This window comes from Coleofasciculus sp., from assembly GCF_046565525.1.
Taxonomy (GTDB): Bacteria; Cyanobacteriota; Cyanobacteriia; order Cyanobacteriales; family Coleofasciculaceae; genus Coleofasciculus.
Genome location: NZ_JBKHUP010000021.1, coordinates 1 through 81,764 on the forward strand (window position 1 = coordinate 1; position 81,764 = coordinate 81,764).

An 81,764-nucleotide genomic window follows, 5' to 3' on the forward strand; every position below is an offset into this window, starting at 1 on the left:
AAGACCTAATTAGGGGTAACTCGAAAGGGCTGTGATTAGCTCAAGAATCCCCCGTCTTTCAAGCGGGGGAGTGTCAAAATAGAAAGCACAAACCTAATTGCCTCAAATACTGCTTGTGACTGTTTCTGCCTTTGCCGCTGAACGCTTACTCTTTACACCGACTCCCCCGCAAACCGATGCTATCCCCACCATCTTTGCCTTCCCCAATGACTACACCGTGGGGATTACCAGCTTAGGCTATCAGGTGGTTTGGGCAACCCTAGCCGAGCGATCTGACCTCCAGGTAAGTCGCTTGTTTACCGATTGCCATGAACCTTTGCCCAGACAGCCAGAGTTACTCGGCTTTTCATTATCATGGGAACTGGATTATGTCAATATTTTGTCCCTACTAGAATCCTTAGAGATTCCGGTACGATCCGCACAACGGAATGAGCAGCATCCCCTGGTGTTTGGCGGCGGACCCGTACTAACCGCAAATCCTGAACCCTTTGCTGATTTCTTTGATGTGATTTTGTTAGGGGATGGGGAAACCCTATTAGGGGATTTTATTGAGGCTTATAAAGAAATTCGCCAAGCCAATAGAATCGAGAAATTGCGGCGATTAGCCCAAGTTCCAGGGATATATGTTCCCAGTTTGTATACCGTAACCTATCAGGAGCAAACAGGCGCGATCGCATCCATTCAACCCGTCGATTCCCAGATTCGGGCCACCGTAACTAAGCAAACCTATCGCGGTAATACTCTATCCGCCTCCACCGTTGTTACCGAAAAAGCCGCTTGGGAAAATATTTATATGGTGGAAGTGGTACGCAGTTGCCCAGAAATGTGCCGCTTCTGTTTGGCGAGTTATTTAACTTTGCCCTTTCGCACGCCAAGTGCAACTGATTCGTTGATTCCAGCGATTGAACGCGGATTGACAGTAACTAAGCGCATTGGCTTACTGGGGGCGTCGGTGACTCAGCATCCAGAGTTTGAGGTGTTGCTGGATTATCTGGCAAAACCGGACTATGATGATGTCCGCTTAAGTATTGCCTCAGTGCGAACCAATACCGTTACACCTAAACTAGCGGAAACTTTGTCGAAACGGGACACGCGATCGATTACTATTGCTGTGGAAAGTGGTTCGGAACGATTACGGCAAATTATTAATAAGAAATTGCATAATCAAGAGATTATTCAAGCGGCAATTAATGCTAAAGCTGGGGGATTAAAGGCACTCAAAGTTTATGGGATGGTGGGTATTCCCGGAGAAGAGATGTCTGATGTGGAACAGACAGTAGCGATGATGCAGGCGATCAAAAAAGCCGCCCCAGGTTTACGCTTAACTTTGGGATGCAGTACCTTTGTTCCCAAAGCCCATACACCCTTTCAATGGTTTGGCGTGAATCCCGCCGCCCAGAAGCGGTTGAAGTATTTGCAGAAAGCCTTGCGATCGCAGGGGATTGACTTTCGCCCAGAAAGCTATAATTGGTCAGTGATTCAGGCGCTAATCTCTAGAGGCGATCGCCGATTGTCGGAGTTGTTAGAATTAACACGGCATTATGGCGATTCCGTGGGTAGTTTTCGGCGGGCTCTCAAGCAGTTAAAAGGAAAGTTGCCAGAATTGGATTTTTATGTCCATGAGAATTGGTCAACAGAGCAAATACTGCCTTGGAGTCATTTACAAGGGTCTTTACCTCAAGGTACATTATTAAAACATTTGGATGCGGCGATGTCTATTCGTCATTAGTCATACTCGCTTGCGCGAGAAGCAAGCTACGTCCTTTGTCATAAGTCCTTCGATAAGTCATGCAAGATTTAAAAGCAGAACTCGCTCAATCCGTTGATGAAGCCGCCTGGGATTGGCTGGTTCCTCACGCTAAACGAGATGTTGTGATCGTGGTGACGCAAGAGTTAGATATACTTGATGTTGGAGTCGCGATCGCGAATGATGATACCTTGTCTGTCCAGTCTTGGATTAGTAACCAACAGCTTCACAAACCTTTTCCCAATCAATTAGCCGATTGGAATAGCGATCAAAGCAAACGGTTTCAAGCTTTGATTGTTCAGCCCTATGTTTTAGTCCAAGAACTCGCCGCCTAAAAGGTTGCTTGGTTTCATTACAATTAGCGGTCATGTAGAGACGCTGCATAGAATGTCTTTACTCTTATAAGTTCTATTTTTTGAGAAAATTGGATGTCTGACCCAAAGTCGCTCCAGTATATCCCGTAGTTACCCATAATAAAGCTCTCGCACCATCCCGCAGGGATTTCTCAATGGGTTCCGGATCACGTCCTAAGGACACAGGGACGGGTTTAATCGTGATCCCGCGACTGCCAAACACAATTTCACCAATTACACGCGCACGCAGCATGTGATCATCAGCCGTAATCAAATAGACACCATCGATACCTTGGGCTTTCAACTCATCCACCAACGTCGTAAAGTTGGTTACTGTATCGGTAGCACGGCGATCAATATGGAGAAGGTTGCGGGGAATTCCGGCTTTGGCGAATACCTTTTCGGTGTACCAAGACGGACTACCCGACGATACCCAGATGTGAAGATTGGGGTGCTGCTGGGCGAAATCAGCCGCAAAGAGTTCTCGTTCTTCTTCTCCCCCTAAAACCAAAATAGCTTCCGGCTGGATCAAATAACTTTGAATTTGCTTATAGCCACACAATAGCGAAACCGCCAAAATCGGCATCAACCAGGGCAGTAATCTAACTTTAGAGCGCCGCGATCGCGAAAACAAGTGTCGCCGTTGACGCAAAGACATCCTCAAAAGCATGAATAAATAGATGAATCAGGTGGTATCAAGGAGGAACGCTCTTTTGGGCGGAACCTGAAAATGCCCTCGACATCGCAAGTTACCAGTCTAAAGGTACGGTTAACCGCAATGCAATCCATTACTGGAAAAGTTCAACGATCCCTTCCAAACTTTCCACCCTAACCCTCTGCTAGTCCGTACAGATTTTGACACTCACTCCCCAGAGGCTTCTTGCATCGCGTCTGGGACATAGCGATTTCAACCGAAAACTTTTCGGTCTACTGATATTCTCTTAACCACGGGACTGGCCGGATTCGAACCGGCGACCTAGCGCTTCAGATTGGTGTGAGTTTCCTCACTCTCTGGACTATTCCTTCACCTTGGGCTTGTCGCCTTTAGGTGGTAGCCGTTCTGTTTAAGGACGTTTGTACTTTATAGAGCATACTTTCGTGGATGTAAGGACGAATGAAAGCTAAAAATCGTTTGCCTTCCTTCGTTCCCATTCGCAGACGATAAAGACCTTTCCCTTTACTCAGCCCCCACTTAAATCCCCAAACCTCTGCAAAATAAGAAACAATGATCTCATTATGGGGTTTCGAGAGATAAGTATTGAGATTAAGCGTCAAAGCATGAACCTTTCCGTCTTTTTTCGGGAAGGACTTAGAACCATCATCCATAAACCAGATGGCTATTCCCTGGGGGGTTAAGAGATTCAGGAACTTCCGAGTGATTGTTTTCGTTCCAGCTTGATAAAGCTTCTTAACCAAGACCCGCGTCAGCGGAATCAACTTGGGTTCCAGGCGAATCTGCTTATAGCCCTTCCTTGTACTCCAGCGTCGGATACTGACTGGTTTTCCGGTTATTTGTTCGAGAAGCTTTTTCTTAAATAAGAGATACTCCTCATGTTTAGATGAAGTCTGGATAAAGAAGTTTTTTTGATTTCTTTTTCCATCACCTAATAACAGTCCAGCCAGAATCCCGCGTTGCTCTACTTTCGATGAGACATTGTAGTCCATCTTTTATTGGCTTCCTTAAACCAGTCTCTGCACCTTCCGATTAGTTATAAGGTTGGAGTTTTGCCAGATTGACTTAAACTCCAACTAATCGGCTTGGCTCAAGATTACCTTATCTGTTATCAGACTTAGGCTTCCTTGAATTTGACTACATTCACTCGTTAGGTTTCCCTGACGGTGCCCGATTTTTCAGGAGGCGCTTGCTCTATCCATCTGAGCCACAGCCCCATTTCAACTCAACCATTATACCCAATAGTTTCTCCATAGTCTTCCCTGATCCCCAACTTCTGCAAAAAATCGGGAATCTAGGAAATCCAGGGCAATTTTGCCTGAGCTGTCCAAGCCTCATCCCAAGGTTCCCCACCCACTTCTAATCCGCAAAGAGAGCTATCGGCTTTGAGAATCGTTTTAGCAGTTCCCCCGCGTCGCGATCGCAGTTCCAGGGTAAGCTTACCCTGCATGGTATCGCGGCAAATAAAGATTAAACCCTGTTCCGTTGGGGCACGCAGGAGAGTACCCGGTTGATTTGTCGTACTGATTAACTCAACCTCATACTCAGCATTGCGGGCTTGCATTTGCCAGTCTCCCCAAGGCTGAATTTGCCAGCGCACTTCTGCATTCCAGGGGACAAATTCATAAAATTGCCCTTGATAGTGGATACCAATTAACGCCGCTGATTCCATCCACCACAGCACTCCCCGCCTACCCCCACCCGCCGTGAGCGCCAAGTCAGGTTCATTGTCAAAGCTGTTGCAATTGAGCCAAAACCACTTTTGTGGAAAAGAACGTCCCCAGTTTTTTTCGCCGTAAGCGGGAGCATTGGTAAACTCGTAGCGTTGACCCTTCCACTCAATCCAACCCGTCGCCCAGCCGTGAGCCATCAAAATCTGCCAACCGGGTTCAAATATCTGGAATGACGATAACCAGCCTGCTGTTGATTGCTCAGGTGCATCGCGACTCGCCCAACCATAGATGGGTTGAATTTCATAGCGCCAATGGCAGTAATCCCCCGTGGCGGGATCACTAATTTTACCTTGATTCAAGGTAGCGGTGGCTTGATACCCTTGGTGGATATGATTGTCAAAGGTGGCGGGATCTAAATATTGGGCGGGAATTGCTAAGTCTGTTTTCCCCCAATGTCCTAGGGCTAAGGATGTGGGAGATGCCCAAAATTGCTCAACATCTGGAAAAGTACGGCACAGATAACCATCCTCAGGACCCAAAATTTGAGCGGCGCCACCGGTGTGGGGTTGACCGCCGATGGGATCTTCAATGGAATACATGAAGCCAAAGGTCTGACCCCAATCGGGTAAGGTGACTCGATAGTACCACCCTTCAAAGAAGCGAGAACTACTTCCATCCCAGTGATAACCGCTATGGGGGGTTTGCAGGAGATTGGCGAATTGGTTCATTCTTTATGGTTTAACAATCCCAACAAGATAATCAAGGGCGAACCTGGATACAAATTATGGAACCGAGGGCGGGCTAAAACTTTACCAAAACTTTATAGAGGATCAGTATCATTCATAAATATTACGCCATAATTATGTAAAGCACTGGGAGGATAATAATTATGTCACGTTTGGTTATCAATTTTTAAGATTAGTTAAGTGTTCGTGAGGATCAGGTAGCCCAGCTAAGGTGGCGAATCAAACGCCGACTAAGAATGGAGCGATCGCGGCTGCAACATCCTAAAGTTAGCCCAAGCCAACTCCTTAGACAACGTTATTAAAAATGGTTCAAAACCCTGCTAGTTCGACAAATTCCCTAGCTGAATTTTCTACACTTACGGAACTGCTACGTTGGAGGGCGCTGCAGCACCCAGACAAGTTAGCCTATAAGTTTCTCATTGATGGCAAGCCAGAAGGACCCGAACTCACTTATGCAGACCTTGACCGTTTAGCCCGGGCGATTGGGGCTTGGCTGCAACAGCATAGTGCTAGAGGTGAACGTGCTTTACTCCTCTATCCCCAAGGATTAGAGGTGATTGCTGCCTTTTGTGGCTGTTTATATGGGGGGATAATTGCGATCCCTGTCCCGCCTCCGGATGGGGGACGAATGAAGCGCACGTTACCCAGACTGCGCTCTATTGTTCAAGATGCCCAAGCCTCTATTTGTTTAACCACAGGTCGAATTCTTTCTCTGCTGGAGAATGGACGGGAGGAGTTTCCCGAATTCGACCAAATGCAGTGGCTGGATACTGAACAGGTCGATCTCAATCTGGCTGAAGCATGGCAAGATCCACAAGCAAGTCGGGATGATCTAGCGTATCTCCAGTACACATCAGGGTCTACCTCCACACCCAAGGGGGTAATGCTATCTCACCATAACCTGATGTTCCATTCCGGCTATCTTAATCAAGCCTGCGGTTACGATGCAGATAGCGCCACCGTGACTTGGATGCCTTACTTCCACGATTACGGGTTAGTCCAAGGCATGGTTCAACCCCTCTATAACGGGACGCCCTGTTATGTAATGTCGCCCTTTTCCTTTATTAAGCAACCGATGCGATGGTTAGGGGCAATTACCCATTATCGGGCAACTCATAGCCAAGCGCCTAACTTTGCTTACGATTTGTGTGTGCGGCGGGCAAAACCCAAACAACTAGCAAAACTGGATTTGAGCAGTTGGCAAGCGGCGGGAAATGCGGCGGAACCGATTAACCCCAAAGTGATGCAGTCTTTCTTTGAAACCTTTGAACAATGTGGGTTCCGTTGGAATGCCTTTGCCCCTGCTTATGGACTAGCAGAAGATACCCTGCTGGTATCCAGTAAGCCATTGCTCACCCCGCCGGTTCTTTGTATCCTTGATGCGTCTGCTTTAGAAAAAAATCGGATTGTTCCCGTATCCAGCCCCCAAGAAGGGGTAAGGATGTTACCCAGTTGTGGGCGTCTGGTTTGTGATACTCAAGTCGTTATCGCTAATCCTGATACATTGACACAATGTGACCGTGATCAAGTAGGGGAAATTTGGGTGAAAGACCCCAGTGTGGCGAAAGGGTACTGGCAACGTCCGGATGCGACAAAGGAAACATTTCAGGCTTACCTGACAGATACCGACGAAGGTCCGTTCTTACGAACCGGGGATTTAGGATTTTTGCGGGACGGTGAACTATTTATTACCGGTCGGATTAAAGACCTGATTATTATCCGAGGTACTAATCATTATCCTCAAGATATTGAATGGACAGTCCAGCAGGTTCACTCCGCCTTGCGTCCTGATTATGGCGCCGCCTTTTCCATCGAGGCTGGCGGTGAGGAACGGTTGATTGTGCTACAGGAGGTTGAACGTCGGACTCAAGATGTCAACTTTGAGGAAGTAATTACGGATATTCGTCAAGCTGTAGCCGAGGAACATGAAATCCCAGCTTATGCGGTTGTCCTAGTTCAACCGGGAACAATTGAGAAAACCTCAAGTGGCAAAATTCAGCGCCTTGCGGCGAGAACTAAGTTCTTGAATGGAGAACTGGGTGTGATCGCGGATTGGAGTGAAAATCCGAAACTCAGGAGTAAGTTCCGCACCCTCCAGGGAGAAGTCGATGCTTTGGTGCAGCAATTACAAGTTCCCAAGTCTTAGGGTTGGTGATTGGGGATTGGTGATTGGTTAAAGATTTATTCCACCATATCGGGGCGGGTTTAGGAACATCAGGGTGACAAGTAAGGATAATCGTAAAACCCGCCCCTACGAAAAAACAAAGAGGGTACAAAGAAATGCATCAACTGAAACAGTATCAAATAGCACAAGCGCTAGAACGGGATTTAGGAGATCCGGCTCATCCAGAGAGTACGATGTCCTTCAAACGGGTGATGGAACTGGATGAGAGCGAAGAATTTCCTGAAGCTGAAGTGGATTGGCTTTATAACTGGAGACTTCAAGATTACTACGTCCCCGAAAAATGTGGCGGTAAATTTACCTCCTTTGAGGAATTCGTCGCCTTTGTGCGGGTAATGTCGCGGCGAGACCAAACGATCGCGATCGCATTTACCACCATGTTCTGGTCATTCCTCACCTGGATGGCGGGTACAGATGCCCAGAAAAAGAAACTTTCCCAGTTTATCCGCGAGGAAAAGGGGACGATGTGTCTTGCCTATTCCGAACGAGCCCATGGGAGTGACTTGATTGGTGGCGATGTGACTGCCAAAAAAGTTGAGGGAGGGTATCTCCTGAATGGGGAAAAGTGGCCCATTAACCGCGCTACCCGTTCCGGGGTATCGTTTGTTTTAGCCAAAACCAGTGAAGAAGAAGGCGCTCGTTGTCTCTCCTTATTTATGGTTGACAAACGTCAACTTGACCCCTCTAGCTACTACAACCTGCCCAAAATCCTCACCCATGGTATTCGCGCCTCAGATATGAGTGGGATTGGGTTTAAGGATTGCTTTATTCCCGAAGGGATACGCTTAAAAGACGAAGGTTCGGGTTTAGAACTTGCACTCAAGGGCTTCCAAATCACCCGCATGTTGTGCGCCGCCTTCTCTCACGGTGCTGCTGATACCGCCCTGAGAACCACGCTAAACTTTGCCATTAACCGGGTTGTTTATAACAAAACTGTTTTTGATATCCCTCAACCTCGGCAAACCTTAGTCGATGCGTTCATCGATATGTTGGTTTGTGATTGTGAAACCATTGGTGCCGCGAGAGGGTTTCATCTTATCCCCGAACAATTTTCCGTCTGGGCGACGGTGGTTAAATACTTTGTCACCATCAAACTAGAAGAGGTGATTAACAGTGTTTACGTCGTCCTCGGTTCCCGTTTCTATATGCGCGATGAGCATGATTGGGGCATTTTCCAGAAACTGCTGCGGGATAATTCGATTATCAGTATGTTTGATGGCAGCAGCGTGGTTAACCTTCATGCCCTAATTCTCCAGTTTCGCCCAATCGCCAAATATCGCTCCAGACGCAAGCAGAAGACTATGGAGGGTATCCAATCCCGTCTGGATGCAATTTTCTCCCTAGAAAAATCCGTCCCGCCATTTGAGCCAGAGAAGCTGGAATTATTTGGTCGGGGGGCTGACGATGTGCTGCAAGGGCTAGAAATTGCCCTGGAACAACTCCAGGCGCTGAAGACAGAAGCGGATGTTGACGCCGACGTACTGGAAAAAATTATCAGCTTAACTACCATTGTTCTAGAAGAACTCGACGCCTTTGATGAACGCATTGCCAACTCCGGATTTGAACATGGTCATGATCAAGATCCCGAATTATTTGAACTGGCGAAAAAATACTGCGACTTACACGCCGCCGCCGCATCGGTTCACACCTGGATTTACAACCGGAAAATCTTGGGTGAGTTCTTTAGCAAGGGAGAATGGTTAGTATTAGGACTTTATCGCCGCTTACGCCCCTGGCGATCGCTGCCCAATATTGTCCCGAAAGCGTACAGTGAAAATGTTGCTCAAGAACTGCTGAAGCTGCATCAGGAAAACAAAATGTTTTCCATTGTACCCATTCAACTAGCCCACACTGAAACACAAGAGGAAAAACCCCATGCAAGTGCACAACTCCAACTCCAAGCCTAATGACGTTATGGTTCAAAGTGACGTAGAAACCAAGAATCAGCCCGTTGATTCTGTCCAAGCGATTCAAAATTGGATGGTGAATCAACTGGTAGAACAACTATCCCTAGATGCCAAAAACATTGATGTCACCGAACCTTTAACCCGCTATGGGCTTGATTCCATTGATGCGGTAACCATTGTCGGTGAACTCGAAGATTGGTTAGAGGTGGAATTACCTTCGACATTGTTCTGGGATTATCCAACGATTGAGAAATCGGCTCAATACCTAGTCGCAGAATTCGATGTCTCGGCTGCATTAAACAACGCCGAACCCGTAGCCCCCTCGGATAATAAAGAAGTGGAACCCGAAGCATCCGAAAAATCCGGCAAAGGCTGGGGTGGATTTTGGAAAGGATTGGGAGGGTAGAGACGTGCCATGGCACGTCTGGGAGCAGGGGGAGCAGGGGGAGCAGAGGGAGCAGGGGGAGCAGAGGGAGCAGAGGGAGCAGAGGGAGCAGAGGGAGCAGAGGGAGCAGGGGAAGTTAACTCAAAAATCTACCTTACCTATTGCCCATTGCCCATTGCCTATTGCCCATTGCCCATTGCCTATTCCCTGTTCTCTGTTCCCTGTTCCCTAACAAATGACGAATGACGTAGCTTGCTTCTCGCGAAGCGAGTATGACAAATGACAAAAAAGGAGGAAGCTGTTAATTGAATTTTTCTGACTTTTCCTTCTGGTGGGTGCTACTGCTTTACGCCATTCCTTTCTTTGCCATTCGCTATGTTGGCAAATCACTGAAGCTGTGGCGAGACAACTTTGACACCATCGGTTTGGCGGTGATGTCACTGATGTTGTTTTTGAATGCCAGTCGCTCTAGTTTCGCCATCTTTATTGTTGAAGTAGTGTTCAACTACTTCATGGTACGGCTGATGCTCCAGCGTCGTGGAAATGGTGCCAAGTTAATTGCCGCGATTGTGATTATCACGGACATCGCTATCCTCGCCTACCTAAAATACTTGACATTTTTTGCCGAAGATGTATTTGGCATTGTTGTACCGGGATTCAGGAACAATTGGGAACAAAACTTTCCCTTGCCCATTTTTCAACAGATTCCTCCTGGGGTTTCGTTCTACACCTTCCAGATGGTGGCATTTGTGGTCGATTCGCTCAGACCTAAATATAAAAAACCCATCGCTTTTCTGGATTACATTAACTTTATTGCCTTCTTTCCGCAGATTGTCGCTGGACCGATTGAACGACGGGCTGACTTATTACCCCAAATTCAAGGGTTTCGCTTTAAATTCACAGCAGAAAATCTTGAGTTAGGATTACGATGGCTATCTTTGGGCTTCTTTATGAAGTTGGTGCTAGCCGATAATATCGCCCCCTACATTAACTTACAAGAAACCGCCAATCCCTGGATTGTTTGGTTCTTTGCTTACTTATTTACCCTGCGAATCTACTTTGATTTTGCCGGCTATAGTTTCATGGCGCTGGGTGTGGCGAGAATATTGGGAGTTCAACTAACCGTGAACTTCCTGGCTCCCTATACCTCCGTCAGTATCCAGGAATTTTGGCGGCGATGGCACATTACCCTGAATAACTGGTTTCGCGACTATGTGTTTCTACCCCTAATGGGTTCTAAAAAACAATTAGCCGCCTTCTTTTTATTCATCACCTTTACCCTATCAGGGTTCTGGCACGGTGCGGCGTGGAATTTTATTATTTGGGGCGCTTATCATGGAGCGTTACTGCTGCTATTGCGATATACAGGGAGACCTTTTCAACGCTTGATCGGAAAAGGAAAGCAGGTGTCCCGTTTTCAGTTTATCTCTTGGGCGCTAACCTTTGGAGCCGTGACGCTGGGGTGTCTGTTCTTTATGGAAACGGATATTCTACGATTACTCTCAAAGTTACGAACGATTATTACCCCATGGGCGTATTCTTTATCAAATTTAGGCGAATTCTTGAGTTCCTATAGTCTCAACGAAGGCGCTGTATTAATTGTCACACTCTTGCTAGCAAATGGTGTGTTATTTATGGAACATCTCGCCGTTTGGCAGAAACGTAAGTTTGAATATGAATTGTTACTATTGCCTTGGGTATCGCGGGTTTTACTAGGATTAACCATCTTATTCGCGGCGAATCAGCCGTCTGAGTTTATTTACTTTGAATTCTGATGTGGAAATCATTAAAACTGACCAGTTGGATTGCGGTTGCTGCGATCGCGTGGACAATAGGTTATATTTACAACGCCCGCTATGGTGGAGAGTTGAGCTGGCTACGCATGATGTACGAAGACAAAATCGCGTTAGCCGAGAAGGTGGAAGCGCCGCGACGTTTATTGATTACTGGGGGTTCAGGGGCGCACTATAGGATAAACTCCGAGTTGATGGAACAGAAACTGGGGATTCTAGTGCTGAACCTCCCTGAAGACAGGGAAATTCCTAAACTAGACTTTAGGAATGAACAATGAACCATGAACCATCTATTCACATCTGTATTCTAGGCGGGGGTTTTGGTGGACTTTATACCGCCTTATACCTGCAACGGTTTCGCCTGTTTAAATCACCAAAGTATAAAATTACATTAATTGATCGCAAAGATCATCTGGTGTTTACGCCCTTACTCTATGAACGGGTTACCGAGGAACTGCAAGCCTGGGAAATTGCACCCCGTTACCAAAACTTAATAGACAACACAACGATAGACTTTTGTCAAGGAAATATTCAGGCTCTCGATCTAGAAAAACGCCAAGTTAAGCTGCAATTAGAAACCCTATCAGAATTAGGGCAAAATCTCAGAATCGTAAATTATGACTATTTAGTATTAACCGTTGGTGCCGAGATGCGCTTGGAGGGCGTACCGGGTGCAGCGACGTATGCTTATCCCTTCCGCACCGTTACTGATGCGGAACGCCTCAACCAACAGCTTAACCAGTTGGAACAGTCGAATTTGCCGCAAATTCGCATCGCCGTGATCGGTGCAGGACCGAGTGGTGTAGAGTTAGCTTGTAAACTGAGCGATCGCTTGCAGGAACGGGGACAAGTACGACTGATTGAACGGGGTCAGCAATTGCTGAAAACCTTTACCCCTTACAGTCAGAAATCCGCCTATCGCGCCTTAAGTGCCCGTCGGGTACAAATGGAGTTTGAAACCAGCGTAGAGGTGATTGAAGCGGATCAAATTACTCTAATTAATCCGAACGGAAAAACCATTATGCCCGTTGATCTGGTGTTATGGACAGTGGGAACTCGTTCCATTGAATGGGTACGCCATCTTCCTTGTCAGCAGAATCCTCAAGGTAAGATACTCACCCACCCTACTTTACAGGTTGTCGGCTATCCAGAAGTCCTCGCCCTAGGGGATATGGCAGAAATCCCAGATTATCCAGGTCAACTCCCCAAAACCGCACAAGTAGCTTACCAACAAGCGGATTGTGCAGCCAAAAACCTGTATCGGGCGGTTAGGGGTAAACGTTTAAAGCCGTTCCGCTATTTACATTTAGGAGAAATGTTGACCTTGGGAAAAGGGGAGGCGGTAGTTTCCAGTTTTGCCCTGAAGATAAGCGGTCGTTTGGCTGGTATTATTAGACAATTAGTCTATCTTCAGCGATTGCCCACCCTGCGCCATCGCTTATGGGTATTGCGGCATTGGGTGGGTCAATGGTTGGTGAATCTGAAACGGCAATTGGCAAGGCTATTCTGGAAGCGTCGCCGACGAAGGACTGTTAATCGTTGAGCTTGACGGTTAATTTTTTGCTAGCTGGATTAATTGACGTCGCTCTGCTGGTGGGATACTGGACAACGTGAGTTGTGGGGAAGGACACCTCGGTAGGAGATGAAGTGAGTTCAAGCTATGTAGCGGAAATTTGAAACAAAAGAACATCTACATCATGGCAGACGGTGATAACACCTATGAGGTCGCAGCAATGCGTCAATTGTTGCAGCGCCTGTTAGGAGAGCAGCTAGATAGGGTTATCGGTATGCGCCGCACAGAGGCTAGAGAGAGTGCTGCCTACTGTCGTGGTCATCGGGGCGGCAATGCCAATCGCCAAACGCCAAATTTAATAGTTAATCAAAAATTGATGCTAAGTAATATTACATGAAAATTTTAACAAAAATAATTTTAATTTCCTTACTATGGATTACCGCCGTCAACTCAGGAACGCTTGGTGTTCTCGATACTGATCTCAGATTGCAGATGGCTCATGCCTGGTGGACGGGGACTGAAGAAGTACAAGTATCCCCAGATTATCAATTCAAGGTGCGGGGAGATATTCAAGCTGGAGTTATAGGAACTGGTGGAAGGCGTTACATCGCTTACGAACCGGGACAGTCTTTCCTTATGCTTCCGGGTGACTGGTTAGGAACCCAGTTGCATAAATTTTTCCCTAATCTACCCTCAAAAACTGTCCGGGATTTAACGGTTAACGTTTTAATTTTTATTCCCTTAAATGTGGCGGTTGTAGTTGCTTGTTTCTGGTTACTCCGGCTTTTTGATTTTGAAGAACGAATTGCCGGATTAACCAGTCTTACCTTTTTGCTGGGTACGACAGTTTTACATTACGCTCAAGTGCATCAGCATAATAATCAACTGTTGCTACTGGCGATGATTGGTTATGCCAGTGCCTTAGCTTATGTGCGAACTAAACGTCCTGGCTTTGTCTTCATTAGTGGACTGGCTTTAGGTGGTGCGGTATTGATCCGAATTACTAGTATTATTCATGCTTTGACGGTAGCACTTTTTCTAATCGGGTGTCTAGCTTATCAAAACCGCGACCTACTCAAACTGATGAAGACGGTAGGATTATGGAGCATCGGCTTCATTCCATTTACATTACTTGGGCGCATTTTCGATTATATCCGCTACGGGAGCTTGTTGGCTACGGGCAAAAGGGTGGAAAAGCAGCAGTTAGGTACTGATCCAATTTGGGTAGGTTTACCGGATTTACCAGAGAATTATCCCTTAATCAATAACCCAGTTGAGGGGATTATCGGCTCCCTGCTATCACCGGCAAAAAGCATTTTTATCTATGACCCATTACTTCTACCGTGTTTAACACTCGGTATTCTTCTGTGGCGGAAAGTTTCACCATTTATGCAGTGGTATCTGGTGACTGGAGTTTTAAATTTAGGTCTACATATAGTTGCCTACAGTCGTTTTGTTTTCTGGCATGGGGATCATGCTTGGGCAGCCAGATATCACGTTACCTCTGTTCATCTCTTACTCATCCCTCTTTTGGCTTTATTTATACAGCATCTTCTATCGGCTAAGAAATTAAAGGCTTGGTTGATGAGAGGAATCCTGGCAATTGCTATCCTGGCTCAAATAGCATCGGTGGCAATGCCCATGAACTTAGAAATTTATCAAAAAAAGGTAGGAATGCCAGGAACTCGTTTTGATGCCCGTCTAGCTCAACGCTTGAATAATATTGTTTGCTTGATAGATGGGTCTTTCACAGAAGGATGTGTCGAGATGAATCCGGAACAAAAAGGATTTGTAGAGCATTTTAATCACATATCCTTTTTACCATTTAACTTGAGAAAAGAAGCCGCAGAGAATCCGGAATTATTAAAACTTTCACAAATTTTATTAATTTTTTGGATAGTTGTGGTAACTTTGGCGATTGGGACGACGCTATGGTTCTGTTACGTCGGCTGATGAGAGAGGTGTTGGCTTGCTGTTTAAACCGTTCTTAGGAGACTAAATAAGGTATACTAAATCACTATTGAGACCTAGTCTCATTCCCCCTTGTCAAAATCTCGGCTTATTCGGCGGGTTAGCGTAACGGAGGATTGCCTATTGACTGGCAAATTACATCGTCTTGATCAATAAAGCTCACTCAATCGTTTCTTTTTTTCCCATATCGATAAGAATTGGTTATGAACAATCCTCTGGTTCTCAGCGTTCTGATTTTGATATCCGTCTCCTTAAACTCGCTCGGTCAAAGCCTTCTAAAACTAGGAGCTGGTCAGAATCCTCTAAATCTTTATCTACTCGGAGGTATTACGGCTTATGCAGTGAGTACAGTATTTTATGTGCTCGTTTTGGGTAAACTTAATTTATCCTTGGTTTATCCCTTAGTTATTGGATTAACCATTACAGCAACCACTTTATCTGGAACGATTCTTTTAAAAGAACATGTTTCCTATACGCACTGGGTAGGCATTGGTTTAATATTGAGTGGAATTTGCGCGATCGCTTTTGGCAGAATTTCTTAAACTGATTAAAGTAAAAAGATAGAGGATATTTATTAATAGACCCTAAAAATAAAGCTGCCCTTACACAGCAAGCTTACATCATTCTATTAATAAAATTACTGAAATTTTTTCTACAGCCCACACCTATTCCCCACGCCCAAGATGCTATGAAAAACCAGATGAACAGAAGTTTGCTCCTAAAAATGATCTGTGTTAAATTCTGTCGGAGAAATGCTATCATTCAAAAATTCAGGCTAAATTGGGAAAACTAGGACTTGAGAAATGACGGATTCATTATCGTTTGAGACCTATCAAGCAAAAATCCTTTCATCAAATCCACTGGCGTTATCGGTAGTTGTACCTATTTACAATGAAGTTGCTAGTATACCGCACCTAGTTGACGCTGTAGCAACCAGTTTAAGTGCCAATCAGCTTTCCTACGAAATTGTCTGTGTCGATGATGGTTCCCAAGATGGTTCCACAGAACTCCTCCTGGAGTTAGCACGCAGCCGCCCGGACTTTAAAGCGGTGATTCTCCGCCGAAATTACGGTCAAACCGCCGCTATGTCAGCCGGATTTAAACATGCTCAAGGTCGCGTTATTGTGATGATAGATGGTGATTTACAAAATGATCCGGCTGATATTCCCGCCTTACTCGCCAAAATAGAAGAAGGGTATGATTTAGTCAGTGGTTGGCGCAAAGAAAGACAAGATGCGGCTTTAACTCGACTCCTCCCCTCTAAAATTGCCAATTTGCTTATTGGAAAGGTGACTGGCGTCAAATTACATGACTATGGGTGTTCCCTTAAAGCCTACCGTTCTGAACTGGTGGCGGATATGAATCTCTATGGCGAGTTACATCGATTCTTGCCAGCGTTAGCTTACATTGAGGGAGCCAGAATTAGTGAAATTCCCGTGCGACATCATGCCCGTCGTTATGGTACAAGTAAGTATGGATTGGGGCGAACGTTTCGTGTGGTGATGGATTTATTGACCGTATTTTTTATGAAAAAATTCCTCACTCGCCCCATGCATGTCTTTGGACTATTCGGCTTGCTTTCCTTCGGTGTCGGATTGTTTTTAGGGCTATATTTAACGATACTCAAACTAGGTTTTGGGCAGAGTATTGGTGACCGACCTTTGCTGATTTTAGCTGTTGTTCTGTTATTAGCAGGCGTCCAGTTATTTAGCTTTGGTCTATTGGCAGAAGTGTTAATGCGAACCTACCATGAATCCCAAGGGCGACCAATCTATCGGGTGCGGGAGGTGGTTGGGAGGAATTATGAATGATGACTCCTTACCCGCCACTAACGGCTGTCGCTAAACCGAGACGCTAGGAGGGCGGGTTTAGTCAAGTTATAAGTTGAAAGCCAAAGGTTATTGGTAAAACCCGCCCCTACAATTGATTGCTATTCTAGGAAGTCCACAAACGTTCGCTGATAAGGGCTAGTCCAGCTGCGCTGAGTTCTGCCAAAATACTAACAAGGCGAAATAAGGCAACCCCTGTAAGGATGAGAACAGCAGACAACTGCTGATCTAAAAGCGCGATCGCAGTGGCTTCAAATACACCTAAACCTCCCGGTGCGCCAGGTACGACTAATCCCAGTAACCAGGCGAAACTAAATGCACTCAGTAACGGCAGAATTTGACTGGGAGTAATTGATCCTAGCGCCAGTAAAGTAAATATAAATCCGGTTCCCCGAAATCCCAAAAAGCCCATTTCACCCAACAATGGCAATAAGGGATAGCGTTCAATGTAGAAGTCTCCCGTATCTGTAACCTTCTTGGAACGGCTTAAGCGTTGAACAATGGGATTGAGAACTCGCGGATGAACTCCCAACAACACCACGATTAAGCCCAAAATTTGTAAACCCCACATCCGGCTATCAGACGCCGTGTTAATCCACCCCAATCCGCCACTAATTAACGCGATCGCTAACGCCGCGGCTGCCATTAACAGGGGTTCGAGTAACACACTGATACTAGCAGCACCCACTGATCCCCCCGCCCCCCTCACCGCTGAAATTCGACCATAGAAATGCCACACATTGCCAGGTAAATATTTAGCGATATTAGTTTTCAGGTAAACCTGTAGCGCCCAACGCACTCCTATGGGTTGCTTAAAAGCCTGTAAAATCCACGTCCAAACCCAACCCGACCAAGTATGTGCCAGAAGCGTAACCAAAAGTGCGATCGCCAGCATTGTCCACCCCTGGGGATCAATGCGAATTCCAGCAACATCTCGCCAATGATCTTTAAAAGCTTTGGCGATAAAAAACAGCGTCCCGCCCAGAATGACCCAGCGAATGTAGGGTTTTATCGACGACCAGATTTTTTTCATGGGCTGGGCAATTTTTTGATATACCAATTTATACCAAATTTGATTGTAAAGACGTAGCAGGCTACGTCTGGAAAAAGGTTGGGGCGGGCGCGAGTCACATCTGGATGAGGTAAGAAGCGATAATAGTCAAACCCGCCCCTAAAAATGCGTGACTTTTGACTTTATTTACTGATTGAAGCAGCTAACGCAGCTATGGATTGTTCAACGATAGTAGCGGCGGCGTCTACTTCCTCAGCCGAGACGATCAAGGGCGGGACAAAGCGCACCACCTTAGGACCTGCGGGTACTAACAGCAATCCTCGTTCCATCGCCGCTTTCACCACATCCACAGCCGTAAGTTCCACATCCGCGTTCAACTCCATCCCATTAATCAGTCCCCAACCGCGCACCTCAACAATCAGATGGGGATAGTTCATCGCGATCGCTCTTAAACGAGTCCGCAACTGTTCGCCCCGTTGCTGAACGTTTTGTAGAATATCTTCCCGTTCCAACGTCTGAGCGACAGTTAATGCAGTAGCACAAGCCAAGGGATTCCCGCCAAAGGTACTCGCGTGATCCCCAGGTTGAAACACATTACAGAATTGCTTACACAGCATCGCCCCAATTGGAACACCGCCAGCTAATCCCTTAGCGCTGGTAAAAATATCTGGCTCAATCCCTAAATTCTCATATCCCCAGTACTTACCCGTGCGACCCATACCGACTTGTACTTCATCTAAAATCAGCAAGATCCCCGTCTCGTCACAGATTTTCCGCAAGCGCAGGAAGTACTCCAACTCTCCTGGACGCACACCCCCTTCTCCTTGCAGAGGTTCCAGCATCACCGCCGCTACTCGTTGATCCCCTTCATCCAATTCTGTGATCGCATTTTCCAGGGCGCGGATATCGTTATACGGCACATAATAGAATCCCGGCACCAAGGGGTCAAAATTCTTCTGATACTTTGGCTGACCCGTTGCTGTAATCGTCGCTAACGTGCGTCCATGGAAACTGGCATTCGCTGTCAAAATTATCGGTTTCTCAATCTCTAGAACCGTGTGGGCGTATTTCCGAGCCAATTTAATTGCCCCTTCATTCGCCTCCGCACCCGAGTTACAGAAAAAGACGCGATCGGCACAGGAATGCTCAATCATCCACCGAGCTAAGTCTCCTTGGGGGGGAATATAGTACAGATTAGAAACATGGTGCAGGGTTTTGATTTGTTGCGTCACCGTTTCGATGAGAGCCGGATGGGCGTGACCCAAGGTACAGGTAGCGATCCCAGCTACAAAATCGAGATAATCACGTCCGGCTGTATCCCAAACCCGGCAACCCGTACCCCGTTCTAGGGCGATGGGGAAGCGACTATATGTTCCCATCACGTTAGTATCGAAATCGTTGGGATTGTATGCAGTAGATACACCATCTGCTGATTCAGCAGGGATTCCGGGATTCTCGACGAGAGTTGGTCTAGTCACAAACATCATCTCCTAATTTGATTGGTCATTTTTCAGGGAACAGGGAACGTTTTTCCGAATGTAGGGGCGGGTTTCACTATTATCGTTTTTTTCCTGCCCTGATGTGACTCGCGCCCGCCCCTACCGAAGTTTTGAGTTAACTCCCTTGTCTCCCCATCTCCCCCATCTCCCCTTGCTTCCCCATCCCCTTCAGCTTATTTTCACCCGATCGGTAGAGAGGAAAACACTGACCTGTATGAGATTCTGTATATAGCCCATTGAATTTCCCGCTATAATCCATACACCTATGCTGTTGAGTAGTTTGTAATCAGGGCAACAACTAGCCAAATTGCTTCTGGTAGCCTTAGAATCAGTATTTTCTAATCCTAAACGTAGAGAAGGTATCGAGATGAGGGGTGCGCCTTGGATGGCAACTCCCATTCAAATCGTCTCCGCTGTTGAGCTGTAAAGCCCAGAGCTACAGCCAATTTTGAAAAAATTTCTTGAGAACGCTCATTTATATTCAGTCCATCGGCTCAATCTGATTTGCCAGAAAACTCAATCACAATTTTCCATAACACTCCTACTTCAAACCTAACTATGACTATCGCACAATTGAACCCAACTTCTACTCGTCAGTTTACAGAAGATACGGATTTTTCTCACCCTCAGACTGATCAAATCTCAGACAATGACCAAAATCTTGTAGAAGTCGAATTTTCCGACTCAGAGACTCGTTCGGGAAAAACGCGGCAATCTGGCTACCATAAAACTAGCTCTGATGATACAGTAGGAGCTTTCTTCAAGGAGATGGCGCGTTATCCCTTGCTGAAGCCAGAAGAAGAGATCGAGTTAGCCACTCAGGTTCAATTCCTGGTAGAAATGGACGAGATGACTGAACGCTTGCACCAGGAGTTGGGGCGCAAGCCAACGAATGCGGAACTGGCTCAATCTTTTGATCTCACCGAACGTCAATTTGAAAATCGCCTCTACCGAGGACAGATATCTAAGCGTAAAATGATTCGCTCCAACTTACGCTTAGTCGTTTCCATCGCCAAGCGTTATCTTAACCGGGGAGTTCCTTTCCTAGATTTAATTCAAGAAGGCGCATTAGGGCTCAATCGGGCGGCGGAGAAGTTCGATCCCGGCAAAGGTTACAAATTCTCCACCTATGCTTATTGGTGGATTCGTCAGGCGATTACCCGTACCATAGCCAACGACGCCCGTACCATTCGCTTACCGATTCACATTGTCGAAAAGCTGAATAAGCTGAAAAAAGTGCAACGGGAACTCAAACAGCAACTGCAACGGACTCCCAACGAAACCGAACTTGCAGAAGCCTTAGAGATTAGCCGCACTAACTTGCGTCAGTTGTTACAATTACGTCGGCGATCGCTCTCCCTCAACCATCGGGTGGGTAAAGGCGAAGATACAGAACTTGTGGATTTGCTAGAAGATAATGATTTACACTTGCCCGAACAGCAGATGAGCGAATCCATGATGCGTCAAGAGATTTCCGATGTCTTGAGTGATGTTCTCACCGAACGGGAAAAGGATGTCATTTCTCTGCGCTATGGGTTGGCTACTCCTGAAGCCTACACCTTAGAGGAAGTTGGCAGCATGTTCAACCTTTCCCGCGAAAGGGTACGTCAGATTCAGAGTAAAGCCATGCGGAAGCTGCGCCGTCCTCAAGTTGCTCGTCGCCTACAAGGGTGGTTAAGTTAGGATTGGTTCTGTATCTGTAGTAAGCGCTGTCTTCGCTGATGGCACACTTCGTGCCAACTACGAACGAACAATGAATAAGTTGAAGATACGACCAGCTACCCCAACGGATGTGCCAGTGCTGTTTGAACTCATTCAAGCACTAGCTGAGTATGAGAAGCTGTCTCACCTAGTCACAGGGACTGTGGACGCTCTCCACGACCATCTGTTTGGCGCTAAACCTTATGTTGAGGCAATTCTGGCAGAGTATGAGGGGCAAACGGTAGGGTTTGCCCTGTTTTTCTCTAACTATTCCACCTTTTTGACCAAACCGGGCATTTATATTGAAGATTTATTCGTGCGCCCGAAATTTCGGCGTCAGGGTATCGGGAAGGCGTTGCTAACCTATGTTGCCCAACTAGCGGTAGAACGGGATTGTGGGCGCTTAGAGTGGTCAGTATTGGACTGGAATGAACCTGCGATCGCGTTTTATCAGCGTCTAGGTGCTACAGTGCTACCCGACTGGCGCATTTGCCGAATCACAGGCGATGCGCTCCCCCAACTAGCGACACAAACCTTATATAATCATTAAATTCGTTTACAACTTATGTCGCCAAGGCTGATGAAATATCAAAAACCGTGTTTTTCCTCTTGCAGTCAGTGATCCCAGTCTTTTACCCCACCCTTGAGTACGTGCAGTTAAAGCTGTTCGACTGGTAGGGAATCACCGTCCTTGTAGGGCGGTGAGGATGTCAAAAAATTAAGTAGATCGACTTAAGATGAATGGCACTAAAATAAACATTTTGGGATCGCCCAAACCCTTGATATACAGTCTGGTGGGCATTGCCCACCAGACTTAAGTCAGTGCCATTTTACTTAAGATTTTGATTAACTGTTTCAGGAAATGAGGAGAACATCATGATTTGGGTGAATGAACAGGTTGATCCCGGAGGTCTGATTTATTCGTGCATCGCTTGTTGTGATGAGGCTCAAGCCAAAGACTGCCACGAATCGTTCCAGCAGAACTTGACAGCAGAGCAAAAATCAGCAGGTTGGGTGGCGCGTCTGAGAACTGTCAGTTCCTGGGATGAAGTGCCAGTCAATTCGTTGAAGCTGGACTGAGAATATCTGTATAATCTGGATAATCTGGGATTGTAGGGGCGTTGGCGAAAATAGGGAGCATATCACCCTTGATTCTCCTGTAGGGGCGACCCGCTTGCACAAATCACCAACGGTGTCCACTCAATTTGCTTGGGTTGCCCTGGACTTAACCCCGTATATGAGAAAGTGTTTCTTGAGAGTTATGTGCTTAAGTTGACACCAGTGACCGACGTGCGCTCATAACATCCGTCAATGCCCACTCCAATTGGACTTTAAGGTTATTGGCATTTGTACAAAATATCATTAAAATCAGAGGATTGGAGGAAAGCTACCCAAGGACAAATGACCAATGACCAATGACCAATGACGCAAGAACTGATAATTGAGGCAGGTCGCACCGAACAACAATATTGGAAGGACTTGTGGCGTTACCGGGAATTATTCTACTTTCTAGCATGGCGAGATATCCTAGTACGATACAAGCAAACCATCATTGGCATAGCCTGGGCATTAATTCGACCCTTTTTAACGATGGTGGTATTTACGATAGTTTTTGGTAAACTGGCAAAGTTACCATCTGAAGGAGTCCCTTATCCGATTTTGGTATTTGCGGCGATGTTACCCTGGCAGTTTTTTTCCAATTCCCTTTCCGGGTGCAGCAATAGTTTAATCAGTAATGCCAATTTAATTGCCAAGGTCTACTTTCCCCGCTTGATTGTGCCAGCAAGTTCTGTGATTGTCAGCTTTGTAGATTTTATGATATCAGGGATGATTTTGCTAGGCTTAATGGCATGGTATGATTTCTTACCCAGTTGGCGAATTTTGACACTACCATTTTTTATTATAATTGCATTTGCGGCATCAATGGGGGCAGGGTTATGGCTAGCCGCGCTGAATGTAAAGTATCGGGATTTTCGCTATATTGTTCCGTTCATTGTCCAGTTTGGTTTGTATATTTCACCCGTAGGATTTAGTAGCACGATTGTGCCTCAAGAGTGGCGGTTAGTTTATTCCCTCAACCCTATGGTCGGGGTAATCGATGGATTTCGTTGGGCAATTTTAGGGGGAAACGCAAGAATTTACCTGCCAGGATTTCTACTTTCATTGGGATTGGTTTTTGGAGTATTGGCAAGCGGGGTGTGGTATTTTCGTAAGGTAGAACGGACGTTTGCGGATGTAATCTAGATATTTTCAGTGGATAAGCTAACTAGGTAATGGGTAATGTCTGACACGGTGATTCAGGTCGAGAATCTCGGTAAGAAATATATTATTGGGCATCAGCAGCAGGAACGTTACACGGCGCTGCGGGATGTAATGGCTAATGGGGCGAATTCTCTTGGACAAAGGTTGCTGAACCCTTGGGGAAAACAGATAGCTAACCCTGCTTATGAGGAGTTTTGGGCGCTGAAGGATGTGTCATTTGAGGTCAAGCAGGGAGACAGAGTAGGGATTATTGGGCGTAACGGGGCAGGAAAATCAACGTTATTAAAGATTTTAAGCCGGATTACGGAACCGACAACGGGGAGGATTCGGATTAAAGGGCGAGTAGCGAGTTTGTTGGAAGTGGGAACAGGGTTTCACCCAGAGTTGACAGGACGGGAGAATATTTTCTTAAACGGTGCGATTCTGGGAATGAGCAAGGCGGAGATTAAGCGGAAATTTGATGAAATTGTAGCGTTTGCTGAGGTAGAAAAGTTCTTAGATACGCCAGTGAAGCGGTACTCATCAGGAATGTATGTGCGGCTAGCGTTTGCGGTGGCGGCGCATTTGGAACCGGAGATTTTAGTTGTAGATGAGGTGCTGGCTGTAGGAGATGCCCAGTTTCAGCAGAAGTGTTTGGGGAAAATGCAGGAGGTGGGAAAGGAAGGGCGGACAGTTTTGTTTGTCAGTCATAACATGGCAGCTATGGAAGCTTTATGTGTGAGTGGGATTTTTTTAGAAGGGGGGCAAATAAAAAAAATAGGTTCGGCTCAGGAAGTAGCAGTTCACTATCAAAAAAATATAAAAATGAATACATCAGTACGAAACCGAGAAAATGTTGTTGGTTTTAGTGAAAAACATCAAATAAAAGTTATTAATTTAAAAGCTTATTTTACACCCAACAAACTTAAAGATGCTTTGGATTTAAAAATAGAGTTTGATGTTGTATCTTCAAAGCATTATACAAATATCGGTGTTGGATTAATTCTATCTACTTTAGGGGGCGTTCGTGTCACAATGATGGCTCCTGCCTTTACTAACTACATTATTGAGACATTAGAACGAGCGACAAAGTGTATTTTTGAATGTCGCAACATTCAAAAGTATCTAGGAGGTGGAGATTACACGATTAGTATTTGGTTGTCAAAACCAAAACTTGAAATTTTGTTAAGAATTGAAGACGCTTTAATACTGACAATTCCGGCTCGCGATATTTTTGGTACGGGTACATATTTTGAATCTCATATCCATGGTTTAGTGCCTTTACCTCTAAACTATAGAAACAAAAAATTAACGACTGAGTTAAAATATTAAAGAGATTATTAATTATTTAAACCAACTGACTTATAGTGAGAGATTAGCATTGAAAATGTTTATTGATGAGAAAAATATGGTTATTGAACCTACAGCAAATTCCACTCTTATTTTTTTTCTCCATCTTCCCAAAACAGGTGGAACTACGCTAAATAGTATCCTCAAACGTCAATATCTATCGCATCAAATTTTGTCCATCGATCAACAATTCAATACAACTATACAAGCTCCTCAAATGAGCAAAGCTGAACTATCAAAGTTAAAGATTGTTAAAGGTCATTTTAGCTTTGGCTATCATCAGTTTTTCTCACGTCCATTTACCTACTTTACCATGCTCCGAAATCCTGTGGATCGGGTCATATCGGATTATTACCATATTATTCGTGTTCCTCAACACAAGTTACATAATCAAGTCATTTCTCAAAATATGAGTCTTGAAGACTATGTTTGTAGTGGCATATCAAGGATGTCAGAAAATGGACAGACAAAATTTTTATCGGGTAAACATACAGAAATAGGGTTTAATCAGTGTTCTTCTGAAATCCTGGAGTTAGCTAAGAATAATTTAAAAGAACACTTTATAGTTGTTGGAATTACAGAAAAATTTAATGAGTCACTTATCTTATTAAAGAGAGCTTTGAAATGGGACTTTAAAAAATGCCTTTATATAAAACAAAGAGTAGGGAATAACAGAATATCTAAAAACGATATACCTATAAAAACCTTGAAGCTTATTCAAAAATACAATCAATTTGATCTAGAACTATATCACTACGGCATAGATATTTTTAATGAATTAAAAGAAATAAATGAGATTGATTTTCAAGTCAAAAAGATCATTTTTTTTAATAAAATATATAGAGATTATTATGCAAAATTACCCAATTTTGCCAAATCTATTTGTCAGCAATTTATCTAAGGTTGAATAAATTACAAATTGGTCAAAAATGTATAAAATATTTAATTTAATGGTAACTTGAAAATCAAATTATGGGAGAATTGTCGTCCGGACACAGTCCTAAGTAAGAAATAAAGAACTAATGACCAATGACACGAGATGCCAACGCAGATATACAGATCAATGAATTCGAGCCGAAGCCTTCTTAAACAATTATTGCCTGAGTCATTTAGAAAGATAATTCGCTTTTGTATAAACTCTAATTACCGGGCAATGAGAATTCGTAAAATAGCCAGAACGCTCCGTCGCCGTAAAATAGCCCAAGCACAGTCGGTGTTGAGGAGTAAAACAGATGGACATATCGCCTCAGGTCCTTTTCAAGGATTACGTTATATAACTGATTCAATTAACAGTGCTTGGTCTCCAAAAGTAATAGGAACTTATGAAAAAGAGCTATGGTCTATTGTTGAAGAGATTATTGACAAATCTTATAAACTCATCATTGACATTGGTGCAGCAGAAGGATACTACGCAGTGGGTTTTGCCTATCGTATGCAAGAAACCAAAGTCATCTGTTTTGAGTCAGAACCCAATGCTCACTTACTTCTACAAAATTTTGCCAAATTAAACACGGTTGATGACCAGATTGAGGTATTTGGAGCCTGTACCCCTGAAGTTTTATCAGAAATTATATATTCAGACCAAAGAACCGTAATTATTTGTGATATTGAAGGAGCAGAATATACACTCCTTGATCCTAAAAAAGTTCCGGGGCTGAAAAATACAGACATTCTGGTAGAACTCCATCACTTTGTTTGTCCAGATATTGCCCATATTTTTTATGAGCGATTCAGTGAAACTCATAGAATTGAGTTAATCCAAACAAATCCTAGAAACTACCAGGATTTTCCTCGGTGTCTTACTATCTCAAAAAAATATGCCATGGCTTGTATGGATGAAGATCGTCCCTGTTCTATGATGTGGTTTTGGATGAAAACCAAGGAAGTATTGGTTAACTAACTGATGTGCATATTGCAACTCCTTTAAGTAACTTTGTCAATAGGGTGAAACCACAAGTGTATAAAACATTTAAACGTATCATTGAGAATCTTCTTAATATTCTTGGGTATGAAGTTTGGCACAAAAGCGTTAAACGCCCCACAACAGGAAGTAAGGATTTTTTCCTGCGTTCATACCCAGACTTAAATTGATTGAATATAATAATTGAGATTGATATTTTTATTATAATTATTTAACTATGTCTATAGGCTCCTTGTTATTTAAAATACGCCAAAAATATAAACATGGTTTACAAACGACTTTCTACCGAGATCATGTTAGGTCGAAAATTTTAACTTCTCAACCAGTAACTGATATAACAGATACTACTTGTGAAATCCATGTTTTGACTTCTACAACCGATTGGCTAAACCTAATTTGGGTCTTAAAGTCTTTCTACCATTTTTCTGGTCGGCTCTACAGCCTTTGTATCCACGACGACGGAACATTGACGCAGGAACATTGTGATAAGCTCCAGTATCACTTTCCAGATAGTAGAATCATTGACCGAAAGATAGCCGAGGAGAAGATGGTAGCATTATTGAAACCCTATCCTCGCTGTCTGGAGTTTCGTCAGACTAATCACCTCTCGCCCAAAGTGTTTGACTTTGTGGCTTATCTAGAGAGCGATCGCATGTTGCTGCTAGATAGTGATGTATTATTTTTCCAGGAACCAACAGAGTTGCTGAGGCGGATAGAATCTCCCATCTATTCATATAACTCAGTGAATAGAGATATAGCTAGCGCTTATACCATTGACTCAGCCGTTGTAAGAGAACGTATGGGATTTACCATACAGCCCAGATTTAACTCTGGCTTGGGACTAATTCACAAAAAATCGATGAATCTCGACTGGATTGAGCAATTTCTCAGTCTTCCGGGAATCGTTGGTCATTTCTGGCGCATTGAGCAAACCCTCTTTGCCCTATGTAGTTCTAAATTTGGTGTTGAGTTGTTACCTGAAGAGTATGATGTTCATTTAGGAAAAGGAATTAAGAGTTCCCCTTGCCGTCACTATGTTGGAGCAATCCGGCATTTAATGTATAGTGAAGGCATAAGAGATTTAGTAAAAACTGGATTTCTGAAGGAGTTAAGTCAGTGAGTGCTGAGAAGTCTGTCCCATATAGACCCATTCAAGTATTAATGATGCCGGATTATCGAGTCGATAATCCTTACCAGACGCTCTTAGCTCAATCCTTAGAGTCAAATGGGGTGCAGGTGCATTTTCCCTGGGGTTATCGGCGAGTTTTCCCTATATTTCGGGCTGTTAACACTAGTCCCCAACCCTTCAATGTTTTGCATTTACACTGGCTCAGCCCCTATACTAAGGGTGATCGATGGCTGGTAAAGTTTGTTTACAGTGTTAAGTTTTTAATCGATGTCATCATAACTCGCTGGATTGGCGTAAGGGTAGTTTGGACTGTTCACAATCGCATTTCCCATGATTCCAAGTTTCCGGGATTAGATCTCTGGACTAGACGTATTTTAGCGCAGTTGGTGGATCGAATCATCTTACATAATCACTCCACCTTAGACGCGATCGCTCAGGAATATCGATTCGATATTACTAAAGCTGCGGTCATACCAATTGGACATTATCGAAATGTTTACCGTCCCCTGATTGACGAAAAATTGGCACGAGATCAACTTGGTTTACCTCTCACCGGACGCATCTACCTCCATCAGGGGATGCTTAGACCTTATAAAGGAATAGAACAGTTATTAAAAGTTTGGGCTGAAAATGCGGATATATTGCAGGGGGATACCCTCCTGATTATAGGAAAAGCTCTAAATGCAGCATACGGCAAGCAACTAACACAGCTAGCTACCGGGATAAAGGGGGTTATCATTTATCCTGAGTTTATAGAAGATGACAGAATGCACATATTTTTTAGTGCAGCAACTATTGTAGTACTACCGTTTAAAAGCATCCTCACTTCTAGTAGTTTGGTTGTTGCGATGTCCTATAGTAAACCGATTATTGCTCCTAAGCTGGGGGAAATCCAGGAAACTCTTGGAGTAGCAAACAGCTTGCTATATGAGCCTAATGATGAGCAAGGATTACTACAGGCATTCAAGAAAAGCATTTATGTTAATCTAGAACAATTGAGTCAGTTAGTGACTCAAGCATGTGATCTACTTGATTGGAATAAAATAGGACTAGAGATCTCAAAGCTCTACCAGGCAACCCTTAGCTTTTAGTGCTCTTTTAGACTAGCTATGATAAATTACCCCGAAATAACCTCCATAATCCTTGCTACGCAAGAATCATGGACATTCAAAAAAGCAATTTTAATAAAACATGATTTTTGTTTTGTTAGATCCTTTGCTATTTAAGGATTAAGCTTATTTAAATTGCTAATTTGCCATAACCAGTCTAAGAGAGCCGCTTTTAGATAAAATTTTTTGTCTATATCACTAAAAATATCACTAGAAAGTAAAACCCTAATCCTGGGATTTAATGATTAGCCAAAAGGAGAAAATAGATTTTGCTATGTTTTATAATGGCGCTAAAATCAAAGGCTATATCCACGAATTGGGAACGAGTTTCAGTGATTTTTGAAAACTCACTCCTTTCTGCTTATAACCAAATTGATCCTGACTTTAGGATTATTGTGGTTTGCCATGAAACTCCTAAATTACAACATAGCTATGATGAGCGAGTGGAAATCATTAATGTAGACTTTCTACCTCCCACCCAAGTAAATACCAATCTGACGATGCAAGATAAATGGAGAAAGTTGGCTGTGGGAATGATTAGAGTAGGAGAATTATGTCCCGATTTTGTGATGATTATGGATGCGGATGATCTGGTAAACAGGAGATTAGCCCATTATGCTAATACAAATCCAGAAGTCAACGGTTGGATTTTTAAGCAAGGCTATCGATATAAGTACGGTAGCCAGTGGATATATTGGGACAATAACTTTAACTGTGGTACGAACGCAATTGTCAATAGTAAACTCATTAAATTTCCCCAAAATATAGATAATATAAGTATTGATGAATGTGTTATCCTACGTAATGGTCATACTATTATTGAAGAAAAGTTAGAGGCTCTAGAAACACCTTTAATGCCTCTACCATTTCCCGGTGCTATCTATATCTATGGTCATGGAGATAATGATAGCGCTTATAATCAAACTAGGAGATGGCACGGATTCAGATATTTTCTGGGTAAAGTCCGACAAATAAGACCTTTGAGCAATCAAATTAAAAAAGAATTTTCTGTCTTAATATGAACCATTGATATAGCATATAGCAATGTCCAAAATAACCCAAAAATTAAAGTCAGCCTTATATTTAGTTAGAAATAGCTCTAACCCATTGAGTGCTATTTACAAGCAAAGTCTAAAAAATTTAAAGCAATACAGAATTACTTATCAACAAGGCAAAAATTTTTACTATAAAGTTAAGGCAGGGTTCAAGTTCATCTGCTTACCTGAATCCAAGACTTCAGTTAATTTATATCTCCAAAACGAATTGTATGAAGATATTGAATTAAAAATTGCTGGAATGTGGCTATATAAAAATGATACTTGTTTAGATCTAGGAGCTAATATAGGTTACTGCTCCGCACTATTTGCTAATAAAGTTTCTAGTCAAGGAAAAGTTATTGCTGTAGAAGCATCACCTCAAACTTCTGAATATTTAGACAAGGCAATTCGCTTACTCAATTTAAGACAAGTTAATTTAGAACAAGGTTGTGTAATTGATCGAGATGGCTTTGTCGATTTTATGGTTAGCCGTGATGGCAGTTTAGATGTTAAGCAATCTTTAACAATAAACCCTGAAGAAAAAGATGCTTTTCAAAAAAAGACAGTTAAGGCTTTTACGATTAACAAATTGATTAAAAAACACAAAATTTCCCAAAATGTTTCTCTTGTTAAGATGGATATAGAGGGAGCTGAACCTTTAGCTTTAAAGGGAGGTTCTCTACTCTTCGAGGGAACATCACTCCCTCTGTTTATTATTGAGATATATAAATTAGGTTTATCGAGATTGGGTTTTGATCCAAAAGATATTGTCAATTTTTTTCCGTTAGATTTATTTGATCTTTATCATGTGAACAGGAGTCATCCTAACCCTAGTCCTGAATTTGAATATGGAGTTATATATCCTCTACTTAATCCTAATACTTACAGTTACCCTTGGCACACAAACATTATCGCTATTCCTAAAGTTGGCAAATACGCCAATCGAAAAATAAAAATAAAATCCTATCTTCCTTAAGGTTTAATCAACAATATAGAACATGAATAAACCTTTAGTCTCGATAATAATTACTTGTTTTAATCGAGAAAAATATTTACCCAGTGCTGCCCGTAATCATGGACTAAAATTAGCGGAAGGTCAATATATTAAAATTATCGATAGTGATGATATACTTGTACCTAAAGCTATAGAATGTAAAGTTCAAGCTTTAACACATTTTCAGGCAGATGTGTCTGCATGTGGCAAATGAAAAGTGCATTTACTATTACATGAAATAATTTTTAAATTATGATTTAAGCCTACAATAAATTAGGATATGGTTATATTTTGGGTTGTTATTAATTTATGAATTGTAAGGTTAGTATTCTTATTCCTTGTTATAATGCAGAGCAATGGATTGCCGAGACAATAGAAAGCGCATTGAATCAAACATATCCTCACAAAGAGGTAATTGTAGTTGATGATGGTTCAACTGATAGTAGTTTAGAGATTATCAAAACTTTTAGTGATCGCATACTTTGGGAAACAGGTTCAAATCGTGGCGGAAACATAGCTAGAAACCGACTTCTAGAGCTAAGTACTGGCGAATGGCTACAATATTTAGATGCTGATGATTATCTCTTGCCTAATAAAGTTGAAAACCAAGCCAACTTTATCTCAACTGTTCCTGATGCAGATATTATCTGGAGTCCAGGAATACTTGAATATTATGATGGTAATACATTTCGCAGAGAACCGGGTCCTGTATATCAGCAACGCGATCCCTGGATTCTGCTAGCTCGATGGCATCTTCCCCAAACAGGAAGAGTTCTCTGGCGTAAAAAAGCAATTCTTGATGTAGGGGGATGGAATGTAAAGCAACCCTGCTGCCAGGAGCACGAGTTATACCTGCGTTTATTAATGGCTGGAAAGCATTTTGTGTATTTAGAAGATCCTAGCTCAGTGTACAGATTATGGAGTGGTTCAACAGTATCTCGGAAAAATAAATCTGCAACTTATAAATATAGACTTGAAATCATAGAAAAAATTGAGCATTATTTAGAGTTAGTTGGCGAGCTGAATCAATCCAGAAAAGATGCAATTAATCAAAGTCGTTTTGATTGTGCTAGAATGATATGGCTGTTCAATCGAGATTGGGCTAACGATATTATTGCTACAATACGATGTAAAGATCCAGCTTTTACTCTGTCAGGTAAGGCTGTACCATTGAATTATCGATTAATTTATAGTTTTCTGGGATTTAATAGTGCTGAAAATATAGCTAACTTAAAACGAAAATTATTTGTTTTATTTAATTATTTTTGGTTGAGTCAGTAATAATGGTAATATCATGGCTATAGTTGTAATGCTTTGCTTTGCGCGTTCAGGTGGCACTGTCCTAAATCAATGTTTAGGATGTCTTCCCTATGTTTTAATTTTATCTGAGGTCAATCCTTTAGGGGGAGGTAGTGGCAAAGGTAATATTTCTTATCAAAGTGTTAAAGAACAGGCTAAGAACTGGTATGATATCGAACTTAAATCTGATGATTTTGTTCATAATATTCTTGAACTGGAAAAAATCTGCGCTGATACTGGACGATCTTTAATAGTTAGGGATTGGACATTTGTAAATTTTACTCCATTTATAAATAATAACTGGAACCCACCTAATAAACTCCTAACATTAGAAGGACTATCCGGGAAATCTGAAGTGATTAGCTTTGCTTTTGTACGGGATTCAATAGATGTATGGATTTCTAGAGGAACCCCAGATGTTAAAAATTTTTTTTCTCAATATTTGCGTTATATTCATGAATTACTAAATAAAAATATTAGGATTTTTAAGTATGAGAAATTCTGTTTGAATCCCCAAAAGTTAATCTACGAAATTTGCCAGTTTACAGGCTTAAAGTATAGTGAATCATTCAAGCACTATTCTCAGTTTCACCAAATCAATGGAGATGTACAAGTTTTGTCTAGAGGTCAAATCCAAGGTAAAATTAAACCATTGCATCGAAAATTAATTTCTCAAGATAAAATTGTAGCAGTTAATCAGTGTAGTGAAATGATTGAAGCCAATAATTTGTTAGGATACCCAATTTCTTATTATGATGTAAATCGTGAAAATATAGGGATTAAATATACAAGAAAACTGAATAGAATTATTAGGTTATTTTAAGTGTTAATATTGAATATTATCTACTAAATTTATTATTAACAAGCTATGAGAATTTTTACTGCTATTCGTCATTCTATTAACCCAATTTTTTATTATGGTAATCTGTGGAAAATAAATTTTTATCCGGCATTAAAACAGTTAGGGAATGAAATTATTGAGTCTCAAGTAGATTTGATTTCAGTCAGTTACTTCATGCAAATTTCCAGAAATTTTACACAACAAGAACAAGAGATTCGTGATAAAATAACTCAAAAAATTGTCGATGAAGTTTGCCAAGAACATAAACGAAAGCACATAGACCTTTTCTTAAGTTACTTCTACAATGCTCATTTTAATCCAGAAGGTTTTGAAGCAATCCATCGACTTGGTATTCCCACAGTTAATTTTTATTGTAATAGCACTTATCAATTTGAACTGGTTGCGGAGATTGCTGCAAAAGTTAACTTTTCGTGGCATCCAGAGAAAGAAGCGCGTTCTCTTTACCTAAAAGTTGGTGCTAATCCTGTCTGGGTACAGCTCGGTGCTGACCCAGAACTTTATCATCCTGTATCTGGGATAACTCGTCAAGCTAAGGCTTGTTTCATAGGTCAACGCTATGCTGATCGGGATCGCTATCTAGCCCAACTTATGGCTAACCAAGTTCCTGTAGATATTTACGGCAGTGGATGGGTTAGCCAAGAGGTGCATCCTCAACTTAGAAGAACTTTACATAAATACGAAGATTTGGTAAGTCTAGGGCGGCTTTCTCCCAAACCGGGTAGTCTGATGAGTTATACTCTGGTCATTTGGCAAAATCTCAAACACCAGGGTATTATACCTGGCATATACAGAACTCTTAGTCAGCTACACTACCGACATCACAGTCGCCAACTGCTGTCATTACTTGCTTCTGCCTACTGCGGTTTTGCTGAAAATATCAGTCATACCTTCGCCCAATATGAAGTTGTTCTCAATTTCAGTAACGTTTGGGCTGACGGGCGTCCGGGTTCAACATTAATTCCCCATGTCCGTTTGCGTGACTTTGAGGCTCCCATGTGTCGAACCTGTTATTTGACTGGGTATACAGACGAAATTGCTGAGTTCTATGAGCTTGGCAAGGAAATCGAAACCTACCGAAGTTCTGATGAGTTAGTAGACAAAACTAAGTTCTATCTATCTCATCCCTCACAAGCCGAGCAACTGCGGCAGGCGGCTTACCAAAGGGCGCGATGCGATCACACTTGGAGAAAACGGTTTGAGCAGCTTCTGCGCCAAATAAGCTTATAGAACTCAGGCTCTATAGCGAACCCGAATAATTAGCTATTAATTACGTCGACAACTATCAGTAAAAACCTATGCCTACCTTCATTGGAACTAACTTAGATGACATTATCGAACCCCCCCTAGTAGTGTCTCCGGCTCGGATATTTGGTCTTGAAGGCAATGATATCCTCACTGGCAGTACGGGGAATGACCTCCTCAATGGTGGTACAGGTGCTGATCTCCTCACGGGAGGTGCTGGAAATGATACTTATGTTATCGACGATCCGGGTGACGAAGTTAATGAGAATGCTGGGGAGGGAAATCAAGATAAAGTTAGGTTTCAACCCACTGACCCAGTTGTGTTCAATACATTTGACCTCAATTTAACCCCTGGTCTGCAACAAGTAGAAAATCTTGACTTGGCTACCGGAACATTAAACCTGAATGGGTTCGGCAATGCCTTAAATAACGTCATCATTGCTAATGATGGTGAAAATGAGCTGCGCGGTGAGGGAGGTAATGACCGTCTCTTCGGCTTGGCAGGTAATGACATTCTTGATGGTGGCACGGGTGTTGATACCCTTAACGGCGGAGACGGCGACGATATTTACTTCGTCGATAATCCCTTCGACAAAATTACCGAAGGTGATGGAGCTTCATCAGGAACTGATATAGTTTTCTCTACTGCCAGCAGCTACACTCTGGATGTTAATGTCGAAAATCTGAGCCTGGAAGCTGGAGCAGGTGATATTAATGGTACAGGCAACGATCTTGACAATGTAATTACTGGAAATGAAGGTAAGAACGTCTTAGATGGCGGTGGGGGTGCTGACCGCCTAATTGGTGGAGGTGGAACATCGGGTGATACCTTCATTGTCGATGATTCTGGTGACAGAGTTGTTGCAGACGGTATGGGTGACTTCATGGGAAATCCTAATCCCACTGGAGCTGGAGTCAATACCATATTCTCATCCATTACCTTAGACCTGACTGGTGATGTAGTGGAGAGCGGCAATGTCTATAATCTCATCCTGACCGGAAGCAGTGATATTGACGGCACGGGCAATGCCCTTTCAAATTTCATTCAGGGTAATAGTGGTCGCAATACTCTTACAGGTGGAGGTGGTACTGATTATATCTACGGTGATGCTGGCGATGACACCCTCGATGGTGGGGACGGTAATGACTTCCTCAACGGCGGCTTGGGCGCTGATACCTTTATCGAAAGCTCTGGGAATGACACTTACATCGTAGATAATGCTGGTGATATGGTTATCGATATGGGGGCTGGTTCAGGTAATGATAAGGTTAAATCTTCTATTACCTATAACCTCGCTACCAATGCACCCACGGTGCGAGATATTACCCTAACGGGATCACAGAACATCACCGCTACAGGTAACTCCTTGGGCAATTTTATTGTCGGCAATAGTGCCGATAATTCCCTCTTTGGCTTGGAAGGTCGGGATTACCTCTACGGTCAAGAGGGCTTTGATATCCTGAATGGTGGAGAGGGTAGCGATTACCTATCAGGTGGTTCAGGTAGTGATCGGTTTGTCTTCGATGGAAACTTCGCGAACATGGGCATTGATAGGATTGCTGACTTTAGTGCAGCCGAGGGAGATAAAATTCGATTATCACTATCAACGTTCAGTGCTATTGTTGGTAATCCCAGGAGTCCAATTAGTCCATCCGAGTTTGCCACGGTAACTAATGATTCCCTTGCCGACACTAGTACCGCAAAAATTATTTATGGAACCAGTAGTGGCAAGCTTTACTACAACCCAGATGGGGAAATAGTTGGTTTTGGTGATGGTGGTTTGTTCGCCGTTCTTTCAGGCGCTCCCTCCTTAGGGTCTGGGAATTTCGTACTGGCGGCATAGCTTTAACCTATAACGCGATGAAAATCTCTAGGACTGGGGAGGTATCTAACCACAACATTTACCAGATTCATCCGATCAGTATGTCTACCCTGCTGCCTGTTTCTGCCCTTTTACCAACCCGGAATCGCAGTGTATCACTGTGGAAAATGCTTAACAGCCTTGCTAAACAACCAGTGCAGCCTGTTGAAATGATCTTAGTTGATGGTTCCACAACTGACGAAACAAAACAGCTATGTCATACCATAATCTCTGGTCTTGCTACCCAAATCATTTATCATCCAGCTATAGAAGTGGGTGCGGCGTCCCAACGAAATCAGGCGATGAGTTATGCTTCTCAAGACACCATTTGGCTTCTCGACGATGATATTATTTTCGAGTCAGATTGTTTAAAACGACTCTGGATAGCTCTGGACAGTGATCCTGAATTAGGAGGTGTCAATGCCATGATTAGCAACCAACGGTATTTGCCACCTGGTCGAGTCAGTCGCCTCCTCTTTCAATTCCTACACGGTCGCCCTGAAGTCAGTTATGCTGGCAAATGCATTGGTCCTGCACTCAACCTGCTTCCAGAAGACCACCCTGAGCTACCTGAAGTTGTTCCTGTAGAATGGCTAAATACCACCTGCACACTTTATCGTCGGAAAGTATTACCTCAACCCCTATTCCCCTCTCACTTTACTGGCTATTCCCTCATGGAAGATGTCACTCTGTCCCTAATCGTGGGCAAACGATGGAAACTAGCGAATGTACGAACCGCTCGGATTTTCCATGATAGTCAACCTGGAGACCATAAAAGCAATCCGATGAAGCTTGCCAAAATGGATCTGGTCAATAGGCATTATGTAATGACTTGCGTGTTAAACCGTCGGCAACCAATGGATTATCTCAAGCTCACTGTGCTACAGCTATTTGGTATCGCTGTATCATTAGTATCTGTACAGGGGTGGCTTTCTCTACCAGCTATGCTACTTGGCAAGATGGGTGCTATAAAAGAAATTATCTTAACCGGATATTCGGCAACTGGTAAAACTGGTAATGAGGTATGAAGCTGATCCGTGCAGGAATCTCAACAATACATCGAGTCACCGAGGGATATAAGTCTCGTTGGCGCAATCTTTATTACAAAGTACGGGGTGTTAACCTGAACGGCTACGTCTGGATGCGGAAAATCGAGATTCCTCGCAACTTTGAAGATATTGAAATTGAGAGTCCTTGTGCTATAGACCGGGGTGTTATACTACTTTGCAGTGGTGAACCTCTTCCCCATCCAAAAATTTATATTGGTGCTAATACCTACATCAACCGCAATACCTTTCTAGATGCTATATTGTCTTTGACCATTGGTAAAAATTGTGCTGTAGGTCCTAACTGCTATATTACCGATCACGATCATGGTCATGATTCTCAGTTACCACCTCTCAATCAACCCATGCTTGCCAAACCGACCCAAATCGGCAATTGCGTTTGGCTTGGAGCTAATGTCACCGTTCTCAAAGGGGTTACGATTGGCGATCGCACTATTGTCGGTGCAGGTAGCGTCGTAACTCATGAACTACCAGCAGATGCTGTTGCAGTAGGAGTACCAGCCAGAGTCCTTAAGTATAGGAATTAATTAATGAACAGCTTTAATCCTTTAAGACAGAATTTAATCAAAGGATTGCCATACGGCATTTTATTTTTATCTATTGTTTTGGCATTATTTCCTCTATTATTTGGAACATACCAACCTGTTGCTGATGACTTTCCATTTATTAATTTGATTAGAAATGGTGGAATAATAAGTCATTTTAATCGCTTTGGCATCTGGAGAATTTTTGGAGTTTACACAGGAATTTTAAGTATAATAAATATTCCTAGTTTTCACGGTATTTTAGTGATTACAACCCACTTTTTAGCCAGTACATTTGTTTACAGAGCATATCAACTTTTATTAGGTGGTATTTACCTGCCACTTACTCTTGCTTTACTTGTATTTGTCTTTCCATGGGGCTATCAGGCAACAACCTGGGCTATCGCTTACCATTACATGTTGGGAACTGCATTTTTTTGGCTGAATTTATTAGTTATAATCAAAGCTTATTCATATCCGAACAAGCAAACATTTTTTTTCTTTGTCATTTATTTTTTGACATTAATATCATTGTTTAGCAATGAATCTCTTCTATTCACGATAGCCATTAGTGGCAGTCTGATATGGTTAGGAGAAAGTAAATTTAAATTAAAAAAAATTAGACGAAAAATTCTAACAATGTACGCAGGCTGGGCGCCTATATTAGGTAGTATATCTTATGTTATTTTCTATCATTTACTGAAGTCAAACTCAATGCCTAAAAATACTTCTCTCAATCCAGAAACGATCCTATCAGTTTACGTTTATCAATTTAGTAACTTTTATATATTTCAACCTTTGTTGAACTCCAAGTCTATACCATTTGTTTTCTATGGTTGGACAGGGATTACATTCACTTGCATTTTAATAATAATTTGCACGTATCTAGTCGGATTATACATATTTTTCAAATTTCCCCAAAAATATGAAACTAGAAGTATTCTCAAAATCCCCAAAAAGCAAATGTTAATTTATATAATTTTATTGCTTTTAGGTGCATCTTTGATCTATGCGATTGGTGGTGGATTTTCAGTAGATACTAGAAAGAAGTATTCTCTAATTCCTTTGATAGTTTTATTGATGGGCTGGCTATGGCAAAATTATTTTAAGTGCAGAATAAAATTGTTTCAGAAAAATTTCCTAACTCTGTTCATTGTATGTGCTTTAGGTATTAATACAAACTGGCTAGTTATTGGTATATGGAAATATGAAAGCACACGCTACAATCTTTTAGCTGATTTTCTAGTCAGCAACAATATTACAGGAAGCCTTCGTGTTGAATGGGAACCTGACTTATACAAAGCATGGCCTACTATGCACCAGACATGGGCTTTCCGGATGGATGATGATTGGGTACTTAACCTAGCTATAAAAGACAGAGGGGGTCAGCCTGTTCATGTGACCCAAGATAGGAATGCCCAATTAATACGTTTTGATAAAAACCTATCACGTTGGGGTTTGTCCCAGGATAATATAGTTAAAAAATAATATGTTGATAAAATTTAATATTTGCTTTACCCTAAAAAAATAATTAATATATAAAAAGTAATTTATGAATTTAAAAGCAGGAATTGTTATTACAACCCGAAACCGAGGACAGGATATTAAAAGGTTATTCTCGCGCTTGGAAGAACGACATAATTGGGCGAAGTATCCCATATTAGTTCATGATGACGCCAGTGATAATGTCTCAGAAAATTATTGGGAACGTTTATCTATAAAATCTATTTTATTTATTCGCAATCCCCGAAGATATGGACTTATTTTGAGCCGTAATATAAGTAATGCTTCAGCGCCATTTGATTTCATATTCAGCTTAGACGATGATTCTTGTTTTGTAGATGTAGACGGACCAGATCAGGCGGTGGAATATCTAATAAAACATCCAAAAGTTGCTGCTTTGTCATTTCCTTTAGTTGATAGTTTCAATCCCTCTCCAATTAAATCGTATTCGCCATATCTTTGCTTTTCCTATATCGGCTGTGCCCATCTGATCCGCAAGGATGTATTTATTCAACTAGGTGGCTATCGTAGTGACTTTATTCATCAAGGAGAAGAACCAGAACTCTGCTCACGTATTTGGGCGGCGGGATATGAGGTTCATGCTTTTCCAGCTTGCCGCGTTTATCATTGGGTTAGCCCAACGGCAAGAAATTATCAACGAATGGGGTTTTATGGACCACGCAATCGAGTATGGACGCATATCTTGCATACCCCATTGTCTTTACTTCCGACAGAAATAGCTAGGGCATTTGGTAGTTACCTGAAACTCTCTATAAAAACAAAAATTCCTCTAGTTCATTTGAGAGGCTTAGTTTCTGGAATTCAGCAGGGTATTTTGACTTGGCATGAGCGGCAAGCACTGCCCATGGATTTGTATAGGTACTTAGAATCTTTACCTGTATCTGCTAAAACTCCAAATGACACAACTAATCTTGAAAATTACAAAGCTGATGCGTTGACCTGAATTTTCTAGTTGCACATTAAGATGGACAAGTATTATTGCCCGTAATCACTGTGAACCTTTTTCCTTATCTAAAACAAAAAAGAATTCCTTTGAGGATATTAGCCGGTCCCTTTCGAGGTACTCGCCTTATCCTGAACCCAACCTGTTCCAAGCGAAAGATTCTTGGCATTTACGAACACATACTAAACCCTTGGCTTAACCTGGTTATTCGTGATATTGAGGTTGTGTTTGATGTCGGCGCTAATGATGGCTATTTTACCTATGGGTGTGCCCAAGCGCTCAAACGATGTAATAAATTGGGTCACATTATTGCCTTTGAGCCGGGATTAGATGAACAAGCTGCCTTATCAATTCCCGCTACTTGGTCTGACTATGCTGGTATTAATTTTGAATTCATCCCCCTGTTTGTGGGTTCTATCTCCAATGAATCGACAATTACATTAGACAAAGCTTATGATGAACGTCCATCACTACAGGGAAAGCCACTACTAATCAAAGTAGACGTGGAAGGTTCTGAAGTTGATGTACTAGAAGGGGCAACTTGCTTACTTCAAAAACCCCATCACTGGGTTGTCGAAGTTCATGGTGATCATCTACTCGATCCAGTGCTGGATTTCTTTACTAAAGCTAAAAGAGCAGTAGATATCCGTCTACTCCAACCCCATTGGCTGCTAGGTTCAGAATCACGCACCATCAAAACATCATGGGTTACCACTCGACCGGATAAAGCGAATGTCTGATAAAGTGGCACCATGGATTTGCTGTCAACTCGGTGCCCGTGAACATTATGCTATCCCACGAGCTTTACACCAACATGGAAAACTTACCCACTTGATTACCGATGCTTGGGTTTTACCTCAATCTCCACTCAACGTGCTACCGAGACATAATTTAGCGAATTTACGCGATCGCTTCCACCCTGATTTAGCCCCAGCCTCTGTCCACGCCTTCACCCACTCTTTGATTCGCTTTGAACTGGTGCAACGCCTGCAAAACACTTTAGGGTGGACACGTATTATTGCCCGTAATCACTTGTTCCAACAACGAGCTGTTGAGTTACTCGAAAGCATCACGCCAAAACTTAACACTCGTCCTATCCTCTTTGCCTACAGTTATGCCGCTTTAGAACTGTTCCGCTATGCCAAAACCCAGGGTTGGTACACTATCCTAGGTCAAATCGATCCAGGACCTGTCGAAGAAACATTAGTTCGACAGGAACATCACAGACATCCAGACTACCAGTCTAACTGGCAACCTGCACCGCCTGAATACTGGATAAACTGGCGAAAAGAATGTTTCCTAGCTGACCGAATTATCGTGAATTCCCCCTGGTCAAGCCAAGCCTTACAAAAAGTTGGTATTCCGGCAAATAAAATGGACATTATTCCCCTTGTTTACACCCCCCCTGAGACAGCCAGTACTTTGGAGCGAACCTACCCCGCCGCGTTTTCGGCACAACGTCCCCTGCGTGTACTGTTTCTGGGTCAAGTAATCTTACGTAAGGGTATTGGTGCAATTTTAGAAGCGGCTGAACTCTTACATGATCAACCGATAGAATTCTGGTTCGTTGGTTCTCCAGGCATTGCCAGGTCAGCTAGAATATACAGGAATATCAAGTGGATTGGTGCTATCTCTCGCAGTCAAACAGCAAACTACTATCAACTCGCCGATGTTTTCCTATTTCCTACCCTTTCGGATGGTTTTGGCTTGGTTCAACTAGAAGCACAGGCATGGAAGCTGCCGATAATAGCATCCAGATTTTGTGGTGAAGTCGTCAAAGATCAAGTAAATGGAATAATCTTACCAGAAGTAACCGGGGAAGCAATTGCACTTGCCATAGAATTCTGCTTGCGTAATCCTCAAAAACTCCAAGCCTTTACTCGCTCTGCTACTGATATTTCTAAGTTTAACCTTTCACCACTATATAACCATCTCCAATCTCTATCCTATGCCTTTATTTGAATACCCAGAGCTAGCTGTTACCCAATTCGCACTACTCGTTATCAGTGTGATTTGGTTGCTGCAGCGGAATGATGAAATTCCCATGCTAATCAGTAGCTTCATGTTTTACGTCGCCTCCTATCGATATTGGGCAGTCACTCAGGGAATTAATAATTGGGTGAACCTAACTTGGCTGGGGCTGACTTCTGTGACGCAGGAAGCTGCGCTTAAAGCCTTAGCTTACATTGTATTTGGTCAAATCTGTCTTCTAGTTACCTATATGTGGAACCAGAGACGAATCCTGCCAATTCTTGATTCGACTGCTGGCGATCTCTCTTTCTACCAATGGCTACGCCCTAAGGTCATTCTCTTTGGCTTATTTTGTCTTCCATTGGTGGTGCTGACTCGCTCTCAAGTTGCTGGACAATTAAGGGGTGGCAGTTCCTTGGCATTTCAAGTCAGTAGCTATTTATATTTATTTCCCCTAGCTCTAGTAGGAATTACTACCCTAGTATTCTGTTTGTGGAAATTGGCTGGGTTTCCATCATTGCTACTTAAAATTGCTGCTATGTCGATTATTATTGCTGTATTTAACATTACTTTCGGCAGTACTGGACGTTTCCAGTTTATGGGATGGATAACCGCTGCTGGAATCATTGTATCCTCTTCTTATCGACCAAAAACTCGTCTTGTTATTATTGGTAGTTTTCTCCTCTTAGCAATCAGTCTGTTTGCTATAGCCGGAGCAATGCGTAATCCAAACTTTGCCGATGATCGCTTAAATCAGGCAGCTTGGGAGCGTGCATCCAGTGCAGAAGATGCCAATATGCTCGATGGCTTTGTACTTCTACAGAATGTCTATCCCCAACGCCTAGACTTTCAGTGGGGTATGGAGCATCTAGAAATCCTAATGCGCCCGATTCCCCGAGCTTGGTGGCCAGAAAAACCAGTGGGAGGTTATATGAATAAACTAGGCTTAACTATTCATGGCGGCAAGGGAACACTAGGGATTTCACCGAGCCTATTTGGATCGTTCTACGCTGAGGGGGGTATTATTGGTATTTTCTTATTTTCATTGCTCTACGGAATAATTCTGGCTAAGATAGTTTGTTACAGTACTAAACTACAACCCTTTGCTGCTATCCTTGTCCGTGCCATTCTCTGTGCTTCGTTACTTCCGTTGCTACGTGGCGGGGACTTGCCGGGAATTTATGCCTGGATTGGTATGGCTTTCTGGCCTTGTTTTTTATTACTCTGGATGAAACGCGCCGATTTGCGATTGAAATTACCTGAATCAGTTTCTGTTTATTATCATGAAATAGAATGAATTTTATCCAAAAATTATGACGATCAGTAATTAACTTGAAAACTCCTGTCTAAACTCGGGTAGCATCTGTATAAAATTCAGCTATGCATGTTGTTATAATTTTTCACACGATTGGAGGCTATCATGCGGCTCGACTGCGTGCTGCTTATACTGTTTGTCAACAAAAATGTTGGCGCTTTACTGCAGTTGAAGTGACAGACAATACCATAGAACATCCCTGGGGTGACATAAGGCAAGAAATTACGTTTCCTTACCAAACTCTCATGCCTGTGGCAACTACCCCGGCTTTAACAAATCGTAGTTCTCAGTCTACTGAAGCAGTATCTTTACTATTTTCTTGTCTGGATACTCTGAAACCAGATATTCTGGCTATTCCCGGTTGGGGATTTCCTGTTTCTCGTGCTGCTTTGTCATGGTGTCAACGTAATCATATTCCATCAATCGTGATGAGTGAGAGCAAAAGAGATGATGAAAAACGGCTTTGGTGGAAAGAACGACTTAAATCTTGGCTTTATATTAAGAAATATAATGCTGCGCTTGTGGGTAGTGAACTACATCGCCACTACTTGATCGAATTAGGTATGCCAAGGGAGCAAATTTTTCTGGGTTACGACGCAGTTGACAATGACTATTTTAATAAAGGAGCTAATGCTGCCCGAGTTGATCCAGATGGGGCAAGACGGCGACAGCCGCAAATTCCTTTAAAACCTTATTTTATCACAGTAACTCGCCTAATCAAGCGCAAAAATGTGTTACGCATTGTAGAAGCATTTGCGGCTTATCGTCAACAAATTGGAGAAGATAAAGCTTGGGATCTGGTGATTTGTGGGAAAGGTCAAGAAGAAATATCTTTACGGAATCTAATTGGTAAAAATAAACTTGATAGCTGTATTCATTTGTCCGGTTTTGTAACCTACAAAGCTATAGTAGACTGGTATGGTTTAGCTAATGCTTTTGTACATCCTGCAATACAAGAACAGTGGGGTTTAGTGGTGAATGAAGCTTGTGCAGCCGGACTACCAATTTTGTGTAGCCGAACAGTGGGGGCTTGTCATGAACTTGTCCAAGACTATCAAAATGGTCTCTTATTTGATCCGGAAAGCGGTCAAGATATTAGTCGAACTTTGATCAGTATACATCAATTAGATGTATTATCAAGAACTAGTATGGGACAATTAAGCCAAGCACTTGTTGCTAAATATAGCCCACAGAGATTTGCTGATGGTCTCATAGATGCTATCAAAGCAGCTTTGTTAGGCTAGGCGAAATTTATATATATAGAGTCGTCAGCAATGAAAAGCCTACATGTGATCTCTTCTGTATCTCCAGTTCGTGGTGGACCTACTCATGCTGTTCTGCAAACAGTTAAAGCATTACGCAATTTGGGAGTTGATTCTCAAATTGTTACAACCAATGATCACGGCTCGGAGCAACTGCTAAACGTATCATTAAATACAAAGATTGAGTATCAAGGAGTTCCGACTAGATTTTTTTCACGATATTATCCATGGATAAAAAAAAATCATTTTAATAGGGATAAAGCTTTTATATTTTCGGCTGAACTGACTCGTTGGCTCTGGCATCATATCAGAGACTATGATATAATTGAAACCCGTTATCTTTTCTCTTATCCCTCTAGCTGTGCTAGAATAATTGCCCGACGACAAGGAATTCCATATATAGTTCATCCAACGGGTCAACTAGCTCCTTGGGCACTAGCACAGAGTCGCTTAAAAAAACAAATCTATTCCTTCTTGATCGAGCGTCCTAATCTGAATTCCGCAGCAGCTATTCAGTGTTCTTCCAAAGGGGAAGTAAAAGATGTTCATAAGTTTGGAATTCAAGTTCCCACCTTTACAGTACCAGTAGGAGTCAATTCATTCGTTGATTGTCCAGAAGCAGAAGCTAGACATAAGTTACATCATACTTATGGAATACCGAATCAAAAGCCAATCGTACTATTTTTGTCTCGCCTGCACTATAAAAAGCGTCCTGATTTGTTAATTCAAGCCCTCAGCCAACTCGCTGTTAAAAGCTATGATTTTCACCTGATATTGGCAGGTTCAGGGGAAACCGACTATGTAAATCATCTAAAAAAATTAGTCGCCTCTCTTGGTTTAGCTAAACATACATCATTTGCTGGTTTTGTCACAGGTGAAGACAAAAATTTACTCCTCCAAGGTTCGGATATCTTTGTCCTCCCTTCTTTTTCAGAAAATTTCGGAGTAGCAGTAGCCGAAGCCATGGCGGCTGGATTACCCGTGATTGTTACCCCCGGTGTACAAATTTCACCAGAAATTGCCGCAGCCAAAGCGGGATTAGTTGTAGAGGGAGAGATTGAGACTCTTGCTGATGCGATCGCGACTTTGCTAAACTCCCCTCATCTATGCCATGAACTAGGCGAGAATGGCAAGCGCTTGGTGAGTCATCGATATTCCTGGAAGGTAATCGCTCAAAATCTGATTTCTGTCTATACTGCAATAATCGAGGGGAAACCTTTGCCTGATCATCTCAGTAATTATTGATCAGCCGTCAAATCAGTGACTTTTCCCCCTAGCCCGCTAGTACAAATATTCTGGTGAAAATCTGCCGTCATCAATTTAAATGGAGATGCTGTTTGACCAGCGCTACCCTGATCCTGCTTCTACTGAGTATCATTCCCCTGCGGCTGGCGATCGCACAATACCAATCACCCTTCCCTCAAGCTATCCTAACCTTAGGCGGTGGGCGCGATCGCGAACGATTCACCGCCCAATTTGCCCAAACTCACCCCTCCCTAGACATCTGGGTTTCGAGTGGTTCACCCCCCGAAGTTACCTATACCATTTTCCAGAATGCTAATATTCCGATTCAGCGCGTTCATCTCGACTATCGCGCCGTCGATACCGTCACCAATTTTACCTCCCTAGTAGCTGACTTCAAACGCCACAAAATCCAACATATCTACCTAATCACCTCCGATTATCATATACCCAGAGCCAAAGCGATCGCGACTCTTGTCCTCGGAAGCCAAAGCATCACCTTCACCCCCATCTCCGTACCCTCCAACCAACCCACTGAATCCTGGCTGCGTATCCTTCGTGACAGCATTCGCGCCCTACTATGGATTATTACAGGTCATACTGGCGCTACACTTAAGCCACAATTGATTAGTTATTTGTCCTTTGTCCTTCGTCATTTGCCCTTTGTTATATAATTTATGAGAACCTCTGCGAACCTCTGCGCTAACCTCTGCGTCCTCTGCGTTAAAAAAGTACAACTTATCGGGGAACTTACTTAAACTCATCCGCCACTATTCATCGCCATTACGATAAAACGTAGCACAAAAATCCCCTTTCCCCTGAAACCCTTTAATTAACGGGTAGGTAATCAATCCAATCGCCAAACCTTCCGCGATCGAATACGTCAACGGCATCATTAAAATTGTTAAAAATGAAGGAATGGACTCGGCGGGATCATCCCAATGAATTCCCCGTAAATTCCCAGCCATCAACACCCCCACAATCACCAACGCTGGTGTCGTAGCAAACGCCGGAATTCCCGAAAGTAAGGGAATAAAAAATATTGAAACAATAAACAAAATCGCCACAACAACAGCCGTAAATCCCGTGCGCCCCCCTTCCGCAATACCCGCAGCCGACTCAATATACGTCGTCACCGTCGAAGTACCCAAAACCGCCCCTACCGTTGTCCCCACTGCATCCGCCATCAACGCTTGATTTGCCCGGGGCAATTCCCCATTTTCATCAATATAGCCCGCCTGCATCCCCACCCCAGTCAGCGTACCCACGGTGTCAAATAAATCCACAAACAGAAACACAAACAACACCGCCAGGAAATCCCACCCATTCACCTGATTGATTCTACCCAATCCCGCGATCGCAACCCCAATTAAATCCACGGGTAACTCAGGAACACCGACAATCCCCTCTGGTAACGGAGACACGCCGAGAATCCAGGCTAGCGCCGCCGTTGCCAAAATCCCCCATAGCAGCGCCCCCGTGAGGCGACGGGCGACAAATGCCGAGGTAATCAGGATACCCGCGATTGCAATTAATGTCGAAGGTTGACTCAAATCCCCTAATTTCGTTTTTGTCACCGCATCAGCGGCGATAATCCCCGCCCCACTTAAGCCAATATAGGCGATAAATAAGCCAATTCCCGCCGCCGTTGCCCGTTTCAGACAATCGGGAATCGCTTTGACGATTAAATGGCGCACATTTGACAGAGTTAGGGCAATAAAAATCAACCCTTCGATTAAGATAGCAGAAAGGGCAATCCGCCAGTCGATGCCTAATCCCAATACCACCGAGTAGGTAAAAAAGGCATTGAGTCCCATACCGGGGGCAAGGGCAAGGGGGTAATTCGCCCACAATCCCATAACTAGGGTAGCAATTGCCGCAGAAAGTGCTGTGGCGATGACTAATTCATTAAACAAATCTCCTGATGCTTGTAAAAAAATGGCATCGGATAAAATGCCCGGATTCACAACCAAAATATAAGCCATTGTCATAAAGGTGGTGAACCCTGCCAATAGTTCTATGCGGATCGTGGTTTGATATCGATCAAATTTAAAGAATTTAGCCAGAACTCCTAACTGTCTCCTTGGTTGTCCAGAAGGATCATGATGACTCATAACTGTCCCCTGAGATGCCCTAATATTAGCTTACTCCTTTCTCAGAATGAGATATGGAGCAGATGTTAGCGTTAGCGAAGCGGGGTCAACTCCCCACCCGATCCTCGACTTCTTAAAGAATTTGGGGATCTAATGCCAACCCGATTCACCTGATATTATATGATTTTAAATAACAAATCATTAACCTTATCAAACTATTGGTTCCATGTTTGCTTAGCGGCTATTTTTTTAGCCTCAGCCATTCTCCGATTTTGGGGCTTGGGTCGATTTAATGCTTTGGTATTTGACGAGGTATATTATGCCAAATTTGCCAATAATTACTTAACGGGAACAGACTTTTTCAATGCCCACCCGCCATTGAGTCAATATATTATCGCGATCGGGATGTGGCTGGGTTCTCATCTTCCCTGGGATCAGCAGCCCATGAATGGTTTGGCGGGTTCATTGCTATCTACATGGAGTTATCGTTGGCTGAATGCGCTCACGGGTTCGTTTATCCCCTTAGTTGTCGCCGGGATTGCTTATCAGCTTAATCGGCGTCGCAGCTATGCGTTAATTGCCGCCTTGTTAGCCGGGGCAGATGGTCTATTTTTAGTTGAGTCTCGCTACGCGCTGAATAATGTCTATTTGGTTATTTTGGGATTATTTGGGAATTTATGTTTGTTAATCGCACTCAGTCAACCCCAGTCAAAACGCTGGACTACTATGGCATTATCGGGTGCTTTTTTTGGCGCATCTGCTTGTATTAAATGGAATGGTTTATGGTTTTTATTCGGAGTTTATCTTCTTTGGGGAATGGCTTGGTTGCTTCAGTGGAGAGGTGATTCAAAAAAAACGTCGCTTGGGGCGGGTTTAGTAACATCAGAGTCTCAAAAAATGCTCATGGTAAAATCTGATTCTACAGACGCGCCATGGCACGTCTCTACATTTAAAACCCGGTTCCCTCAGAGCCAAGCGTTAGGTCAAAACCTGGTTTCCTCAGAGCCAATCGTTGGATCAAAACCCAGTGCCCTCAGAGCCAAGCATTGGGGCAAAACTTCTTTAGTTAATCTAACTCAATTAAACGGGATTCAGTTTTTAGTCAATTTTGCCCTAATTCCAGCGTTAACCTATAGCTTACTCTGGATTCCCCACCTAATCATGAATCCCCAACCCGGATTTTGGGACGCCCACTATAGAATTTTGACCTTTCACGAAAAAATTGGCAGCGGACCAGAGGTTCATCCCTACTGTTCTAAATGGTACACTTGGCTGATTATGCTGCGACCTGTGGCTTACTTTTACCAAACTGCCCAGAGTACCCGCGAACAAGTCCCGGCTTACCCTCCGTTACCCAAGGGATATGGTCAGGTGATTTATGATGTCCATGCTATGGGAAATCCTATCCTTTGGTGGCTATCAACAGCAGCAATTTTATTGTTACTGTTGCTGTTGCTACAGCGTCTTTGGTCAGGAATGCGGGGATATTTTCCACCTACAACGGTGAATTATATTAGTCTCTATTTAGGGCTTAACTGGCTGGCTCAGTTATTACCTTGGGTTGGGGTCAGTCGCTGTACATTTTTATACCACTATATGGGCGCTTCTGTGTTTTCTGGGTTAGGGTTAGCTTGGTTGGTTGACCGTTGGCTACATCGGGAGCAAGAGTCTTGGCAAATCGCGGCAATAACGGTTATCAGTTTAATTCTGTTGGCATTTGTCTTTTGGTTACCGATTTATTTAGGTTTACCTCTATCTACTGGGGGTCATCAACTGCGAATGTGGTTCCGTTCTTGGATTTAGATTATTTTGTCATTGGTCATTGGTCATTGTTCATATCATGTCCGGTCAAACACCCCTAATAAAAACCCCTGAAATCCTTAATATTAAAGCATTGCAATTAGGGGCAATCGTCAGGATATGATATCATTGGTAATATTGGCGCTTGTAGGTGCGATCCGCTTGTATAAATGAACAACTCTCGTCGTCTCAATTTGGTCTGGTCGCCCTCTATGATTCGGTGATGCTGCAAGGCTGGCGCCCCTAAGTTTCCCTACATTTAGGTGTGCTATTGCCCTTGTGTCATTGCCACAATTTGAAGCGTTGTTAGTTCTAACCATGAAGGCTTCCTAAGTATTCATGTTGGGTTTCGTTCCAAAGACCCAACCCACGAGGTTACATTGAAGTGTGGAATGTGGGTTCCATCATATACACTGTAATGGAGGTGACTCTCATGGAACCAAAGGAGAAGCGATCGCCATGATTGCAGTGATTGATAAAACACCAGTCTCAATCGATCAATTCCTGGATTGGTATCCACAGATTTCAGAGAACCGCTATGAATTGAGACGCGGGGTGATTGTCGAGATGCCAAAACCGAGAGGGAAGCATTCGGAGATTGCAGGATTTGTGATTAAAAAGTTGAATACCGTGATTGACGATAAGCAAGTTCCTTTCTTTATTCCTAGAGAATGCATGATCAAAATTTCGGAGGATACTGGCTATGAACCTGATGTCGCGGTGGTGAATCGACCAAACTTAGCGAATGAATCCCGTTGGGAAAGTTCATCAGTGATTGAGCATGGGGAATCGGTGAAACTCGTAGTCGAGGTGGTTTCCACGAATTGGCGTGATGATTATGCCCTCAAAATGACTGACTACGAGAGTATTGGCATTGGTGAATATTGGATTCTAGATTATCTTGGCATAGGTGGGCGGCGTTACATTGGCTCACCCAAGCAGCCAACGTTCACAATTTGCACCATGGTGGATGAGGAATACGAATTACAGCAGTTTCGTGGCAATGAGCGTATCATTTTTCCCACATTCCCAGAATGGGAATTAACGGTCAACCAGATTTTCCATCCAGGTGAATGAGCCAAAGGATTTCACCATTGTTGACATTAAGCTTTAAATGCCGAACAGCTTAAAAGGGCGTGGAGTAAACAGAGAGCTTTTTTTATGGGTTTGGTTACCCCATTTTCAACCAGTCAAAGACTTGGTTGACGCTAAGAGATAATTTTATATCGCCCAAAACTGGCAGGACTTGTTCGCCCTGAAATAACACAGGTTGCTGCTGCAGTTGTAGACACAAAATGCTGAGATCGTCTGGGTCAATAAACCAGCCTAGGCGACTGCCATGTTCTAGGCAATAGAGAATATTGCCTAACACTTTGTTGGGTCGTTGTTCGGGGGAAAGAATTTCTATCGTCCAATCGGGCGGAAGGTCAAAGTTATCTGGTACGTTACCCTCAACAGTGAAGGGAATACGTTCCCACTGAAAAACTGCCACATCGGGGACGATGGATCGTACACCAAAACTACATCTTAATTCTGGGAAGGCATAGGCAATTTTTGTCTCCTCTGCAACTTGATTGATAGTGGCGCAGAGTTTTCCTTGCAAGCGGCTATGTCGTCCCTTTGGCGTGGGCTTTTGTATGATTTCTCCATTGATATATTCACTGGCGGGTTTGGTTTCTGGTTGTTGCAGAAATTCTGGCAATGTTAGTGGTTTGGAGAGTGCTTGTACCATTTGGATCGCCTGCAAGGTGAGACGGCAAGTTATAGACTCAATTCTAGTTACAAAGCGACGCGATCGCGCCTTGGTACGATAAACCTATCGTAGTGGCTTGGCACACCTAATTTAGTGGATTAGCCTTATACCCAGAAAACTTATAAAATTAGGGGCTCGCATCCCCTACTACGAACCCAACCCACGATCCTAGACGTTCCACCGGAAGAGTCTCTACAAGTTTCCCCTCTGCTTCCAGAGGCTTCTTGCATCGTGTCTGGAACATTGCTCCCCCTGCACCTGGAACCCCTCCGCTCCCCCTGTTTCTCACGATAGAATAGGTGAAATGACCAGCGATCGCACTGCCTCTGGTCAACTATCTACTAAAATCTCTAAAGTTATTGTATTCAGCGATTTGGCATTAACAGCGAGAGGAGACAAAATTACGCATGGGCAAGGTAGTCGGCATTGACCTAGGGACAACAAACTCTGTGGTAGCCGTCATGGAGGGTGGCAAGCCGGTTGTCATTGCTAATGCAGAAGGTATGCGGACAACCCCTTCTGTGGTGGCGTTTAGCAAGGAAGGGGAACGCTTAGTCGGACAAATGGCACGTCGCCAAGGGGTTCTGAATCCCCAAAATACGTTTTATGGGATTAAGCGATTTGTGGGGCGTCGATATAGCGAACTCAATCCTGAGTCAAAGCGCGTCCCCTATACAATTCGCCGTGATCCAGAAGACGCGATTAAAATTCGCTGTCCCCGCCTGAAGCAGGAATTTTTCCCGGAAGAAATTTCAGCGATGGTACTGCGGAAGTTGGCGGATGAGGCGACTCGCTATCTGGGTGAAGAGGTGACGGGGGCGGTGATTACGGTTCCCGCCTATTTTAATGATTCTCAACGACAGGCGACGCGAGATGCTGGGCGGATTGCGGGTTTGGAGGTGTTGCGAATTCTCAATGAACCGACAGCCGCATCTTTGGCGTATGGGTTAGATCGCCAAGACAGTCAGACTATTTTAGTCTTTGATTTGGGCGGTGGTACGTTTGATGTCTCGATTCTAGATGTGGGGGAGGGTGTATTTGAGGTTAAATCCACCAGTGGGGATACCCAATTGGGGGGAAATGATTTTGACCGCAAAATCGTGGATTGGCTAGCCGAACAGTTCCTCGAAACCGAAGGAGTGGATTTACGCCGCGATCGCCAAGCCTTACAGCGATTGATGGAAGCCGCTGAAAAAGCCAAGATTGAGCTTTCCGGGGTGGGGGTGACGGAGATTAATTTACCCTTTATTACCGCCACCGCAGATGGACCTAAGCATCTGGAAACCAGACTGACTCGTCCCCAGTTTGAGGGATTGTGTGGGGAATTAGTCAGTCGTTTACGTCGTCCCCTAAAACGCGCCTTCAAAGATGCGGGATTGACGCCTGTGCAAATTGATGAGGTGGTTTTGGTTGGGGGTTCGACTCGCATTCCCTTAGTTCAGCAATTGGTTCGGAGTTTAATTGATAAAGAACCGAATCAAAATGTGAATCCCGATGAAGTGGTGGCGGTTGGGGCGGCAATTCAAGCGGGTATCCTGAGTAATGAAGTTAAGGATGTGCTGTTGCTGGATGTGACGCCGTTATCGATGGGATTAGAAACCATTGGTGGGGTGATGAAAAAGCTGATCCCCCGGAATACGACTATCCCCGTGCGGCGATCGGATATCTTTTCTACGAGTGAAAATAATCAAACCCTCGTAGAAATTCATGTCCTGCAAGGGGAACGGGAAATGGCAAGTGATAATAAATCCCTGGGACGATTTAAGCTGACCGGAATTCCGCCTGCGCCTCGAGGCATTCCCCAAGTGCAAGTAGCGTTTGATATTGACGCTAATGGGATTTTACAGGTAACCGCCCTAGATAAAACCACCGGGCGAGAGCAAAGTGTGACAATCCAAGGTGCATCGACCTTAAATGAGTCCCAAGTGCAACAGATGATTCGCGACGCCGAGGAAAATGCCCAATTAGATCGTCAACGTCGGGAACGAGTCGAGAAGCGCAATCGCGCCGAAACCATGGCGACGGATGCGGAACGTCAACTCAAGGAAGTTACGCTGGATTTTGGCACCCAATTTGCCAGTGCGTATCGGCGGCGGATTGAAGCGTTGGTGCTGGAACTACGAGACGCGATCGCGCAAAATGATGACCGGGGGATTGACCGGGCGCAATCGGATTTACAAGATACTATCTATGAACTCAAACGGGAGGTAAGGTTAGCTTACGCCGAAGATGAGGATGATGACTTTTTTGGCTCAATTCGTCGTGTCTTTACTGGAGAAGACGAAGAGGACGCCTATTGGGAACCCAAACGGCGTGAACCCCGTGAATCCCGTGAACCTTATGATTATGGTGTAGGGACAGGTCGATCCAGTCGCCGACGCGATCGCGATCGTGATAGAGATAGAGAGAAAACCTATTCCCGTCGCGATGTCCGTTCCGCCCCCTTAGAAAATGATTGGGATGAAGAAGATGATGATTGGTTTTAAATAGTATAAAGGCGTAGCATGGCACCTCTGGGTGTAGGGGCGGGTTTTACCGATAACATTTCAGAGAAAACCCTTAACTTAACTCGCACCCGCCCCGATTTGATCCGTTTTATTCATCAACGATATCACCGGAGTTGGGCGAAGCATTTGGGTATAATATTTTGGACAAGTATCATCAGATAGCCCCCCAAATGCTTCGCCCCTACAAATAACGAATGACGAATGACGAATGACGAATTACATAAACAAATGACTGACAATGCAAAACTTTCGGAATTATTACGAGATTTTAGGAGTTCCCCCCGATGCATCCAGTGATGAGATAAAAAAGGCATTTCGGCGACTCGCCCGTAAATATCACCCGGATGTGAATCCAGGGGATAAAGAGGCTGAGGAACGGTTTAAGGATATTAACGAAGCCAACGAAGTCCTGTCTGATCCCAGTCGGCGATCGCAGTATGATCAGGTTGGCAACTTCTTTAAGAAGAAAGGATTTACCCGTAAGGCGGCGAAAACCAATCCTGTGAAAACCACCTTCTCCCGCAATGGTCGGGGGCGGACTTCTAGCCAAGAGGTGGACTATAGTGAGTTTGGCGATTTTAACAGCTTTGTTGAGCAACTCCTCGGACGCCGTCCTCCTCGTCCCGGTATGGGAACGGAACGGACAGGGGGGCGAGTTGAGTCCTCCGATCCGTTTCGCCCAGGAACCCGGAAAACCGCTTATCGAGTTAATCCTAGCGCCCAGCCTAAAGATGTAGAGGCGCGATTAACATTGCCCTTAGAAAAAGCCTATACCGGGGGAATTGAGCGAATTCGCCTCGAAGATGGTCGATCTTTAGAAGTTGAATTACCCGGAAATATGGTCACAAATCAGCGAGTTCGCCTCAAGGGTCAAGGAATCGCTGGTGGGGATTTATTTTTAATTATTACGGTTTCGCCGCATCCATTTTTTAAGCTGAGAGGGTCAGATATTATTTGCCAGTTACCGGTGACAGCAGCCGAAGCGGTATTAGGAACTCCTGTAGAAGTACCGACTCTAGATGGGCGGGTGAAAATGAATATTCCGGCGGGGGTGCAGTCAGGTCAACGATTACGTCTAGCGAATAAGGGGTATCCGATAGAAGGGGAACGGGGCGATCAGTTAGTCGAGATTCAAATTGTGGTGTCAAAAACGCCAAGTCCCGAAGCGCGAGAACTGTATCAGAAATTGTTAGAAATTGAACGGTTTAATCCTCGGCGGGATTTGCCGATTTGAGGGAAAGGTAGAGGATGAAGGGAGAGCGATCGCGTCACCGCAAGTAGGTTGGGTTGAGGAACGAAACCCAACAGGTTAACGATGGCGTTGAGTAAGGCTTACGCTCTACCCAACCTCCAATAACTCTCTATCCACCAACTCGAAGCTGTGCCAAAATCAAGGCAAGTGTCTCACATTCATGAGTTATGGCTTGGGCATCAGGACAGAGGTTGCAGGGCGGGAAGTACACGATTGAGCAAAAACTAGGTGAAGGTGGCTTTTGTGTAACCTATCGCGCCAGAGATAACAATGGGCGAAAAGTTGTTATCAAAACCCTGAATGAAACAGTACAAAGCCGCCCCGACTTTGCCAAATTTCAGCAAGATTTCCTGAATGAGGCGCTACGGTTAGCTAAATGCTCGCATCCCCATATTGTGCGAGTTGATGAAGTCATCCAAGAGGGGCAACTGTGGTGCATAGTGATGGAATACATTGATGGGGAAGATTTAGCTAGTCGAATTGAGAACAAGGGCGCTTTACAAGAAGTTGAAGCCTTACGCTACATTCAACAGATGGGTGAGGCGCTAACGGTTGTTCATAATAACGGCTTGTTGCACCGAGATGTAAAACCGCAAAACATCATGTTGCGCTCTGGTAAATCAGAAGCAGTGTTGATTGATTTTGGCATTGCCCGTGAGTTTACCCCAAATTTAACTCAGACTCATACGCAAATGCTGTCCGATGGCTTTGCACCAATTGAGCAGTATGACAAACGAGCAAAACGGGGTGCTTACACTGATGTTTATGCTTTAGCCGCGACACTGTATTCGCTGTTAACTGAAGAAGTGCCAACGCTTGCTCCACTCAGGGCTATTAGTATGTCGTTTTTGGAACCAAAGGAAATTAATCCTAACATCAGCAACAGGGTGAATCAGGCGATTCTCAAGGGGATGGAGATCAAGCCAGAGAATCGTCCCCAGACAATGCAAGAGTGGATGGAATTATTAGGCATGGAAACTGTTTCCATCACTTCTGCGCCATCATCAACACAAACTTCCTCGCTTAAATTAATCTCCCTACTGGGGGTTAATTACACTAAACTACGGGATTTTCTAGCTGCTGAAAATTGGATAGGGGCTAATCTGGAAACTAGCAACGTTCTGCTTTCGATAGCCTGTTCTAGAAAAGGGCGCTGGCTTGATTCTGAATCTATTGCCAGAATTCCCTGCGAAGATCTCCGTATAATTGACCAACTCTGGGTTAAATATAGCAATGGTCACTTTGGTTTTAGTGTCCAAAAGCGCATCTGGGAAAGTGTGGATGGTAATGTGAATAAATTTGGCAATGATGTTGGATGGCGTAAGAATAACTCATGGATCAAATATGCTCAATTTACCTTCAGTCTCAATGCCCCCCAAGGACACTTACCGGAGTATTTGGAAGTATTGGGTTTTGTATGGAAATCTGGCTGGTTTGGTGCGTATTGGGATGGCGAGCTGAGCCGAATCGATTCTTTTGTGACAAAACTTGAAAAGTGTAACATTCAATAATCATAGAGGCTCTTATCAAGCACCTTAAAGCTGCACACTTCTAACACAACAAGTTCCAACTTTAGTAAGATTAGGAAAATCAACCAATTAGAAGAACAAAGAGAGCAACTTTTATCGCCTCCCCTCTTTCCACTCTTCTCCACCTGGTAGCTGAACTAAATTCTCATCAATAATTGCTGGCAACGTCTTTGCTGAATGTTCATACGTTAAATCGAGCAATCTCTGAGCCGTGATAACTATCTGTGTTCTATCCACCAATTCTGAGAGTTGAAAGGAATTATAAGCACCCTCCATAACTTCCACACTCGCCGGACGAATTGCCGCCTCAATTGCCTCTTCTAAAAAAGGCTCCCATTCATCTTGTTTGATGTAGTAAGATGTTTTATTCGCTTTGAGATTTAATTTTTGAATTTGTCGAAGAGAATCGGAAATTGAAGCCACCCAGGAATTGGTTAAACGCTGCTCAATTTGGTTTTTAATCAACTGAAGCAACAACCTGACGAGAAACGATTCAATATTACGGAGGATTGCTTGTTTACTCATCCCCTCTAATTCATCCACAATCACCAAAGCATCTGTATACCGTCCTTCTACGATGCTATTTCTTAGGTCAATTAGTTCTTGAGTCATAATCCCACCTTAAAAGATAGGCACTGATACGCTGAATATAGCATTCAGTCCCTACACCTGCCCGGAGTTCAAACTCCGGGCTAATAGCTCAAGTCCATTAAAATGGACTAAAACTCTTATCCAATCGGGCAGCAACAGTTTCAACCCAAGGCAGAGATAATTGATTGGGTAGGGGCACGATACTATCGTGCCCTGATCTAGCTCCAGAAAAGGATTAACTCAAGCGCTGGCGTAGCCACAATGCCAACAGAGGCAGAGCCAGTCGATAATTTTGCTCGGAGCCATAAATCAAGCCTTTGTGTTGTAATCCCGCGATCGCGCCTTGGAGACTCCCCCCTCTGGATAGGTAATGTTTGTGAATATAATCGCGACTTTGCGGCTTGTCAGTCGGATCTAACGCCAAAGACTCCAACAGATGCGCCTGATTCGCCGGAAGCAGCATCAGTAATGACTCGAAAACCATGGATAGGTCAGATAATAGATCTTGAATTGCCTGCTGGATGTGGCGATCGCGAATTAACCCGTCAGCCACCCGCACCGACTGGAGGCGTCGCACCAGTGCGGAAGCATCGCCTAAATGCCCCTGTACCGCATTGACAAACAATTCCAAGGCTTGCGATCGCGGATCGAATGTTAGCCCTTCTACATGCAGGACTTCTTGCGCCCAAGCCGCCACCACATCATCCGCTAAGGGAGCAAGCTGCACGATTTCTAAACTATTCCCCGGTTCATCAGGATGAATGCTAATTTCTGCGATCGTTGCCACCAATACATAACTCACCTGAGTCTGACGCTCGATCTCTTGCTTCAAAAAATTTTCCCACACCCCATGACGATCCCAAGAGCGAATGTGGGGGAAGCTTTCCAAAATTAACACTACCCGTTCACCTGTAGATTCGGCTAATTCTTGTAGGAAATCCAGTAATCCCTCAAATGCTTTCCATTGCTGCTCTTGACTTTTTACCCGAATTGGTTTGAGCTGTGCTCTACCTCGTCCGTTATCATGGAGGACAAATAATTCAACCGCCTTGTGTTCAATCCACTCTTGCATGAGAGCGTGAGCTGTTGCACTGGGAAACGTCTGATTGATGCTCTCGCACAGCAATTGCACGAAGCGCTGACCATCAGTCACCCGGATACAGTCAACTTCCAAGATTTTCACGCCAACTTCCCGAGCCGCCCGCCGTACCAGACTCCGACGTCCGCTTCCCGGTACTCCCACAATCAGCAGGTTGCCGTCATGGGCTAAAACCTGGGTGATTCGCTGGAATTGCGCTTGCCGTCCAACCAACTGAAACGGTGTTGATACATCCAAAATGGTCACGGTTTTAGTATCCTGATCGCAAGAGTAGACAGGTTCCGACGGTACGCCTTCACTCCTTCGGCAGCCGCCCACGGTATTGGCAGGCGACTCAGGGCTGAGGTTAAGTATTGATTTGCCACGAATCGGTTCTCTAATCCGGCTATTGCATGTTTTATCATGTCGCTCCCAAGCTCAAACCAACCCATTGGTGTGGTATGAGTCTATCGTCTGTATTGACACTTTTCAATAGTGTCAGCCTTTTTTAGCACTATTAAAACGTGCTATATATGTTTTAGCACCTTTTTCCAAGACAGCATAGCCGTGTTAGCTTGTTCCGCAAGAAGCCTCGCGCTGTACTCGTTGGCGAAGCCTTCTCCGAAGGAGTAGAGTCAGCGTCGAGATGAATTGCGGGGTCAACGTAGGATAGGTCGATAAACAGGAGGAAAACAAATGAGAACTGCGTACCAGTACCGATTGCGCCCAACAAAACAGCAGGCTGTCAAAATAGATAGATGGTTGTCTATGCTTTGTAGTCAGTACAATTACTTGTTGGGTGATAGGTTTAATTGGTGGGAGCAAAACCGCTCTCCAGTCAATGCTTGTCCTCTTGTTTGTCGCCTGCCAGAGTTTCGGGACAATCCTGACTATTACTCTCAAAAGAAAACATTACCTAAGCTCAAGAAAACACATCCTTGGTACGGCGAGATATATTCTCAAGTTCTTCAGGATGTAGTCAAGCGAGTCAAGGCAACGTTTGACCGCTTTCTTAAAGGTGACTGTAATGGCAAACGTAGCGGTAAGCCAAGGTTCAAGTCTCGGAGTCGCTACCGTACCTTCACCTATCCCCAAATGAAGGATGGATGTTTGCAGGGGAGCTTGATAAACTTGCCGATGTTTGGCAAAGTCAAAGTTTTCCTGCATCGTCCTATTCCTGATGGCTTCAAAATCAAAACAGCATCTGTTACAAAGAAAGCGGATGGCTATTACTTGACGTTATCCCTGGAAGACAAAACTGTTCCTGAAATCAAGCCAGATTTCAACCCGGATAAAATCGCTGGGGTTGATATGGGTTTAAAGGAGTTTTTGACAACTTCCGATGGCGAAACCGTTACCATTCCACAACATTATCGTAAAACTCAAAAACGCCTACGAGTTATCCAGAAACGGGTATCACGCAGGAAAAAAGGAAGTAACGGCAGACTTAAAGCCATTAAACAACTAGGAAAACAACATAAAACAGTTGCAGACAAGCGCAAGGATTTTCACTTCAAAACAGCGAAATGGCTGTTATCAAAATATGACGTAATCGCTCACGAAGACCTGAACGTCAAAGGACTTGCTCGTACAAAGTTGGCTAAGTCTGTGTTGGATGCTGGGTGGTCAAGCTTTCTGTCGATACTGACAAACAAAGCCGAAAATGCTGGTTTGTTGGTTGTACCAGTAAGCGCTCACAATACCTCACAAGATTGCTCCAATTGCGGTGAGAAAGTACCCAAAAAGGTGCATATTCGTTGGCATGACTGTCCTCACTGTGGGTGCAGCATTGACCGCGATCATAATGCAGCCATAAATATAAAAAACAGGGCGGCTGGGCAGACCGTCCTTAAAGCCAAACGCCTCCTAAGCAATAGCCGGATTGGTTTGGAAGCCTACACCGTACTCAAAGAGTCGGTGTAGGAGCTGTCACAAACATGCCTATTCGCCACCATACTGTGCGGATTTTTCGGCATCATCTTAAAAAAGACGCTAGCACGGCATCATCAGACCTTAGAACAGCGAGATTAAGAAGCACAATACCCCATGAGTACATTAACGATTGCCTGGATCGCACTACCGATGTTTGTGGGGTTCAGCATTTATCTGTTCCCCAAACTTGACCGATATCTCACACTGGGCGTCGCCCTGGTTTCGGTTGGATATGCGTTGCAGTTATTATTTGTGGCTAAATCGCCGATAAACCTGCAATTATTGGATAATTTTGGCGTCACCTTAATCGCTGACCAATTGAGCGGTTTTTTTATATTGACCAATGCTCTGGTAACAACCGCCGTTATACTTTATTGTTGGCACACCAATAAGACGGCTTTCTTTTTTACACAGACGATTATTTTACATGGCAGTGTCAATGCCACCTTTGTCTGTGCCGATTTAATCAGCTTATATGTGGCGTTAGAGGTCATTAGTATTGCCGCATTTCTGTTAATTGCCTATTCCCGAACGAATCGTTCGATTTGGGTGGCTTTACGTTATATGTTTGTCGGCAATGTGGCAATGCTGTTTTATCTGGTAGGTGCGGTTTTAGTTTATCAGGCAAATTATTCCTTTGCTTATGAGGGGTTGAGTAATGCACCCATCGAGGCAATTGCTTTGATCTTTCTGGGACTGCTGAGTAAGGGGGGTATCTTTGTATCGGGATTATGGTTACCGTTGACCCACTCGGAATCGGAGACACCTGTGTCAGCGTTGCTATCGGGGGTTGTGGTGAAAACGTCTGTGTTTCCCCTGGTGCGCTTTGCGTTGATGGTGCCAGAGGTTGATCCCATTGTTAGAGTCTTCGGCGTGGGAACCGCGCTGCTGGGAGTCGGTTATGCCGTCTTTGAAAAAGATACCAAGCGCACGCTAGCGTTTAGCACCATTTCCCAATTAGGCTGGATACTCGCTGCACCAGAAGTCGGTGGTTTTTTTGCCCTAGCCCATGGATTGGCGAAATCAACGCTGTTTTTGATCGCGGGTAACTTACCCAGCCGAAACTTTAAGGAACTTAAAGAGCAGCCGATGAATACCGGACTCTGGATTGCCCTCGTCATGGCTAGCCTCTCGATTTCTGGTTTTCCCTTGTTCGTCGGCTTTGGCGCGAAGGTATTAACGTTGAAAAACGTCCTACCTTGGCAATGGCTATGGATTGTCATGAACCTGGGGGCGGTGGGAACCGCGATGGTGTATGCCAAATTCATCCTTCTGCCCCATGGAAAAGGGAAGCCTGTTCGAGCCAGTTTCTGGACTCCAATCCTACTACTGCTCGGTGCGCTGATTGCCGCAAGCGGGATGTATTTAGAAGGATACACCCTGTTAAATATCACCAAAAACCTGGCAATCATCGGCGTTGGAAGGTGGACATACGTTTTAATTTTTCAACGAGTGGTACTCAAAGTACCCCGTATGCTTGAGCAATTGGAGCATCTAATCGGGGTGATGGTAGTGATGAGTCTAGCGTTGATTCTTCTATTCAAGATGGTATTGGCATGATTGCCCGAATGCCCATCAGCAATCTTTATCGAAAATTCTGCGATCGCTCTGAAGTTTATAGATGTCAATGGGATGTAAGCTGATGAACGATAATCCCTTTTACAAAACGACAATGCAAAACCGTGCCTTAGATTTTCCCATTTTGATTGTTGATGCCGACTTCCACTCAAAGAATGCTGCGGGTGTTTTCATGCGGAAGCTGGCAACGGAACTAGAAAACCTGGACTTTAAAATCTTGAATTTAGAAACCTACACCGATGCAGCAACTGTAGCTGGAGGCTTCAACGCCTTCTCCTGTATCTTGGTTTCCGTAGAAGGCTCTGAGGAGGGAGTCAACTTTGAAGCGCACTTGCAAGCTTTGCTAAAAGCTGCCCATCAGAAGAACGAGAACGTACCAATCTTCTATGTAGGCGAACGGAAAACTGTTGAGGAGTTGCAGCTACAATATCTCAGTCAGGTAGAAGGCGTAATTTATCTGTTTGAGGATACCTCTGAGTTCCTCGCTCGCCAGGTTGCCCGTGCTGCCCAAGATTATCTTGAGCATTTGTTGCCTCCTTTTTTCAAAGCAATGGTGAAGCACGCCGAGGAGTCCGCCTATTCCTGGCATACACCGGGACACGCCGGGGGAGTAGCCTTTATCAAAAGCCCTGTAGGTCGAGCTTTTCACCAGTTCTACGGCGAGAACGCTTTCCGCACTGACCTGTCGATCTCCGTGCCTGAACTAGGATCGCTCCTCGATCACACCGGTCCTATCGCTGATGCTGAGATAGAGGCGGCACGCAATTTTGGGTCTGACCACACCCTTTTCGTCATCAACGGTAATTCCACCGCAAACAAGATTGTATGGCACGGGATGGTGGGTCGCGATGATATTGTTTTGGTCGATCGCAACTGCCATAAGTCTATTTTGCATAGCATTGTGATGACTGGGGCTATCCCCGTCTATTTCACGCCATCACGGAATGAGCATGGCATTATCGGACCGATTAGCCTGGATCAATTCTCACCGCAAGCAATTGAGGCGAAAATCGCGGCGAATCCCCTTGCCCGCAATTACGCTAACAAAGCACGGATGGCGGTGGTAACGAACTCGACCTATGACGGTATCTGCTACAACGCAGATGCGATCAAGGAGCAAATTGGAGACGCAGTGGATGCCCTACATTTTGACGAGGCGTGGTTTGCTTATGCGGCTTTCCACGAGTTCTACGAGGGTCATTACGGTATGTCAGAGAGTTCTCCACGAGCTGAACATCCCATCGTGTTCGCAACTCAGTCCACTCACAAACTTTTGGCAGCCTTCTCCCAAGCGGCGATGGTTCATGTCAAAAATAGCCAGAAGCAGTCCATCGATTTCCGTCGCTTCAATGATGCCTTTTTGATGCACACTTCCACCTCGCCCAATTACCCGATCATGGCTTCCATCGATGTGGCATCACGGATGATGGCAGGACGCGGCGGGCGTACCCTCCTGCAAGAAACCATTGATGAGGCAATCACATTCCGACGGCTGATGCGTGACATGGGTAAGGAATTTGATCCGAGTGACTGGTGGTTTTCTACCTGGCAACCTGAAGACGTTCCCCTCAACAACGATTCGGTCAAGATAGAGGATTGGCAGCTACAAGCAGAAGCGAACTGGCATGGTTTCGCCAACCTCACTTCGGGTCAGGCAATTCTCGACCCGATTAAAGTCACCATTATCTGTCCTGGAGTAGGCGCAGGGGAAGGAGAGGTTGGTATCCCGGCGGCAGTTGTTTCCAAGTTCCTCTGGGAGCAGGGACTCACTGTAGAGAAAACTGGGATATACTCCCTCCTAGTGCTATTCTCCATTGGCATCACCAAGGGGAAGTGGAGTACGTTGCTAACGGAACTGATCAAGTTCAAGCGTCTCTACGATACCAACGCGCCCCTCGATATCGCCCTCAAGAGCGTTGCGCCACACAATGCTGCACATAGCAAGGGTCTGCGCGACCTTTGCACTGCAATCCACCAGAGCTACCGTGCCAACAATCTATTACAAGCTATTCATGATATGTATCTGACGCTTCCCGAACCAGCGATGCGTCCAGCCGATGCCTACAATGCCTTGGTACATGGTCATGTTGAGCCTGTAGATATTGAGGAAGCAATTGGTCGCATCTCTGCAAGTATGGTAGCTCCTACCCCCCCAGGCATCCCCGTCATCATGCCTGGAGAACGCTTCATCCCTGAAAGCCGCTCGATTATCGAGTACCTCAAGTTCACACGCGAATTTGATCGTCAGTTCCCCGGCTTTGAGAATGAGATCCACGGGCTGCGGATCGAGGAAAGTGGATCAGGGAAGCGCTACATGATTGATTGCGTTAAAGAATAGTAACCGTTTTCTTTTGTCCGACTACTTAAGGCAGGTTAAAACGAATACCACGCTCCTCATATTCTGGTGGGCAATGCCCACCCTACGGTATATCAAAGGTTTCGGCGATGCCCAAATGCCAATTCTCAGTGCCGTTAAGGTTACTCGCTTCTGGCTTCCTTGAGTATGACGAATGACGAAAATCATCATTTCCCCTGCTCAAAGCAATCCGTTGCTGTGGCATGAGTCTATGGTTGGCATTGACACTTTCCAATAGTGTCCATCTTGGTTAGCACTATTAAAACGTGCTATATATGTTTTAGCACCTTTTTCCAGGACAGCATACCCGTGTTAGAAGCCTGCATATTTGCCACCATCCTGTGCGGATTTTTCGGCATCATCCTGAAAAAAAACCTGGTGATGAAGATCATCTCCATGGATGTGATGAGTACGGGGGTTATTGCCTATTACGTGCTGATCGCATCACGCAAAGGTGAAGCCTTGTTCACACCGATTATTTCCGTCGAAAATGGGATTATTTCCAACATCGAAAATGGCGCTTACTCTGATCCAGTTCCCCAAGCGGTAATCTTGACCGCGATTGTGATCGGCTTTTCGATTCAAGCCCTGATGCTAGTCGGTGTGATGAAGCTAGCACGGGATCATCCCACCTTAGAAAGCAGCGAGATTGAGAAACATAATACCCCATGAGTACATTGACGATTGTCTGGATAGCACTACCGCTATTTGTGGGGTTCAGCATTTATCTGTTCCCCAGACTTGACCGATATCTCGCACTGGGCGTCGCCCTGGTTTCGGCTGGATATGCATCTCACTTATTTGTGGCTCAGTCAACCTTAACCCTGCAATTATTGGATAGTTTCGGCGTCACCTTAATCGCTGACGAATTGAGCGGTTTTTTTATATTCACCAATGCCCTAGTCACAAGCGCCGTTATCATCTATTGTTGGCACACCAATAAGACGGCTTTTTTTTATACACAGATGATTATTTTACATGGCTGTGTTAATGCCGCCTTTGTCTGTGCCGATTTCATCAGCTTATACGTGGCGTTAGAGGTCATTGGTATTGCCGCATTTCTATTAATTGCCTATCCCCGAACGAATCGTTCGATTTGGGTGGCGTTGCGCTATCTGTTGTTCAGCAATGTAGCAATGCTGTTTTATCTGATGGGTGCGGGGTTGGTGTATGAGGCGAATTATTCTTTTGCTTATGAGGGTTTAAGCAATGCTCCCATCGAGGCAATTGCCTTGATTTTTCTGGGACTGTTGAGTAAGGGGGGTATCTTTGTATCGGGATTATGGTTACCCTTGACCCACTCAGAATCTGAGACACCGGTGTCGGCGTTGCTATCGGGGGTTGTGGTAAAAGCCGGGGTGTTTCCCCTGATGCGCTTTGCTTTGATGGTGCCAGAGATTGATCCCATTGTCAGAATCTTCGGCGTAGGCACAGCTGTGCTAGGAGTCGGTTATGCCGTCTTTGAAAAAGATAGCAAACGAATGTTGGCATTTCACACGATTTCGCAGTTAGGCTTTGTCCTAGCAGCACCCGAAGTCGGTGGTTTTTATGGGCTAACCCACGGGTTAGTCAAATCAGCGCTGTTCTTAATAGCGGGAACCTTACCTAGCCGTAACCTCAAAGAACTGCACCATCAGCCGATGAATACCCCAATTTGGATTGCCCTAGTCATCGCCAGTTTCTCTATCTCCGGCTTTCCCCTATTGTCTGGTTTTGGGGCGAAGGTTTTGACGATGGAAAATCTTTTGCGCTGGCAAGTGATTGGCATGAATATTGCGGCTTTGGGAACGGCAATATCCTTTGCCAAATTCATTTTTCTACCTCACAAACCACAAGGAGAGGGAAATGCCCAGCCCGGTTTCTGGTTAGCCATGATTATATTAATCGGGGGTTTAATTTTAGCAAATGTTGTGTATTACGAGGCGTATACGGTTAAGAATATCGTGAAACCACTGGCAACTATCGCACTTGGATGGTTGGCATATTTTTTGATTTTTAAACGACTTTCCATCAAACTCCCTCGTATGCTTGAGCAATTCGATCATCTGATTGGGGTGATGAGTTTAATGTTGCTGCTGCTGTTTGGGATGGTATTCGCTTAATCTCAAACTCTTACAAATGACTAATGACCAATGACCAATGACCAATGACAAAATATGATTGGACATCTGAATTTGATATTGCGATTAACCATCTGGTTTTTGCTCACCGCTAGTCTGAGTGTGCCAAATATCATCATTGGCATCGCCGTCGCCCTTCTCTTGCCGGGACGCCCCAAAACTTCGGAATCCATAAAGGATTGGTTGCGAGTTTTGGGGGAAGTACTTGTGGCGATTCCCCAGGCGTATTTTGAGGCATTTGAAATTATGCTCCGTCCTCATAAGTACGAAGATGTAATTATGGAACGAGTCAAACCCCAGCGTACACCCGGACTGATTTTTCTCGATATATTTTTAATTACGTTTACACCCAAAACCATTGTTTTGAAATACCACGAGGAAGGCTCGTATGAAGTTCACAGAATTAGCCGGAGGAAACGAACATGAATTGGATTTTAATTAGCATGATTTTGGCGCTACTTATCCCCATGTATGAGGCATGGCAGGATGATGATATTTGGCAAAAAATGTTGGCATTTGCCAGTATTGCCACCAAAACCTCAATCATGATTCTGGTTGTTTCTGTAATACGGGATGATTGGATGATCGGAGTTGTCGGGGTGATCATCCTGAGTGTGGGGAATGCCGGATTAATGTTGTTGGCACATATCCTTAAACGAATCAATGATTCAGCGAAAGAGTCCTACTATGATCAACGTGCTTAGTTATATCTGTATCGGGTTAGGAATTGTCTTCTGGTTTTGGGGAACCTTTCCGTTGATTGGTCACCGATCTGTACTCTTTAAACTGCATACTCTTTCGGTGGCAGATACTCTGGGTTCAATGAGTATTATCGTCGGATTGTTGCTAAAAATACCCAGTGAATGGCCCCTACTAATTCTTGCCATTATTTCGTTGGCGATTTGGAATACGGTGCTGGGGTATGTGTTGGCGTACTGTTCAAGTAGCGGGGAGGAATTTGACTATGAATCAGAGTGATCTATATGTGATTATCGCTCTGCTGCCTTTGGCTGCCTGTATGTTAGTTTTTCAGGTGAATCCCTACCATGCTTTGGTAATTCGGGGCATTTTGGGAGCGGTGGCGGCATTAGTTTATGCAGTTTTGGGGGCGGCGGATGTGGCGTTGACCGAAGCCTTGGTGGGTACTATGCTGGCGATTACGCTATATGCCGTGGCGGTGCGTTCATCCTTAACCCTGCGTCTGGGTGTACTTGAAGAGGGTGGCGCTAAAGCGCCTACTACGAACGATGAGAGCCATGATTTTGGGCAACTGATGGATGATTTACGCACCATTTTTCGCAAACATTACATGCGTATCGAGTTAGTCCCGTACACGGATCAGCAGGCTTTGCATGGGGCGCTGATGGATAAAGAAATTCATGCCACCTGTACGCGATCGCACCAAGCTGAACTGGAGGCTCAAGACCCGACAGCACCTGAGTCTGAGACGCCATCCTATCACACCGCGACTCGGGTTCAACGCCTCTATGACATCATGCGAACCGAACTGTCGTCACCCGCGACACATTTAACCTATATTAATACACCAGATTTAGGGGAGGGACATTGATGAAATGGATCTACATTGCAGCCGGGATAGCGCTGTATATCATATTCCTAATCATGCCCAATATGCCTAATTCGGCACCGGATTTATCCGATAACTCTATCGTCGATTTAATTGCACAAGAGAGTGGAGTGTCCAATGTGGTTTCGGGTATCATTTTCCGGAATCGGCTGTATGACACGATCTTTGAAGTGGTTGTATTTACGATCGCGATTATGGGTGTCCGGTTTCTGCTGGCAGATGAAAAGCCATTCTGCACGATCTATCAGTTTACCGATCAACCCTCGATGATTCTGGCGCGTTTGGGAGCAACCATTTCCGCCTTAGTGGGTATCGAATTAGCGATTCGGGGACACTTAAGTCCCGGCGGCGGGTTTGCGGCTGGGGTAGCTGGGGGAACCGCAATCGGCTTGGTGGCGATTACCTCATCAACGGAGTGGATGCAGGGAATCTATAAACGCTGGCACGCCTCTAGATGGGAGAAAGTTTCGGTTCTGGTTTTCATTGTCCTAGCGGTTATCACTCTGGCTGGAGTCGAGTTACCCCATGGAAATTTAGGCGCACTGCTCAGCGGCGGGATTATTCCCCTGCTCAATATCCTAGTCGCCGTAAAAGTCGCCTTGGGTTCCTGGGCGGCTATTTTAGTGTTTATTCATTATCGGGGGTTGTTGTGATATCAAGTTCGGTAGCATCGGTTGTGTACAGTGAGCATCGTATTTGAGCGAGAAACAGTGGTGTCAATCCGCTTAGGAAAGTTCGTATGGTGAAAGATAGATTCCATGATGTTGTTAGAACTGCTCTAGAAAAGGACAACTGGAAAATTACGGCTGATCCTTACGAAGTTAGTATCGACGATGTGGATTTTGAGATTGATTTGGCAGCGGAGCAATTGCTAGCAGCAGAACGAGAAAATCAGAAAATTGCTGTAGAAGTAAAAAGCTTTATCAGCACGTCCAATGTTTCAGATTTTCATACGGCATTGGGTCAATTCCTAAACTACCGAGATGCACTGGCAAGGATTGAACCCGATCGCCAACTTTATCTGGCTGTGCGAGAGCCAATTTATGAAAGTTTCTTCCAGCGACGCTTCATTATGGCAGCAGTTGAGCGGTATCAAGTCCGATTGGTGATTTACGATGTTAAAAAGGAGGTGATTGTGCAATGGCTGTAGAGCAATATCGCCAGTATATCCAACATCTTCTTTCCGAACGTGCCGAGCGTGCTGCGCGGCAAAGAACTGCCCCAGAATATGAAGTTCAGACTGTTTTTGATACACAGCAGGATCACTATCAATTGCTGTATGTTGGTTGGCGTGGGAATAAACGTGATTTTGGCTGTATTCTGCATGTTGATATTAAGGGTGGAAAAGTTTGGATTCAGCATGATGGTACAGAAGAAGGTTTTGCCAACCGATTAGTCGCTATGGGAGTACCGAAACAAGATATTGTTTTGGCTTTCCATGAACCTGAAGTGCGTCAGTTTACGGGTTTTGGTATAGGTGAAGCGATCGCCGATTAATCCAAGTTATATCATGTCTGCCTAAACAGTCATCGTTCCCTTTTACCCTGCTAAGCTGTTCGGCATTTAAACCTTAATATCAACAACTGCCAAATCCTTGTAATGTGAGCATCTTGCTCGCTACCCATTCCCAATTTAAATGCGTGACAGCTTATCTGCCTTCTGCCTTGTTTCCACCAAAGTGGGAGTATTCAACCCGACTTGATATCAGGAATGGGGTTCGCCAAACAGTACCATCGAACAGGTTAATTCCTTCACCACCTGAGTTGTTACATCGCTAACCGCTAATCCCCCAGCCGTGCGACGACGTACCGATCGCAAAATCACCATGTCAAAGGATTGAGAGGCGGTGAGGATCACCCGCGCCACATCATCATGGGCAATGGTTTTAATCGTGGATTCCAGCGACGGGAGATAAGTCTTTAATCGCAACGGGAACGCCAAAAAATGCGGGGAGGGAAGAGGGTTCTGTACTGGGGGCGGCTAATTGTTCCGTTTTGGTTTTCGCCTCTGCTATGGCTTGCTCTGCCATCACAGTAAAAAAGCTATTTAGGGAACTGTCAAGTTGTTGAATACGATCCAAGTAAAGCTGGGTGAGTTCTAGGGGAGAAATCACCTTATCGCGAATCAGCCGAGCCTGCTCCAATGCTGGGGTAAATGCTAGATCAATCGAATCCATGATTATAGATTTTATTTAATTATGGGAAGATTGTGGTACTGATCATGAGTCGAGCAGAGTCGTTAAGGAGCAAAGATTTCATTCATCCGTTACCTTTGCTCGCATTGCTTTAATCTGCGATCGCCTACTTTTGCTATCTAGACGTTTCCGTTGAGAACTTCGAGTTGGCTGGCTTTGTCTACGGCGTTTGGGAAGTGTGATAGCACTCTTAATCAACTCTTGCAGTCGCAGCCGCGCTTCTTCCCGATTCTGCTGTTGGCTGCGGTGTTCCTGGGCTTTGATGATAATCACCCCGTCTTTGCTAATGCGCTGATCGGAAAGTTTCAACAGCCGCTCTTTGTAGCGATCGGGCAGTGAGGAAGCCTGGATGTCAAAGCGCAGGTGAATGGCACTCGCCACTTTATTGACATTTTGTCCCCCTGCCCCTTGAGAGCGTACCGCACTCATCTCAATCTCATCCTCTGGAATACTCACAGTCTTAGAAATTTGTAGCATAATTTAACAATCGATTAGAGATGAGTCATAGTATTTGAGCAGATTTTATCCAAGTTTGCCTTGACTGATTATCTCCCTATAGACCGAGTTGTCACCAAAACAAGCCGATGGATCGATTGAATTTCAAGGTACTCCAGCAATTCTGGACGATCGCCAAATCCTATTGGTTAGGGGATGAGAAATGGCTTGCCAGAGGGTTACTCCTGAGTGTTGTGCTGTTTCTGCTAGCCTATACGGGATTGAGTGTTCTACTCAACAACAAGCGAGGGGTATTAATCTCAGCCCTTTCTGCCCAAGATGAAGCCCGCTTCTGGCAAACGGTGATCATTTTCATCGGTGTGCTGGTGATTTATGCACCGCTGTTAGCCGGCTATACCTATCTGCGCGATCGCCTCAGCCTGCAATGGCGCAAATGGCTCACCCATCGATTTGTGGATAACTATTTTCGCGATCGCGCCTATTACAATTTGCAGATCGGTAAAACCGAGATTGATAACCCGGATCAGCGGATTGCCGAGGATGTCAGGAGTTTTACCCAAGAGTCTCTCACCTTTTTACTGGTGTTGGTGGAGTCGGTGCTGTCAGTGATTGCGTTCAGTAGTGTACTCTGGGGCATTTCTAAACCGTTGGTGTTTTTTCTGGTGCTGTATGCTCTGATCGGAACTCTGGTGACGACTGTAGTATTTGGGAAACCCCTTGTCCGACTCAACTTTGAACAACTCAAGCGGGAAGCGAATCTCCGCTTTAGCTTAGTGAGAATTCGAGAAAATGCGGAAGCGATCGCGTTTTATCAGGGGGAGGAGCAGGAGTCGAATCAGGTCAAACAGCGGTTTTTTGATGTCTTTGAGAATGTCAAACGGCTGCTGGTTTGGGAGTTGAATTTAAATATTCTCACCAATGCTTATGAGTTCATCCCCTTTATCCTACCTGCCCTAGTGGTTGCCCCGGCGATTTTTGCCGGAGAAATGGAGGTGGGTAAAGTGTCTGAGGCGCAGGGAGCCTTTATCCGCGTCTTCTTCTCGCTCAATGTTGTGGTTGCTCGCTTCCAGCAATTAACCACCTTTGGCGCTGGAATTAACCGTCTCTATACCTTTGCCGAGTTTTTAGAGCAGACAGAGGCAAACCAGACATCCGACGAGCAACCAAAGATTCAGAGGGTTGAGGCAGAGCGGCTGGCAGTGGAACACCTGAGCCTACAAACTCCTAATTATCAACGGACGTTGGTAGAAGATTTGTCAATCGAGTTACCTGCTGGAGAGGGAGTTTTAGTCATGGGACCGAGTGGTTGTGGTAAGAGTTCACTGCTACGCGCGATCGCGGGATTATGGGATTCTGGTAAGGGTACAATTATTCGTCCTGAATCTGATCAGATCCTATTTTTGCCCCAGCGTCCTTACATGGTACTGGGTACTCTGCGCGATCAATTACTCTATCCTAACACCCACCTTGAGGTTGATGAGCAACAGTTGAAACAAGTTTTGGAGCAGGTGAATTTAGCGGGTTTAGATGAACGGTTTGGGGGGTTTGATGCCGAACAGGATTGGGCTGATGTCCTCTCCTTGGGCGAACAACAACGGTTAACGTTTGCCCGGTTGCTACTGAACAAACCTCAGTACGCTATTCTGGACGAAGCAACCAGTGCCTTGGATCTGGGGAATGAGGAACGATTATATCACCATTTGCAGGCGAAAGGGACTACTTTTTTGAGTGTGGGGCATCGCTCGACGTTGGCAAATTACCATCAGTCTTTGCTAGAACTTTCTCAGGACAAAACCTGGCAGATTAAAGAACCCCTGGCTGGGGTTAAAGAATAATCGGAGTACCAGCAAGGGACTCAAGTCCCTTGCTAATAGCTTAAGTCCTCTAAAGAGGACTGCAATCCTCTCCGCCAGTCCGTTTCAACGGACTTTGGCTATGAGACAGGGGTTTGAACCCCTGGCGGGATAACAACGGGTTAGGATTTAGGGTAGTGGGTTCTTATCGAAGTATGGCAAAGCAGAAAAATCCCCTCACGGGAGAAGCACTGATAAAAGAAGTCTGTCGGCGGATTCGGGTTGCCCGTAGCTACTGGAATGCTCATAATAACGCTGCCTGTCGGGGAGAGCGAGAACGCGCTTTAGACCTTTACAACACGCTGACTAAAGAACAAAAAGAGCAGATTCCCCAGGTATTGCGGGTGTGGCTGCGCTACCGCAGTGAAAAGTATTTTGGCGCACATCGAACGCCGCCCAAGTCGAAACGCAAGTCGAAATAGAATGAAGCAGACATTTGTGTCAAGAAGATATTTCATTCTAGGGGTTCGCGTTCAGGTTTTGCCTAAACTTAATGGTTGTCTTCAAGAAAATGCTTATGAATGCTTTTGAAACTTACATCCGAGATTTGCAGGAAATTCGAGCGACGGGAGCAGCCGTTAAAGAGACATCCTAGTTATGGGGCGTTAGAGAAACTGTTGAACGAGTTAGGCAAAACGCTGAAGCCGAAAGTACGCTGTGTAATGCAATTGAAGAATATCGGCGGGGCGGGAATGCCAGATGGCGGTTTGTTTACTGCTAGTCAGTTTCAGAGGAAATCGCCTGACGCGCCCACAAATCCCACCAATCCGGAACGGGGTGTGATTGAGATTAAGGGTACTGGGGATGATGCTTGGGTCATTGCAGAAACAAAGCAGGTTTCTAAATATTGGGATAAGTATCGTCAGGTATTGGTCACGAACTATCGAGATTTTGTGCTGATTGGGCAAGATGCTAATGGACAACCCTCCACTCTGGAAACCTATCGTTTAGCGAAAAATGAGGCAGAGTTTTGGGAAAAGGCGAAGAATCCTAGGCAATTCGCTCAGGAGCAGGAGGAACAATTCACGGAATATCTGAAGCGGGTAATGCTCCAGTCTGCCAGTATTGCCACGCCGAAGGATCTTGCCTGGTTTCTGGCTTCTTATGCCAAGGATGCCAAGGCACGGATTGAGAAAACTGATATACCTGCATTAGAAACGCTGCGTAAGGCGCTAGAAGAAGCATTAGGGATTACGTTTACAGGGGATAAAAAAGATCCCAAGAAGGGAGAGCGGTTTTTTAAGTCCACTATGATTCAAACGCTATTTTATGGCATTTTTTCAGCGTGGGTGTTGTGGCACAAGCAGCAGGAACGGGGGCGGTTTGACTGGCGCGTAGCAGGTTATTATCTGCACGTTCCAATGATTAAAGCCTTGTTTGAGAAGGTCGCAACCCCAACCCATGTTCGCAGACTGGATTTAGAGGAAGTGCTGAACTGGACAGGAGATGCGTTAAATCGGGTTGATCGCACCTCGTTCTTTTCTAAATTTGACGAGGGGCAGGCGGTTCAGTATTTCTATGAACCGTTTTTGAAAGCGTTTGATCCAGAGTTACGCAAGGAATTAGGAGTCTGGTACACGCCGCCGGAAATTGTGCAATACATGGTGGCGCGAGTGGATACGGTGCTGCGGGAAGAGTTGCAGATTGAAGATGGATTAGCCGACCCCAACGTGTATATTCTCGATCCCTGTTGCGGGACGGGTGCTTATTTGGTGGAAGTATTGCGGCGGATTGATGCCAATTTGCAAGATAAAGGTATGGGAGCGCTGGTAGGTTCGCAACTAAAAGCAGCAGCCATGAATCGAGTGTTTGGCTTTGAGATTTTGACGGCTCCATTTGTGGTAGCACACTTACAGTTAGGGTTATTGTTGCAGAATTTAGGTGTACCGTTGAGTGACGAGCAGGAACGAGTAGGGGTGTATTTGACGAATGCGCTCACGGGTTGGGAACCACCGACAGAAGAAGCCAAAACTAAATTTAAACAGCTTGCAATTTCCTATCCTGAACTTGAACAAGAACGTGAAGCAGCAGATGAAGTTAAACAAGGCAAACCAATATTAGTGGTTTTGGGAAATCCACCCTACAACGCTTTTGTGGGAGTTAGTCCAAAAGAGGAGGAAGGATTAGTTGAGCCTTACAAAGAAGGATTGATTAGTGAGTGGGGAATCAAAAAGTTTAATCTTGATGATCTTTATGTGCGGTTTTTTCGGTTAGCTGAACGATGTATTGCTGAAAGGCGCGAAAGGAAAGGGGTAGTTTGTTACATTTCAAACAACTCCTGGGTTGCAGATAAATCTTTTGTCGTTCTGCGTCAGCATCTTCTGAAATCCTTTGATCGCTTCTGGATTGAGAATATGCATGGCGATCGCAGTATTTCGGAATATGCGCCAGATGGTAGAACAAGCGAGACAATTTTTGCAATCCCAGGTTTTTCTGCGGGTATTAAGCAAGGTGTTGTTGTCTCTTTATGGGTTAAGACTGGAAATAAGGAAGAAACGCAACCACTAACTTTGTTTCGAGATGACATCAACGCAGCAAAAGCCGCTGAACGTCGAATACAGCTTTTAGAAACTTTGAATGACAATGAATTTGATTCTCGATATGAAGTTGCTAAACCTGTTAAACATAACTATCTTTCTTTTCTGCCTGGAGATGTTGCCTCGCACTATTTAGAATGGGCTAAATTAACTGAATTATGTGCTGAAGATCCGATTAATGGTCTATTTGAGAAGCGTGGTGGAGCATTAATTGATATCAATCAGGATGCTCTCTCACAAAGAATGGAAATGTTTTATGACCCAAATATTAGTTGGGAAATACTTGAAGCATTAAATACTGGTCTAACTAAAAAAGCCGCTGGATTTGAACCCAAGAAGGTTAGGACTAAGGTACAGAATTCAGAGACCTACAGTTCTGAACGGCTTCATAGGTATGCAGTTCGTCCTTTTGATATACGTTGGTGTTATTACAGTAGTGTCAGCCCTTTATGGAATCGAGCAAGACAAACCTTCTATGCACAGCTATGGAAAGGTAACTCTTTTTTGATGAGTCGTCCTGCGGGTGTAGCAAATCCAGAAGGAGTTCCTTTGTTTTATTCAAAAATTCTTGGGGACAATGATTTTTTGAGAGGTCACGCCTATTATTTTCCACTACGATTACGTTCTACCAGCCTTGGAACATCTGATAAAGCAGTTCGCCAAATGGGAATAGAAGGTCTTGGAAGTGAAGAAGATCTGAAAATAACTGCAAACCTCTCCAATGCTGCTCGTCGCTATTTACTCTCATTGGGCATTAGCGAACCAGACAATGATCCTGAAACTGCCGAATTAGTCTGGATGCACGTTCTAGCAATTGGTTATTCACCTGCCTACCTAGAAGAAAACACTGATGGTATCCGTCAAGATTGGCTCCGAATCCCCTTACCCGACCAGCGAGAAACCCTAATCGCCTCTGCAAACCTTGGTCGTCAAATTGCCGCACTCCTCGATCCAGAAACTCCTGTTGGAGGTGTCACTTCTGGCAAACTTCGTGCTGAACTAAAAGCGATCGCTGTTGTTTCCCGTGTTGGCACTGGCAACCTTAACCCAAATACCGACTTTGCCCTTACCGCAGGTTGGGGATATGCCGGACAAAAGGGTGTCACCATGCCCGGAAAAGGGAAAGCGATTGATCGCCCCTACACACCAGAAGAACAAACTGCGATAGCACAAGTCATTGAGCAACTTGGTACAGCCACCTATGACATTTACCTCAACGACATCGCCTACTGGAAAAACATTCCCGATCGCGTCTGGAACTATAAAATCGGCGGGTATCAGGTCATCAAAAAATGGTTGAGCTATCGAGAGCAGAAATTATTAGGGCGATCACTTAAACCAGAAGAAGTTATTGAAGTAACCCAAATGGCAAGACGCATTGCCGCAATTTTGTTACTAGAACCTGAATTAGATACAAATTATGAAGCAGTGAAACAATCAACTTACCAATGGTCAAATCAAGGAGAAATATCCTTGAAGCCTTGACCCATGACAGACACTTTGAACAAGCTGGTTTTACTGCTCTACTCCGTTAACAGAAAAATCTTCCTCATACCTCAATTTCCCAATCCTCAACCTGCAACCCCTCAATTCGCCCAAACTCTCTTGTATTATGTGTCACCAGCGTCAGATTATTTGCCAGAGCTATTGCGGCAATTTGTAAGTCATAAGCTCCAATGGGTATACCTCTAGTTTCTAGCTGTACCCGGATTACCCCAAAGGTAGTCGCGGCGAGATCGTCAAAAGGAAGTGACACAAATTGTGCCAAGAATGCTTGCTGTAGGGCAAAGTTGCGTTCTGGATTGGCACTTTTCATCGCTCCAAAACAGAGTTCTGACTTGACAATCGAGCATACAGCTATCTCTTGAATAGGAACCGACTCAAGCTTCTGCTTTAAGTTTAAATTTCTGCCTTTTAGATAAATGATGCAGACATTTGTATCAAGAAGATATTTCATTCCAGGCGTTCGCGTTCAGGTTGTTCGTTTTGAGGATGTCTAATAAATGAGTCATCCTGGATGCATCCGTAAAACTGTGAAAGAGGTGCTGCTTTAACCCCTTTTGGTAGTGTCGTTTGATAGACAATGACAACCTCAATATCCGTATTTCTCATGTCAGGTAAATGAACCTTCAAAAGACCATCGCTACCGATATGAGATTTTAGAGTGATGCTCTGCATCGTTCTCCCTCCGTACCTATAAACTGATTCTCTCTCCCAATTCTGGCAAAATTCCCTGCAACTGGGCTATAGCCACTTCCAGTTGTGCCGTACTTTAATACTTTCTATCTTAGTTGGCTCCGTGCGGACAACCTAAAACCCTAATACACCGGAAAACAGGGGGCAATACCTTGGCTTCGTCTACTATTACACCAAACTCAACAGCTATCAACCCATTGAGTGTAATATTGAGCGCGGCGTTGCCATGAGTGTTACTTAATGAGCTGGAAAATTTGAGTAATTTGCTCGGCGTTCCAGGGTCTGAGTTTGTATGGCTTACCAAAGGACGAGGAATGAAAACCGTTTTTGCTGATACAGGCTACTGGATTGCTATTCTGAATACTGCTGATGATCTTCATGTTAAAGCAGCCATTACCAGAAATATTTGGATGAGCAACGACAGCGACTTGATAGGCCAGAAAGGACGGGGTTCGGGTGAAGAACACGCGCTTACGCGCTCAAAGCGGCATCCTCCATCCCATAGCGGGTATTTTTGCCCGTGCGTTTGTCCGGTAGTGACGACAAACGCTGGCTAAACGAACCGACGATGGTGTCGAAAAAACCCCGTTCTTGCAACCGCTCTAGCTCTGTTGGATCTCTCAGATGTCATTACAATACCGAGATTCCCAGTGCTTGAACAAATTCTTGCCAAAATGAGAATTGCTGGGGTTTTGAGTCAGAACGTGTGCGCGTGCAGTACCTCCATCACGTCACAGATATAGGCGATGCCCGAATAATCGTCGAAAAACTGCGCTGCGACCTCATCCGAAATCTTCACGGCCATATCCCGATTGGGGGTGAGTACCTCGAACTTTACATTCGAGAAGGTGTCACCAATGGTGGGTTGTCCCGACGAGCGCACGCCGCGACTGCCTTTACCGCCAGCGGCTACCACCGTATAACCGGTAGCCCCGGCTTCGTCGATGATCTTGGCTACCTTTTTCAGCAGCACCTTTTCCGTGACGATGACGAGCTTGCTGGCTTTCTGGGTCATGTAGGTTACCTCTTGATGCTTTCTGTTACGACAATTCAAGGCAAGACTCTATGGTTTTGCTTTGAACAATATCTTTAAGATTATGCCAAAGATCGGCGAATCCACTACCCTCTGTTGAGAAAGATTGACTCAGATTAGCGGAAGCATTTTATAAAAAACACTTATCCTTTTGGCGCTAGGACTTTTTTGTTGGGCTGTGGGTTCGGTCTTCTACTGGCGGTGGGGTGGTTTAACCTCGCCAGTTACAGTCCGTCCACGACTTATGAGCCGGCAACAACTCCCCCCGAAATGTGGATTGATTAGCTCAGCCATTGCTAGAACAGTGGTGCCCAAGCAACTCCTGTTTTCTGAGAATAAAAGGAAAACTTATGGTTTGAATTGGACATTTCCATGTAGAGCGATCGCAAATTTGTGCGGATTTTAAGATAAACTTAAGCACATAGAGATTCGGGTCTTAATAGATCTTGATCTATAGGAGATGCTGCGGGACAGGTATTCGCGTAACACCTGTACTGCAGGGGTGTAGCGATGCACCCCCGCTTTCTTCAACTTTTAACCAATTTCACTTATCACAATCACCACTCCCCCAGCCAGGGGAGACGGATGGAGGTATTCATGGCAAATTTCTCTCGCATGTCTCGTCGGAACTTCCTGTACACTGCCGGCGCTTCCGCAGCCGGCTCTATTGTAATTCCAAGTAGAAACCAACAGCAACAACCATTTTCCGTTGCTCAAGCGCGATGAATGACCGCTCCCCATCTGAGTGGATACCCGAAAACGCTTTCCCAGATGCATCGCTCGGATTTTACGAACCAATTGCTGGTAAACCATGGCAGCAACAAGCCATTGCCAATGAATCACCACTGATTAGCGCGATCATTTGCGCTCGCCGGAGCGAAACCTTATCTTCCAGCACACGAGGCGCCGGGATGCAGATGCATTCTTAGTGGCGGGTTGACTCGCTGCTCACCCGGATGCGTGGAACCAGCCACCCAGGATTCGAGCCCACGCTTGCCTGCCGTCCTGACCCCTAATATCTGATCAAGGAGGAATTACAAAGTGGATTTCTTGTCCGATTTCTTAATGCGCTTCCTGGCGCAGTTGCAGTCCCCGACACTCGCTTTTCTGATTGGTGGTATAGTCATTGCCGCCCTCGGTAGCAAACTGGAAATTCCAGATGCTATCTATAAGTTCATCGTCTTCATGCTGCTCATAAAAGTCGGCTTGAGCGGCGGCATTGCGATCCGCAATTCCAATCTGTTGGATATGCTGTTGCCCGCGCTGTTCGCCGTGGTAACGGGGATGCTTATCGTGTTCATCGGGCGCTACACGTTGGCCAAGCTGCCGAATGTCAAAACCGTGGATGCCATTGCGACTGCGGGCTTGTTCGGTGCCGTGAGTGGCTCTACCCTCGCCGCTGCCCTGACGGTACTGGAAGCGCAAGGCATGGAATACGAACCCTGGGCCGGCGCACTCTATCCCTTCATGGACATCCCAGCGCTCGTGACTGCGATCGTCGTGGCCAGCATTTATACTAGCAAGAAGCAGGATACCGCAGACGAGTATCTCAGCAAGGAGGAGTCTCTCAGCAAGCAGTCGGTTGCCGCAGGCGAGTATCCCACCACCAGGCAGGAGTATCGCAGCCAGCAGCGCATTACCGCAGGCGGGTATCCCCGCAAGCAGCACGAGCGGGTCAAAATATGGCCCATCGTGAAGGAAAGCCTCGAGGGTCCTGCCCTATCGGCACTGCTGCTCGGCCTCGCTCTAGGCATCCTAACCCAGCCGGAAAGTGTCTTTGAAAGCTTCTATGAGCTCCTCTTCCGGGGCCTGCTTTCGATACTGATGCTGGTAATGGGTATGGAGGCCTGGACAAGGATCGGCGAGCTGCGCAAGGTGGCCCAGTGGTACGCCGTATATGCCTTGGTGGCGCCGCTGCTGCATGGGTTCATAGCCTTCGGTCTCGGCATGATTGCCCACTACGCCACGGGATTCAGTCCTGGCGGCGTCGTGATCCTGTCCGTCATCGCCGCCTCCAGTTCAGACATCTCAGGGCCGCCCACTTTACGAGCCGGTATCCCGTCGGCCAATCCCTCCGCCTACATCGGCGCGTCCACAGCCGTCGGCACGCCGGTTGCGATTGCCTTGGGAATACCGCTCTTCATCGGGCTCGCCCAGGCGCTGATGGGTGGCTGATTCCAGACGGGTCGCGGTCTGCCGGTACTCCCCTGGCCCGGCGACCAACGCGGCGGCTATGTCAAGGTCTGCGTCGTCTCCATTGAACAGACCCCAACTAATTACGAGTAATCTAGTTGTTGGGCATTTTGGAAATTCAAATTACAGATGTTACTCCCCTCCCCTGAACTTTATGACTAATTTGACTTGGCTGGATTTACGCCAAACCAAACTCCCCACCGAAACTTGCCCGGTTCAGCCAGAGTCAGTTTGTTTATTTTGAGTGTCCTTTGTGGTCATTTGTGAGTCGGCTTGTTTACATGACTTAACATTTAACCCCAAAATCTTTAAACTTTATTGCAGTTTTATTACAAAGCGAGAGCAGATTGCCCAGAGCGTGATAGCTTCAATGAGGTGTTGACCAAAAGCACAGCATTCAGGAAAGGAGGACGCTTTGGATTTGTATTCTGCTCAAACCGCCAACGACTTTGTTCATGAAGATATTAGTGAGTACGTGGCTCAGCTCCAGCTACACATGGCGTTACAAGCCCGGAATTTAGTTCCAAACCTGACCAAGGCAGTGGATAGCAGAGAGCAGTTGTTACAGCAAACCCAAGCTACCCTGGAAAAGCTAGCGTCTCGACAGGCAGTTTAGAGACGCTTCTTGCATCACGTCTTGACCCGGAAACTTGGGTTTCAAGCCTCCCCCTGCCATCGGGACTTTTAAAAGCTTCCGGATATACTTTCTTGTGGGTGTATACTAGAAAAGTAGCCTAGCGCGGGGTGGGATTCGTGAGTACCACCAATCGAGGAATCGATATTTATCACGTAAAGTAGACGCTAGTACGTGAGGCGCGAGAAACCTCTTTAAAAACCCATGGACTTAAACGAGTGCCGATACCAGAAAAGTAAAAACATTAGTCAATCAATGGACTAAGAGCAAGCGTACTGTCGGGCGGACAGGAACGTAGGGAAAGAGAGAGAACGGATGGATCAGGCACTTTCACAAAGTACCATTACGCTTGGGGAGCAGGCTCCCTCTGGGGTTATCTAACTTAGACTCGACGCTTAGTAGTTTTCTACGGGCTTTTGGTTTAAGGATTGCCGCAAGGATAGATATTTTGCTTTTCTCGGGTAATTAGCTGCCGCAAGCGTCACCCCTGGAGGCGAGCATCTCAGGTACGCCCCAAAATTTCCTCATCTTCAAGATAGTGACATACTCCAGACAGCGATACAAGTATACGCTGCTGGCTTCTCCCACCTACTACATCTATAACGATCTCTAT

General features: G+C 44.7%; 77 protein-coding genes and 4 pseudogenes. 63 read left to right on the plus strand and 18 right to left on the minus strand.

Annotation, left to right across the window (positions count from 1 at the left end; all coding sequences use genetic code 11):
- Positions 1-115 precede the first annotated feature (115 nt).
- Positions 116-1,729, plus strand: coding sequence for a B12-binding domain-containing radical SAM protein (locus ACLGGO_RS09730; protein WP_446419157.1), 1,614 nt, complete (start codon positions 116-118; stop codon positions 1,727-1,729).
- Positions 1,730-1,788: 59 nt separating this feature from the next.
- Entirely contained in the window at positions 1,789-2,082 is a 294-nt protein-coding gene (locus tag ACLGGO_RS09735; protein WP_446419158.1) for a DUF2288 domain-containing protein, read from the plus strand.
- Between the two features lie 73 nt (positions 2,083-2,155).
- Here ACLGGO_RS09735 and ACLGGO_RS09740 read toward each other — a convergent pair whose 3' ends face one another.
- From ACLGGO_RS09740 to ACLGGO_RS09750, 3 genes are all read right to left on the minus strand, one after another.
- Positions 2,156-2,770 carry a YdcF family protein gene (locus ACLGGO_RS09740; RefSeq protein ID WP_446419159.1) on the minus strand — a complete coding sequence of 205 codons (615 nt, stop codon included), beginning with the start codon at positions 2,768-2,770 and terminating at the stop codon, positions 2,156-2,158.
- A gap of 374 nt (positions 2,771-3,144) precedes the next feature.
- Positions 3,145-3,765, minus strand: a complete 621-nt coding sequence (locus ACLGGO_RS09745) for an LAGLIDADG endonuclease (RefSeq protein ID WP_446419160.1) — start codon at positions 3,763-3,765, stop codon at positions 3,145-3,147.
- A 302-nt stretch (positions 3,766-4,067) separates the two neighbouring features.
- Positions 4,068-5,174 carry a tocopherol cyclase family protein gene (locus tag ACLGGO_RS09750; RefSeq protein WP_446419161.1) on the minus strand — a complete coding sequence of 369 codons (1,107 nt, stop codon included), beginning with the start codon at positions 5,172-5,174 and terminating at the stop codon, positions 4,068-4,070.
- Between the two features lie 322 nt (positions 5,175-5,496).
- Between ACLGGO_RS09750 and ACLGGO_RS09755 the strand changes: the two genes are divergently transcribed.
- The 11 genes from ACLGGO_RS09755 (at position 5,497) to ACLGGO_RS09805 (ending at position 16,754) form a co-directional block, all read left to right on the plus strand.
- Positions 5,497-7,338, plus strand: coding sequence for a fatty acyl-AMP ligase (locus ACLGGO_RS09755; protein ID WP_446419162.1), 1,842 nt, complete (start codon positions 5,497-5,499; stop codon positions 7,336-7,338).
- Between the two features lie 134 nt (positions 7,339-7,472).
- Complete coding sequence (locus tag ACLGGO_RS09760; RefSeq protein WP_446419163.1) at positions 7,473-9,281, plus strand: acyl-CoA dehydrogenase; 1,809 nt, start codon at positions 7,473-7,475, stop codon at positions 9,279-9,281.
- Positions 9,250-9,687: an acyl carrier protein gene (locus ACLGGO_RS09765; RefSeq protein WP_446419164.1), complete on the plus strand. Its 438-nt coding sequence runs from the start codon at positions 9,250-9,252 to the stop codon at positions 9,685-9,687. Before ACLGGO_RS09760 ends, ACLGGO_RS09765 begins: the two co-directional genes overlap by 32 nt.
- Before the next feature lie 9 nt (positions 9,688-9,696).
- Positions 9,697-9,912, plus strand: a complete 216-nt coding sequence (locus ACLGGO_RS09770) for a hypothetical protein (protein ID WP_446419165.1) — start codon at positions 9,697-9,699, stop codon at positions 9,910-9,912.
- A gap of 59 nt (positions 9,913-9,971) precedes the next feature.
- Complete coding sequence (locus tag ACLGGO_RS09775) at positions 9,972-11,441, plus strand: MBOAT family O-acyltransferase (RefSeq protein ID WP_446419166.1); 1,470 nt, start codon at positions 9,972-9,974, stop codon at positions 11,439-11,441.
- Complete coding sequence (locus ACLGGO_RS09780) at positions 11,441-11,737, plus strand: hypothetical protein (protein WP_446419167.1); 297 nt, start codon at positions 11,441-11,443, stop codon at positions 11,735-11,737. Before ACLGGO_RS09775 ends, ACLGGO_RS09780 begins: the two co-directional genes overlap by 1 nt.
- Positions 11,734-13,002 (plus strand): NAD(P)/FAD-dependent oxidoreductase, encoded by a 1,269-nt coding sequence (locus ACLGGO_RS09785; RefSeq protein ID WP_446419168.1) that lies wholly within the window; start codon positions 11,734-11,736, stop codon positions 13,000-13,002. The genes ACLGGO_RS09780 and ACLGGO_RS09785 overlap by 4 nt, the downstream gene beginning before the upstream one ends.
- Positions 13,003-13,156: 154 nt before the next feature.
- Positions 13,157-13,369, plus strand: a complete 213-nt coding sequence (locus ACLGGO_RS09790; RefSeq protein ID WP_446419169.1) for a hypothetical protein — start codon at positions 13,157-13,159, stop codon at positions 13,367-13,369.
- On the plus strand, positions 13,366-14,925 hold the full coding sequence (locus ACLGGO_RS09795; RefSeq protein ID WP_446419170.1) for a hypothetical protein: 1,560 nt from the start codon (positions 13,366-13,368) through the stop codon (positions 14,923-14,925). The genes ACLGGO_RS09790 and ACLGGO_RS09795 overlap by 4 nt, the downstream gene beginning before the upstream one ends.
- A 221-nt stretch (positions 14,926-15,146) precedes the next feature.
- Entirely contained in the window at positions 15,147-15,485 is a 339-nt protein-coding gene (locus tag ACLGGO_RS09800; RefSeq protein WP_446338719.1) for an SMR family transporter, read from the plus strand.
- 261 nt (positions 15,486-15,746) lie between these two features.
- Complete coding sequence (locus ACLGGO_RS09805; protein WP_446419171.1) at positions 15,747-16,754, plus strand: glycosyltransferase family 2 protein; 1,008 nt, start codon at positions 15,747-15,749, stop codon at positions 16,752-16,754.
- A gap of 124 nt (positions 16,755-16,878) precedes the next feature.
- Here the strand turns inward: ACLGGO_RS09805 and ACLGGO_RS09810 are convergent, their stop codons facing one another.
- Positions 16,879-17,805 carry a UPF0104 family protein gene (locus ACLGGO_RS09810; protein ID WP_446419172.1) on the minus strand — a complete coding sequence of 309 codons (927 nt, stop codon included), beginning with the start codon at positions 17,803-17,805 and terminating at the stop codon, positions 16,879-16,881.
- Between the two features lie 161 nt (positions 17,806-17,966).
- Positions 17,967-19,268 carry an acetylornithine/succinylornithine family transaminase gene (locus ACLGGO_RS09815; RefSeq protein ID WP_446338751.1) on the minus strand — a complete coding sequence of 434 codons (1,302 nt, stop codon included), beginning with the start codon at positions 19,266-19,268 and terminating at the stop codon, positions 17,967-17,969.
- Between the two features lie 573 nt (positions 19,269-19,841).
- On the opposite strand from ACLGGO_RS09815, the gene ACLGGO_RS09820 reads away from it, so the two are divergent.
- The 26 genes from ACLGGO_RS09820 to ACLGGO_RS09945 all read left to right on the plus strand — a co-directional run bounded on the left by ACLGGO_RS09820 (position 19,842) and on the right by ACLGGO_RS09945 (position 46,552).
- A complete protein-coding gene (locus tag ACLGGO_RS09820) occupies positions 19,842-20,966 on the plus strand; it encodes an RNA polymerase sigma factor, RpoD/SigA family (protein ID WP_446419173.1) in 1,125 nt (374 codons plus the stop codon).
- 70 nt (positions 20,967-21,036) lie between these two features.
- Complete coding sequence (locus ACLGGO_RS09825; RefSeq protein ID WP_446419174.1) at positions 21,037-21,534, plus strand: N-acetyltransferase family protein; 498 nt, start codon at positions 21,037-21,039, stop codon at positions 21,532-21,534.
- 323 nt (positions 21,535-21,857) lie between these two features.
- Complete coding sequence (locus tag ACLGGO_RS09830) at positions 21,858-22,064, plus strand: glycogen debranching protein (protein ID WP_446419216.1); 207 nt, start codon at positions 21,858-21,860, stop codon at positions 22,062-22,064.
- A 342-nt stretch (positions 22,065-22,406) separates the two neighbouring features.
- Complete coding sequence (locus tag ACLGGO_RS09835; protein ID WP_446419175.1) at positions 22,407-23,228, plus strand: ABC transporter permease; 822 nt, start codon at positions 22,407-22,409, stop codon at positions 23,226-23,228.
- Between the two features lie 36 nt (positions 23,229-23,264).
- A complete protein-coding gene (locus tag ACLGGO_RS09840) occupies positions 23,265-24,557 on the plus strand; it encodes an ABC transporter ATP-binding protein (RefSeq protein WP_446419176.1) in 1,293 nt (430 codons plus the stop codon).
- Positions 24,558-24,612: 55 nt separating this feature from the next.
- The gene (locus ACLGGO_RS09845) at positions 24,613-25,476 is read left to right on the plus strand and encodes a sulfotransferase family 2 domain-containing protein (RefSeq protein ID WP_446419217.1); all 864 of its coding nucleotides are present in this window, start codon (positions 24,613-24,615) and stop codon (positions 25,474-25,476) included.
- A gap of 252 nt (positions 25,477-25,728) precedes the next feature.
- Positions 25,729-26,475: a hypothetical protein gene (locus ACLGGO_RS09850; RefSeq protein ID WP_446419177.1), complete on the plus strand. Its 747-nt coding sequence runs from the start codon at positions 25,729-25,731 to the stop codon at positions 26,473-26,475.
- A 238-nt stretch (positions 26,476-26,713) separates the two neighbouring features.
- Positions 26,714-27,616 carry a hypothetical protein gene (locus tag ACLGGO_RS09855; protein WP_446419178.1) on the plus strand — a complete coding sequence of 301 codons (903 nt, stop codon included), beginning with the start codon at positions 26,714-26,716 and terminating at the stop codon, positions 27,614-27,616.
- Positions 27,613-28,716: a glycosyltransferase family 4 protein gene (locus ACLGGO_RS09860; RefSeq protein WP_446419179.1), complete on the plus strand. Its 1,104-nt coding sequence runs from the start codon at positions 27,613-27,615 to the stop codon at positions 28,714-28,716. Before ACLGGO_RS09855 ends, ACLGGO_RS09860 begins: the two co-directional genes overlap by 4 nt.
- A 350-nt stretch (positions 28,717-29,066) precedes the next feature.
- Positions 29,067-29,756: a glycosyltransferase family A protein gene (locus ACLGGO_RS09865; RefSeq protein WP_446419180.1), complete on the plus strand. Its 690-nt coding sequence runs from the start codon at positions 29,067-29,069 to the stop codon at positions 29,754-29,756.
- 22 nt (positions 29,757-29,778) lie between these two features.
- Positions 29,779-30,747, plus strand: coding sequence for an FkbM family methyltransferase (locus ACLGGO_RS09870; protein WP_446419181.1), 969 nt, complete (start codon positions 29,779-29,781; stop codon positions 30,745-30,747).
- A 22-nt stretch (positions 30,748-30,769) separates the two neighbouring features.
- Positions 30,770-30,979: a glycosyltransferase gene (locus ACLGGO_RS09875; RefSeq protein WP_446419182.1), complete on the plus strand. Its 210-nt coding sequence runs from the start codon at positions 30,770-30,772 to the stop codon at positions 30,977-30,979.
- A gap of 95 nt (positions 30,980-31,074) precedes the next feature.
- Entirely contained in the window at positions 31,075-32,046 is a 972-nt protein-coding gene (locus tag ACLGGO_RS09880; RefSeq protein ID WP_446419183.1) for a glycosyltransferase, read from the plus strand.
- A gap of 13 nt (positions 32,047-32,059) precedes the next feature.
- Positions 32,060-32,887: a hypothetical protein gene (locus ACLGGO_RS09885; RefSeq protein ID WP_446419184.1), complete on the plus strand. Its 828-nt coding sequence runs from the start codon at positions 32,060-32,062 to the stop codon at positions 32,885-32,887.
- Between the two features lie 45 nt (positions 32,888-32,932).
- Positions 32,933-34,153, plus strand: coding sequence for a glycosyltransferase family protein (locus ACLGGO_RS09890; protein WP_446419185.1), 1,221 nt, complete (start codon positions 32,933-32,935; stop codon positions 34,151-34,153).
- 68 nt (positions 34,154-34,221) lie between these two features.
- Positions 34,222-36,012, plus strand: coding sequence for a calcium-binding protein (locus ACLGGO_RS09895; protein WP_446419186.1), 1,791 nt, complete (start codon positions 34,222-34,224; stop codon positions 36,010-36,012).
- Between the two features lie 17 nt (positions 36,013-36,029).
- Positions 36,030-37,058 carry a glycosyltransferase family 2 protein gene (locus ACLGGO_RS09900; RefSeq protein WP_446419187.1) on the plus strand — a complete coding sequence of 343 codons (1,029 nt, stop codon included), beginning with the start codon at positions 36,030-36,032 and terminating at the stop codon, positions 37,056-37,058.
- Complete coding sequence (locus ACLGGO_RS09905) at positions 37,055-37,624, plus strand: acyltransferase (RefSeq protein WP_446419188.1); 570 nt, start codon at positions 37,055-37,057, stop codon at positions 37,622-37,624. Before ACLGGO_RS09900 ends, ACLGGO_RS09905 begins: the two co-directional genes overlap by 4 nt.
- Before the next feature lie 3 nt (positions 37,625-37,627).
- Positions 37,628-39,109 (plus strand): hypothetical protein, encoded by a 1,482-nt coding sequence (locus ACLGGO_RS09910; RefSeq protein WP_446419189.1) that lies wholly within the window; start codon positions 37,628-37,630, stop codon positions 39,107-39,109.
- A gap of 64 nt (positions 39,110-39,173) precedes the next feature.
- Complete coding sequence (locus ACLGGO_RS09915; protein ID WP_446419190.1) at positions 39,174-40,088, plus strand: glycosyltransferase family 2 protein; 915 nt, start codon at positions 39,174-39,176, stop codon at positions 40,086-40,088.
- Between the two features lie 50 nt (positions 40,089-40,138).
- A complete protein-coding gene (locus ACLGGO_RS09920; RefSeq protein ID WP_446419191.1) occupies positions 40,139-40,828 on the plus strand; it encodes an FkbM family methyltransferase in 690 nt (229 codons plus the stop codon).
- Positions 40,821-42,050, plus strand: coding sequence for a glycosyltransferase family 4 protein (locus ACLGGO_RS09925; RefSeq protein ID WP_446419192.1), 1,230 nt, complete (start codon positions 40,821-40,823; stop codon positions 42,048-42,050). Before ACLGGO_RS09920 ends, ACLGGO_RS09925 begins: the two co-directional genes overlap by 8 nt.
- The gene (locus ACLGGO_RS09930) at positions 42,037-43,356 is read left to right on the plus strand and encodes an O-antigen polymerase (protein WP_446419193.1); all 1,320 of its coding nucleotides are present in this window, start codon (positions 42,037-42,039) and stop codon (positions 43,354-43,356) included. Before ACLGGO_RS09925 ends, ACLGGO_RS09930 begins: the two co-directional genes overlap by 14 nt.
- Before the next feature lie 83 nt (positions 43,357-43,439).
- Complete coding sequence (locus ACLGGO_RS09935) at positions 43,440-44,618, plus strand: glycosyltransferase family 4 protein (RefSeq protein ID WP_446419194.1); 1,179 nt, start codon at positions 43,440-43,442, stop codon at positions 44,616-44,618.
- 30 nt (positions 44,619-44,648) lie between these two features.
- A complete protein-coding gene (locus ACLGGO_RS09940; protein ID WP_446419195.1) occupies positions 44,649-45,881 on the plus strand; it encodes a glycosyltransferase in 1,233 nt (410 codons plus the stop codon).
- A 92-nt stretch (positions 45,882-45,973) separates the two neighbouring features.
- Positions 45,974-46,552 (plus strand): YdcF family protein, encoded by a 579-nt coding sequence (locus ACLGGO_RS09945; RefSeq protein ID WP_446419196.1) that lies wholly within the window; start codon positions 45,974-45,976, stop codon positions 46,550-46,552.
- Between the two features lie 96 nt (positions 46,553-46,648).
- Here the strand turns inward: ACLGGO_RS09945 and ACLGGO_RS09950 are convergent, their stop codons facing one another.
- Entirely contained in the window at positions 46,649-47,992 is a 1,344-nt protein-coding gene (locus ACLGGO_RS09950; protein WP_446419197.1) for an NCS2 family permease, read from the minus strand.
- A 159-nt stretch (positions 47,993-48,151) separates the two neighbouring features.
- Here ACLGGO_RS09950 and ACLGGO_RS09955 point away from each other — a divergent pair, with 159 nt between their 5' ends.
- Positions 48,152-49,774 (plus strand): dolichyl-phosphate-mannose--protein mannosyltransferase, encoded by a 1,623-nt coding sequence (locus ACLGGO_RS09955; RefSeq protein ID WP_446419198.1) that lies wholly within the window; start codon positions 48,152-48,154, stop codon positions 49,772-49,774.
- A gap of 456 nt (positions 49,775-50,230) precedes the next feature.
- Positions 50,231-50,848 carry a Uma2 family endonuclease gene (locus ACLGGO_RS09960; RefSeq protein WP_446419199.1) on the plus strand — a complete coding sequence of 206 codons (618 nt, stop codon included), beginning with the start codon at positions 50,231-50,233 and terminating at the stop codon, positions 50,846-50,848.
- A gap of 94 nt (positions 50,849-50,942) precedes the next feature.
- Here the strand turns inward: ACLGGO_RS09960 and ACLGGO_RS09965 are convergent, their stop codons facing one another.
- Positions 50,943-51,503: a Uma2 family endonuclease gene (locus tag ACLGGO_RS09965; RefSeq protein WP_446419200.1), complete on the minus strand. Its 561-nt coding sequence runs from the start codon at positions 51,501-51,503 to the stop codon at positions 50,943-50,945.
- A gap of 428 nt (positions 51,504-51,931) precedes the next feature.
- Here ACLGGO_RS09965 and dnaK point away from each other — a divergent pair, with 428 nt between their 5' ends.
- The 4 genes from dnaK (at position 51,932) to ACLGGO_RS09985 (ending at position 56,794) form a co-directional block, all read left to right on the plus strand.
- Positions 51,932-54,010: a molecular chaperone DnaK gene (dnaK, locus tag ACLGGO_RS09970; protein ID WP_446336760.1), complete on the plus strand. Its 2,079-nt coding sequence runs from the start codon at positions 51,932-51,934 to the stop codon at positions 54,008-54,010.
- A gap of 18 nt (positions 54,011-54,028) precedes the next feature.
- Positions 54,029-54,193, plus strand: coding sequence for a hypothetical protein (locus ACLGGO_RS09975; RefSeq protein WP_446419201.1), 165 nt, complete (start codon positions 54,029-54,031; stop codon positions 54,191-54,193).
- A 76-nt stretch (positions 54,194-54,269) separates the two neighbouring features.
- The gene (locus ACLGGO_RS09980; RefSeq protein ID WP_446336761.1) at positions 54,270-55,265 is read left to right on the plus strand and encodes a DnaJ C-terminal domain-containing protein; all 996 of its coding nucleotides are present in this window, start codon (positions 54,270-54,272) and stop codon (positions 55,263-55,265) included.
- A 185-nt stretch (positions 55,266-55,450) separates the two neighbouring features.
- The gene (locus ACLGGO_RS09985; protein ID WP_446419202.1) at positions 55,451-56,794 is read left to right on the plus strand and encodes a GUN4 domain-containing protein; all 1,344 of its coding nucleotides are present in this window, start codon (positions 55,451-55,453) and stop codon (positions 56,792-56,794) included.
- Between the two features lie 111 nt (positions 56,795-56,905).
- Here the strand turns inward: ACLGGO_RS09985 and ACLGGO_RS09990 are convergent, their stop codons facing one another.
- The 3 genes from ACLGGO_RS09990 to ACLGGO_RS10000 form a co-directional block, all read right to left on the minus strand.
- Positions 56,906-57,424, minus strand: a complete 519-nt coding sequence (locus tag ACLGGO_RS09990; RefSeq protein ID WP_446419203.1) for a DUF29 family protein — start codon at positions 57,422-57,424, stop codon at positions 56,906-56,908.
- A gap of 214 nt (positions 57,425-57,638) precedes the next feature.
- Positions 57,639-58,748: an AAA family ATPase gene (locus tag ACLGGO_RS09995; RefSeq protein WP_446419204.1), complete on the minus strand. Its 1,110-nt coding sequence runs from the start codon at positions 58,746-58,748 to the stop codon at positions 57,639-57,641.
- A complete protein-coding gene (locus ACLGGO_RS10000) occupies positions 58,745-58,906 on the minus strand; it encodes a hypothetical protein (RefSeq protein WP_446336763.1) in 162 nt (53 codons plus the stop codon). Before ACLGGO_RS10000 ends, ACLGGO_RS09995 begins: the two co-directional genes overlap by 4 nt.
- Positions 58,907-59,177: 271 nt before the next feature.
- Between ACLGGO_RS10000 and ACLGGO_RS10005 the strand changes: the two genes are divergently transcribed.
- The 3 genes from ACLGGO_RS10005 to ACLGGO_RS10015 all read left to right on the plus strand — a co-directional run bounded on the left by ACLGGO_RS10005 (position 59,178) and on the right by ACLGGO_RS10015 (position 64,329).
- Positions 59,178-60,404 (plus strand): RNA-guided endonuclease InsQ/TnpB family protein, encoded by a 1,227-nt coding sequence (locus ACLGGO_RS10005; protein ID WP_446419205.1) that lies wholly within the window; start codon positions 59,178-59,180, stop codon positions 60,402-60,404.
- A gap of 123 nt (positions 60,405-60,527) precedes the next feature.
- Positions 60,528-61,973 carry a cation:proton antiporter gene (locus tag ACLGGO_RS10010; protein ID WP_446336765.1) on the plus strand — a complete coding sequence of 482 codons (1,446 nt, stop codon included), beginning with the start codon at positions 60,528-60,530 and terminating at the stop codon, positions 61,971-61,973.
- Between the two features lie 112 nt (positions 61,974-62,085).
- Positions 62,086-64,329: an Orn/Lys/Arg family decarboxylase gene (locus ACLGGO_RS10015; RefSeq protein WP_446336774.1), complete on the plus strand. Its 2,244-nt coding sequence runs from the start codon at positions 62,086-62,088 to the stop codon at positions 64,327-64,329.
- A gap of 82 nt (positions 64,330-64,411) precedes the next feature.
- On the opposite strand, the gene ACLGGO_RS10020 is transcribed toward ACLGGO_RS10015, so the two are convergent.
- Entirely contained in the window at positions 64,412-64,552 is a 141-nt protein-coding gene (locus ACLGGO_RS10020; RefSeq protein ID WP_446336766.1) for a hypothetical protein, read from the minus strand.
- 104 nt (positions 64,553-64,656) lie between these two features.
- Here ACLGGO_RS10020 and ACLGGO_RS10025 point away from each other — a divergent pair, with 104 nt between their 5' ends.
- From ACLGGO_RS10025 to ACLGGO_RS10065, 9 genes are all read left to right on the plus strand, one after another.
- Positions 64,657-65,019 (plus strand): cation:proton antiporter subunit C, encoded by a 363-nt coding sequence (locus ACLGGO_RS10025; RefSeq protein WP_446336767.1) that lies wholly within the window; start codon positions 64,657-64,659, stop codon positions 65,017-65,019.
- Positions 65,016-66,449 (plus strand): cation:proton antiporter, encoded by a 1,434-nt coding sequence (locus ACLGGO_RS10030; protein WP_446336768.1) that lies wholly within the window; start codon positions 65,016-65,018, stop codon positions 66,447-66,449. Before ACLGGO_RS10025 ends, ACLGGO_RS10030 begins: the two co-directional genes overlap by 4 nt.
- Positions 66,450-66,503: 54 nt before the next feature.
- Positions 66,504-66,893 carry a Na+/H+ antiporter subunit E gene (locus tag ACLGGO_RS10035; RefSeq protein WP_446336769.1) on the plus strand — a complete coding sequence of 130 codons (390 nt, stop codon included), beginning with the start codon at positions 66,504-66,506 and terminating at the stop codon, positions 66,891-66,893.
- A complete protein-coding gene (locus ACLGGO_RS10040) occupies positions 66,890-67,171 on the plus strand; it encodes a hypothetical protein (protein WP_446419206.1) in 282 nt (93 codons plus the stop codon). The genes ACLGGO_RS10035 and ACLGGO_RS10040 overlap by 4 nt, the downstream gene beginning before the upstream one ends.
- A complete protein-coding gene (locus ACLGGO_RS10045) occupies positions 67,155-67,445 on the plus strand; it encodes a monovalent cation/H(+) antiporter subunit G (RefSeq protein WP_446348559.1) in 291 nt (96 codons plus the stop codon). The genes ACLGGO_RS10040 and ACLGGO_RS10045 overlap by 17 nt, the downstream gene beginning before the upstream one ends.
- The gene (locus ACLGGO_RS10050; protein WP_446419207.1) at positions 67,432-68,037 is read left to right on the plus strand and encodes a DUF4040 domain-containing protein; all 606 of its coding nucleotides are present in this window, start codon (positions 67,432-67,434) and stop codon (positions 68,035-68,037) included. The genes ACLGGO_RS10045 and ACLGGO_RS10050 overlap by 14 nt, the downstream gene beginning before the upstream one ends.
- Entirely contained in the window at positions 68,037-68,708 is a 672-nt protein-coding gene (locus ACLGGO_RS10055; protein ID WP_446419208.1) for a Na(+)/H(+) antiporter subunit B, read from the plus strand. The genes ACLGGO_RS10050 and ACLGGO_RS10055 overlap by 1 nt, the downstream gene beginning before the upstream one ends.
- 86 nt (positions 68,709-68,794) lie before the next feature.
- Positions 68,795-69,205 (plus strand): XisH family protein, encoded by a 411-nt coding sequence (locus ACLGGO_RS10060; protein WP_446419209.1) that lies wholly within the window; start codon positions 68,795-68,797, stop codon positions 69,203-69,205.
- Positions 69,196-69,552, plus strand: coding sequence for an element excision factor XisI family protein (locus ACLGGO_RS10065; RefSeq protein WP_446411376.1), 357 nt, complete (start codon positions 69,196-69,198; stop codon positions 69,550-69,552). The genes ACLGGO_RS10060 and ACLGGO_RS10065 overlap by 10 nt, the downstream gene beginning before the upstream one ends.
- Before the next feature lie 207 nt (positions 69,553-69,759).
- Here ACLGGO_RS10065 and ACLGGO_RS10070 read toward each other — a convergent pair.
- The 3 genes and pseudogenes from ACLGGO_RS10070 to arfB all read right to left on the minus strand — a co-directional run.
- Positions 69,760-69,939: pseudogene (locus tag ACLGGO_RS10070) on the minus strand (hypothetical protein); the annotation flags it as partial.
- 10 nt (positions 69,940-69,949) lie between these two features.
- A pseudogene (locus ACLGGO_RS10075) lies at positions 69,950-70,231 on the minus strand (amidase family protein); the annotation flags it as partial.
- Between the two features lie 78 nt (positions 70,232-70,309).
- Complete coding sequence (gene arfB / locus ACLGGO_RS10080; protein WP_446419210.1) at positions 70,310-70,726, minus strand: alternative ribosome rescue aminoacyl-tRNA hydrolase ArfB; 417 nt, start codon at positions 70,724-70,726, stop codon at positions 70,310-70,312.
- A gap of 107 nt (positions 70,727-70,833) precedes the next feature.
- On the opposite strand from arfB, the gene ACLGGO_RS10085 reads away from it, so the two are divergent.
- The 3 genes and pseudogenes from ACLGGO_RS10085 (at position 70,834) to ACLGGO_RS10095 (ending at position 76,580) form a co-directional block, all read left to right on the plus strand.
- Positions 70,834-72,540, plus strand: a complete 1,707-nt coding sequence (locus tag ACLGGO_RS10085) for an ABC transporter ATP-binding protein/permease (protein WP_446419211.1) — start codon at positions 70,834-70,836, stop codon at positions 72,538-72,540.
- Positions 72,541-72,713: 173 nt separating this feature from the next.
- Complete coding sequence (locus tag ACLGGO_RS10090) at positions 72,714-72,980, plus strand: Precorrin-3B methylase (protein ID WP_446337324.1); 267 nt, start codon at positions 72,714-72,716, stop codon at positions 72,978-72,980.
- Between the two features lie 95 nt (positions 72,981-73,075).
- Positions 73,076-76,580, plus strand: a pseudogene (locus ACLGGO_RS10095) (type ISP restriction/modification enzyme).
- Between the two features lie 64 nt (positions 76,581-76,644).
- On the opposite strand, the gene vapC reads toward ACLGGO_RS10095, so the two are convergent.
- The 4 genes and pseudogenes from vapC to ACLGGO_RS10115 form a co-directional block, all read right to left on the minus strand.
- Positions 76,645-77,052 (minus strand): type II toxin-antitoxin system tRNA(fMet)-specific endonuclease VapC, encoded by a 408-nt coding sequence (gene vapC, locus ACLGGO_RS10100; protein ID WP_446419212.1) that lies wholly within the window; start codon positions 77,050-77,052, stop codon positions 76,645-76,647.
- Positions 77,049-77,273 (minus strand): hypothetical protein, encoded by a 225-nt coding sequence (locus ACLGGO_RS10105; RefSeq protein ID WP_446337326.1) that lies wholly within the window; start codon positions 77,271-77,273, stop codon positions 77,049-77,051. Before ACLGGO_RS10105 ends, vapC begins: the two co-directional genes overlap by 4 nt.
- Before the next feature lie 446 nt (positions 77,274-77,719).
- Positions 77,720-77,861, minus strand: a pseudogene (locus tag ACLGGO_RS10110) (ISNCY-like element ISAtsp9 family transposase); the annotation flags it as partial.
- Between the two features lie 127 nt (positions 77,862-77,988).
- Positions 77,989-78,306, minus strand: coding sequence for a P-II family nitrogen regulator (locus tag ACLGGO_RS10115; RefSeq protein WP_446419213.1), 318 nt, complete (start codon positions 78,304-78,306; stop codon positions 77,989-77,991).
- Between the two features lie 740 nt (positions 78,307-79,046).
- Between ACLGGO_RS10115 and ACLGGO_RS10120 the strand changes: the two genes are divergently transcribed.
- The 3 genes from ACLGGO_RS10120 to ACLGGO_RS10130 all read left to right on the plus strand — a co-directional run bounded on the left by ACLGGO_RS10120 (position 79,047) and on the right by ACLGGO_RS10130 (position 81,133).
- Complete coding sequence (locus tag ACLGGO_RS10120) at positions 79,047-79,253, plus strand: hypothetical protein (protein ID WP_446419214.1); 207 nt, start codon at positions 79,047-79,049, stop codon at positions 79,251-79,253.
- A gap of 112 nt (positions 79,254-79,365) precedes the next feature.
- The gene (locus tag ACLGGO_RS10125; protein ID WP_446419215.1) at positions 79,366-80,499 is read left to right on the plus strand and encodes a sodium-dependent bicarbonate transport family permease; all 1,134 of its coding nucleotides are present in this window, start codon (positions 79,366-79,368) and stop codon (positions 80,497-80,499) included.
- A gap of 433 nt (positions 80,500-80,932) precedes the next feature.
- A complete protein-coding gene (locus ACLGGO_RS10130) occupies positions 80,933-81,133 on the plus strand; it encodes a hypothetical protein (protein WP_446356044.1) in 201 nt (66 codons plus the stop codon).
- Positions 81,134-81,764 lie beyond the last annotated feature (631 nt).

Coding starts and splice junctions, on each gene's coding strand:
- ACLGGO_RS09735 (WP_446419158.1), top strand. CDS start 1,789: ATGCAAGATTTAAAAGCAGAACTCGCTCAATCCGTTGATGAAGCCGCC.
- ACLGGO_RS09740 (WP_446419159.1), bottom strand. CDS start 2,770: ATGCTTTTGAGGATGTCTTTGCGTCAACGGCGACACTTGTTTTCGCGA.
- ACLGGO_RS09745 (WP_446419160.1), bottom strand. CDS start 3,765: ATGGACTACAATGTCTCATCGAAAGTAGAGCAACGCGGGATTCTGGCT.
- ACLGGO_RS09750 (WP_446419161.1), bottom strand. CDS start 5,174: ATGAACCAATTCGCCAATCTCCTGCAAACCCCCCATAGCGGTTATCAC.
- ACLGGO_RS09755 (WP_446419162.1), top strand. CDS start 5,497: ATGGTTCAAAACCCTGCTAGTTCGACAAATTCCCTAGCTGAATTTTCT.
- ACLGGO_RS09760 (WP_446419163.1), top strand. CDS start 7,473: ATGCATCAACTGAAACAGTATCAAATAGCACAAGCGCTAGAACGGGAT.
- ACLGGO_RS09765 (WP_446419164.1), top strand. CDS start 9,250: ATGCAAGTGCACAACTCCAACTCCAAGCCTAATGACGTTATGGTTCAA.
- ACLGGO_RS09770 (WP_446419165.1), top strand. CDS start 9,697: ATGGCACGTCTGGGAGCAGGGGGAGCAGGGGGAGCAGAGGGAGCAGGG.
- ACLGGO_RS09780 (WP_446419167.1), top strand. CDS start 11,441: ATGTGGAAATCATTAAAACTGACCAGTTGGATTGCGGTTGCTGCGATC.
- ACLGGO_RS09785 (WP_446419168.1), top strand. CDS start 11,734: ATGAACCATGAACCATCTATTCACATCTGTATTCTAGGCGGGGGTTTT.
- ACLGGO_RS09790 (WP_446419169.1), top strand. CDS start 13,157: ATGGCAGACGGTGATAACACCTATGAGGTCGCAGCAATGCGTCAATTG.
- ACLGGO_RS09795 (WP_446419170.1), top strand. CDS start 13,366: ATGAAAATTTTAACAAAAATAATTTTAATTTCCTTACTATGGATTACC.
- ACLGGO_RS09800 (WP_446338719.1), top strand. CDS start 15,147: ATGAACAATCCTCTGGTTCTCAGCGTTCTGATTTTGATATCCGTCTCC.
- ACLGGO_RS09805 (WP_446419171.1), top strand. CDS start 15,747: ATGACGGATTCATTATCGTTTGAGACCTATCAAGCAAAAATCCTTTCA.
- ACLGGO_RS09810 (WP_446419172.1), bottom strand. CDS start 17,805: ATGAAAAAAATCTGGTCGTCGATAAAACCCTACATTCGCTGGGTCATT.
- ACLGGO_RS09815 (WP_446338751.1), bottom strand. CDS start 19,268: ATGTTTGTGACTAGACCAACTCTCGTCGAGAATCCCGGAATCCCTGCT.
- ACLGGO_RS09820 (WP_446419173.1), top strand. CDS start 19,842: ATGACTATCGCACAATTGAACCCAACTTCTACTCGTCAGTTTACAGAA.
- ACLGGO_RS09825 (WP_446419174.1), top strand. CDS start 21,037: ATGAATAAGTTGAAGATACGACCAGCTACCCCAACGGATGTGCCAGTG.
- ACLGGO_RS09835 (WP_446419175.1), top strand. CDS start 22,407: ATGACGCAAGAACTGATAATTGAGGCAGGTCGCACCGAACAACAATAT.
- ACLGGO_RS09840 (WP_446419176.1), top strand. CDS start 23,265: ATGTCTGACACGGTGATTCAGGTCGAGAATCTCGGTAAGAAATATATT.
- ACLGGO_RS09845 (WP_446419217.1), top strand. CDS start 24,613: ATGTTTATTGATGAGAAAAATATGGTTATTGAACCTACAGCAAATTCC.
- ACLGGO_RS09850 (WP_446419177.1), top strand. CDS start 25,729: ATGAGAATTCGTAAAATAGCCAGAACGCTCCGTCGCCGTAAAATAGCC.
- ACLGGO_RS09855 (WP_446419178.1), top strand. CDS start 26,714: ATGTCTATAGGCTCCTTGTTATTTAAAATACGCCAAAAATATAAACAT.
- ACLGGO_RS09870 (WP_446419181.1), top strand. CDS start 29,779: ATGTCCAAAATAACCCAAAAATTAAAGTCAGCCTTATATTTAGTTAGA.
- ACLGGO_RS09875 (WP_446419182.1), top strand. CDS start 30,770: ATGAATAAACCTTTAGTCTCGATAATAATTACTTGTTTTAATCGAGAA.
- ACLGGO_RS09880 (WP_446419183.1), top strand. CDS start 31,075: ATGAATTGTAAGGTTAGTATTCTTATTCCTTGTTATAATGCAGAGCAA.
- ACLGGO_RS09885 (WP_446419184.1), top strand. CDS start 32,060: ATGGCTATAGTTGTAATGCTTTGCTTTGCGCGTTCAGGTGGCACTGTC.
- ACLGGO_RS09890 (WP_446419185.1), top strand. CDS start 32,933: ATGAGAATTTTTACTGCTATTCGTCATTCTATTAACCCAATTTTTTAT.
- ACLGGO_RS09895 (WP_446419186.1), top strand. CDS start 34,222: ATGCCTACCTTCATTGGAACTAACTTAGATGACATTATCGAACCCCCC.
- ACLGGO_RS09900 (WP_446419187.1), top strand. CDS start 36,030: ATGAAAATCTCTAGGACTGGGGAGGTATCTAACCACAACATTTACCAG.
- ACLGGO_RS09905 (WP_446419188.1), top strand. CDS start 37,055: ATGAAGCTGATCCGTGCAGGAATCTCAACAATACATCGAGTCACCGAG.
- ACLGGO_RS09910 (WP_446419189.1), top strand. CDS start 37,628: ATGAACAGCTTTAATCCTTTAAGACAGAATTTAATCAAAGGATTGCCA.
- ACLGGO_RS09915 (WP_446419190.1), top strand. CDS start 39,174: ATGAATTTAAAAGCAGGAATTGTTATTACAACCCGAAACCGAGGACAG.
- ACLGGO_RS09925 (WP_446419192.1), top strand. CDS start 40,821: ATGTCTGATAAAGTGGCACCATGGATTTGCTGTCAACTCGGTGCCCGT.
- ACLGGO_RS09930 (WP_446419193.1), top strand. CDS start 42,037: ATGCCTTTATTTGAATACCCAGAGCTAGCTGTTACCCAATTCGCACTA.
- ACLGGO_RS09935 (WP_446419194.1), top strand. CDS start 43,440: ATGCATGTTGTTATAATTTTTCACACGATTGGAGGCTATCATGCGGCT.
- ACLGGO_RS09940 (WP_446419195.1), top strand. CDS start 44,649: ATGAAAAGCCTACATGTGATCTCTTCTGTATCTCCAGTTCGTGGTGGA.
- ACLGGO_RS09950 (WP_446419197.1), bottom strand. CDS start 47,992: ATGAGTCATCATGATCCTTCTGGACAACCAAGGAGACAGTTAGGAGTT.
- ACLGGO_RS09955 (WP_446419198.1), top strand. CDS start 48,152: ATGATTTTAAATAACAAATCATTAACCTTATCAAACTATTGGTTCCAT.
- ACLGGO_RS09960 (WP_446419199.1), top strand. CDS start 50,231: ATGATTGCAGTGATTGATAAAACACCAGTCTCAATCGATCAATTCCTG.
- ACLGGO_RS09965 (WP_446419200.1), bottom strand. CDS start 51,503: ATGGTACAAGCACTCTCCAAACCACTAACATTGCCAGAATTTCTGCAA.
- dnaK (WP_446336760.1), top strand. CDS start 51,932: ATGGGCAAGGTAGTCGGCATTGACCTAGGGACAACAAACTCTGTGGTA.
- ACLGGO_RS09975 (WP_446419201.1), top strand. CDS start 54,029: ATGGCACCTCTGGGTGTAGGGGCGGGTTTTACCGATAACATTTCAGAG.
- ACLGGO_RS09980 (WP_446336761.1), top strand. CDS start 54,270: ATGCAAAACTTTCGGAATTATTACGAGATTTTAGGAGTTCCCCCCGAT.
- ACLGGO_RS09985 (WP_446419202.1), top strand. CDS start 55,451: ATGGCTTGGGCATCAGGACAGAGGTTGCAGGGCGGGAAGTACACGATT.
- ACLGGO_RS09990 (WP_446419203.1), bottom strand. CDS start 57,424: ATGACTCAAGAACTAATTGACCTAAGAAATAGCATCGTAGAAGGACGG.
- ACLGGO_RS10000 (WP_446336763.1), bottom strand. CDS start 58,906: ATGATAAAACATGCAATAGCCGGATTAGAGAACCGATTCGTGGCAAAT.
- ACLGGO_RS10005 (WP_446419205.1), top strand. CDS start 59,178: ATGAGAACTGCGTACCAGTACCGATTGCGCCCAACAAAACAGCAGGCT.
- ACLGGO_RS10010 (WP_446336765.1), top strand. CDS start 60,528: ATGAGTACATTAACGATTGCCTGGATCGCACTACCGATGTTTGTGGGG.
- ACLGGO_RS10015 (WP_446336774.1), top strand. CDS start 62,086: ATGCAAAACCGTGCCTTAGATTTTCCCATTTTGATTGTTGATGCCGAC.
- ACLGGO_RS10020 (WP_446336766.1), bottom strand. CDS start 64,552: ATGCCACAGCAACGGATTGCTTTGAGCAGGGGAAATGATGATTTTCGT.
- ACLGGO_RS10030 (WP_446336768.1), top strand. CDS start 65,016: ATGAGTACATTGACGATTGTCTGGATAGCACTACCGCTATTTGTGGGG.
- ACLGGO_RS10035 (WP_446336769.1), top strand. CDS start 66,504: ATGATTGGACATCTGAATTTGATATTGCGATTAACCATCTGGTTTTTG.
- ACLGGO_RS10040 (WP_446419206.1), top strand. CDS start 66,890: ATGAATTGGATTTTAATTAGCATGATTTTGGCGCTACTTATCCCCATG.
- ACLGGO_RS10045 (WP_446348559.1), top strand. CDS start 67,155: ATGATCAACGTGCTTAGTTATATCTGTATCGGGTTAGGAATTGTCTTC.
- ACLGGO_RS10050 (WP_446419207.1), top strand. CDS start 67,432: ATGAATCAGAGTGATCTATATGTGATTATCGCTCTGCTGCCTTTGGCT.
- ACLGGO_RS10055 (WP_446419208.1), top strand. CDS start 68,037: ATGAAATGGATCTACATTGCAGCCGGGATAGCGCTGTATATCATATTC.
- ACLGGO_RS10060 (WP_446419209.1), top strand. CDS start 68,795: ATGGTGAAAGATAGATTCCATGATGTTGTTAGAACTGCTCTAGAAAAG.
- ACLGGO_RS10065 (WP_446411376.1), top strand. CDS start 69,196: ATGGCTGTAGAGCAATATCGCCAGTATATCCAACATCTTCTTTCCGAA.
- arfB (WP_446419210.1), bottom strand. CDS start 70,726: ATGCTACAAATTTCTAAGACTGTGAGTATTCCAGAGGATGAGATTGAG.
- ACLGGO_RS10085 (WP_446419211.1), top strand. CDS start 70,834: ATGGATCGATTGAATTTCAAGGTACTCCAGCAATTCTGGACGATCGCC.
- ACLGGO_RS10090 (WP_446337324.1), top strand. CDS start 72,714: ATGGCAAAGCAGAAAAATCCCCTCACGGGAGAAGCACTGATAAAAGAA.
- vapC (WP_446419212.1), bottom strand. CDS start 77,052: ATGAAATATCTTCTTGATACAAATGTCTGCATCATTTATCTAAAAGGC.
- ACLGGO_RS10105 (WP_446337326.1), bottom strand. CDS start 77,273: ATGCAGAGCATCACTCTAAAATCTCATATCGGTAGCGATGGTCTTTTG.
- ACLGGO_RS10115 (WP_446419213.1), bottom strand. CDS start 78,306: ATGACCCAGAAAGCCAGCAAGCTCGTCATCGTCACGGAAAAGGTGCTG.
- ACLGGO_RS10120 (WP_446419214.1), top strand. CDS start 79,047: ATGAATGACCGCTCCCCATCTGAGTGGATACCCGAAAACGCTTTCCCA.